This is a genomic window from Aggregatibacter segnis (genome assembly GCF_003130075.1).
GTDB classification, from domain to species: domain Bacteria; phylum Pseudomonadota; class Gammaproteobacteria; order Enterobacterales; family Pasteurellaceae; genus Aggregatibacter; species Aggregatibacter segnis_A.
The window spans coordinates 113,128-228,470 of the sequence record NZ_NRCW01000003.1; the positions used below are offsets into that span (position 1 = coordinate 113,128).

Sequence of the window (115,343 nt, forward strand, 5' to 3'; positions counted from 1 at the left end):
TGCCATCTTCATCTTTCACTAAAACGGAAACGGAACCTTGAATTAAATAGTATAAGGTTTCAGCCTTTTCACCGGCATTGATTAATGTGCTTTTAGATGGATATTTATGAATATGACAATGAGATAAAAACCAATCAAGGGTTGGATCCGTTGATGGCGTTGTAACTTGTGCGTTTTGTTCCTGCACGGTGAAAACCTCCAGCTAACAATGAAAAACTAAAAAGTTTATCTAAAAAATTCCGTTTTATTTTTTATATCGATAGATTCATGTAACTCAGACCAAACGATCACCGCACTTCCTTGGCGGATTTTGTTCAGTAGCGCTTTCTTTTTTTGTTCGAAAGTCTGTTCATGTGAACCATAATCGGTTCCTTCACGTAAAATGACGCTTTCCACAATATTGATTAAGGTGTCTTCCGCCAGTTCTTGCCAAGGAATAATCACGACATATTACCTAAATAAATAAATTATGCAAATAAGCTTTCAATGAGCTGCCATTGCTGGCTAAACCCTTGATTTGGTGTGTGTCGGAAATTGGAACGCACATAGCGCATAAACTGCCCTTCACAGAGGGTGACGAGGTGTGCGGCGATAATGCGTTCGTCCACGTTAAATCCGCGTCCTTCGCGCAATTTTCGCATTTGCAGAATATTCACGAACTGCAATTCTAGCCTGTCAAAAAAGGTAGCAACGCGGGCTTGTAGTTTGGCATCTTCAAACATCAACGCATGGCCCGTTAAAACACGGGTTAAACCGGGGTTTTTACGGGCAAAATCCAAGATCATCTGCAGGATGTCTTTTACCCGTTGCATGGTGTTGGTTTCATTTTTGATAGATTGTGAAATGCGATTCAGCAATGTGCTTTCGATATTCTCAATTAAGGCTTCAAAAATCTTGGTTTTGCTCGGGTAATAACGGTACAACGCCGCTTCTGATACGCCCACTTCTGCGGCTAAACGCGCCGTTGTCATACGCTCCATGCCGCGTTCGGAATGCAACATATGCGTGAGCACCGTCAACACTTGTTGGCGGCGTTCTTTAATACTGCGTTTATTGGTTTGTTCCATTAGTGTTTACCTGAATGGCCGAAACCGCCTTCGCCGCGTTCTGTGGCATTAAATTCGTTGACGATATTAAATTCTGCTTGCACAACGGGCACAAAGACTAATTGCGCGATGCGATCGCCTACTTCAATTTTGAACGGTTCATTGCCACGATTCCACACGGAAACCATGAGCGGACCTTGATAATCAGAATCGATTAAACCGACTAAATTGCCCAACACAATGCCGTGTTTATGGCCTAAACCGGAACGCGGTAAAATCACTGCCGCTAAATTGGGATCGGCAATATAAATAGAAAGCCCCGTTGGAATTAATTTGGTTTCACCCGGTTGGATTTCAATGCCATTGTCTAGAAGTGCACGTAAATCCAAACCGGCTGATCCTTCAGTAGCATACGTTGGCAGGGGAAATTCGTTGCCAAGACGGCTATCTAAAATTTTAACGTCAATTTTTTTCATTGTGATCTTTTCCTTTAACGAAATCTTTTGTGTTTTTGATAAAGTGCGGTTGGTTTTTGCTGTGTTTTTTTATTGACGGTAACGCGCCATGATTTCAGTGACTAATGCTTCTGCCAATGTATTTTTATCCGCCTGCGGCAAGGCTTTTTCGCCATGCTTCCAAAAGAGGTGTAGCGCATTGTGATCTTGTCCGAACACTTGCCCGCCGGAAACGTCATTGGCACAAATCATATCCAAATTTTTGCGCGTCAATTTATCTTTCGCGTAATCGGCAACATTCTGCGTTTCAGCCGCAAACCCAATAGTGAAAGGGCGCTTTTCCGTAAGATGCGCCACATCCGCGATAATGTCCGGATTTTTAACGAGCTTTAACGTCATTTCTTCAGCCGATTTTTTGATTTTTTGATCAGCGACATCCGCAATACGGTAATCCGCCACTGCGGCACAACCAATAAAAATGTGATTTTTGACCGCACTTTCTAAGGCAGTTTGCCACATTTCTTGCGCGGAAATGACATTAATACGATGAATATTGGGTGAGGCGGAGAGATTCACCGGGCCGGCAATTAGTGTCACCTGTGCCCCACGTTTGGCAAAAGCCTCTGCAATGGCAAAGCCCATTTTACCGGAGCTGTGATTGGAAATGTAACGCACTGGATCGATGGCTTCACGCGTTGGGCCTGCCGTGATAGCAACATTGAGACCGACTAAATCTTGCTGCACAGTAAAATGATGGCAAAGTGCGGTGAAAATTTCAGAAGGTTCAGACATCCGCCCGGCGCCCACATCACCACATGCCTGTTCGCCACTGTTCGGGCCGATAAGTTGTATGCCACGGCTTAAAAGTGCGGTCAGATTTTGCTGCGTTATGGCTTGACGATACATTTGTTGGTTCATCGCCGGTGCAAGTAAAATCGGTGCGTTGGTGGCAAGACAAATCGTAGAAAGTAAATCGTTCGCCATGCCGACAGTTAAGCGCGCAATAAAATCGGCACTGGCTGGCGCGATTAATACGACATCCGCCCATTTCGCCAATTCAATATGTCCCATTGCCAGTTCTGCTTGCGGATCCAATAACGATTGTGCCACGGCATTGCCGGAAATCGCTTGTAAGGTGAGTGGGGTCACAAATTCTGCGGCAGCAGGCGTGAGCACCACGTGAACCTGCGCATTGGCTTTGCGTAATAAACGAATTAATTCGATGGTTTTGTACGCGGCAATGCCGCCGGTAATACCCACAACAATGCGTTTATTTTCTAGATTAATCATGCTTGAATCCCATGAATTGACTGACTCGGAGATGAATTCGCTTATTCTACTTGAATTATGATTTAATCAAAAATCTTATTTTGCGATCCCAATCCCATCTTTTGAATGTACTTTTTGGATTTTACGACGTCCTGTGAATGAATAGCGAATCTGTTATTTTTTGCGAGGTTAAAGAAATGAATGAGGCCTTAATGCCAAGGGAAAAGCTCTTAAAATATGGAGTCGCCACACTGACAGATGCTGAACTTTTGGCCATTTTCTTGCGTACGGGGATTAAAGATTGTCCGGTGATGCAGCTATCGAAAAATGTGTTACAACATTTTGGGTCGTTGCGTGGGCTTATTAGCGCCAATCAAAAGCAGTTTTGTGCCATGAAAGGCATTGGCATTACGCAGTTTATTCAATTGCAAGCTTGCACGGAAATGACCCGTCGTTATTTATTGGCGGAACTCAAAGAAGGGTATTGTTTCAGTTCGTCAGAGACGGTGAAAATGTACTTACAAACAGAGTTGGAAAATACGGAACGAGAAATTTTCTTAGTGCTGTTCTTGGATAACCAGCATCGCTTGATTAAGCAGGAGCGCTTGTTTCTTGGCACAATTAATAAAGCGATGGTTTATCCGCGCGAAGTTATCAAAGAGGCGTTGGCTTGCAATGCGGCGGCGATTATTTTGGCACATAATCATCCTTCCGGCGTAGCGGAACCAAGCTTTTCCGACCGACAAATTACGGAGACTATCAAACAGGTGGCGGAGTTGGTGGAAATTCGAGTGCTGGATCATTTTGTGATTGGCAAAGGCGATTATTTTTCCTTTGCGGAACAAAATCTTCTCTAAAACTGACCGCACTTTTGGATAAATTTTAGTTTTAATGTCAGCAAATTCAGGATTTAGGCTTGAGAATGCAATATAAAGTGAGTATAATGCACGACCTTTAATATAGTATGCGGGTCGGGTTATACGACCTGACGAGGTCATTCAAAAAGCGATTTTTGAAATATTCCGAACCGTAAGCTCGAGCTTAAATTTCATTATTGGAGATTAATATGTCTAGAGTCTGTCAAGTAACAGGCAAGCGTCCGGCAGTGGGTAACAACCGCTCTCACGCAATGAACGCGACTCGTCGTCGTTTTCTTCCTAACCTTCACACTCACCGTTTTTGGGTTGAAAGTGAAAACCGTTTCGTAACATTACGCTTAACTGCAAAAGGTATGCGTATTATTGATAAAAAAGGCATTGATGCAGTTTTAGCTGAAATCCGTGCTCGTGGCGAGAAAATCTAAGGAGCTAACAAATGGCAGCAAAAGGTGCTCGTGAGAAAATCCGTTTAGTTTCTACCGCAGAAACCGGTCATTTCTACACAACTGACAAAAACAAACGTAATATGCCTGAAAAAATGGAAATCAAAAAATTTGATCCAGTTGTGCGTAAACACGTTATTTATAAAGAAGCAAAAATCAAATAATTTTGCACGAATTGAAAAACCCGACATTGTTCGGGTTTTTTTATATCCAGTGGCTATCGGAGAAAGAGAATGCCTGAACTACCTGAAGTTGAAACCGCACTACGTGGCGTAAGCCCTTATCTAAAAGATTACATGATTGAAAAAATCGAGGTACGTCAGCCGAAACTCCGCTGGGCAGTATCACCGGAATTAGCGACATTGCATCAAGTAAAAATTCTGGATCTTACCCGCCGCGCCAAATACCTTATCATTCATACCGAACAAGGTTATATCATCGGGCACTTAGGGATGTCAGGAACCGTAAGAATCGTACCGCATGACAGCCCGATTGATAAACACGATCACTTGGATATTGTGATGAATAATGGTCGATTATTGCGTTATAACGATCCGCGCCGTTTTGGGGCTTGGTTGTGGACGGAAAAATTAGATGAGTTTCATTTATTTTTGAAACTGGGGCTGGAACCACTATCAGAGGAATTTAACGCAGACTATCTTTTCAAAAAATCTCGCAAAAAAACGACCGCACTTAAGACCTTTTTAATGGATAATACTGTGGTGGTGGGCGTTGGCAACATTTATGCAAATGAAAGTTTGTTTTTATGCGGATTGCACCCATTAAAACTTGCCGCGAATCTCACCCGGAAACAGTGTGAACGTTTGGTTGAAACCATTAAATCCGTTCTTGCCAAAGCCATTGAACAAGGCGGAACGACACTCAAAGATTTCTTACAACCTGATGGCAGACCAGGTTATTTTGCGCAAGAATTATTGGTTTATGGCAACAAAGGCAAACCTTGTCCAACATGCGGTACAAAAATTGAAAGTTTAACCATCGGACAACGAAACAGCTTTTATTGCCCGATGTGTCAGAAGAAAGGGTAGGATTTATTGTGTGGGATGTGTTTGAAATAATTCATTTATCCAATTAGCAGCTTCTTTCATAGGAAAATCGTGGGTGTAATTATTTGAATCACTTTCTATTTTGCTCATAATCGTTTTATAAGAAATATTTGCATTACCTCTCGGTTGCCAGCGACAAAAATTAGCTATATTCCGTGCATAAAATGCTAAAAATTTTTTCTTTAGTGCAATTGCAAGATGAATTGTTCCGCTATCAACACCAATAATTAAATCCGCAGAAGAAACTAGTTGTATATATTCTTGAATTGTCGTTTTAGGAGATAATTTTATCTGAATTCCATCGTGGCATAACGTCATTAATTCTTTAAAATAAGTAGTGCTTTCTTTCGTATTTGTGAGTACAAAAAGTGTATTTCCTAATATTGCTGGAGAAAGCGAGTTTAATAATTCAGCAAACTCATTTATTGGGATTTTTCTTGTGCTACCTTCTGGTGCTAATAATATTCTTCGTTTATCTCCCCAAAGTACTTCAAATTTAATACTGTCTTGATTTTTTAGTGTATATTCGGCAGATTTTGGATCTAAATAAGAAGAAATGACAGAATGATTTAGATAATCCGCAATATGTGTAGTATTACTTTGTGGGCAGGCAAAATTATAGTTTTTGATAGTATTAAGATTATAATTTTTTTTATGTTTCTTATTGAAGACAATTATGTATTTGGGCGATAATAGTTTTTCCAAGGTAATGGATCTAGTTGTATAAGTCGGCTGAAAGTCAAGGTATAGATCCCATTTACGCCGTTGAATAATATAATTTAAAGGCTTATCCTCAAGAAAAACATTGACCAAATTGGAATGAGCAAAAATATCTCGATTTCTCTCAGTAACGATCACACCAATAATGAGTTCAGGATTGGCAAGTCTTAGCTGTTTCAAATGTGCCGTATGGGCAATAGCATCCCCAATAGCATCCCCAATTGGCTTTAATAAAACTGATTTAATGGCCATTAAATCTATTTTTTCTTCTTTTCGTTTTCCTGCTAATTTAGTAATAAGTTTTTTTAGTATTGACATAAAATTAATTTATTTTAACCATTCTATTTTAATTTCTTGTGGGCTTAGCTCGTTAATATTTTCTTTATAAAAAAGAATATGTGTTTCATTTTTACAGTTAGGATTCCAATGCTTAAATGCAATAATATCTTCTTTATAAATAGCAATGATTGGTTTATTAAGCCCTGATGCTATATGTACTGTTGAAGTATCTGTTGATATTAATTGAATTGAATTGCGAATTAATTCAATAGTATGAAAAATATTTTTTGTATCATGAACAAAGATATTGTTATATTCTTTAGATAAATTTTTTAATAAAGGTGTTACTTCTGGGTAACTTAATAGTACAAATTGCTTGCCTTTTGTGATTTCTGTCAGATACTTTAAGTAGTTTTTAATATTCTCACTATTTACTTTTTTAGCTTTATATGCCCCAAAGAAGTTTACAGAGATATAATCTCGAATATTATTTTTTTGTAAGAATCTTTGAATTTCAATTGCGCTATTTTTATCATAAGGAATATCGTAAGTAGTATCTATATCTGATATTCCTATTAATTCTAAGGATTTTTGATATACTCTAGAGAAATGCTCATCATTTTCTAAACTATGAGTGAAAATATTATAATTTGATTTTTTATAACCAATATAAATTTTTGCATTGATTAATCTCAGTAGGAGTAGGTCTCGATTTTTTATTGATAGAGTTGGATCAATGACGACATCATATTTATCTTTTGAAATAATTAAGCCAAATTTAATATAGTCTAAAATATTTCGTTTTTTTACTAGATAAAGTTGATCAATATAAGGGTTATTTTTAAACAAATATGCATCTTTTATTGTGCATACTACACCAATTTTAATGTTGGGATTAAATTTTTTTATTTCTCTAAATATAAAAGAGCTTACAATATAATCCCCAATTTTTCCATCTTGACGTAAGAAAATGATCTTTCTCGGTGTTTTAATATATAAAGTGGCATGTTTTTCTTTGTCTAAAATAAACTTCCCTATATATAAACGAATGATTCTAAATATATTCTTAAGTTTCATGTTGGGTCACTAAATATTCATGGTTGTTTAAAATAGAGTTAACTGAAAATATTACTTCTTTCAGCGTAGAATAAAAGTCTTGTACAAATAATATTAACTTTTTTTAGTATAAAATTTCAGTAAATATTTTCCTAGTAGACATGAAAAACCTCCTTTCTTACTATCCAATAATAAATAATTACCTATGTTGAAGATATTACAGTATTTAAGTTATCACCAAAGTATATCTCATATTATAATATATGAATTATTTTGCTTGGATTACTAATTATTTTATCAAATTATAGCTTATCATCTCTTATAATTAAAGATTTAGTTTTGCTATAAAAATTCCATCAAGTTGTTTATAGAATTTTTTCTTTTTATTAAGCAAACGGTTTTATTGCTCTTTTAAGTAAGACTCTTACGTAATTCTTCTAGATTTCTATTTTGGTTCTCTTTAGTAACTAAAAATAATACCTATATTAAAATCTACTATGCACTCAATTATATTTTCAACAAATTTTATGATGATGGAAAATATTTTTTAAATAAACATTACTAGCTCTATTTCTTTTACCTAGTAATACATTTAGCTATTATTTATAGGTATATCATTTAAGTATTTTATGGAATAATCTCATTAACTCTCTCGGAATAGACATGATGGCATGTCCTAATTTATAGTCTAATTTATTTATTTTATTTATTTTACAGCCGATTTCCTGTTGTTTTTTATCAATAAACTCTTTGTTTTCTTTAAATAGCTCATCAATAAAATTTGAAATAATGATTTGGTTGATTTTACTTTCTGGAATAAAATTAATTCCATAATCAAAGTCATTAATTAGTCCTTTATTATTTTGTCCTAAAATTCCTATATGTTGGATATAACTTTCATATAAGCAATATAATTTAATTCCCTCTTTTTTTAGTAAGGAAGACCACTCCCAGTCAAAATATTTAGTGTTGTCAGGTAAATTATTTATTATTTTTTCTACAATACTTCTAGATAATACTGTTCCTGCATTGCCAAGATGTAATTTTTCTCCGAATAATTCATTACTATTATTCTCGTTAATAAATGGATGCTTATTAGAATTATATAAAGATAAGACTCCATCAGTTTTTGGTAAATTCTCTAAAATAATTTCTAACCAATTAGGTCTATATATTAAATCTGAATCTGCATTAACTAGAATTTCATCACCTGTTTTCAGAAAGTCTTTATATATTTCAATAGAGTTTCTATCTGCACCTAAGTTATACTCTCTTATTATAATGCTTTTGGCAAAAGGAAATTTAATAGCCAGATATTCTTCAGATATTTCAGTGCTATGATCATCATATATTCTTACATTAATATTTTCTATATTAACAGACTCTTTTAGTGAGGCTAACATCTTGTCAATATAAGTTTGACGATTATATGTAGCAATTGCAAATGTAATTTTGGGCATATCTATTTTAGATTTTTATGAATAAAACTAACCCCCGCAATTGCGAGGGCTAAGATTCAGATTACTTCGTACCTGGAATTTTGAAACGGCTGTTAAAGCGTTCAACACGACCACCGGTATCAACAACACGTTGTTTACCTGTATAGAATGGGTGGCATTTACCGCACACATCAAGGTTGATGTCTTTGCCTAAGGTAGAACGAGTTTTGATCACGTTACCGCAAGAACAAGTTGCAGTAATTTCTTTATATTCAGGATGAATACCTTGTTTCATAGAAAACCTCAAATTTGAAGCCATGCCGCTATCAAGCCAATCGCAAAAGCAATCCCTGACACCGCATGAGATTAATATTACGCCATTATAAATGGCACGCTTGTGTGTAAGGACGCGAATTTTACAGAAAAAGAAAATGACATTCAACCCATCTGCCACTAAATAGACAATAATCCCCCAAAATGCTATATTCCGAGCCCATTTTAGTTCACTGAATTTCCATTCATGCCATTTGCCCGAATTGCACTTCCGGTGCCGCTATATCGCTATTTTGACTATGTCCTCCCTACATCGATGAAGGTAGTCGTTGGAGCGCGGGTGCTTGTGCCGTTTGGGGCGCAGAAACGGGTTGGCGTTGTAGTTGACGTTGTGGAACAGACCGACGTGCCTGAAGAACAGTTGAAGCCTGTGCTAGCCTGTCTGGATGATACTTCACTGTTTTCACCTGAAAGTTGGCAGTTCTTAAATTGGGCGGCAAATTATTATCATGCGCCTTTGGGCGAAGTGTTGTCACAAGCCTTGCCGGTGAAGTTGCGCCAAGGGGAAAGTGCGGTGGAAAAACAAAAAGTTTTTTGGAAACCGACCGCACTTGGCGAGCAAGCGTTGGCGCAAGGCTTACTAAAACGCTCGAAAAAACAACTTGAAGCATTGCAGGCGGCAAATGATGGGATGGAAAAAGGCAACAACCCATTTGGTAGCGGCATTTGGTCGGCGTTGAAAGCCAAAGAATACATTACCGAAATCGCTCAAGAACCGGAAATTCAAACCTGGCAACAACAATTAGCCGGTAAACCAATCGTCAATAAAGCTGATCGATTAACGCTTAACAAACAACAAGCGTTGGTGTTTAGCCAATTGAAATTTACTCAAGGGTTTGTCGCGTGGTTGTTGGACGGGGTGACAGGTTCAGGCAAAACAGAAATCTATCTGCAATTTATTGAAGAGATTTTAAATCAAGGTAAACAAGTGTTGGTCTTGGTGCCGGAAATCGGGCTGACGCCACAAACGGTAAGCCGTTTCCAAGCCCGTTTTAATGTGGTGATTGATGTGTTGCATTCCAATTTGAATGACACGCAACGATTGCACGTGTGGCAACGTGCGCGTAGTGGGCAAAGTGCGGTCATTATTGGCACGCGATCAGCGCTGTTTACGCAATTTGCCGATTTAGGCGCGATTATTATCGATGAAGAACATGACGCTTCTTTTAAGCAACAAGATGGTTGGCGTTATCATGCTCGGGATTTGGCGGTGGTGTATGCAAAACAACTGAATATTCCCGTTTTAATGGGGTCGGCAACGCCTTGTTTGGAAAGTCTGAATAATGTGCAGCAGGGAAAATATCAGCGTTTATGCCTATCAGAAAAAGCCAATCAGTCCACCGCACTTCAGCAACACATCATTGATTTAAAACATCAGTCAATGCGCAACGGTTTATCGGAAATCCTGATAAAACGCATGCAGGCGCATTTAGAAAAAGGCAACCAGGTGTTGCTGTTTTTGAATCGACGCGGTTTTGCGCCGGTGTTGTTGTGCCATGAATGTGGTTGGATGGCGGAATGTCGTCATTGCGATAAACCTTACACATATCACCAACAACACAATGTGTTGCGTTGTCATCATTGCAGTGCACAAAAGCCGATTCCGCGCCAATGCGGCAATTGCGGTTCTACCCAATTAATCACCACGGGCTTAGGTACGGAACAGCTAGAAGATACCTTAAAAGCAATTTTCCCAAATTACGGCATTGCTCGAATTGACCGTGACACGACGGCGCGCAAAGGCAAACTGGAAGGTTATTTAGCGGATATTCAACAGGGCAAAAGCCAAATTCTTATCGGCACCCAAATGTTGGCAAAAGGACATCATTTCCCGAATGTTACCTTAGTGGCGCTAGTCAATGTGGATAGTGCGTTGTTTTCATTGGATTTTCGTGCGGAAGAACGGCTGGCTCAACTTTATATGCAGGTGGCAGGCCGTGCGGGGCGCGGTGCGCAACAAGGCGAAGTGCTTTTACAAACCCATTATCCGGAACATCCTTTGTTACAAAGTCTGTTGCAACAAGGTTACAACCAATTTGCCCTCAATGCCCTCGCCTTGCGTAAAGCGATGGGGCTACCACCTTTCAGTTCGCAAGCCTTGTTCAAAGCGCAAAGCCGCCATAGCGAAGACGCAGAGCATTTGTTGGCGCAGTTTGCGGAATATTTACAGCAGGTGAAACGAGATATTGTCCCAGAATTACAAATATTAGGTCCAATGCCCGCGCCATTCAGTAAAAAAGCAGGGCAATATCGTTGGCAGTTATTATTGCTGCATCCTTCTCGTGCAACTTTGCATCAGGTCTTGACGGCATTTGGACGTGACCAAGGCGATCAAGCAACAAAAGTGCGGTGGATTTTAGATGTGGATCCGTTGGATTTAAGCTAGTTTCGGCTTTTTTGTAGTCAATAAAGCAATTTTTCAGTAGAATTAGCGGAATTTTTTATTGTCATATCGTTAATTATTATTCTAGTTAGATTAAACAGGTTTTATCGTGGCTCAACGTGATTACGCTGCCCGTAGCGGCGCAAAGAAAAAGAAGAAACAGCGCAAAAGTAATAAGTCGGTGTTGTTCATGCTCGCCATCATGATTGTGGCAGCATTTGCATTCGGGTTGTATTTGTTGAAGGAAAAAGCGCCGGAAAACATGATGCAACCACAAGAAACCGTCGAAAAAACACAACCGAAAAGTGTTTTACCGAATCGCCCGGAAGAAGTGTGGAGTTATATCAAGGCATTGGAAACACGCACGGTGCCGATTGATGATAATCCAAAATCCTTGGATAAAAATATGCGTTTAACAGAAGAACAACGCAAGATTTTGGCTGCGATGGAAGAAGAGCAAAAACAAGCTGAATTGGCAAAAACGAAAGCGGCAGAAGCCCAACAAACTGCACAAGCCGCTACGCAACAACCGGTTCAAGCGGCTACTACACAAGCAACGCAACAGCCTCAAGTACAATCGAAGCCGCAACCTCAAGTTGTAGAAGCGAAGAAAGCGACTGCAACAGCAACAAAAGAAGAGAAAAAAACTGAGCAAACAGTGAAGGCTGAATCTCAGAAAAAAACGGAAACTGCTCAACAAACAGCGACAAGCAGTAGTGGTGAGCGTAAATATGGCTTACAATGTGGTGCTTTTAAAAATAAAGCACAGGCAGAAGGTTTGCAGGCGCGTTTAAGCTTGCTTGGATTGCCGGCGAGAGTGAAAGAAAGCGCGGATTGGAATCGTGTTGTGGTTGGGCCGGCAGGGGATCGCAACGCCGCAGTGAAGATGCAGGAAAAAGCTAAGAGCGTAATTAACTGTGTTGTGATTGCCATGTAATGAATGAAACAACAAAAAAGTGCGGTGAAAAATCACCGCACTTTTTTATTTTTAACTTGCCAAAAAACAAAAAATCAATAAAATGAACGAACGTTCATTCAGTGGTAATGTATTGACTGTATGCAACCTACCCCATGTGCGAGGTGAAAATATTTTTCACCGCACTTCTTAACGATTTACTCAATGTTTACGAATGACTATGAATCAATCTGAAATGGATATGATTGAGCGGATTTTTTCTGCAACAGACAATTTGATGGCGGTGGAAGGCTTGCCGAATTTGTCCATGCATAAAATCGCAAAGGCTGCAAAAATTTCGCCGGGGACCATTTATATTTATTTTAAAAATAAAGAAGAATTGTTGGCCCAATTCGCTCGTCATATTTTCCTCTCGTTTCAACGTGCGATGGAAAAAGATCACGATGAAACGCAATCTTTTGCCGAGCAATACCGGAAAATGTGGTGGAATATTTGGACGTTTTTGCAAAGCGATCCAACGCTCATGAGTAATATGCACCAATACGAATCCTTGCCGGGATTTACTGATATTTGTCGGGAATGGGAGCAAGATAGCCTGTGGCATAAGTTTTGTAATAAAGCAAAAGAGGCGGGCGAAGTGGCAGATTTGCCAACCCATATTTTATTTGCCATCTCGTTGGAAAGCGCGATTAATATCGCCTTCAAATGCCAACATTTTATCAAAGAAGTTTCAACAGAAATGCTGGAGTCTGTGATTGAACGGACTTGGCGGGCTGTTAAAAATCAATAATCACTCAAGAGATATTACGGAGTTTGTATGACCGAAACCATCAAACCAAAGCGTTCGCATGCTTTTTTGCTAAAAATGACTTTGGGTATTTTTGTCCTCATTTTCATTGCAATGATTGTAATGAATTATATGAAATCAAAAGGCATTGCTGAGTATCTTGCTAATCAAGGTGAAAGGGCTGTTCCGGTAACGGCGATGACTATTTCTGCTCAACAATGGACGCCGGTGATTGAGACAACCGGTTTGGTTCGTCCAAATCAAGGGGCGATGCTGAGTGCACAAAGTGCGGGGACGATTTCAAAAGTGTTAGTCACTAACGGACAAAGCGTGAAAAAAGGCGATTTGTTGGTGGAATTAGACAGTTCGGTGGAACGTGCGAGCTTACAAGCGGCGGAAGCGCAAGTGATTTCTTTGCGTCAAACCTACCAACGCTATGCGAATTTGGCGAAGAGCGGTGGTGTTTCCCATCAAGAATTGGATAACGCAAAAGCCGCCTACGATGCGCAAGCGGCTAACGTGGAATCCTTAAAAGCGACTATTGCTCGTCGCCAAATTGTTGCCCCGTTTGATGGCAAAGCCGGTATCGTGAAAGTCAATGTAGGTCAGTATGTATCGAATGGCACAGAAATCGTGCGTGTGGAAGATCGCAGTTCCATGAAAGTGGATTTCTCCATTGCGCAGAATTTATTGGATGAATTGCGTATCGGTCAAAAAGTCACTGCTACGGCAGATGCGCGTTTAGGCGAAACCTTTGCTGCACGCGTCACGGCAATTGAGCCGGCAATTAATTCATCCACCGGTTTGATTGATGTGCAAGCGACCTTTGAGCCGGAAGATGGCGCAAAACTGTTATCCGGCATGTTCACCCGTTTAAACGTGGCATTGGCAACAGAATACGAGCAAATCGTGGTGCCGCAAGTGGCGGTGAGTTACAACATGTATGGCGAATCGCTTTATATTTTGACCGCACTTTCTGATGAGGAAAAAGAGAAATTTGCGAAACAGGGTGATGTAAACAAAATGTATCGTGCTAACCAAATCACCGTGTTTACAAAGGATCGCCAAGGTATCTATGCTCAGTTAAAAGGCGATGAAGTGAAAATCGGCGATAAAATTATTACCGGCGGTCAGCAAAATTTAAGTAACGGTGCGTTAGTGCTTGTGGCGGATAAAGAAGGCGTAGGCACCACACAACCTGCATCGAAAACCAATCTTTAATTAGGAAATACGAATGAAATTTACCGATATATTTATTCGTCGCCCGGTGCTTGCGGTTTCGATTAGTCTGTTAATCATTATTTTGGGATTACAGGCGATTTCCAAACTGGCAGTGCGTGAATATCCTAAAATGACAACCACGGTGATCACCGTGACAACGGCATATCCCGGCGCAGATGCGAACTTGATTCAGGCGTTTGTGACCTCGAAAATTGAAGAAGCGGTCGCGCAGGCGGATAACGTGGACTATATGTCTTCTTCCAGTAGACCGAGCAGTTCTTCGATCACGGTGAAAATGAAATTAAATACCGACCCGAATGCGGCGCTTGCCGATGTGTTGGCGAAGGTGAATTCCGTGCGTTCAGAGTTGCCAAGCGGGATTGAAGATCCGACGGTGACTTCTTCTACCGGTGGTTCGGGCATTATGTATATTAGTTTCCGTTCCAATAAGTTAGATGCCAGCCAAGTGACGGACTATATTCAACGTGTGGTGAAACCGCAGTTCTTTACCGTGGAAGGGGTTGCCAGCGTGGATATTTTTGGTGCATCTGAATATGCTCTGCGCATTTGGTTGGATCCACAAAAAATGGCGGCACAAAACCTTTCTGCCACGCAAGTGATGTCTGCCTTATCGGCAAACAACGTGCAAACGGCTGCGGGTAACGACAACGGTTTTTATGTGGTGTACAAAAATAAAGTGGATACCACCACAAAATCCGTTGATGAGTTAAGCAAACTGATTGTGTATTCCAATGGCGATAAACTTGTCCGTTTACGCGATATTGCAGATATTGAATTGAATAAATCCAGCGATAATGCCCGTGCGGTGGCAAATGGTTCTGATTCCGTGGTGTTGGCGGTGAACCCGACGTCTTCGGCGAACCCGTTAACGGTGGCGGAAAAAATCCTGCCGCTGTATGAAAGCATTAAAAATAATTTGCCGGATGCCATTCAAACAGACATTTTATATGACCGCACTGTTGCCATTAACAACTCCATTGAAGAAGTGGTAAAAACCATCATTGAAGCAACGCTTATCGTATTGGTGGTGATCACCATGTTTATTGGTTCCTTCCGTGCGATTTTGATTCCGGTTATTACCATTCCGATTTCCCTTATTGGGGTGATCATGATGCTACAAACCTTGGATTTCTCCATCAACTTGATGACATTGCTGGCTTTAATTTTAGCGATCGGTTTGGTGGTGGATGATGCCATTGTGGTGCTAGAAAACGTTGACCGTCATATTAAGCTGGGTGAAACGCCATTCCGTGCGGCAATTATCGGTACGCGCGAAATTGCGGTGCCGGTTATTTCCATGACGATTGCGTTGATTGCAGTATATTCCCCGATGGCGTTAATGGGTGGCATTACCGGAACATTGTTTAAAGAGTTCGCTTTAACCCTTGCCGGTGCGGTATTTATTTCCGGTATCGTGGCGTTGACGCTTTCTCCGATGATGACCAGTAAATTACTTAAAGATCATTCAGCACCAAGCAAATTGGAAGAGCGTGTTAACCGCACTTTAACCAAAGTGAACAACGCTTACGCTTATGTCTTGGATTTGGTGATGGCAAATCGTAAATGCATGGTATTTTTCGCCGCCATTATTTTTGCGACCTTGCCGATTATGTTCAAATCCCTTTCCAGTGAATTGACGCCGACGGAAGATAAAGGCGCATTCTTGGCGATTGGTTCGGCACCGTCCAATGTAAACGTAGATTATGTACAAGCGGCCATGGCACCGTATCAAAAAATCTTAACGGATACGGATGAAGTGCAATTTGCGATGACCATTTCCGGCGTGCCAAGCACCAACCAATCTTTGAACGTAGTGACGTTAAAAGACTGGAAAGATCGTTCCAGAAGTCAGGCACAGGTTTTGGCAGAATTGAACACCAAAGCCAAAGGTATTCCGGAAGTATCTGTTAGTGGTTTCGCTTTCCCTGAAATTGAGACCGGGGAGCAAGGACCTCCAATCGGCTTTGTGATCAGTACTTCTCAAGATTATTCGGATTTGGCGAATGTGGCAGGCAAATTCTTAGAAGCGATGCAGAAATCCGGCAAGTTCGTTTACTCAAGCTTAGACTTGAAATTCGACACGGCACAAATGCACATCAAAATTGACCGTGAAAAAGCGGGTACTTACGGCATTACGATGAAACAAATCAGTGCTACGCTGGGCAGCTTCTTATCTGCCGCTACCGTTGAACGTGTGGATATTGATGGTCGTGCTTATAAGATTATTTCCCAAGTAAAACGTGATAATCGCTTATCCCCGCAAAGCTGGAATAACTATTATGTGTCGGCTGCGAATGGTGAATCAGTTCCGTTAAGCAGTTTGATCAGCGTGTCATTAGAACCGCAACCAAGCTCTTTGCCGCGTTTCAGCCAGCTGAACTCAGCGGTGATCAGCGCGGTGCCGATGCCGGGTTCTTCCATTGGAGATGCGATTCAATGGCTTGAAGACAGTTCAAAAGAATTGTTACCACAAGGCTACAACTATGACTTCAAAGGCGAAGCCCGTCAGTTAGTACAAGAAGGTAATGCGTTAGCGGTCACATTCGTGTTGGCGGTCATTATTATTTTCTTGGTGTTGGCGATTCAGTTTGAGTCCATTCGTGACCCAATGGTGATCATGATTTCCGTACCGTTGGCGATCAGTGGGGCATTATTAGCTTTAAATACTCCAGGAGCTATTCAGGGGCTGTTAGGTATGTTAAGTCATGTTACAGGGATATCTTATTTTAGTGAGTTATCAGGAAAAATTTCCGGAGAAGGTTCCACTCTAAATATTTATTCCCAAGTTGGCTTAATTACATTAGTCGGATTAATCACTAAGCACGGTATTTTGATGTGCGAAGTGGCAAAAGAAGAGCAACTAAATCATGGTAAAAACCGTATTGAAGCTATCACTGAAGCAGCCAAAATACGTTTACGTCCAATTCTGATGACCACTGCGGCGATGATTGCCGGCTTGGTTCCATTGCTTTATGCGACCGGTGCCGGTGCAGTCTCCCGTTTCAGTATAGGGATTGTGATCGTTTCAGGCTTGGCGGTTGGTACGTTGTTTACCCTGTTCGTATTGCCGGTGATTTATTCTTACGTGGCAAGTGAACATAAACCGCTCCCGGAATTTGATGAAAATATCAAACCGATTGAAGGTGAGATTAATCACTAATTCACATCATCTGTAAAACAAACCGCACTGTTGAGCAATCAAAGTGCGGTTTCTTTTTGCGTTAAATCTTGCATGCGTTATATTTCAAAGAATATAGCAATGCAGTAAAATCTATCACCAAAATCCACCACACTTTAGGAAAATACAATGACTTTCTACGATATTGATTTTAACGCTCTCTACAAACAGCATCTTATTGCTTGCAACCATTACAATTTGCCATCTGAAAAATGGGACAAGAAAGCCGTCAAAATGGCGGAAAATCTGGTGGGGAAAGCCAGCCGTTATAACCAACAATTACTGGAAGCCATGCAGGTACAGCCTGACGAAAGCGTTCTCGATATCGGTTGTGGCCCGGGCACCTTTGCCATTCCTTTGGCACAGCAAGGCAGTCAGGTGTACGCCTTAGATTACAGCACAGGAATGTTGGATGTGTTGGCAGAATATAAACAAAAATTGCAACTGGAAAATTTAAATCTGATTCGTCGTTCTTGGTCGGAGAATTGGGACGATGTGCCGCAAGTGGATGTGATTTTGGCATCGCGTTCTACCTTAGTGGATGATTTAGACGACATGATCGAGAAACTTTGCGCTAAAGCGAAAAAACGGGTGTATCTCACTTCTGTAACGCAGCACCACTTCTTAGATGAAGGCGTATTTTCCGCCATCGGGCGTGATGATATTGGTTTCCCGACCTATATTTACCTGCTCAATCGGCTTTACCAAAAAGGCATTCAAGCCAACCTCAGTTTCATTGAAACGGAATCCGGCCGTTTTATGGGCGAAACCTATGAAGATTTGCTGAATTCGGTGGAATTTTCACTTGGTCCGTTGAACGACAAAGAGAAGCAAGGTTTATCCGCATTTTATCGTCAAAAACAACAGAACAACGAAGCCATCGAACACGGGCAACGCAAATGGGCGTTAATTTGGTGGAATGTGGCTTAAAAGTGCGGTGCAATTTTGAGGTGTTTTTTATACTTTAACAGGTTATTCGGCGAAGGGGATTTTTTCGCCTTCGCCTTGACGAATCAGGCTTTCAGGCGTAACATTGCGCGCGATTTAGTAACATGAGGACACACACTTTGGACAGTCACAGTCGATACCGAACGGAGTTTTCACTGTAACTATCGCCTTTCTCACTTATCGGCGATGGTTTCGTTGGTAAGTTTCTTTTACCTTTCTCTTTTTCGGCATCTTTTCGTCAAACGAAATTTGCAACATATTCTTTCATTACAGCTTTCTTTATTTGTCGTAAAAAAAACGCGTCTAAAAACGACCGCACTTTTGATCCTGATTGCCTGTAATATACCTTTCGTTTGTTACCGTTCACTGCCATGTGCATAGTCCAATACGGGAGTATGACAAAATGATAAATGCTTTTGCCCTTGAGGACGCTCGCTTGGTTCGTATTGATGAATCCGCCGAGCCGTTAAATACCGCGATTTGGCTTGATTTAATTGAACCAACCATTGAAGAACGTGAGACCTTGCAAGAAAATCTAGGGCAGAGTTTAGCCTCTTTCCTTGAGTTGGAAGACATCGAAGCATCCGCGCGTTTTTTTGAAGACGAAGACGGTTTACACTTGCACTCCTTCTTTTATTGTGAAGATGAAAATGACTATGCGGATTTAGCCAGCGTGGCGTTCACCATTCGTGATGGGCGTTTGTTTACCTTGCGTGACCGTGAATTACCGGCGTTCCGTTTATATCGTATGCGTTCTCGTAATCAGCGTTTAATCGAATGTAACTCCTATGAATTATTATTGGATTTATTTGAGACAAAAATCGAGCAACTGGCTGATGTGATTGAAAACGTGTATGCGGATTTGGAAAAATTAAGCCGCGTGGTGTTAAATGGAACCCAAGGAGAAGCTTTTGATGAAGCCTTGGCAACCTTAACAGAGCAAGAAGATACCAGTTCCAAAGTGCGTTTGTGTTTGATGGATACGCAACGCGCCCTTAGTTTCTTGGTGCGTAAAACCCGCTTGCCGGCTAATCAGTTAGAACAGGCACGTGAAATTTTACGAGACATTGAATCTTTGCAACCGCATAATGAATCCCTGTTCCAAAAAGTGAACTTCTTGCTTCAAGCTGCGATGGGTTTCATTAATATTGAGCAGAACCGTATTATCAAGATCTTCTCCGTTGTGTCGGTGATTTTCCTCCCTCCAACGTTGGTAGCGTCTAACTACGGCATGAACTTCAACGACATGCCGGAACTTGGGTTTAAATTCGGCTATCCGATGGCGTTGGGGTTAATGGCGTTGGCAGCGTTTGCACCCTATTGGTATTTCAAACGCAAAGGCTGGTTATAATTTTAAGGAAACAGCATGAATTCAATTCAATTTTTGATTGCGACTGTGATCAGCGTTTATAGCTTTATTTTAATCTTACGTGTTTGGTTCCAGCTGGCGCGCGTGGATTTTTATAATCCTTTATCACAAGCTTTAGTGAAAGCGACACAACCTGTTGTCGCGCCACTCAGTCAGTTCGCGCCAACAGTGAAAGGTGTGAATATTGCTGCATTATTGGCATGTTTGATTTTGGGATGGGTAAAATTTCCTTTATTAAACTTTTTTGGCACTATTGCAGGCGCTTCCTTATTTGAATATTCCGTGATTGGTGTATTAAGTGTGGTACACAGCATTGGTGAGGCTATTTTCTACGTGTTGTTAGTGGGGGCTATTTTAAGCTGGTTTAATCGGGCTGCAGGTCAAACACAATATTTGTTGTACCAATTAAATGAGCCTGTGCTTCGTCCCATCCGTAAAATTCTACCTAATACCGGTATGATTGATTTTTCACCAATGGTGGTAGTTTTTATCTTGTATTTACTCAATCGTGTACTCTACGACATCTTCGGTGGTCTTTGGGCTGTCGCAGCGTTTTAAGCTAATGGCATTTTAGGAATCTCAGTATGGCGGCAGTAGAACGAAGCGGCGATGATTTGCGCCTTAGAATCTTTTTACAACCCAAAGCCGCCAAAGATCAGATTGTCGGTTTGCATGATGATGAATTAAAAATCAGCATTACCGCACCTCCTGTAGATGGGCAAGCCAACGCCCATTTACTCAAATTCCTCAGTAAACTCTTTAAAGTGCCCAAAAGTAGCATTGTGTTGGAAAAAGGGGAGCTTAATCGACATAAACAGGTACTCATCCCTTGCCCTAAAACGATTCCGCCACAAATTGAAGCTTATTTAACCGTGTAAAAGTGCGGTCAAAATCCATATGTTTTTTACTGGACAAATATCAAAATAAGCGGAGAATGAGCAAGCAAATTGCAACTTATTCTTATTTCTCATTATGTTATTGTAAAGGAGACATTTATGAGCATCACTAAACAACAAGTATTAGATGCCTTCCATTTTCGCTGCGCAACGCGTTATTACGATCCTGCTCGTAAAATCAGCAAAGAAGATTTTGACTATATTTTAGAACTTGGTCGCTTATCGCCGAGTTCTGTCGGTTCTGAACCGTGGCAATTTTTAGTCATTCAGAACCCTGAGTTACGCCAAGCGTTAAAACCGGTGAGCTGGGGGATGGCAACACAGTTAGATGATGCCAGTCATGTGGTCGTCATTTTGGCAAATAAAAAAGCTCGTTACGATTCGGACGATTTTCGTCAGAATTTGTTGCGCCGTGGCCTAAATGAAGAGCAACTACAACAAGCTGTCGCAAAATACGAAACATTCCAAAAAAATGACATAAAAGTGTTGGAAAACGACCGCACTTTATTCGATTGGGCGAGCAAACAAACCTATATCGCTTTGGCTAATATGATGACGGGGGCTGCTTTAATCGGTATCGACAGTTGCCCGATTGAAGGTTTCAATTATGCGGAAGTCAACCGCATTTTGGCGCAAACCGGTGCGTATGATGCGGAAAAATATGCGGTGTCTGTGGCAGTCACTTTCGGCTATCGTGCTAAAGACATTCGTCCAAAATCCCGCAAGCCACTCAATGAGATTGTTCATTGGATCGAATAATTTTTTCTTAAATCCGCTCTTTGCTTTCATGGCTTAAAAGAGCGGATTTTTTATGTTTTGGAGACTAACATGTCACGATATTTATTTACGAAAGGCAGACCTCGTTCGTTGCTCTTTCCGATTTTTTTCTTTTCTTTGATTAATCTCATCGTATTTACGCTGTCTCGCCTCGGCTTATCTTTATGGCAACAGGAAAGGGTCAGTGCAGTCAACGGTTGGGGCGAATTGTTCTTGCAAGGCCTACGCATGGATGTGGTGTCTTTGTGTTATTTATTCGGCGTGCCGGCGTTATTGACCGTGTTGCTATATCATCAAAACGCGTTAGGGCGCATTTGGCAGCGTATTTTGCGTCTCTGGTTGACGGCCGGCAGTGTGTTTATCGTGTTTATGGAACTGGCCACACCGGCGTTTATTGAAACCTATGATTATCGTCCGAATCGTTTGTTCATCGAATATTTAATTTACCCGAAAGAAGTGTTCTCCATGTTGATGGAAGGGCATCTAAGTGCGGTCATTTTTAGCCTTGTTTTTACCCTTATTGCTGCAGTGGTGTATTGGAAACTGGCCGGTTGGGCGGTGCGCAATATCACGCCAATGCGTTGGACGTGGCGGCCTGTGGTCGCGTTGTTGGTGATTGCCTTGAGTTTTCTTGGTGCGCGTTCCAGTTTTCAACACCGCGGGATTAACCCGGCCATGGTGGCGTTTTCTTCTGATGCTATGGTGAATTCTTTGGTGCTGAACTCAGGCTATTCCGTGATTTATGCTGCACAACAATTTAAAGACGAAGGTACCTCTTCCGAAGCCTACGGCAAAATGGAGGTGGACGAAATGCTTTCCATTGTGAAAAACAGCGGAAGCCGTCCGGCAGAGGCTTATCTTTCCAAGGAAATTCCAACCTTGACTCATAACCAAGCCACTCACCAAGGCAAACCGAAAAATATCGTGATTGTATTGGAGGAAAGCCTCGGTGCGCAATTTATCGGTACGCTAGGCGGTTTGCCATTGTCGCCCGAATTTGACAAGTTGGCACAGCAAGGCTGGTTGTTTGATAATTTATATGCTACCGGTACCCGTTCCGTGCGTGGTATTGAAGCTGTTACCGCGGGTTTTACCCCGACACCGGCACGTGCAGTTGTGAAATTGAATAACAGTCAAAATGGTTTCTTTACCTTGGCACAAATCTTAAGCCAACGGGGGTATGATACGTCCTTTATTTACGGCGGGGAAAAGCATTTTGATAACATGGCGGGCTTTTTCTACGGTAATGGTTTTAAACGTATTATCGACCAAATGGATTATCAAAACCCAAGCTTCACCGGGACTTGGGGGGTGAGCGATGAAGACTTGTTCACCAAAGCCAATGAGACCTTTACCCAATTACACAAAGAAGGCAAACCGTTCTTTAGCCTCGTGTTCAGTTCCAGCAACCACGATCCGTTTGAATTCCCGGATGGCAAAATCGATCTGTACGAACAACCGAAAGCCACGCGCAACAACGCGGCAAAATATGCGGATTATGCGATTGGGCATTTCTTCAAACTTGCGAAAGCCTCCAATTATTGGCAAGACACGATTTTCTTAGTGATTGCCGACCACGACTCTCGTGTGGCCGGTGCCAGCTTGATGCCGATTAAGCATTTCCACATTCCGGCATTGATTTTGGGCGAAGGCATCGCACCGCGTCGCGATAACCGTTTGGTCAGCCAATTCGATATGCCGACCACGTTACTTTCTCTGGCTGGCATTAGTGGCGATTACCCGATGATCGGTTATGACCTCACCAAACCGAACGATCCAAACCGCGCTATTATGCAGTACGACCAAGTACAGGCTCTTATGCGCGGCAATGATGTGGTGATTCAATTCCCGAAAGTAGGTGCCAAAACTTATCGCTATGACAAAGTTAGCGAAACCTTAACGGAAGCGGAAGTGCCGCAAAGCATGGTCAAAGAAGCCTTGGCGCACGCGCTGTTGGGCAGCTATTTGTATAAGCACCGCTTATACACAACGCCGGAAATTAAACAGGCGGAAAGCAAGCGCTGATTTTAAGAGGAAAAGTGCGGTGGAAATTCACGATGGATTTTGACCGCACTTTTTTGTTTTCTGTCATCGCAGCTCACCTCCTCTTCCCATCACCTCTTTTTTCATAAAAATTTTTGTAAGAAATTGTCGACGAATTCCGTCTAATCGGCATGTAGGAAAGCGTTAGTTTTCTTACAGTTTTTCTTAATCAAAAAATTCAACATATCTCAATAGGATTAAAAGGAGTTTCTTATGAAAAAAATGACATCATTCGTAACATTAGCCGGTGTGCTTGGCATGGCAATGGCTTTTCAAGTTTCTGCTGAAATGAAAAGCATGCAACCAATGGAACAGCAAATGGAACATAAAATGGAAAGCATGGAAGATGCCAAGCCGATGATGGATAATAAAATGGATAAGATGAAAGAGGGAAAATCGATGAAACACGATATGAAGAAAAAGATGAAAGAAGGTAAAAAGATGATGGAAAATAACATGGAACAGGGTATGAAAGAAGCTGAAGCAATGAAGCCAAAAATGTAACTTTTAAATGATAAGGCTTGTGATAAACAAGCCTTTTTTACAAAGCATATCATTCATATCTATGAATTCTGCGGTATGGCTTTCTTTGTGAAAGAGGTAGGATTATGATGAATGCCTGCAAATACAGATAAAACGGATTTTCTTATGTCTTCAACGATGCCGTTGGCTTTTCAATTGATTTCATCTCAGCAAATACAAGAGATTCGGGAGCAAATGTTAAAATTTGCACTGCTGCAGTTGCGTGACAAGGATTTAGCGGAGGATGTGGTACAAGAAGCCCTGACAAAGGCGTATCAGCATGCCGCGTCATTTAAAGGTGTGGCAGCATTAAAAACGTGGTTTTTTGCCATTTTGAAAAATCAGATTATTGATTTGTTGAAGTATCGGCAGCGTGTGGTGACGGTTTCAGAGGTGAGCGATGACGATGACCCGAATGCGTTTTTTGATCAAGAAGGGCACTGGGATCGTAGTCGATTTTTACCCTCAACTTGGGAAGAACCTCAAGAACAGGCATATAAAAAAGAGTTTTGGATTATTTTTGAAGCATGCCTGGATCATCTGCCGGCACAGCAAGCGCGTGTTTTTATGATGCGAGAATATTTTGATATGCAAAGTGAACAAATTTGCCAAGAATGTGATTTATCCATCTCTAATTTGCACGTGTTGCTATACCGCGCCCGCTTACAATTACAAGCATGCTTGTCCCGCCATTGGTTTGATCATACGGATAACGCCGGAGAGAAATGATGAAATGTAATCAAGTCACCAAATTTATCTCAATGCATCAAGAAAAACCCCTGTCCTTATTAACACAAGGTCGGGTGTATCTGCATTTGGCTATTTGTCCGTACTGTCGCGCATTTGCTAAAAATTGTAAAAAAATGCATAAGTTAATGCGTGATTTCTCTGAACAATAAGCATCGATTGTTTCTTATTCTGAGGATTTTGATGTCTTTTGAGGGATAAATTAAGTGCGGCGGTATAACCCGTTTTCACTGTAAATCAGTTCTTGAAGTTCTAATTCTAAAAGCTGAATAAGAAGTTGCTCCACCGACAAATTGAGTGTGCTAGAGAGGGAATCAATGCTGATTGGCGTATACCCAATCGCTTGATAAAGTTCAGGATAAGTAGGCGATACCTTTTCCTCTTGTTGCGGAGAAACGGCCGTTGGGGAAGAAAAGTGCGGTCTATTTTTCAGGTGTTCTTTCCATGCCATTTGTGGTGCAAGGTTTTCTAAAATATCTTCTACATTTTCTACTAGCATCGCACCTTGTTTAATAAGTTTATGGCAGCCTTGGCTAAATTGACTTTGGATATTGCCGGGTAGAGCAAAAATTTCTCGGTTTTGTTCCAGTGCATAACGAGCGGTGATTAAAGATCCGCTGCGTTCAGTGGCTTCGATAATTAATGTCGCGAGAGATAATCCGCTAATAATGCGATTACGGCGAGGAAAGTTTTCTGCGATAGGCGGTTGCAACGGAAAAAACTCGGAAACTAACGCACCACCTTGCTCAATGATGTGTTGTGCTAATTTACGGTGTTTCGCCGGATAAACCTCTTCCAAACCACTCCCTAATACCGCGATAGTCGGCTGTCTCAAATCTACAGCGGCTTGATGGCAAAATCCGTCAATGCCTAACGCAAGTCCGCTGGTTATGATGAAGCCGTTGGTGGTTAGTTCTGAGGCAAAATACTTTGCCCAGTATTCCCCATAACTAGAACATTGGCGACTGCCAACGATAGCAATCTGTGGGTGAGATAAGGTGGATGTTTCACCTTTGACGAATAACACCGGTGGCGCGCTGTCAATTTGTTTTAATTGCTCAGGATAGTCCGGATGATAATAATCAAGAATATGATTTCCTTCTTTTTCTCCCCATAAAAGTGCCGGTTCAATATAGCGTTTTTCAGGATTGAACCAGGCTTGGATTTGTTGGGCATTCCAACCTATATGTTTGAATGCGGTAACATCGTAATCTTGTAAATCAGATAAATTTACTTGATCAAGTATTTTTTGAATTGAGGTTGGGCCTAGTTTCGGAATTTGTAATAGGCGAAGTAAAAGAGGTAAATGGTTATTCATGTTCTTCTGTGATTCTTTTTAAAGCAAAATTATACGAAGAACAGAAATAAGGAAGATAAAAAGGGAATAAGTTTTGCGATCAGGATCGTAATTTAAAAAGAAAGAGGATAAAAATTAGGAGAGGTGGGGGAGAAATATTATTTTTTATTACCGCACTTTTTAGTGTCAAATAAAAAACCCGGCAGGATAGCCGGGTTTTTCTTTTCGCACTGAATTATTCAGCAACGATAATCACGTTCAAGTGAGAGAAAACTTCGCCATGGAATTGGAAAGTTACTTCATGTTCACCAAGAGTACGGATTAAACCGTTTGGTAAACGAACTTCACTTTTCGCCACTGCAACGCCTTTTGCAGTGATTGCATCAGCGATGTCACGGGTACCGATAGAACCGAATAAACGACCTTCGTCACCTGCTTTAGACGCGATGGTTACAGAACCTAATGCTTCTAAGCGTGCTGCGCGGTCAACAGCAGCGGCTAATGCTTGTGCTGCTTTTTCTTCTAATTCTGCACGACGTGCTTCAAAGTGTTCAATGTTAGCCGCGGTTGCCATCACTGCTTTACCTTGTGGGATTAAGAAGTTACGTGCATAGCCGGATTTAACATTTACTTGATCGCCCACTTTACCTAAGTGTGCAATTTTATCTAAAAGAATTACTTGCATTTGACCTTCCCCTTCTTAGTGATGATGCGTGTCAGAGTAAGGTAATAACGCTAAATAACGAGCGCGTTTGATTGCGCGAGCTAATTGGCGTTGGTACTTCGCACGAGTACCGGTAATGCGGCTTGGTACAATTTTGCCGCTTTCAGAAATGTAGTTCTTTAATGTAGCGATATCTTTGTAATCGATTTCAACAACATTTTCCGCTGTGAAACGGCAGAACTTACGACGACGGAAATAACGTGCCATTTGGCTGGTCTCCTAATCTATAAATTCGATTTGCTCGGCATGTAAGACTAATTGTGTTGACCCATTATTTAACTGATGGGTGGTTAAAAAACCTTGAATTAAGACTTTGTTGCCGACCGTAATGCCTTGAGTTTTTTCTACTAATTGATTGCCGCTTACCTGAACCGGAATTTTGCACCAAGCTTGTCTGCTTAAATTAGCTTCCACTTGGTTTGAACGATGTTCCAATAAAAATTGGCAATGTTCGATTCCGTTTGGGCTTTTGCGCCGTCTAAGATTACCGGTAACGATACCAATAATGGATAAACGGTTTTCAATGTTCAAATTACTCTTCAGCATCCTCAAAATCGTTGGATTCAACTTCAGTTAAAGCTTTACGATCATCTTTTGCTTTAACCATTGGGGACGCTTCGGTTACGGCGTGCTTAGTGTGAATAACAAGGCTGCGCAATACAGCATCGTTATAACGGAAAGTCGTTTCTAGCTCGTCGATTACTTGTTGAGGCGCTTCTACATTCATAAGCACATAGTGTGCTTTATGTAATTTGTTAATTGGGTATGCTAATTGACGGCGACCCCAATCTTCTAGGCGATGAATTTGACCGCCGGCTTCTTTTACAGAACCGGTGTAACGTTCAATCATGCCCGGTACTTGCTCGCTTTGGTCCGGATGAACCATAAACACGATTTCGTAGTGACGCATTACTGCTCCTTACGGGTTAATCAGCCTCCAACGTAAGACCAGTCACCAATCTTGTGGAAGCAAGGAACTAATTCGGATGTGACTGAGGGCGCAAATTATACACGGAAAGCCAGTTTTTGCAAGAAAAGTGCGGTCGATTTTTCCGGTGTTTTTACATCCAAGCATTATTACGAATAATGCCAACAGCGATGCCCTCAATTTCGAATTGCGTCGGTTGAGTCAAATCCACGACAATCGGGGCAAATTCCTCGTTCTCGGCATGTAAAAAAACCGTCGAACCTTTACGCTCCAAACGTTTTACCGTGACTTCGTCTTCAATGCGGGCAACGACAACTTGTCCGTTGCGTACGTCCTTGGTGCTGTGGACGGCTAATAAGTCACCGTCCAAAATGCCGATGTCTTTCATGGATTGACCATAAACTTTGAGTAGAAAATCCGCTTGTGGTTTAAACATAGTCGGATCAACATGATATGTGCCTTCAATATGCTGTTCCGCTAAAATCGGTTCACCCGCGGCTACGCGCCCGATTAACGGTAATCCCGGTTCTTCTTGCCCATTATCTTCAAGCAATAAGCGAATACCACGGGATGTGCCGGAGACAATTTCAATCACGCCTTTCTTTGCCAATGCTTTTAAATGTTCTTCAGCCGCATTTGGAGAGCGAAATCCCAATTCTTTAGAGATCTCCGCCCGAGTTGGTGGCATGCCGGTTGTTTCAAGATGGTGTTTCAGAAAATCATAAACTTCCTGTTGCCGAGCTGTAAGTGGTTTCATAAAATCACCCTGTTATTTTATACATAAGTAACTGGTATTATATACAGAAAAACTTGGGGCGCAACCTTTCTTTTGTTGAAATATAAATCGAATCAGAGGCTTATCCTAGAATTGTGTTGTTCGTCACTAATTCTATGAAGTTTTTATGCTAAACTAGCGCCAATTTTGCACAAAGTATGTGAAATAACGTTAATTATACAAGGACATTTATTATGGCTGGTTTTCTGAATGCTTACCGGAAATTACTTGAATTGCCATTGTCGATTTTAGTAAAAAATAATCCGATTCCTCATCATCCTATTGAAGAACTAGAACTAAATATTTCCCAACCTATCGTTTATGTGTTGCCTTACACATCACAAACCGATTTTGTGATTTTCCGTAAAAACTGTTTGAGCGTGGGCTTGCCGGATCCTTTAGAACAAAATGAAATTAATGGCAATTTATTACCTCGCTTTGTCTTTTTAGATGAAGGCCGCCGCTTTTTTAAATCGAAAGGGGCTAAAAAAGAAACGATCACTGTTTTCAATAAATATTTGGAATTGCACCGCACTTCACCGGATTTAGACGTGCAGTTAATTCCCGTTTCGGTTTTATGGGGAAGAGCACCGGGGCGTGAAGATCAAACGAGCTTGCCAAACTTACGTTTGTTAAACGGGTTACAAAAAACAATTGCGGCATTATGGTTTGGACGTGACACCTTTGTGCGTTTCTCTCAAGCGGTGTCTTTACGTTATATGACTCGTGAACATGGATTTGATCAGAAAATTGCACAAAAATTAGCTCGTGTAGCCAAAATGCATTTTGCTAAACAGCGTATTTCGGCGACCGGTCCGCGCTTGCCAAATCGCCAAGCCATGTTCAATAAATTATTGCAACTGCCGGTGATTTTAGCGGCAATCGAAGACGAAGCGAAAAGTAAGAACATCAGTAAAGAGAAAGCGTATAAAGAAGCTGAAAAGATTCTGGATGAAATTGCGGCGAATGTGAGCTATGAAAGTTTACGTGTGGCGGATCGTTTCTTGCGTTGGTTGTGGAATAAATTGTATCAAGGCATTCAAGTAGAGAACGCGGATCGCGTGCGTAAACTGGCGTTAGAAGGCCATGAAATCGTGTATGTGCCTTGTCATCGTAGCCACATTGACTATTTATTGCTTTCTTACGTGCTATATCACCAAGGTTTGGTAACACCGCATATTGCCGCAGGGATTAACCTTAATTTCTGGCCGGTAGGGGGGATGTTCCGCCGCGGTGGGGCGTTTTTCATTCGTCGAACCTTTAAAGGTAACCGCTTATATTCTACGATTTTCCGTGAATATTTGTCGGAGTTGTTCCATCGTGGGTATGCGGTGGAATACTTTATTGAAGGTGGGCGTTCACGTACGGGGCGTTTACTTGCACCAAAAACCGGTATGATGTCCATGACATTACAGGCATTACAGCAACAACAGAGTCGACCGATTACGGTTGTGCCGGTGTATGTGGGATATGAACACGTTTTAGAAGTGGACACTTACGCCAAAGAATTACGTGGTGCGGCGAAAGAAAAAGAAAATGCCGGCTTGGTATTACGTGTGATTAAAAAATTACGTAATTTGGGCAAAGGCTATGTGAATTTCGGTGAGCCTATTACGTTAAATGCTTATTTAAATCAAAACTTCCCGGAATGGAAAGAGCCACCGGAAGATCGCCCGCAATGGTTTAACAAAGCTGTCGATGCGGTTTCTCATCAAGTAATGGTGAACATTAATAAAGCCGCAGCAGTGAATGCGATGAACTTAACCGGCACGGCATTATTGTCTTCCCGTCAACGTGCACTTTCTCGTGAGCAATTGTTAGAGCAACTTTCCAGTTATCAACAATTATTGCAAAACGTACCATATTCTGACGATATTGTTGTTCCGGCTGAAAAACCGGAAATTATGCTGGATCATGTGTTAAGTCTGGATCGAGTCGGTATTTTGGTGGAGAAAGACAACTTCGGTGAAATTGTCCGTTTGGAACATTCTTCAGCCGTGTTAATGACCTACTACCGCAATAACATTCAACACTTATTTGTGTTGCCATCCTTGGTCGCAAGTATTGTGTTGCATTACGAAGGTATTCAAAAGGATTTAGTGTTAGATGCCGTGCTTAAGATTTACCCGTTCTTGCGTAGCGAATTATTCTTGCATTTTACGGAAGAAGATCAGATCGCACAGCGTGTAGAGCAAATCATTAACGAATTGCAACGCCAAAATATTATTAAGCACAGTGAGAATATGCTGACAATCAATAAGCCGAATATTCGGATGTTGCAACTTTGGTCTGCCGGTGTACGTGAAATCTTACAACGCTATTACATTACAGTGAATTTACTGCAAAATAGTCCATTGATTTCCCGTGCAGATTTGGAAAAAGAAAGTCAGTCTGTGGCACAACGGTTGTCTGTCCTACATGGCATTAATGCACCTGAATTCTTTGATAAAGCGGTTTTCTCCGCCTTTACGAATAGTTTAAAAGATCAAGGCTATTTCAATGAAAGCGGCAGTGCAAATACCGAAAAATTGCATGTGTTGGCAGAGATTCTAACCCATCTGATTTCAACGGAAATTTGCTTAACCATTAATGGTGCCGTGACAAAAGTAGAAGAGAAAGAACATAACGAAAGTTAAGAAACAGAATAATAAAAGTGCGGTCATAAAAAACGTTATTTTTCTCGACCGCACTTTGGTTTCTTAAATTATTTGTTAATAAAAAAGCCATCTTCCTTTAGATGGCTTTTTCTTTGCGTCTGAGTTAACGTCTAAACATCCCGCCTAATCCGCCGAGCCCGCCGCCCATTAAGCCTTGCATGCCACGCATCATTTTTGCCATGCCGCCTTTACGCATTTTCTTCATCATGCGTTGCATTTCGTCAAATTGTTTGAGTAGCTTGTTTACATCTTGCACCTGCGTGCCGGAACCAAGAGCAATGCGACGACGGCGAGAACCTTTGATGATGTCCGGATTCGCGCGTTCTTTTAAGGTCATGGAATTGATGATGGCTTCGAGTTTGTTGAACATTTTGTCGTCCACCTGATTTTTCACATGATCCGGCAGGTTTTTAGCTCCCGGTAATTTTTCCAACATGGACATCATGCCGCCCATTTTTTTCATTTCGCGTAATTGTTCGCGGAAATCTTCTAAGGTGAAATCGTCGCCCTTTTTGAATTTTTGCGCCATTTTTTCCGCTTTTTCACGGTCAACGGAACGTTCTAAATCTTCAATTAAGGAAAGCACATCACCCATGCCAAGAATACGTGACGCCACACGATCCGGATGGAAGGGTTCTAATGCATCGGTTTTTTCACCCACCCCGAGGAATTTAATCGGCTTGCCGGTGATTTGACGAATCGATAGTGCGGCACCGCCACGAGCATCGCCATCCACTTTGGTGAGAATGACACCGGTAAGCGGTAAGGCTTCATTAAAGGCTTTTGCCGTATTCGCGGCATCTTGACCGGTCATAGCATCCACGGTGAAGAGTGTTTCAATTGGATTTAACACTGCGTGAATCTGCTTGATTTCATCCATCATTTCACTATCAACGTGCAAACGACCGGCGGTATCCACGATCAGCACATCGTAGAATTTTAATTTCGCGTCTGCCAACGCGGCTTTCGCAATATCTACCGGCTTTTGTTTCACATCTGACGGGAAGAAATCGACATTAACCCCTTGTGCGAGGGTTTCTAATTGTTTGATCGCCGCCGGACGATAGACGTCGGCAGAAACAACAAGCACTTTTTTCTTATGACGTTCACGCAGAAATTTGGCCAGTTTACCCACGCTGGTGGTTTTCCCTGCCCCTTGTAAACCCGCCATTAAAATCACGGCAGGTGGTTGGGTGGCAAGATTTAAACTTTCGTTGGCTTCACCCATCGCCGCTTCTAATTCGACTTGGACAATTTTGACGAATTCTTGTCCCGGTGTAAGGCTTTTATTGACTTCCACCCCAATGGCACGTTCTTTTACATTTTTAATAAAATCGCGTACGACCGGCAACGCCACATCGGCTTCTAACAATGCCATGCGCACTTCGCGCAAAGTTTCTTTAATGTTATCTTCGGTTAAACGACCTCGACCGCTAATATTGCGTAAGGTTTTGGAAAGACGATCGGATAAATTCTCAAACATAATATTTCCTGTGGTTAAATCGGAAAGGTATCATCGGTAAAATGCCGTTCATTATACTGAAATTCCGCGCATTTTCACGTCAAATAAAGTCGTGGCGATTTTAGCTTGATCTCGTTAGAATAAAACGCCAACAAAACAAAGGAAGAATAATTATGTGGTTTGCTGTTTTATCAATTCTTTTTTACCTCATCAGTGTGTTACGCATTGCTCCCATTTTATTAACCTCGCAAGTGGCGGGAGCCGATGTTAAAACTAAAAAAACACAGTTTTTTTTGACCGCACTTTTGGCGGTGGTTTTTCACCTTATTAGCACTTTCCCACTATTGGGAAACTTAGCGGAAGGGCAGAATTTCAGTATTATGGAAGTGGCTTCATTGATGAGTGTCATGATAGCCATACTTGCCACGTTAGCCATGTTGCGCGTCAACACCATGTGGTTTGTGTTACCGATTGTTTATTGTTTTTCCATTATTAATTTGATTTATGCCACTTTTCTTCCAAGCCACATTATTCAATTATTGAACCAAAATACGTCTATGCTTTTTCATATTGGCTTATCGATTTTTGCTTATGCCGTGTGCTGTATCGCGACCTTGTATGCGATTCAGTTGGTCTGGCTTGATCGCCGATTGAAAAGCAAGAAGATGACTTTTTCACCAATGGTACCGCCGCTTATGACAGTAGAGCGTCATTTTTTCCGTTTATTGGTCAGTGGCGAAGTATTGATGACATTCACCCTCATCTCCGGCACCTTTCATTTGGTTAACGCTATGACGCCGGATAATATTCATAAAGGTTTATTTTCGTTATTCGGCTGGATTGTATTCGGCATTGCGATTTTAGGCTATAAGCACTACCGCTGGCGTGGAAAAAAGATGATTATTTATGCAATTTCAGGTATGATTTTGCTCACGATTGCTTATTTCGGTAGTCGTCTGATTGTGTAATATCAGTAAATGAGAAAAAAGTGCGGTGAGTTTTTCCCGCCTTTTTTATTTTTAAGTCAATGTAAGGATTTCACTTTGGACAGTATTCCCCTTAGTACGTTATTTATCATTTTAATTGCCTGTTTAGTCCTTTCTGCCTATTTTTCCGGCTCTGAAACAGGTTTGCTTTCTTTAAATAAATATCGCCTGCGTTTTTTAGCAGAGCAGGGCAATAAAGGCGCAAAAAAAGCGGAGATGTTGCTTGCTAAACCGGACAAACTACTGAGTTTTATTCTTATCTTTAATAACCTTGTGAATATTAGTGCCTCGGCGATTGCGACCGTGATTGGGATGCGATTATATGGTGATGCCGGTGTGGCGATTGCCACCGGTGCATTAACGTTCGTGATGTTGATTTTCTCTGAAATTTTCCCCAAAACCGTGGCAGCTATGCACCCAGAAAAAGTAGGGTTAACGTCCAGCCATTTATTAACTCCATTACTGAAACTTTTTGCGCCGCTAGTTTGGGTGATGAATGTGTTCACCAAATTTTTAATGCGTTTGGTGGGCTTAAAACCGGATTTGAAAAAACAAGTCATTAGCCGCGAAGAATTGCGCAGCATCGTTTCCGAAGCAGGGGAAGCCACACCGGATGAGCAACATCCGCAAATGTTGCTGTCTATTTTGGATATGGAAACGGTCACCGTGGATGACATCATGGTGCCACGCAATGAAATCGGCGGCATTGATATTGATGATGACTGGAAATCTATCATGCGCCAGCTCAATCATGCGGCACATAACCGAGTAGTGTTGTATAAAGGCAGTATGGACGAAAACGTGCTCGGTATTTTGCGTGTTCGTGAAGCGTTCCGTTTGTTGCTGGAAAAAAATGAATTTACCAAAGAAACGTTGATTCGTGCTGCCGATGAAGTGTATTTCATACCTGAAGGTACCGCACTAAAAACCCAATTAGCCAATTTTCGTAATAAAAAAGAGCGTATCGGCTTAGTGGTGGACGAATACGGCGATATTAAAGGTTTGGTTACCTTGGAAGACATTTTGGAAGAAATCGTGGGAGATTTCACCACATCTAACGCACCGACAATTGATGAAGAAGTTGTACAACAATCTGATGGTTCGATGATTATTGAAGGTTCCGCCAATTTGCGCGATTTAAATAAAATGTTTAATTGGAATTTGGACACCGAAGATGCGCGTACATTTAACGGTTTGATCTTGGAGCATTTGGAAGAAATTCCTGAAGAAGGTACCGTCTGTGAAGTGAATGGATTGCGTGTGACTATTTTGGAAGTGAGTGACAACATGATTAAACAAGCTAAAGTAGTTAAGCTCTAAAATCTGACTTAAATCAAATTAAAGCGATGAAGTGTCTTCATCGCTTTTTTTATTACTAAATTTTAATTTACAAACGATGGAAGATTCTTATAATTAATGCGATTCATTATCAGTTGTAAAAAGAGTGTGATTTATCTCCTTCTTTTTATATTTTAAACACCTCGTCTAAGGGAAAACAAATGCCACAAATTTTTGAATTTTTACACAATTACAGTGATTACATCATCATCGGTTTATTGTTATTTATGAGCATCTTAATGCTCGCCATGGTAATCGAGCGTTTCTTCTTCTTATCTCGTGTTAAAGTCAACCAATATTCTACGATTCACGCTCTTGAAATTGATTTAAATCGCAACCTTACTGTGATTTCCACCGTTGGTGCGAATGCGCCTTACGTGGGGTTATTGGGAACGGTAATTGGGATCCTTTTAACGTTCTACCAAATTGGTCAATCCGGCGGTGATGTCAATGCCGGCGAAATCATGATGCACTTATCTTTAGCGCTAAAAGCGACCGCACTTGGGATTCTTGTGGCAATTCCTTCCATGATTTTCTATAACGCCTTAGGTCGTAAAGTAGAAGTTAACCGTTTGAAATGGAAAGTATTACATTCTCAAAAGAATAAAGAAGATACCGAAGCATAAGGAATCACCGTGAAAAAGTTTGATGAAATCAACATTATCCCGTTCATTGATATTATGTTGGTGTTGCTTGCCATCGTATTGATTACGGCGTCTTTCATTTCTCAAGGGAAAATCCAAGTGAATGTGCCGAAAGCCAGTTCTTCTGTGGCATTTAAATCCAGTGAGTTGGCGAAATTATTGACGGTGACTGCTGAGGGGGAAGTGTTCTTTAACGACAAACCGACCAGCTTAGAATCGTTAGAAACAGAAATTGCCGCATGGGATAAATCGCAAAAAGTAACCTTGAAAATTGATGCGGGTGCTACTTTCCAAGATTTCGTGTCAGTAACTGATTTATTGGCAAAAAATGAGATTAAAGATGTTGCGATTGTGGCAACTAAAGGCGGCGAAAAATCAAAATCGACAGATGCTCCGTCGGCAACACCTGCCGCTCCCCAAACGGGCAATGCAGAAACAAAATCGGCAGCGCAGTAGGAGAGTCTGAATGCAGAATGCCAAACGTTCGCTGTTAAGTTTCCTGTTGTCTGTTGTTATTCATGCCATTATTGTCTTTACGTTGTTTTGGAGCCATTTAACGAAAACAGATACAACGGCAAATAGCGCAACCGGCGAAATTTCTACCAGTATTTCTATGGAAATGCTTATGGCAATGGTAGAAGCCGATACGCCACCGGTGGTGGAAAAAGCACCGGAGCCGGAAAAACAGGAAATGGTGGAAGATCCGACAGTAAAACCGGAACCACCTAAGGTTGAGAAACCAAAAGAACCTGAAAAGCCGAAAGAGAAACCAAAAGAAAAACCGAAAGAAAAGCCAAAAGAGAAGCCAAAGGATAAACCGAAACCAAAAACAGATGCTGTGGTAGGTGATCGAACTGTTGAATCCAATGCGTCCGTTAACTCTAAGGCAACCACTACCGGTCCGGCAAATACGACCAATCCGAATTTGGTTGGTAATGGCGTGGGCGGCAGTGAGAGAGATGCTTATTTGTCAGCCGTTCGACGTGAGATTGAAAAACATAAACGTTATCCGGCACGTGCACAAATGATGCGTAAACAAGGTGTTGTCACCGTGTCCTTCTCAATTGCAGCCGATGGTAGTATCAGCGGTGCTAGTGTAGTGAAAAGCTCCGGTGTTGAGGATTTGGATAGCGCCGCATTAAAAGCTGTGGGCAGTGCTCGTTCTATCGGCCCTCGTCCTGCAGGTGTTTCTTCCAGTATTACGGTGCCGATCAGTTTCAATCTGAGATAATTTCTTTCTTACAAATAAAAGTGCGGTCAAAAAATAAATAAATTTTTGACCGCACTTTTTATTGCCTCTTAATGCAGAAAATTAGCTGTGTTTGCTTTTCTGATAGAGCGCCATTGCTTCCGGCATGAGGCGTAATAAGTTTTCTTGGCGATCTTTATCGCTTGGGTGGGTGGAACTGAGTTTATCCAACACACTTTGTGAACCTTTAGACGCTTTTTGCATTTTATCCCATAAGCCTGGTGCCGCTTGTGGGTTGTAACCGGATTTTGCCATTAATAATAAACCGACTTCATCTGCTTCTGTTTCGGCACTACGGGAGTAAGGTTTATCTAACGCCCAGTCTTTGGTTAAACCAACGACAATAGCGCTACCGTCAGAACCGATCTGAGTGGATAACGCAACGTGAGCAACGCCGGCAAGCACGTCAGTAAATTGTCCAATATTGGCTTTCTTTTTACCGTGTTCTTTCAATGCGTGCGCCATTTCATGCCCCATCACTGTCGCGATTTCATCATCAGTCAGGTTCAAGCTTTCTACTAAACCGGTATAAAACGCCATTTTACCGCCGGGCATTGCCCAAGCATTCAGTTCTTTCGATTTAATCACTTCGATTTGCCAGTTAAACGGCTGACCGGTGTGATTTTCAGCATTAGCATAAGGCACCATTTTGTTGAAAATTTTGTGCACTCGTTGAGCGGTTCTAGATTGGCTATCCAATTGTCCTTTCGCTTTTGCTTCAGTGATCATTTGACGATAGCCCATTGCCGCTTGTTGGTTGATTGAAGCAGAATCGGCACAAGCACTTAAAGTACCGATGATGGAGACGAATGCTAATGTTTTACCAAATTTGAACATAGATTTTCCCTCGTGGATTCGTGTGTAAAAAAGACCGCACTTTTTAAAGGTGCGGCCCTGTTTTGAGATTGTTTTTATTATTTTTTCGCACGTTCAAATGAATCAAGGATTTCTTTACGCGCTGCGTCAACGCCTTCCCATCCTTCTACTTTCACCCATTTACCTGCTTCTAAGGCTTTGTAGCTTTCGAAGAAGTGTTTGATTTGTGCTTTTAATAATTCCGGTAAATCGCCCACGTCTTTGATGTGGTCGTATTCTTTGCTTAATTTTGTGTGCGGTACCGCAACCACTTTCGCATCGCCACCGGCTTCATCGGTCATTTTCAACACGCCCACCGGACGGCAACGAATGACGGAGCCAGGTTGTAACGGATACGGTGTTGGCACTAATACGTCAACCGGGTCGCCGTCAGAAGATAAGGTGTTGTTCACATAACCGTAGTTTGCCGGATAGAACATCGCAGTTGCCATGAAACGGTCTACAAATAATGTGCCGGTTTCTTTGTCTACTTCGTATTTGATTGGATCGGAGTTTGCAGGGATTTCAATAACAACATAGATGTCATCTGGTAATTCTTTACCTGCTGGTACGCTTTCTAAGCCCATTTGTTATTCCTTCTTGTGAGTTAAATAAACGTCGCAATTATAGCGGTAATCGGCTTCATTTGTCGAGTTGAGGGAAAATGACATAATAAAATCCGGTTGTCTTTTATTCTTGTACTATTATAATAGTCCAAAATTTTAAAGAGAGGACTTTACAATGACAACACAAAAACGCCCTTCCTTACTCGGTGGCGCGATGATTATTGCAGGCACGGCAATCGGCGCCGGTATGCTTGCCAATCCAACTTCTACTGCCGGTGTTTGGTTTTTCGGTTCAATTGCGATTTTGATTTACACTTGGTTTTGTATGACCACGTCGGGCTTAATGATTTTGGAAGCCAATTTACATTATCCGACCGGCGCCAGTTTCGATACGATCGTAACGGATTTATTGGGTAAAGGCTGGAATGTGATTAACGGCTTGTCCGTCGCCTTTGTGCTTTACATACTTACTTATGCTTACATCACCTCAGGTGGCAGTATTACGGAAAGTTTCCTTAATCAATTAGGCGAAAATGTGGAAGTGGGACGCACTGCAGGCTCCTTGATTTTCTGTTTTGTGTTGGCGGCATTTGTATGGTTCTCTACCAAAGCGGTTGACCGTTTTAGTACGGTGTTAATTGCCGGTATGATCATTTCTTTCTTCCTTTCCACCTCTGGTTTGTTGAGTTCGGTGAAAGCCGATGTGTTGTTTAACACCGTGGCACAGGGCGAACAGCAATATTTACCTTATATTTTGACCGCACTTCCGGTGTGTTTGGTGTCTTTCGGTTTCCACGGCAACGTACCGAGTTTGGTGAAATACTATGATCGTGATGGCAACCGCGTGATGAAATCCATTTTCCTTGGCACCGGTTTGGCGTTGATTATTTATATTTTGTGGCAGCTTGCCGTTCAAGGTAACTTACCACGCGCCGAATTTGCACCGGTCATCGCCAAAGGCGGTGACGTGGCGGTCTTATTAGAAGCCTTGAACAAATACATCCAAACGGATTACATCGGGATTATTTTGAATTTCTTTGCCTACATGGCCATCGCCAGTTCTTTCCTTGGTGTCACCTTAGGCTTATTCGATTACATCGCTGACTTGTGTAAATTTGATGACAGCCGCTTAGGACGCACGAAAACGACATTAGTCACTTTCCTACCGCCCTTATTACTGAGTTTGCAATTCCCGTTTGGTTTCGTTATCGCCATTGGTTACGCGGGTTTAGCCGCCACGATTTGGGCTGCCATCGTGCCGGCATTGTTGGCAAAAGCCAGCCGTAAAAAATTCCCGAATGCCACCTATCGTGTACACGGCGGCAACTTCATGGTGTATTTCGTGATTTTATTCGGATTATTGAATATCTTCGCACAAGTGGCATTGCAGTTCGGTTGGATTGCCGACTTCAAAGGATAATATGCAAGACAAGCAAAGCGTGTATGACAAGGACGGTTTTTTCGACCTGTACCAGAAACTGCGCAGTAACCCGAACAGCTTAAATGAAATCGTCGAAAAGCCCACCATGTTGGGCTTAGTCGGCGACGTGTCAGGCAAGCGTATTTTAGATTTAGGCTGTGGTTGCGGAGAACATCTCAAGCTCTATTTAGAACGGGGTGCTGCATTTGTTGTCGGCATCGATTTATCTCAAGCCATGTTGCAGCAGGCAGCAAAAAATCTCGCAGAATTTCGCCCGCACTTTTTACTGGAGCAAGCCCCCATGGAACGTTTAGAACAGTTAAATGAGGGGAATTTTGATGTCATCACCAGTTCCTTTGCTTTTCATTATGTACAGGATTTTCCTGCATTATTAGCAAAAATTCATGCCAAACTGAAATCAAACGGGCAATTGATTTTCTCTCAAGAGCATCCCATTGTGACCTGTTATCAAGGCGGTGAGCGTTGGGAAAAAGACGCACAAAAACGCCAACTCGCCTATCGTCTGAATTTCTATCGTGATGAAGGCGAACGCCAACGCAACTGGTTTAAGCAATCTTTCACTACCTATCACCGCACCACGGCGACCATCATCAACAATTTGATTTCCGCCGGTTTTCACATTGAGCAAATGGCGGAGCCAATGCTTGCAGACCAACCACAATGGCAGGATGAATTTAAAGATTTGCAACATCGCCCGGTGTTGTTGTTTGTTAAGGCGAGAAAAAATACATAAAGTGCGGTCGGTTTTTGACGTGTTTTTGAGAAAAAGAAGGCGGACAATTTGTCCGCCTTATCTTTTATAGTTTGATATTGTTTGCAGCACTAATCGCATCTCTATTTTCTGAGAGCGTGCGCAGATAAGCTATTTGTATAACAGCAGGAATCGTCACTCTATAAGCAGGACCAGCAATATCAACCGCCGTCCATAGCCCTGTGATAACCCATCCGATTGGACCTGTTAAAATTGTCGCAGTTCTCGTAACTAAAACATTTCCTCCTAGTGTTAGCCCGCGCCCAATTAATACTTTTACTATAGCATTTACAATAATTAATGTGAGTTGATAAGATTTAAATCCTCCGGCTCTAAATACCGCTAAAAATATTGCAGTTAAACCCTGAGAAGTTAGCTTTGATGTATTTTCTAATCCTAATTCTTTACCAAGTTTTGCAATTTCTTCTGCTGACATTTTTTCTAAAGCATCTTCTAAGATTTTCATTAACAAGTTTTGTTCTATTTTCTTTGTAGATGAATCCTTATTGTAATTTACCTTCATTTTGTCGCAGACATCACATAGTACTTCTTTGTATGGAACACCGCCACCTCTGAACATGTTGGCGAATGTATTACCGCCAAAACATTGAATTTCCGCAGCAATTTCTTTCCAATATTGTTTATGATCTGGATAATGTTTTTTATAGTTGTCTTCTTGAGTTAAAGACTCAGTTAAACGACGCTCCCCATCTTTATCATGAGTTAAAAGATAAACAAGGTCGTGTAATTCCTCAGATGACAAAGAGCTTAAAAACTCTAAATCAGGGTCATGACGATATGCCATAATTTGGGTCTCCATCAGGTGTTAAAATTAGGTCGTATTTTAATTTCGAAGATACCCTGCTACAATCAACTCTCAGTTATATTTGATTACCCAATTTCACACTATTAACTACACTAAAAGAGCATTTTATGAGAGCTAGTGATAAATTAAGACAAAACATTAGAGATATTAGGGAAGATAAACATTTTACCCAAGCAGATATGGCTGAAAAATTAGGTTTATCTATAACTGGATATGCAAAAATTGAACGTGGACAATCTCAAATCAATATTGAACGCTTACAGCAAATCTCTAAAGTCTTGGAAGTTAGTATCGCTGATCTTATTCCATTTGGTGATGATGGAGTTGTTGTTTTTAATAATTCAAATGATAACTTTAGTAATTCCAGCAATTTTAGTTTAGCTTTGGGAAATCCTGCGTTAGAGGCTGAGGTTGCAAATTTGCGCCAAATTCTTGCACACAAGAACGAAATTGTAGAAAGCCGAGATAGAGAGATTAATTTATTGAGACAACAGGTTGAGACACTACAAAAATTAATTTCTTCATTGGAAAATGTAGCATAAAAGAAGGCGGACAATTTATCCGCCTTTTAGCGCAGAAAATATCTGCTTTCCGAGTAAGAAAAAGTTAACGCAAGAATGCCGGAATTTTACTTTCGTATTCTGCAATTTTGTCTTCGTGTTGAAGGGTTAAACCGATATTATCCAAACCGTTTAACAAACAATGACGGCGGAATTCGTCCAGTTCAAAGGTATAAACTTTGTCGCCTACGGTCACGGTCATGGCTTCCAAGTCCACATGGATTTGTTTGCCTTCATTTGCCCACACCCATTGAAAGATTTCTTCCACTTCTTCTTCGCTTAAACGAATCGGTAACATGTGGTTGTTCAAACTATTGTTATAGAAAATATCCGCAAAACTGGGTGCGATCATCACTTTGAAACCATAGTCTGCCAATGCCCAAGGCGCATGTTCACGAGAAGAACCACAACCGAGGTTTTTACGCGCTAATAAAATAGTCGCTCCTTGATATTGTGGATAGTTCAGCACGAAATCCGGATTTGGTTTGGTGCCATCCACATCCAAATAACGCCATTCGTGGAATAAGTGTTTGCCGAAACCTACGCGGGTAATGGCTTGTAAAAATTGTTTTGGAATAATCGCATCTGTGTCCACATTCGCGGCATCCAATGGCACTACTAAGCCTGAAAGTTGTTTGAATCCTGCCATTTTTCTTTTTCCTCTTCTTTGGGCCTTAATTTAATGTCACATCACGAATATCAACGAATTTACCGAACATACCGGCAGCTGCCGCCATCGCAGGGCTTACTAAGTGAGTGCGACCATTACGGCCTTGGCGACCTTCAAAGTTACGGTTCGAAGTGGAAGCACAACGTTCCCATTCACCTAAACGGTCGTCGTTCATCCCTAAACACATTGAGCAACCCGGATTGCGCCATTCTGCACCCGCTTCAATAAAGATTTTATCCAAGCCTTCTTTTTCCGCTTGTTCTTTGACTAAACCGGAACCCGGCACCACTAAAATCCGTTTTACGTTATCGGCTTTTTTACGGCCTTTCATCACAGCCGCAGCTGCGCGTAAATCTTCGATACGGGCATTAGTACAAGAGCCGATAAACACTTGATCCACAGGGATTTCTTTTAAATCAGTGTTAGCTTCTAAGCCAATATAAGTCAAGGCTTTTTCAGCAGAGGCGCGAGTGACCGGATCGGTCATTTCCGTTGGATTTGGCACTAATTGATCGATACCGATCACTTGTCCCGGATTGGTGCCCCAAGTGACTTGCGGTGCGATGTCTTTGGCTTCTAATGTGATGACAGAGTCAAATTGCGCATCATCATCAGATTTTAAGGTTTTCCAATAAGCGACTGCATCATCCCAATCCTTACCTTTCGGCGCGTGTGGACGGCCTTTTAAATAGTCGAAAGTGGTTTCATCCGGTGCGATTAAACCGGCTTTGGCGCCCATTTCAATTGCCATGTTGCATACTGTCATTCTGCCTTCCATAGAAAGGTCTCGAATAGCTTCACCACAGAACTCCACTACATGGCCTGTGCCGCCCGCCATGGTTGTTTTACCGATAATGGCAAGAATAATGTCTTTAGCGGTAATGCCAGGCGCCACTTTGCCGCGCACTTCAATTTTCATGCTTTTTGCACGGGCTTGTTTTAAGGTTTGTGTCGCTAAAACGTGTTCTACTTCGGAGGTGCCGATACCAAATGCCAAAGCACCAAAGGCGCCGTGGGTAGCGGTATGAGAGTCACCGCAGACGATCGTCATACCTGGCAAAGTTAAGCCTTGTTCCGGTCCCATCACATGCACGATACCTTGTTCTTTCGTGGTCATATCGAACAATTGAATACCGGTCGCTTTCGTGTTTTTTGCAAGCTCCAATACTTGAATTTTTGCTTGGCCTTCAAGTTTGTTCACATCGCGTACTTGGGTAGAAATACTGTGATCCATGGTGCCGAAAGTTTTACTTACTTGACGCACTTGGCGTCCCGCCACGCGTAAGCCGTCAAAGGCTTGCGGGCTGGTCACTTCGTGGATTAAGTGGCGGTTAATATACAGAATCGGCGTCTCGCCTTCCGCTTCATAGACGACGTGTGCGTCAAATAATTTTTGGTAGAGGGTTTTTTTCATAATAAATCCGTTAGTGTAAATTATTCGGTAATTTCAATTAAATTGCCTTCGATTCCCACAATGCAGCTTTCGTAATAACCGTCGCCGGTGGTGCGCGGACCGCTTGTCACTTCATAGCCGTCTTGCTTTAAGCGGGCGGTGAGGCTGTCCACTTTGTCTTTTCCGCCCACGCTGAACGCAATATGAATATAGCCTTCGCCGAGATCGGCTTTATCGCGCGCATATTGATTGGGTTTATTCATAATTTCCAATCTCGCACCGCTTTCGCCGAAAGACAGAAAATAGCTGCGTAACCCGGTGTTGGGATTATGGTACATCTCGTTGGATTTTGCCTCGAAATAGGTTTCAAAAAAGGTTTTGGTTTTTTCCAAATCATTGACATACATAGCAAGATGTTCGAGTTTCATTGTATGACTCCATAAAATGTATTAAAAACCGACCGCACTTTTAGATCGCATTCGCAATCAGGCTGCCCATTTCGGCGGTGGAAACCGGTTTGCCGTTATCCGCCAAATCCGCCGTGCGGTGTCCGTCCGCCAGCACTTTTTTCACCGCGTTTTCAACGGCGTCCGCCGCGTCGTTTAGGTTAAAGCTGTAGCGCAACATCATTGCCGCAGAAAGGATCTGTGCGATCGGATTGGCAATGCCTTTGCCTGCAATGTCCGGTGCGGAACCGCCCGCCGGTTCATATAAGCCGAAACCTTCTTCATTTAAGCTGACAGATGGCAACATCCCCATAGACCCTGTGATCATCGCTGCTTCATCAGAGATAATATCGCCGAAAATATTAGAGCAGAGGAGCACATCGAAAGACTCCGGCGCTTTGATTAACTGCATGGTCGCGTTGTCGATATAAATGTGATCTAAGGTGACTTCAGGGTAATCTTTCGCCACTTCAGTCACAGTTTCACGCCATAAGATTGAAGCTTGTAATACGTTAGCTTTATCCACAGAAGTCACATGTTTACGACGTTTCATTGCCGCATCAAAAGCCGCACGTGCAATGCGTTCGATTTCATACTTGTAATAAACTTCGGTATCGAATGCTTTAGTTTGTGCACCTTCGCCTTCACGGCCTTTAGGCTGACCAAAATAAATCCCGCCCGTTAATTCGCGTACGACCACCATATCAAACCCTTTCGCTGCAATATCTGCACGTAATGGGCAGAATTTTTCTAGTCCTTTATAAAGGGTTGCAGGACGAAGATTGCAGAATAATTTGAAATGTTTACGTAATGGCAACAATGCACCGCGTTCCGGTTGTTGATCCGGTGGTAAATTTGTCCATTTAGGGCCACCTACAGAACCAAACAAAATCGCATCAGCCTCATCACAACCTTTTAAGGTTTCTGCCGGTAATGGGCAACCGCAATTATCAATTGCGGCACCACCCACATAAAACTCGTTGAAGTTAAGTTTAAAACCAAATTTTTCTTGGACTTTGTTTAATACTTTAATGGCTTCAGCCATGACTTCTGGGCCGATGCCGTCTCCCGGTAGAATGGCAATGTTGTATGATTGCATATTGAATTATCCTTTATCTGTTATTTAGTTGTAGGGACAGGCTTTATGCCTGTCCGATTACTCGTTAATATTGGACAGGCATAAAGCCTGTCCCTACGAAGGGATTAATGATGTTTATGATTCTTAATATTTGCTACCTTATGCGCCCGATAAATCGCATTGATCGCGTGGACTAAAGCAAGGGCGGAAGATTCAACGATATCCGTCGCTAAACCTACACCATGGAATTTACGGCCTTCGTGTTCTACCACAATATCCACCTGACCTAAGGCTTCAGCGCCTTCGCCTTTGGCGGTTAAGTTATAGTGAGACATTTTGATCTCTAAACCGGTTAAATTTAAGATGGCGTTATAAACCGCATCGACCGGGCCGTTACCGCCGATTGACGAAGTACTTAATTTCTCACCGTCTAATTGTAACTGAACAAAGGCTGTCGCCGGGTATTCTTTGGTGGAGTGAGCGGAAAGTTTATCTAACACTAAACGATCTTCATCGCCTTGTTGCATGTCAATGAACGCCAAGGCCTCCAAGTCATAATCGAACACTTGGCCTTTTTTGTCTGCCAATTTTAAGAAGGAATCGTACAATTTATCCAAATCGTAATCTTGTTCGGTGTAGCCCATGTCGGTCATGTGGCCTTTCACCGCCGCACGGCCGGAACGCGCGGTTAAGTTCAATTTCTCTTTCTTCAAACCGATGGTTTCCGGAGACATGATTTCGTAGGTGTTTTTGTTTTTCAACATACCGTCTTGGTGAATACCGGAAGAGTGTGCAAAAGCATTGGAACCCACAATAGCTTTATTCGGTTGAATTGGCATATTGCAAAGTTGGCTCACCATTTGGCTGACACGATGAATTTCTTGTGTATTAATTCGTGTGTCTACACCGAAGAGTGCCTGGCGGGTTTTAATCGCCATGACCACTTCTTCCAATGCAGTGTTGCCAGCACGTTCGCCGATGCCGTTGATGGTACATTCAATTTGGCGCGCGCCGTTTTGTACGGCGGTTAAAGAGTTGGCGGTCGCCATGCCTAAGTCGTTGTGGCAGTGCACGGAAATAATGGCTTTGTCGATGTTTGGTACGCGATTGCGCACTTGGGCGATGATGTTGCCGTACTCCGTTGGCAAGCAGTAGCCCACAGTGTCTGGAATATTAACGGTAGTGGCGCCGGCGTTGATTGCCGCTTCCACAATGCGGCAGATATTGTCAATACCGGTGCGTCCTGCATCTTCGCAAGAAAATTCCACATCGTCAGTGTAGTTACGCGCGCGTTTCACTGCTGCCACCGCCATTTCAACCACATCGTCAAAGGTGCGTTTTAATTTGGTTTCAACGTGTAATGCAGAGCTAGCAATGAAAGTGTGAATACGGAAAGCTTCCGCTACTTTTAAGGCTTCGTAGGCTGCGTCGATGTCTTTATCTACCGCACGGGAAAGTGCCGCGACACGACTATTTTTGATATGGCGTGCGATAGTTTTTACGGATTCAAAATCCCCTTGCGAGGAAACCGGAAAGCCCACTTCCATGACATCCACGCCTAAACGCTCTAAAGCAAGAGCAATTTGTAATTTTTCTTTTACGGTAAGGCTTGCTTTTAACGCTTGTTCCCCATCACGCAAGGTCGTATCAAAAATAATAACGCGATCTGTCATAACATTTTCCTTTTTTCAATCACTCAAAGTGCGGTCGTTTTTTCAGATGTTTTGTAAGTGCAAAAACGAAAAAACCCGCAAACTAGAGTGCGGGTTTAAATCTTGAGGGTTTTACATTTAACTGTTTTTCATCCACAACCTATCCGCACAAAGAATGTGAGAGCAGCAGGTTGAGGGAAAAAGAAACAGTGATAAACATGAAAAATCCTAATGCATAAAATCTGTAAAAGTGCGACACATATTACGGATTTAAATTCTTCTGTCAAATGTTTGCTTAGTGTTTTATGTTGATTTTTGCGTTATTTTAGAAATGAATTTGGATTTATTATCTGATATTTTTGCATTTGTTAGATTGATGTTCTTTATTTATTTTTTGCTGTGAATTTTTATTCTAGGAAAAATTTATTTGATAAATAGTTCTACTTTTTTTACAGGACAGAAAAGAAAAGTACGGTAAATTTTCTTAAACATTTAAAAAAACGTTATGAAAATCCACCGCACTTTCATGCGCAATAAGCTTAATGAGTATTTAATTCCCAATGCCCATCCGTCTTCAATTCTAAACGCTTTTCATGTAACGACACTAAGGTTGAACGATGCCCGACGCTGATAATGGTGGTATTCGGCAATTCCCGACGAATTAACCGATACATGGCATCTTCAAGTCCTTCATCCAGGCTGGCGGTGGCTTCATCTAAAAAGGCCACTTGCGGTTTATGGAGCAAAAGCCGTGCGAAGGCGAGACGTTGCTGTTCGCCAAGAGACAAAATGCGGCTCCAGTCTTGTTCTTGTTCCAACCGTTCTTGTAAATGGGCAAGTTGTACTTGCTGTAATACGTCATTTACTTTCGTCAAATCAGCCTGCTCCGTAGTGTTGGGATAATACAGCGCTGTGAGTAAATCCCCTTGGGGTAAATAAGGGCGTTGTGAAAGGAAAAGGCTGTTTTGTTGCGGGCAGAAGATTTCGCCGTGCGCAAACGACCATAACCCTGCCACGGTACGTAACAACGTGGTTTTCCCCACTCCGGATTGACCTTGGATTAGCAAAGAGTCCCCTTGCGGTAGCGTCAGATTGAGATCGTTAATCAGCGTTTTGCCAAGTGGCGATTTCACATTCAGATGTTGGAAAATAACATCGGTTGGGTGAGCGGTAATCTGGGTTTTGTTTTCTTTCTGTGCGGCTTCCACGCTGTAATGGAAACCGGTTAAACGGTCCAAAGTGGCTTTGTATTCGGCAAAGCTATCGTAGGTGTTGCGGAAGAAAGAAAGATTGGAATGCAATTTGCCAAAGACTTGCAAAGTTTGCATCAGATCGCCCAGTTTAATTTGTTTTTCAAAATAGCGTCCCACTTGAATGAGTAAAGGGAACACCACGGAAATTTGGCTGACCACTAAGTTAAAACCGGAGAATTTTAAGGCTCGGAAGACGATATCCCACATATTGTCAATAACAGCGCGGAATTGTTTATAAAGCTGGCTTTTTTCAACTTTTTCACCGGCATAGAAGGCGATGCTTTCCGCATATTCTTTTACACGGATTAAAGAATAACGGTAATTTGCGTTTAATTTTTCGTTGGCAAAATTGAGGCGAATTAACGGCTTACCGAGCCAAAAGGCGATAAGTGTGGTGAAGATCACATAAGCGAACACTAAAAAGACCATCATGTGCGGGATTTCGACGCCGAATAAACTCATTGGCCCAGCTAATCCCCACAATAAAATCGTGTAAGAAATCATGGAGGTGACCGCATCAATGACGCCGGTACTCAAGGAAATCGTTGTTTTGACATAGGATTGCACGTCTTGTTGAATCCGTTGATCGGGGTTGTCCAAATGTTGGGCGGTATATTGGCTTTTATAGTAGGCGCGGTGGCTCATCCATTTTTCCAACATTTCTTGGTTTAACCATTCAATCCAATTAATGGAAAAGCGCTGGCTGATGTAATAGCTAATTAAGGCAGAAAGTACGGAAAATCCGGCGATAAAACAAAACAGGATCATTTGTTCCCAAAAGACCGGCTGATTGAACTCTTGTAGCGAGGTGTACATATTGTTATACCAAGTGGAATGTACCAGTCCTAGACGAACGCTAAACAAGGTTAAGGCCACAATCAGCACGAAAAATAACAGCGGCTTAATACTGCGTTTCGGTGAAAGGTAACCGCCTGCAAACATCCAAAATTGCTTTCCCCAGTGAGTGAAACGCACCAACAAAAAGACGCTGAGGCTAAAAACAACGGTTGTGATTGCTAAGGTTTTGGCAATCCAAAGTAGGGAGGTAATCGCTTCCTGAGAGTAGTCCATTATGTAATCCGCTAATAAAAAAGTGCGGTTCATTTTAAAAAGATTTCCCTATTAGGCAAGAAAAAATGTGATAGAGGTTTCATTTTTTGTGTTTGTTTTCCCTAAAAAAAATGAAGTTGTTATAATTTGCCACAGTTAATTTTATTTGAGGTAAATATGAGCGATATTGCTATTACGATTAGCCTACTCGCCCTGGTCGCCGTGATTGGTTTATGGATCGGTCATTGGAAGATCAAAGGTGTCGGTTTTGGTGTAGGCGGGGTGCTCTTTGGTGGGATCATTGTGGCGCATTTTACCAATCAATACGGATTGGCATTAGATACGCATACATTACATTTCGTGCAAGAGTTTGGCTTGATTCTGTTTGTGTATACGATCGGGATTCAAGTGGGGCCGGGGTTCTTCTCTTCCTTGCGCCGTTCGGGGTTAAAACTTAACGGTTTTGCCTTTTTGATTGTGTTGCTTGGCGGCATTTCGGTGATTCTCATTCACAAGCTTGCCGATGTGCCGTTAGACATTATTCTGGGGATTTATTCCGGTGCGGTAACCAATACGCCATCGTTGGGGGCGGGGCAACAAATTTTAGCTGAGCTTGGCTTAAAAAGTGCTACGTCAACAATGGGGATGGCATATGCCATGGCCTATCCGTTTGGGATCTGCGGTATTTTACTTTCCATGTGGTTGGTGCGTTTGTTCTTTAAAATTAAGGTAGATGAAGAAGAACAACATTTCCAACATGAAAGCGGACAAGATAAAGAAACGTTAACCACCATGGACGTAAAAGTCACCAATAAAAACTTGGATGGTTTACGCCTTATTGATATTCCGGGGTTTGGTGAAGGAGATATTGTGTGTTCCCGCTTGAAGAGCGGTAACAATATTTGCGTGCCGAAAGCCAATTCTGAAATTCATTTGGATGACGTCTTGCATTTGGTGGGCGATGGCAGTGCATTGAAGAAAATGTGCTTAATCATCGGAGATGAGCTGGATGTGCCGATTTCAACCAAGGGCGGAGAGATTCGTTCAGAACGGGTTGTGGTGACGAGTGAAAAAGTCTTAGGTAAAAAAATCAAATCACTTGGTATCCATCAAAAATACGGTGTAGTGATTTCCCGCTTAAACCGTGCCGGTGTGGAATTGGTTCCGACAGCAAATACAACCTTACAATTCGGTGACGTATTGCACATGGTGGGTCGCACAGATATGATGAATAACGCCATTTCTGTGATTGGTAATGCTGAGCAAAAATTGCAACAAGTGCAAATGTTGCCGGTCTTTATCGGGATTGGTTTAGGTGTGGTATTCGGCTCCATTCCTTTTTATATTCCAAGTTTTCCCGTTGCCTTAAAATTAGGTTTAGCAGGTGGTCCGTTAGTGATTGCGTTGATTTTGGCGCGTATCGGTACGATCGGTAAGCTGTATTGGTTTATGCCACCAAGTGCTAACTTGGCGTTACGCGAGTTAGGGATTGTCTTATTCTTGGCTGTCGTTGGGCTGAAATCCGGCGGTAGTTTTATGGATACCTTATTAAACGGAGGCGGTTTGGAATGGATGGGCTTCGGTATCGTTATTACGTTAGTGCCTTTACTCATTACCGCAGTTATCGCACGTTTATACAGCAAATTGAATTACCTTTCCCTTTGTGGTGTGCTTGCCGGTTCAATGACCGATCCACCGGCATTGGCATTTGCTAATTCGATTAAAGAAGGCAGCGGTGCCGCTTCGTTATCTTATGCGACAGTATATCCGTTGGCGATGTTCTTACGTATTGTTTCTCCACAATTGCTGGCGTTGTTACTCTGGAGTTTTACATAACCAGAAAACGCGTTTAAAAATGACCGCACTTCATCTAAAAGTGCGGTCATTTTTTTCCTTATTTAAGGACGCGTTGACTTCACAGGGTAGATAAGATCTATTAAAATGAGCCAATTTTTTGTGAAGACAAAAGGGAAATAAGATGAGCCAACCGATTTATAAAAGAATTTTGTTAAAACTAAGCGGAGAAGCCTTACAAGGCGATGAAGGTTTCGGCATTGATGCGTCTATTCTTGATAGAGTTGCATTAGAAATCAAGGAACTGGTTGAAATGGGTGTGGAAGTGGGTGTCGTCTTAGGTGGTGGCAACTTATTCCGCGGTGCTAAATTGGCCAAAGCAGGAATGAACCGTGTGGTCGGCGACCATATGGGAATGTTGGCCACGGTCATGAACGGTTTGGCAATGCGTGATTCGCTTTTCCGTGCGGATGTGAATGCAAAATTAATGTCAGCATTTCAATTAAACGGCATTTGCGATACTTACAACTGGTCTGAAGCGATCAAAATGTTGCGTGAAAAACGCGTTGTCATTTTCTCCGGCGGTACAGGCAGTCCGTTTTTTACCACAGATTCCGCCGCATGCTTACGTGGTATCGAAATTGAAGCGGATGTCGTATTAAAAGCAACCAAAGTAGACGGCGTGTATGATTGCGATCCGGCAAAAAATGCAAATGCCATGCTTTATCCGCACCTTACTTATGCCGAAGTGATTGATAAAGAATTACAAGTAATGGACTTAGCAGCCTTTACTCTAGCTCGCGATCACGGTATGCCGATTCGCGTATTCAATATGGGTAAACCGGGGGCGCTACGTCGCGTGATTACCGGCGAGCAAGAAGGCACACTTATTTGTGCAAAAAACTAGTTTAATGGTTTGATTTATTTAATAGAGAAGGAATTATCGTGATTAACGAAATTAAAAAAGATGCGCAAGACCGCATGGAAAAAAGTCTTGAAGCGTTAAAAGGCCATATTGCAAAAATTCGTACCGGCCGTGCGCAACCAAGTTTGTTGGATGCCATTCAAGTGGATTATTACGGCTCTGCGACACCATTACGTCAATTAGCCAACGTGGTGGCAGAAGATGCCCGTACTTTAGCGGTAACTGTGTTTGATCGTTCATTGATTCAAGCGGTAGAAAAAGCCATTTTAACCTCTGACTTAGGCTTGAATCCATCTTCTGCCGGTACAACGATTCGCGTGCCACTTCCACCATTAACAGAAGAACGTCGCCGTGATTTGATTAAAATTGTGAAATCAGAAGGTGAGCAAGGTAAAGTAGCGATTCGTAACGTTCGCCGTGATGCTAATGATAAAATCAAAGCCTTGTTAAAAGATAAAGAAATCAGTGAAAACGATCAGCACAAAGCTGAAACGGAAATTCAACAAATTACCGATAAATTCATCAAAAAAGTTGATGAAGTGTTAGCGGAAAAAGAAAAAGAATTACTCGATTTCTAATCATAAAAACAGGTTAACATCAGACGCAGTGCCTTACTGCGTCTTTTCTTATATGGGCGTGTGAGGCTTTCATACCGTCCGAAAAATTGACAAAGTGCGGTCGAAATTTTATGCAAAAAAAACAAAAGGTCGTGATTCTTGGCGCGACAGGTTCCATCGGTAATAGCACCCTTTCGGTGATTGAACACAATCCGGAAAAATATGAAGCGTTTGCTTTAGTCGGGGGCTCAAATGTGGATGCGATGTTTGAAAAATGCGTGAAATTTCGACCGCACTTTGTTGCTTTGGCAGATGAAAGCGCAGCAAAACATTTGCGTGAGAAAGTGGCTGCGTATCAACTTTCAACCCAAGTGTTAGCCGGTCAACAAGCGATTTGCGAATTAAGCACACATCCTGATGCAGATATGGTCATGGCAGCGATTGTTGGTGCAGCCGGATTGTTGCCAACGTTGTCGGCAGTGAAAGCAGGCAAGAAAGTTTTGTTGGCAAATAAGGAAGCGTTGGTCACTTGCGGCCAGATTTTTATTGATGCGGTGAAACGCTATGGCGCGCAGTTATTGCCGGTAGATAGCGAACATAATGCGATTTTCCAATCTCTGCCTCCGCAGGCCCAACAACAAATTGGATTTTGTCTGTTGGCTGATTTAGGTATCAGTAAAATTGTGTTGACTGGTTCGGGTGGGCCTTTCCGTTATACGGATTTAAGTGAATTTGACGGTATTACGCCGGAACAGGCGGTAGCACATCCGAATTGGTCGATGGGTAAGAAAATCTCTGTGGATTCCGCAACAATGATGAACAAGGGGCTGGAATATATTGAAGCCCGTTGGTTGTTTAATGCGACAGCCGATGAAATGGAAGTGATTATTCACCCGCAATCCATTATTCACTCCATGGTACGCTACATTGATGGTAGCGTTATTGCGCAAATGGGGAATCCTGATATGCGCACACCGATTGCGGAAACCATGGCGTATCCGCACCGCACTTTTTCCGGTGTAGCTCCGTTAGATTTTTACCAATTAAATGGGTTGACTTTTTTAGCACCAGATTACCAACGTTATCCTTGTTTGAAACTAGCGATAGAGGCTTTTGCGGCAGGACAGTATGCGACCACCGCCATGAATGCGGCAAATGAAGTGGCCGTACAAGCCTTTTTAGATCGCCAAATTAAATTTACGGATATTGCCAAACTGAATCAGGCTGTCGTGGAACAAATGCCGTCGCAACAAATCAAACAGATTGATGATGTGTTGGAGGTGGATCGTGCTGCGCGTGACTATGCGCGACAACAATTGACACATTGGTCACACTGATATTTTGTATTGAGAAGGGATAATGACTGAATTAGATCAGAGTAATATTCCGCAACACGTTGCGATTATCATGGACGGCAACGGGCGTTGGGCGAAGCAACAAGGGAAAATGCGCGTTTTTGGACATAAAAACGGCGTGGCGGCAGTACGTGAAGCCGTGTCTTATGCTCGTAAAATCGGGGTGAAATATTTAACCTTATATGCGTTTAGCAGCGAAAACTGGAACCGCCCCGAGCAGGAAGTGAGCGCATTGATGAGTTTATTTATGCAAGCACTTGATTTCGAAGTGAAAAAACTGCATAAAAATGATATTCGTTTGAAAATTTTAGGCGACATTTCCCGCTTTAGTGCAGGCTTGCAGGAAAAAATCAAAAAAGCGGAAAAATTAACGGAAAATAACACCGCACTTACGTTAAATATTGCCGCAAATTATGGCGGGCGCTGGGATATCGTTCAGGCTGCACAGCAGTTGGCGGAACAGGTTCAAGCGCAACAGCTCAACGTCGCAGACATTAATGAAGCTTTATTGCAGCAACATTTGGTGACGAAAGACGAGCCTGAAGTGGATTTATTGATTCGTACCAGTGGTGAACAACGCATTAGCAATTTCTTATTGTGGCAAACAGCCTATGCGGAATTATATTTTTCTGATGTACTGTGGCCGGATTTTAATGAAGCCGAGTTTCATCAGGCGATTTTATCTTATCAACAACGTCATCGCCGTTTTGGCGGGACCGAATAATTGAGGAATATATTGTGCTTAAACAACGAGTTATTTCGGCAATTGTGTTAATTGCCCTTGTCTTTACCGCGTTATTTTTATTTTCACCTTATTATTTTGCTTTCGCCTTGGGCGTTGTCGTCGTGTTGGGCGTTTGGGAATGGACACAGTTCTTTAATTTCAAACAACCCACTTTTTGGCGCTATGCAATCACTGGCTTAAGTGCTGCCTTTTTATTCCTCTGGATCTATGGGGAAGGCAATTATTTAGATGCCGGACGTGTATTTGAACTGTATGCTCAGCCGATTTTATTGGGCGCGGTTGTTTGGTGGCTGGTGGCGTTATTTTTTGTGGTGACTTACCCGAAAAGTAGTGTCATTTGGGGCAAACATTCGGTCTTACAATTCTTTTTTTGTTTCTTTACCCTTATCCCATTTTTAATCGGCGTATTATTGTTACGTTTAGATCATTATGTGACAGAACCTTACCACGGCATTATGCTGTTGTTGTATGTGTTTATTTTGGTTTGGGTAGCGGATTCCGGCGCTTATTTTGTCGGTCGTAAATTTGGTAAACACAAATTGGCACCGAAAGTTTCTCCGGGGAAATCTTGGCAGGGTGCGATTGGCGGTTTGGTCATGGCAGGTATTGTTGCAGCCATTTTTGTGAATGTGGCGCAACAAAGTTTGATCGCGAATGTCTCATCCGGAGCCTTTATTGGTTTGTCTGTGACAACGGTTGCCATCTCTATTTTAGGCGATTTAACGGAAAGTATGTTTAAACGCCAAAGCGGTATTAAAGATAGCAGTCATTTAATTCCAGGGCATGGCGGTATTTTGGATCGCATTGACAGCTTAACGGCTGCCGTTCCATTCTTTGCCTACTTCTATTTCTTTGTACTATAGGATTGGCGATATGTCATTTTTGTGGTCAACCGTTTCATTTCTGATTGCGATTGTCGTTTTAGTAACGGTACATGAGTATGGTCATTTCTGGGCGGCACGAAAGTGCGGTGTGAAAGTACATCGTTTTTCTATTGGTTTTGGTAAAGTCATTTGGTCGCGTACCGATAAACAAGGGACAGAATTTGCCGTGTCGGCCATTCCTCTTGGGGGCTATGTCAAAATGCTGGATGGAAGAAACGAAGAGATTCCTTCAGAGTTGGCATCTCAAGCCTTTGATAATAAAACGGTCGCCCAACGTGCTTTTATTATTGCCGCCGGTCCGTTAGCCAATTTCTTGTTTGCGATTTTTGCTTATTTTTTGATTTATACCATCGGTATTCCAAGTGTTAAACCTGTTATTGATGATGTGAAACCACATTCTATTGCTGCGATGGCACAGGTTCAGCCAAAAACGCAAATTACTGAAATTGATGGTGTTACGACTCCCGATTGGGAGACCATCAATATGCTGTTGGCAACTAAAATTGGTGAAAGTAGAGTAGAGTTAACCTTAGTCGAATTTGGTTCTAATATTGAACAGCATAGAATCTTAGATTTATCTCACTGGCATTTTAATCCTGAAAAAGAAACAGCTTTCGGTTCTCTCGGTATATTACCGGTTAGAACTAAAGTCGATATGACTTTGTCTAAAGTCGTCGAGAATTCTCCTGCACAAAAAGCAGGATTACTGGTCGGTGATAAATTGTATTGGGCTGATGGTCAGTCGATACGCTGGCAGGATTTTATTGAGCAAGTGGAACTAGGTAATCCATTATCTGTGAAGGTCGAGCGTAATGGCGCGTGGTTAATGAAGACTATTACGCCGGAACTCAATGACAAAAAGCGTTTAGTTGTTGGTATTTCACCGACTTTTTCGCCGGTGCCAGATGAATATCGTACTGAATTAAAGTATGATATGTTTGAATCCTTACAGAAAGGGGCTGAAAAGACGTTTCAACTCTCTTGGTTAACCATAAAAGTGATCGGGAAATTATTGGTTGGCGAGTTGTCTTTGAATAATTTAAGTGGTCCGATTTCTATTGCGCAAGGCGCAGGCGCATCATCTGAGTTAGGATTAGTTTATTACCTCAGTTTTCTCGCGCTTATTAGTGTAAATTTAGGGATCATGAATCTCTTCCCATTGCCTGTGCTTGATGGGGGACATCTAGTCTTTTTAGGATTAGAAGCGCTTAAAGGAAAGCCGGTTTCCGAACATGTTCAGAATATCAGTTATCGAATCGGTGCAATCTTATTATTAATGTTAATGGGATTTGGGCTGATTAATGATTTTTTACGTTTAAATTAGTATTTTTATACAGGATAGAAATTACGATGAAAAAACTTTTACTTGTAAGTTTGTTGTTTGGTTCTACCGCCGCTCTTGCGGGACCTTTTGTAGTTCAAGATATTCGTGTTGATGGTGTTCAGGCTGGTAGTGAAAGTCAGATTATTGCCTCGTTACCGGTAAAAATCGGTCAAAAAATTAATGATGCTAATATTTCTAATATCGTCCGTAATTTGTTCCTAACGGGGCAGTATGATGATGTGAGAGCATCACAGCAAGGAAATACGTTGGTTATTTCGGTTATGCCGAAAGCGATTATTTCTGATGTGGTGTTTGAAGGAAATAAGTCTGTTCCAAACGATGCGTTAAAACAAAACTTGGATACCAATGGTTTTCGTAAAGGCGATGTGTTGAATCGTGAAAAATTAGAAGAGTTTCGTAAAGGATTAGAAGAACACTATCATAGTGTTGGTCGTTATAATGCAAAAGTCGAAACGATTGTTAACCCATTACCCAATAACCGTGCGGAAGTTAAGATTCAAGTGACTGAAAATGATGTTGCTTTGCTGAAAGATGTCACTTTTGTCGGTAATCAAGCCTTTGATAGTGATCGATTACAAGATCAAATGGAACTTCAGCCTGATGCATGGTGGAAGTTCTTTGGTAACAAATTTGATTCTACCCAATTCACTAAAGATCTTGAAACAATTAGAAATTATTACCTTGACCGTGGTTATGCTAAAGCCGGAATCGCCAATACCGACGTGAAACTAAACGATGAAAAGACGGAAGCTCGAGTAACAATTGATATTGTTGAAGGTGAAAAATATACTGTTAATAGCGCGCGTATTGTGGGTGATGTAGGCGGCATGGCGGAACAATTGGCGCCGTTACTTAAACAAATTCATGTTGGCGAAGCGTTTCGTCGTAGTGATGTACAGTTAGTTGAAGAAAGTATTAAAGCAACACTTGGCGAACGTGGTTATGGTAGTGCACAAGTGAACGTACAGCCTGATTTTAATGATGAGAATAAAACGGTTGGCTTGAGTTTTGTTGTTGATGCCGGTAAACGTTATTCTGTCCGTCAAATTCGTTTTGAAGGTAATACCGTGAGTGCGGATAGCACCTTGCGCCAAGAAATGCGTCAGCAAGAGGGGAGTTGGTTATCTACCGATTTAGTTGAATTAGGTAAAGTGCGGTTGGATCGTACAGGCTTTTTTGAGACCGTTGAAAGCCGCACTGAAGCCGTTGAAGGAACCAATGACCAAGTTGACGTTATTTATAAGGTAAAAGAACGTAATACCGGTAGTATTAATTTTGGTATCGGTTATGGTACGGAAAGCGGTTTAAGTTACCAAGCCAGCATTAAACAAGATAACTTCTTGGGTATGGGGTCTTCTCTAAGTTTAGCCGGTTCCCGTAATGATTATGGTACAAGCGTTAATTTAGGTTATACAGAACCATACTTCACTAAAGATGGTGTCAGTTTGGGCGGAAATGTTTTCTTTGAAAGCTTTGATAACTCAAAAAATTCAACATCAGCAGCTTATGCGCGTACGACTTATGGTGGTAACCTAACCTTAGGATTCCCGGTCAACGAAAACAATGCCTACTATCTTGGTGTTGGTTACGCCTATAACAAATTAAAAAATATTACACCTGAATATAATCGTGCTTTGTATTTAGCCTCTATGAACTTTGATGACTGGGTGTTCAAATCTCACGATTATGATGTTTCATTCGGTTGGAATTATAACAGTTTGAACCGTGGTTTCTTACCAACTAAAGGGGTTAAAGCGTCTATCGGTGGTAAGGTTACAATTCCTGGCTCTGATAATAAATACTATCGATTCAATGCCGATGTTCAAGGGTTCTACCCGCTTAACCGTGATCAGACATGGGTATTGTCTGGACGTTTAGGGGCATCTTATGCAGATGGCTTTGGTGGTAAACGCTTACCGTTCTATCAAACTTATACTGCAGGTGGTATTGGCAGTTTACGCGGCTTTTCTTATGGCGCTATTGGTCCACAAGCGATTTATATTGCCCGAAATGCGCCAGCGACTTGTTCTGGCGTAACCACAAATGTAGCTTGTTATAATTATGTAACTGGCGATATTGTTGGGGGAAATGCCATGGCGACAGCCAGTTTCGAATTGATTGTGCCGACTCCGTTTGTCGCAGAGAAGAATCAAAATTCCGTACGTACTTCTTTCTTTGTTGATGCAGCAAGTGTGTGGGATCCCCACTGGAAGAGTGAAAAATCTAAATTTGCCCATTTGAATTTACCTGATTATGGTGACCCTTCTCGTATTCGTGCTTCTGCCGGTGTTGGTTTCCAATGGCAGTCTCCGATTGGTCCATTAGTGTTCTCTTATGCTAAACCAATCAAAAAATATGAAAATGATGATATTGAACAATTCCAGTTCAGTATTGGCGGATCATTCTAAACAGAATAGTCCAATTGAATTAATGTGACGAGATATCTGTGTCAAGATATTGGCACAGAAGGATTTAATGTTTAACTTACTAAAAGGAAAAATAAAAAAATGAAAAAAACTGTAAAATTAACCGCACTTTCTTTAGCTTTAGCATTCACTTCTTCTTTAGCAATGGCAGAAGAAAATATCGCTTTTGTAAGCGCAGATTACCTTTTCCAGAATCATCCGGATCGTAAAGTTGTGGCTGAAAAATTAGAGGCAGAATTCAAACCAACCGCAGATAAATTAGCAGAAAACAAAAAACAGATTGATGCAAAAATTGCAGATGTTCAAAAGAAAGTGGAAGCAAAAGTGACTGCTTTACAGAAAGAGGCGCCTAAATTACGTTCTGCAGACATCAAAAAACGCGAAGATGAAATTAATAAATTTGCTAATGATGAGCAAGACGCTATTAATAAATTAATTACTGAGCATGACCAAAATGCAAAAGCTTTCCAAGAAAGTTATGCAAAACGTGAAAATGAAGAAACAACAAAAATGATTGCGAGCATTCAAACCGCCACTAATAATGTAGCGAAACAAAAAAATTACACTTTAGTGCTTGATGATCGTTCCGTTGTTTTTGCTGTTGACGGTAAAAACATCACTGAAGATGTATTAAAAGCAATTCCTACACAGGCTAAATAATGAAAACCTATTCCCTCTTGGAATTAGCACAACAAATCGGCGCTACCATTCGTGGTAACGCCGATGTTGTTGTGAGTAATATCGCTCCCTTAGATAGAGCAGAAAAACATCAGCTAACATTTATTTCTAATGCCAAATTCCGTGAAAAACTGGCACACTCAAAGGCGGGTATTTTGGTGGTATCCGAAGCAGATGTGGAATTTTGTTCACCGGAAAGTCATTTGCTTATCGTGAAAGATCCTTATGTTGCCTATGCAAAATTAGCACAATATATGGATACCACACCAAAAGCGGCAAGTGGAATTGCAAAAAGTGCGGTCATTTCTGACGACGTTTTGTTAGGTGAAAATGTCTCTATCGGTGCAAACAGTGTCATTGAATCCGGCGTTGTGCTTGGTGACAACGTGGTGATTGGCGCAAATTGCTTTATTGGTAAAAATACTAAAATTGGCGCGCATACCCAACTTTGGGCGAATGTATCCGTATATCATGAGGTCGAAATTGGCCAGCATTGCTTAATTCAATCCAGTGCAGTCATCGGTAGCGATGGTTTTGGTTATGCCAATGAGCGCGGTAAATGGATTAAAATCCCGCAAGTAGGACAAGTGATTATAGGCAATCACGTGGAAATTGGTGCTTGTACCTGTATTGACCGTGGCGCATTAGATGCAACCGTGATTGAAGATAACGTGATTATCGACAACCTTTGTCAGATTGCCCATAACGTGCATATCGGCACGGGTACTGCGGTCGCCGGCGGGGTGATTATGGCAGGCAGTTTAACCGTGGGACGTTATTGTTTAATTGGCGGTGCTAGCGTGATTAACGGGCATATGGAAATCTGTGATCAAGTGACAGTCACCGGTATGGGGATGGTCATGCGTCCGATTACCGAACCGGGTGTGTATTCTTCCGGTATTCCGCTCCAAACTAATAAAGAATGGCGCAAAACAGCGGCATTGACGCTTGGCATTGATGGTTTAAATAAACGCATTAAGGCCCTTGAGAAAAAGCTTAAATCAGATGAGTGATGTTTCGTTCATTTTGTGTTGATGCGTTAAATAACGTATAATTTAACGCGTATTTTTTGTCTCTTATTTAAATATTGAAAGGTAATCCCGTGACTGAACAAACCTCAAGAATTATCGAATCTCACGAAATTATGCAATTATTGCCACATCGTTATCCATTTTTATTAGTGGATCGCGTGATCAATTTTGAAGAAGGCAAATGGTTGACTGCGATTAAAAATATCAGTGTGAATGAGCCTTGTTTTACCGGTCATTTCCCGGGAAATCCCATTTTACCGGGCGTGTTAATTCTTGAAGCCATGGCGCAGGCCATGGGCATTTTAGCTTTCAAAACCCATGAGTTAGCCGGTGGTGAGATTTTCTATTTCGCTGGTGTTGATGAAGCTCGCTTTAAGCGTCCGATTGTTCCTGGCGATCAAATGGTATTACACGTTGAAGTGATTAAAGAACGCCGTGGTATTACTGCCTTTACCGCTACAGCAACCGTTGACGGCGAAGTAGCCTGTGAAGCGAAACTAATGTGTGCTCGTCGCGTAGCATAATTCAGACAAGGGGATAAATATGATTCACCCAACAGCCAAAGTTCATCCGCAGGCCATTGTTGAAGAAGGTGCAAAAATTGGTGAAAACGTGGTTATCGGCCCGTTTACCATCATCGGCAAAGATGTTGAGATCGGCAAAGGCACCGTCGTCCATTCCCATGTTGTGATTAATGGTCATACACGAATCGGTGAAGATAATGAAATTTATCAATTTGCCAGCATTGGTGAGGTGAACCAAGATCTTAAATATCAGGGCGAGCCGACACGCGTTGTGATCGGTAACCGTAACCGCATTCGTGAAAGTGTGACTATTCACCGTGGTACTGTACAAGGTGGTGGTGTGACTAAAATCGGTGATGACAACTTATTCATGATTAACGTCCATATCGCACATGACTGCGTGATTAAAAACCGCTGTATTTTAGCCAATAACGCCACCCTTGCCGGACACGTGGAATTGGACGATTTTGTGATTGTCGGCGGAATGTCTGCGATTCACCAATTCGTTGTCGTAGGTGCTCATGTGATGTTGGGTGGCGGCTCCATGGTCAGCCAAGACGTGCCTCCATATGTCATGGCGCAAGGCAACCATGCTCAACCGTTCGGGGTAAACATTGAAGGGTTAAAACGTCGTGGCTTCGATAAACCGACAATGCATGCGATTCGTAACGTTTACAAAATGATTTATCGTAGCGGTAAAACGCTAGATGAAGTGATGCCGGAAATTGAACAAATTGCTGCCACAGAGTCAGCGATCAGTTTCTTCTTGGATTTCTTTAAGCGTTCCACCCGCGGCATTATCCGTTAATCCTTTTAATAGATTCATCTATTGCCGACCGCTCTTTTCTATGACTAAAAGAGCGGTCGTTTTTTTCAGAGTTTTGACTATGCCAAATTCAATATCCCTCAATCATTCTCCAACCATTGCAATTATCGCAGGCGAAGTCTCCGGTGACATTCTCGGGGCAGGTTTAATTCACGCCCTGAAAGCGCGTTACCCGAACGCCAAATTTATCGGTATTGGCGGTGAACGCATGATTGCCGAAGGATTTGAAACTCTGTTTGATATGGAAGAGTTATCCGTGATGGGCTTGGTAGAGGTATTGAAACACCTGCCGCGCTTACTCAACATCCGCCATAGCATCATCGAGCAATTATCGGCATTAAAACCGGATATTTTCATTGGCATTGATGCGCCGGATTTTAACTTAGACGTAGAACTTAAACTCAAACAGCAGGGCATTAAGACCATTCATTATGTGAGCCCATCCGTGTGGGCGTGGCGTCAGAAACGCGTGTATAAAATCGCGGCGGCCACCAATTTAGTCCTTGCCTTTTTGCCTTTTGAAAAAGCCTTTTATGATCGTTTCAATGTGCCTTGTCGTTTTATTGGGCACACTATGGCGGATGCTATTCCGTTGAAACCGAATCGTGATGACGCCTGCCAATTACTCAATTTAGATCCAACACAACGTTATGTGGCGATACTGGTGGGGAGTCGTGGTTCAGAGGTGGAATTTCTGAGTGAACCTTTCTTACAAACTGCGCAACTGCTACATCAACGCTATCCGGATGTTAAATTTCTTGTGCCGTTAATTAATCAAAAACGTCGTCAGCAATTTGAACAAATCAAACAACGCGTTGCGCCGGAATTGGACATGATTTTATTGGATGGCAATGCGCGTGCCGCAATGATCACGGCCGAGGCAACCTTGCTCGCTTCCGGCACAGCAGCGTTAGAGGCCATGTTATGTAAATCCCCGATGGTAGTGGGGTATCGCATGAAACCGTTCACCTATTTCTTAGCCAAACGCTTGGTGAAAACTAAGTATGTTTCTTTACCCAATTTACTGGCAGACGAAATGTTAGTGCCGGAATTAATTCAAGAAGACTGCAATCCAACGAATTTGGCAGAAAAATTGTCCCTGTATTTAAGTGAGGAAAAAAGTGCGGTGCAAAATCGCCACGTTTTATTACAGCGTTTTGCCGAATTGCACCAAAGGATCCAATGCAATGCCGATCAGCAAGCCGCACAAGCAGTGATTGATTTATTGGATCCATCTCATGGATAAGTTTGTGTACCCACAGGACTATGCGCTAATTGCCGGTGTAGATGAAGTCGGACGTGGGCCGTTAGTGGGTGCCGTGGTGACGGCAGCAGTGATTTTAGATCCGAACAATCCTATTGAGGGACTTGCCGATTCTAAAAAACTGTCGGAAAAAAAACGTTTATTGTTGGCGGAAGAAATTAAGCAAAAAGCCTTGGCGTGGGCGCTCGGTCGGGCTGAACCACATGAGATCGACGAGTTGAATATTTTGCATGCTTCCATGCTTGCCATGGAACGGGCGGTAAAACATTTGAAAATTCAACCGCACTTTGTGTTGGTAGACGGCAATCGGATTCCACCAAATTTGTCCATGCCGGCACAAGCTGTTGTTAAAGGGGATGCTTTAGTGGCGGAAATTAGCGCGGCGTCTATTTTGGCAAAAGTCGCACGGGATCAGGAAATGTTGGAATTGGATCAACAATATCCGCAATATGCCTTTGCACAACACAAAGGCTACCCAACGAAATTGCATTTGGAAAAAATCGCCGAATTTGGCCTTTTACCACAGTATCGCCGTAGTTTTGCGCCTGTTAAAAAATTATTAGAATCGCTATAATTTAACCTGTATTTGCACACTTGAGCATGGAGGGCGCCATGAACCAATTCACCAGCTTACTTGATTCTTTCCGTCCGGAACCTTGGGTATGGGTGCTGTTGTTGCTCATTACTTCCGTGATTCTCTTCATTCGTAACCGCATTCGCATGGACGTCGTCGCTATTTTGGTGATGTTGGCGTTCAGCCTCAGTGGCATTTTAACCGTACAAGAAGTGTTTGCCGGTTTTAGTGACCCCAATATTATTCTGATTGCTTTATTGTTCATTGTTGGGGAAGGCTTGGTTCGCACCGGCGTGGCGTATCAAGTGAGTGAATGGCTGTTAAAAGCCTCTCATAACAGTGAAGCACGTGTATTGGTTTTCATGATGTTAGCCGTAGCTGGACTGGGGGCTTTCATGAGTTCCACGGGTGTCGTGGCCATTTTCATTCCTGTGGTGCTGATGATTTGTCGCCAAATGAATATCTCTCCGAAACGTTTGATGATGCCACTGAGCGTTGCCGGGCTTATCAGCGGTATGCTGACATTGATTGCGACAGCGCCCAACCTAGTGGTGAATGCCGAGTTGGTACGCGAAACGGATATGCGTTTGAAATTCTTCGATTTTACGCCTATTGGTTTAGTGATTTTGTTTATGGGGATCGGCTATATGCTGGTTGCCCGTCGTTGGTTAAAGTCCGATAAAGAAAATGAAACCAACAGCATGGATAAACGTTCCATGAGTGATTTGATTCATGAATATGGTTTGCAACAACGCACGCAGCGTTTTGTGGTGAGAAAAGGCTCCCCGCTGATTGGTAAAAATCTGGATGAATTACATTTACGTTCTAAACTTGGTTTGAACGTGTTGGCGATTGAACGTTGGAAGCGTTTTCGCCCGATATTTATTGCTGCGCTAGGTTCCTCAGAAGTCCGAGAGAAAGACATTTTATTGATGGATAGCAGCGATCCTGAACTCAATTTGAAAGCATTTTGTCAGGAATATAATCTAGAGCGGGCGGAAATCCGTGCGCAATCTTTTTCTGAACAAGCCAGTTCTATTGGTATGGCGGAATTGATTTTAGTGCCGGATTCCGATTGTATAGGTAAATCGACTGAAGAACTTGCTTTTCGCTCCAAATACGGTTTGAACGTTGTGGGCATTAAGCGTGATGGTGAAGTGCTTGGTGGGCATTTTGTTGAAACGCCGTATAAAGCCGGGGATTTATTGTTGGTGATTGGCGACTGGAAACTCATCCAGCAAATGCGTAGCCACAGCAAAGATTTCTTTGTGTTGAATTACCCGAGCGAAATTACTCGAGCTGTGCCTGCGCAAAGCCAAGCTCCTTATGCTTTGTTGAGTATTTTAGTGATGGTGGTGCTGATGGTAACCCGTGTCGTGCCAAATGTGGTGGCCGCTCTCATTGCTTGCTTAATGCTAGGCTACTTCCGTTGCGTGGATAGCAAAAGCGCCTATAATTCGATTCACTGGTCAAGCCTTGTACTGATTGTCGGGATGATGCCATTTTCGTTGGCTTTACAGAAAACCGGCGGGGTATCGGTGATTGTCGAGTTAATGCTGAATTTAGTTGGCGCCATGGGTAAGCATTGGATTTTAATTAGCCTGTTTATTCTCACTGCCGTTGTTGGTTTATTCATTTCTAACACGGCTACCGCAATTTTGATCGCACCCATTGCCATTACGATGGCGCATCAACTCAATTTATCCCCGATGCCATTTGCGATGGTGGTGGCCATTGCTGCTTCAGCTGCGTTTATGACACCGGTGTCATCGCCGGTGAATACCATGGTTTTCGGCCCCGGCGGTTATAAATTTGCCGATTTTGTCAAAGTCGGTGTGCCGTTCACTCTTTTAGTCATGTTGGTGAGCGTATTTCTTATTCCTTTATTCTTTCCTTTTTAAGGCTTAAGGAGAATGTGATGAGCATTTATGATCTGAAACCCAAATTTCAAAATCTATTACGACCACTCGTGATAAAGCTCGAGCAACGTGGTGTGACTGCCAATCAAGTCACCTTAACCGCGTGTGCCATTTCTGTTATTTTAGGGCTAATTTTGACCACACTTTCCGGTTATCACTGGCTTTTTATTTTGATTCCTATTTGGTTGTTCGTGCGCATGGCACTTAATGCCATTGATGGTATGTTGGCACGTGAATTTAACCAAAAATCCCGTTTGGGTGGATACTTAAATGAAATCACTGATGTCGTGTCTGACGCCGCGTTGTATTTGCCTTTTGCTTTTGTCCATCCTTTTGATACGTTACAAATCGGCTTGATCATTTGGTTGTCGGCATTGACGGAATTTTGTGGTGTGCTCGGACAAGTGCAAGGAAAAACGCGTCGTTATGATGGCCCGTTAGGCAAAAGCGATCGGGCATTTTTGTTCGGTTTGTTAGGCTTGGTTTATGTATTTGTCCCGGTTTTACCGGATTTTCTCTATTGGCTGGTTTGGATTGCCATCATTCTGTTAATTGCCACTTGTGTAAAACGTGTGAAGTCTGGCTTGGCCGAAGTGGGTAATGAATAGGAACATCATTATGTTAGCCAAATTGATCGATTTTCTCTTGTGTCGCTTCACCTCCTTTATCACCGGTGTGCGCCCGCAAAAAAATGTGGAACAGCAATCCGCGGATAAACATCGTTTGTATTTTGCCAACCATAACAGCCACGGTGATTTTATTTTGTTGTGGGTCTCTTTACCGTATCAAGTGCGCAAAAACACTCGCCCGGTTGCCGGTGCGGATTACTGGACGAAAGGGCCGATTCGTCGTTTCTTGGCGTATAACGTATTCAATATGTTGCTAATTGAACGGGGCGGCGATAACCCGCAAGCCATTACCGAACAAATTAGTGATGCCTTGCAACATCATTCTCTGATTATTTTCCCTGAAGGCACCCGTAAAATGGACGACGATGTGGCGCTACAACCTTTCAAAAGCGGTTTGTATTACGTCGCAAAGCAAAACCCGCAATTAGAACTTGTGCCGGTATGGATTAGTAATATGCATAATGTTTTGCCGAAGGGCTTTGTTGTGCCGATTCCGCTGTTGTGCGATTTATATATGGGAACGCCGCTCTTCTACCGTGAAGAGGAAAATAAGGCCGATTTCTTAATCCGTGCTGAACAGGCATTATTAAGTTTAAATTTAACCGAAAAAGGGAAAGCATAATGGAAATATGGCAACTGTTTGGTGGGTTAATCATCACCTTAATTATTGCGTCATCAATCGGTTATGGATTGAAATTCAAAGTCGGCTTTTCCATCCCTCATGCGGTAATTGATAATCTTAACGCACGAATTAATGCCTGGTGGGTAATGATCTTAATTATCTTTGCCGCCGCGGCATTGGGTTTTTATGGCGTGATCGGATTATTTTTTGTCATTTCTTTCATGGCATTGCGTGAATTTTTATCATTGCTTTATATTCGTCGTGGCGATCATCTCGCACTTGCCGCTTGTTTCTACGTCATACTGCCTCTTCAATATTTTTTAGTGGCAATTGACTGGTTCAGTATGTTCACCATCTTCATTCCGGTGTATGGCTTCCTGTTTTTGCCAATTCTCTCCGCATTGTTGGGCGACACAGCACATTTCTTGGATCGTTCCACCAAAGTGCAATGGGCATTGATGATCAGCGTCTTCTGCATTTCCCATATCCCGGCAATCCTGACATTAGACATTGAAGGTTTTGAAGATAAAAAACTGCTATTGATGATTTTCTTGATTTTAGTGGTGCAATCCAGTGATGTGTTGCAATACGTATGGGGCAAGTTATTCGGCAAACACAAAATTGCGCCAAAACTCTCACCATCCAAAACCGTAGAAGGTTTTGTGGGCGGTGTCGTCAGCGCCAGTGTGCTGGGTGGATTGCTCTATTGGCTTACTCCGTTTGACCCGGTACAAGCGGTGTTAATGAGCTTATTAATCTGCCTCATGGGCTTTTTAGGCGGCTTAGTGATGTCCGCGATGAAACGAAGCATGGGCGTAAAAGACTGGGGGAATATGATTAGTGGCCATGGCGGTATGTTGGATCGCATGGATTCCCTTTGCTTTGCTGCGCCGATTTTCTTCCATGTGGTGAGATATTATTGGGCTTAGTAGGATTTTTTATGAGAACGGCTTCTAGCCGGATTTATTAATTAACAAACCTTAAAAATGAGAGAAAAAATGACCGCACTTTTAAAGATTGGGTTAGTGTCCGTTTCTGATCGGGCATCGCAAGGCGTGTATCCGGATCAAGGTATTCCGGAATTAAAAAATTGGTTGGAACAGGCGTTGGTGGAGCCTTTTGAGGTTGTCGAACGCCTGATTCCGGACGAGCAACCAGAAATTGAGCGCACGCTGTGCGAGTTGGTGGATGAGGCGCATTGCCATTTAGTGCTCACCACCGGCGGCACTGGGCCGGCAAAACGAGATGTTACACCTGATGCGACACTTGCTGTTGCTGATCGTGAAATGCCGGGGTTTGGCGAGCAAATGCGTCAAGTTAGTTTGCATTTTGTGCCGACAGCCATCCTTTCCCGTCAGGTGGGCGTGATCCGTAAAGACAGTTTGATTTTAAATTTACCGGGGCAGCCGAAGGCGATTAAAGAAACGTTAGAAGGCGTAAAAGATGAAAACGGCAATGTGTTAGTGAAGGGGATTTTTAGCGCCGTGCCGTACTGCTTGCAGCTCATCAACGGATTATATATTGATACCAAACCGGAAATTATTGCCAGTTTCCGCCCGAAATCGGCACGTCGGAGTTAAATGCGGAGGAAAGTGCGGTCATTTTTGACGGCATTTTTACAGCGCACTAAAACAAAAACGGTATTCCCTTGTTTTGATGGAATACCGTTTTTTGTTTATAGCACAATCATATCATCCCGATGAATGGCGACGGCGCCATATTCATAACCAAGCAGTTGTTCAATATCGTGAGACTGTTTGCCTTTGATTAATTCCAGTGCATCGCTGTTATAACGCGGCATGCCGAGCGCAATGTCTTTGCCTTGCGAGTTACGAATGCGCACAACTTCACCACGGGAGAAACGCCCACTGACATCAACGATACCCGCCGGCAGTAAGGATTTGTGCTGAATTAACACCGCACTTTGTGCGCCATCATCAATCGTTAGCACGCCTGCAGAAGGCGCAGCGAAGAGCCATTGCTTACGGCTTTCCAAGCGATCTGCTTGTACCGTGAATTTGGTGCCAATGGCTTGATCGTGTGCTAAATCGACGATGACGTTAGGTTGATTACCCGGCGCAATAATAGTTTCAATGCCAGAACGGGTGGCGACATCTGCTGCGGTGATTTTGGTGGACATGCCACCGGTACCTAAATTCGTGCCGCTACCGCCTGCGATAGAGCGAATATGATCAGTGATTTTCTCCACGACTGAAATCAATTTCGCCTGTGGATTTTTACGCGGATCGCTGTCAAACAATCCTTGTTGATCGGTCAATAAATAGAGCTGTTCCGCTTGGACTAAAATCGCCACTAAGGCGGATAAATTGTCGTTATCACCCACTTTAATTTCTGCTGTGGCGACAGCATCATTTTCATTGATAACGGGGATGATGTGATTATCTAATAGTGCATGTAATGTATCGCGTGCATTGAGAAAGCGTTCGCGATCTTCAATATCCGCACGGGTTAACAACATTTGTCCGATATGAATATCATAAATGGCAAAGAGTTTTTCCCAGGTTTGAATCAGCTGGCTTTGACCCACTGCCGCCAATAATTGTTTGGATGCCACAGTAGGCGGTAATTGCGGGTGATTTAAATAATGCCGACCGGCGGCAATGGCGCCTGAAGTGACAATTACCAAACGAAAGCCGGCGCGATGTAATTGTGCCAACTGACGGACGATTTCCATCATGTACGCTAAATTTAATTTTGGTGTGCCTTGGGTTAAGGTGCTAGTGCCGAATTTCACCACAATGGTTTTGTTATTCTGTTGCATACGGACTCCTTGTCAAAAATGCGTTTAAGTTAGCATTAAGCATGGCAAAAAGCATTAAATTTATCGGGAAAATTCACCGCACTTTGATGGGGCAAGATGAAATACTGTTGTTCCTTTTAGAAAGTTTTATAATGGGCGGCACAGTTAATTTAGGTAAAAGTATGATGAAAGTTCAACAGATTACTCAGGAATATCAACGGGAAGTGACCCGTGTATGCGTAGAAACGGCATTGTTGTTATTACAACATGGCGTTGAAAGTGCGGTGGTCGTGCAAATGACGCAACGACTTGGTGTTGCGCTTGGAGTTGCCAGCGTGGAATGTGCATTAACCGCCAATGCAGTGATTCTTACCACGCTCACCAACGGACATTGCATTACGACGACCCGTAAAAGTGCTGACAAAGGCATTAATATGCAAATGGTCACAGATGTTCAGCGAATTATTATTTCTGCGGAACATGGTATATACGATTTACATCTGGTGAAGAAAAAACTAGACCACCTCAAACCATTAAAATATAACCGTTATTTTGTTGTCTTGATGGTGGGGGTGTCTTGTGCCTCCTTTGCGCATTTATCCGGAGGTGATGCATTAATTAGCCTCATCACCTTCTTAGCTTCCTCCGTGGCGATGTATGTGCGGCAGGAATTATCGAAACGCCATTACAACCCCATGATTGTTTTTTGTATTACGGCCTTTGTAGCGTCATTGATTGCTGGTATGAGCCTGAAATATCAAATCGGCAATGATCCGCAAATTGCCTTGGCGTCCAGCGCTTTATTGTTGGTGCCGGGATTCCCGTTAATCAATTCACTGGCGGATATTTTAAAAGGCTACGTTAACATGGGGATTAGTCGTTGGGCGGTGGCGACCATTCTCACCTTTGGGGCATGTTTGGGCATTGTCTTTGCGCTCAGCGTGCTGAACATTACGACTTGGGGGAACTAAGATGGATTGGTTATTTGGGTTACTCGATGATATGTTCTTTGCGGCAATTCCTGCCGTGGGCTTTGCGCTGTTGTTCAATGTGCCGGCTAAAGCGTTGAAATATTGTGCGATGCTTGGCGCGTTAGGGCATGTAACCCGTACCTTGTTGCTCCATTGGGATATGCCGATTATTTTTGCCACGCTGGTTGGTGCTGCGCTGATTGGTTTTATCGGGGTTCACCTTTCCCATCGTTATTTGGCACACCCGAAAGTCTTCACCGTGGCGGCAATTATTCCAATGATTCCCGGCGTGCATGCTTACAAAGCCATGATCGCTATTGTACAGATTCACCATTACGGTTTTTCTGACGAACTGTTTGCGCAAATGATCAATTCCTTTATCAATACTACCTTTATCCTTGGTGCATTGGTTTTCGGGTTAGCATTGCCAGGTCTGTTGTTCTATCGCGGAAAACCTGTGGTATAGTAACCGCACGTTAAGCCATTAAATAACTTAGGAAAATACATGAATTTAAGCCTGATTGTCGCCATGACGAAAAATCATGTTATCGGTAAAGATAACGAAATGCCGTGGCATTTGCCTGCGGACCTGGCTTGGTTTCGTCAAAACACGACCGGCAAGCCGGTGATCATGGGGCGAAAAACCTTTGAAAGCATTGGTCGCCCGTTACCGAAACGCACGAATATTGTGCTTTCACGTCAACCCTTCATGCATGAAGGCGTTGTGTGGAAAGCGAGTCTAGAAAGTGCGGTGGATTTTGTGCGCGATTCAGATGAAATTATGCTGATTGGTGGTGGACAGCTTTTCAAACAATATTTACCGCAAGCCGATCGTCTTTATCTCACTGAAATTCAAACGGAATTGGAGGGCGATACTTTCTTTCCGCAAATCGATTGGCATGACTGGTCGATTGAATTTGAACAATACCGTCCTGCCGATGAACAAAATCCTTACGATTGCCGTTTTTTGATTTTGGTAAGAAAGTGATTTTTGCGTAAAAGTGCGGTGGGTTTTCCGTGCGTTTTGATATTCTTCCTCCTTGGTCTGATGTAGAGGGAGAAAGAATGCTTGGAATAGGGGTGGCGAGCGGGAGAAAAACGGAATGCTCGCCTACCCAAGTGAAAAGAATCCTTATTCCGCCAAGTCTTTTCTAAAGGACACCATCAACTGATCGATTTTAAAATTCTCGGTGTCAATGATTTCAAATTTATAGCGGTCATATAACACAAAATCGGTTTTCTTCGGGATTTTGCGCAACATATACATCATAAAACCGGCAATGGTTTCATAATTTTCATCGTGCGGAAAACTTTCGATATCTAAGGCGCGTTTTACGTCTTCCAACGGTGTGGCGCCATCAATTAGCCAAGAATCTTCATCGCGGCGAATAATTTGCTCTTCTTCACTGGAAACCAATTCGCCCATTACAATACTCATCACATCGTTTAAGGTCACAATCCCTACGACTAACGCGTATTCGTTGACGATGACGGCGAAGTCTTCACCGGTGGATTTAAATAGCTCTAACACTTCATATAAGGACAACGTGTCCGGCACGTACAACAACTTGCGCAATAAGCGGTTATCGGTTAATTGCACCTGTTCTTCTTTTAAAAACAAGGTCAACAAACTGTGGGACTCCACATACCCTAAAATATGATCCAAGCCCTGATCGCAAATCAATAATTTGGAATGGGAGTTTTTCGTTAACGTGTCCAGCACTTGTTGACGGGTGAAAGTGCGGTCTAAAAAAATGATATTTTCACGCGTGGTCATGGTTGAGGTGACCTTGCGTTGCTGCATATCAAAGATATTTTCGATTAAATAATGCTCCTGTGCTTTTAACACACCGGCTTCTGCGCCCGCATCTACCACAGCGACAATATCTTCTGGTGTCATGCTTTCAACGCGTACGGTGGAAATTCTGAATAGGCGGAATATCACATTCGCCAACGAATCAAAAATCCACACAATCGGTTTTAATAGGATAATGCACAGTTGCATAATGCGCACCGTGCGTAGTGCCACGGCTTCCGGATTGATTAATGCAAGACGTTTTGGCATTAAATCTGCTAATAAAATGAACGAAGCGGTGACGATGATAAAGGCAAGCCAAGACGCGGCACTGTCAACCCAAGGGGCGTCAGTATATTGTTGCAGAAAGGCTTGTAAATGTACGCTGATAGTCGCTTCGCCAATGACCCCGCCCAAGACGGCAACCATGTTTAAGCCGATTTGCACCACCGTAATAAAACGTCCCGGTTGCTCCTGTAATTTGAGCACCATGGCCGCTTTAGTATTTCCTTCGTTAGCCATGTTTTGTAATTTAATACGACGCGCGCCTGCCAATGAAATTTCGGCAGAGGACACGATGGCACTGACAATAATCAGTAAGATTAAAATTAAAATTGCGCTGAATAAACTCATAAGGTTTTCAATAACTTGATGTAAACGAGACATAAAGTGCGGTTAATTTTGACTGTGTTTTTAACCGCACAAAAGAAATGAAAAAAGAAACCTAATTTTCGCTATCAAACCAGCCGCGAATAAACTGCACGGCAAAGAAGAAGGTAAAGAATAAAAGTACGTAAAGAATATAGCTAAAAATCGGGTGGCTTGGGGTATTGGTTTCCGTTACTTCTTTTACGGATAATGCATTTGGAAACTCATCAAACATGGTCAGACGCCAGCCGTAATATTTGATTTCCACGGTTTTTTCTTCATTACCCAAGGCTTGCGCCAATGCCTGTAAATTGGCTGAACCGAATTTGAAATAGAACGGAAAACCCCAGCGGGTATCTTCATTGCGATATACCATCACTTTGCCGTTTTCATGTTGCGTATTGATAAAATACACATCGCGGGTCGGGCCGTCTGCCGGATTGGTTTTTGTAATCGGTCCGTCTTTATCCACCCGCTTCACCTCAACGCCGGTCACTTTGGTGACATCATAGCTCGGCATGGAATAATTTATCGCCGCGGCAATACATAAATGAAAAATAAAAATGACGGAAATAAAAAAATATTTTAGAAATTTTCTCATCTTTTTGTCCTATTGAAATGAGATTGGTTAATTATTGTACCTGAATTTTAAATAAACGCTCGAAGTTTTGTGTGGTGATTTGTGCCATTTCCTCGGCTGACACGCCTTTCAATGCCGCAATATATTCACACACTTCGCGGGTATATGCCGGTTGATTTTGTTTACCGCGATAAGGCACTGGCGCCAAGTAAGGCGAATCGGTTTCCACCAACAGACGATCCAGCGGCAGTTTGCGCACCACATCCCGAAGTTCTTCCGCATTTTTAAAGGTGATAATCCCTGAAATGGAAATGTAAAACCCCAAGTCTAACGCTTGTTTTGCCATGTCGTAGTTTTCTGTAAAACAATGCAAAACACCACCGCACTTTTCTGCCTGATTATCGCGCAATAGGCGAATTGTGTCTTCGCGCGCCTCGCGTGTGTGAATGATGACCGGTTTATTTAGCTGGTTGGCCACGTCAATTTGGCTGGCAAATACGGCTTGTTGGGCGGCTTTGTTTTCTGCACTGTAATAATAATCTAAGCCGATTTCGCCGATGGCGATGACTTTCGGATCTTGTGCCAAGCGTAACAAACGCGCTGCATCATAAGGTTCTTCTTCAAAATCCAGCGGGTGTACGCCACAGGCTAAAGAGACGTTATCGAATTTCGCTAATTCCGGATACACTTTTTCAAAACGGCTCAGGGTCACGCCAATCGCCAATAAATGTTTCACATCACGCGCTTTTGCCTTTGCCACAACATCAGCAATATTTTCATGTAATGTTTCGTAATCCAAGGCATCCAAATGGCAATGGGAATCCACAATAAACATATTTTATCCTTCAAATACTTCAGTAATTAAACGGGTCAGCCCGTCGAGTAAAATCAATTCTAAATTCAACGCCGAATTTGCCGATAAATCCGACCGCACTTTGCCAACAATTTGTGTCGCTTTTAATAATGCCGGGGCAGACAGTCCTTGGCTAAATTGAATGACGCCCTGTTCAATATCCTGACAAATCCAGTCTTCGTGAATATGCAGTTTATTTTTTAAACTATCATTCAAAAAGGCTGACAACCAATCCAGCTGCTGCAAGACAAGTTCTTTAGTAAAAAACGGCAGTAATTCCAAAGGCGAACAACGACGATAGAATAGCCAAAATTGGCGTAAAAATTCCCGCCGTTGCGCCAGTAAATTTTGCTCTAACATGGCAAGTGCGAGCAGTGGTCGAGCATAATTCACCCGAAGTGCGGTCAATATATCGGAGGTTTCGGCGGATGTTTGTGATTGCAACCACTGTAATGCCGTGTCTGTGTCCGGTGGTAAGAGGTTCCACACTTGGCAGCGACTATAAATGGTTGGCAACAACGCCTTTTGCATATCGCACTGCAAAATGAAATAGGTGTTCGGACGCGGCTCTTCCAGTGTTTTTAAAATGGCGTTGGCAGCGGCTTCCGTCAGACGATGCGCCTGTTCGATATAAATGACTTTATTGCCGTTTTGCTGTGCATGCTGCGTCGCTTGCTCGTTCATGGCACGAATTTGATCTACGCCGATGTCCTTGTTCTCTATAGGCGAGATAGGTTGGAAATCCGGGTGGCTGTTGGCTTGCATTAAATGGCAGGCATGGCATTCGCCACAAGCCTCGCCCCCTTTAGGCGTTAAGCACATCAGACGTTTTGCCAACACGGAGCAAAGTTGCTCTACACCGAGACCGTCATCCGCGCGAATCAACAGAGCGTGGTGCCCTAAAGCCTCATCAAAAGCCTGTGTGATTTTGTGATAAGTTGGCATCAGCCAAGGGGTTAAAAGGCTCATTTTGACAGCGAAACCCACCAATTTTTGACCGCACTTTTAATGTCTGCTTGCACTTGCTCAATGGATTGTTCCGCATTGATCATCACGGCTTTCGGATTGTCTTTTACCAGTTCTAAATAACGGGCACGGGTACGGTGGAAAAAATCCAGATGTTGTTGTTCGATACGATCCAGCTCACCACGTCCACGAGCGCGGGCTAAACCGACGGCAGGATCAATGTCCAAATACAATGTCAGATCCGGCTCAAAATCGCCCAAAACGGTTTGTTTTAAGTTAGTTAACAAAGCCTCTCCCAACTGGCGGCCACCGCCTTGGTAGGCTTGTGACGACATATCATGGCGATCCCCAACGACCCATTTACCTTGAGCTAACGCAGGCTTAATGACATTGTCCACTAATTGAATACGGGCGGCATATAACATCAACAATTCGGCTTTGTCTGTCACCGGTTCTTCTGTTTCATGTTTAATGAGGTGGCGTAATTTTTCCGCTAACGGTGTGCCACCGGGTTCACGGGTGAAGACGACATCGTTAATGCCTAATTCCTTTAAGGTATCCACGACACATTGATGGGCGGTGCTTTTGCCCGCGCCTTCCAAGCCTTCGATAACGATAAATTTGCCTGTCATATTATTTCTCGTTTTGTTGGCGGTACCAGCGTAAATATTCCTGCACCGCTTTATTGTGTTCATTTAAGTTTCGACTGAATTTGTGACCGCCCGTGCCGTCCGCCACAAAATAATAAAATTCTGTTTGCGCAGGATGCGCCACGGCTTGTAATGCATCTTCGCTTGGCATAGCAATAGGCGTTCGCGGCAAACCATCAATGATATAAGTATTGTAAGGTGTTGGCGTTTCTAAATCTTTTTTGCGAATATTGCCGTTGTAATTATCCCCCATGCCGTAGATCACCGTAGGATCGGTTTGCAATTTCATTTTGGCGTTTAAGCGATTGATAAACACCGACGCAATTTGTGGACGCTCTGCCGCCACGCCCGATTCTTTTTCCACAATTGAGGCCAAAATCAGCATTTCGTAAGGATCGGCTAACGGTATATTTTTATCCCGTCCACTCCATGCTTTATCTAAGGCCTTTTTCATACGCTCCACTGAACGTTGCAACAAATCTAAATCGGTGGAGTTCGGTGTGTAATTGTAAGTATCGGGGTAAATCCAGCCATCGATAATATGGCTTTCAGTTAAATTTTTATTGAGGTTGGTATCCATAGCAAGCAGACCAAAAACCTCGTCATTGGACTTGCCCTGCAAAGTTTGTTTTAAGTGCGGTGCATTTTCGAGACGTTTTCGTATAGTTTTGAAGGTTTCGCCTTCAACGAAGGTCAGTGAAAATTGCGCTTCTTTACCGGAATTCAGCAACTTCAGTAAATCTTCCACGGTTTTTATACCGTTAAGAGAATAGGTTCCTGCCTTCACTTTGTTGAGTTCGGGATGTAATTTCAACAACCAAGGCAATAGCGCGGCATTATCCAAAATACGTTTTTTTTCCAACAAACTAACCAATTTATTGCCTGTTGTGCCACGTTCTATGGTCAATAATTGATCGTTTTGCACATTCACCGGTTGCTGCACGAATTGTTCTAGTTGTTGATATCCCCAAAAGCCGGCGCCTGCCAATAAGACAACGAGGAACAAAAGAAGGAAGAAAAATTTTTTCATATGCGTGATCGTGGCGTCGTGAAAGACGTTGTAAAAATGATGATAAAAGTGGCGGAATTATAGCACGAAATTGTGTTTTTTATCGAAAAAGAGCCTTGTCGAAACAAGGCTCTGATACGCGGGATTATTTACTTTCATGGGCACTGTCGGAATCGCCGAGCAACAAGGCGTACTTCACGGTTGTTGGGCTGGCTTCTAAGGCAATTTTGAGAGCCATGGTGAGCGGCACAGATAGCAACATTCCTACTGTTCCTAGCAACCATCCCCAGAACAACAAAGACAGGAATACAACCAACGTGGAAAGCCCCAATTTTTTACCCATTAATCGAGGTTCAAGCACATTGCCGATAATCATGTTGATGGCAATGACACCTATAATGACTTCCAAGCCCACCACAAAACCGTTAAGTAATAACGCCTGAACGATAATCGGAACAGCAGCGATAATTGAGCCGATATTGGGAATGTAATTGAGCAGGAAACTCAGTGTTGCCCACAAAATCGCATATTGCACACCGACAATTTCCAATAAAAGCCAAATGCAAATAGCGGTTAATAAACTCATCATGGTTTTTACACCAAGGTAGCTGATAACGCCTTGTAGAATGCGATCTAAATAACGTTCTTGTTGGCTGATTTCCTTCGAATCACTGCTAAATACCACGGCAAATTTGTGTTTAGCATAAGGGGCTTCCAACAACATGAAAATCACGACTAACATCAATACGAAAATATTGGTGACTACGCCGGAAAAGCTGAGAAAAACACGACGCACAAAATTCATGATCACGCTTGGATCGAAATGCTCCATGATACTTTTTTCGGAAATATCCAACGGGATTTTCAGACTTTGTGAAAGTGCCACTAGGCTATTAACGCGTTCGCCCAATAATTGGCGATATTGCGGGATAGATTGGCTAAACTCTTGGATTGTGCTGTTAATTAAGCCGAACAGAAAGAAAAAGACGATTAAAATCAATGCTAACAACAAACCAATGGAGAGACCGTAGGGCACTTTTTTCTTGGTTAAGTAATTGAGTGACGGCGAGCAAATAATCGCGATAAACAGCGACAGTAAAAATGGCACGACAATTTCTGAAGCTGCCTTAATGCCGGCTAAAATAATCACGATAGCAGCACAGGCGACCAGTGCTTTTACTAAAGAAGCGTGTTTTTCCATTAACTAAATCGCATCCTCGTTTTCTTCGCCGGTACGGATACGAATTACCCGTTCCACTTCATATACAAAAATTTTGCCGTCTCCGATTTTGCCGGTTTGTGCCGTATCGATGATAGCGTCCAAACATTGTTCTAATAAATCATCAGGTACCACAATTTCCATTTTCACTTTCGGCAGAAAATCCACCATGTATTCGGCACCGCGATACAATTCCGTATGCCCTTTTTGGCGTCCAAAACCACGGACTTCGGTGACGGTCATGCCGGTAATGCCAATGTCGGATAAGGCTTCGCGCACATCATCCAATTTAAACGGTTTAATGATTGCTTCGATTTTTTTCATTCTTGTTGCTCCTGAAAATGGTCATTAAAAATCAGCCTGTTGTGAGCGCAGACTTTATCAGATCTTGAGAGCGAAAAACACTGGAGAGTATGAAAAAACATCACAGAAAACGACCGCACTTTTGTGCGGTTTTCTTGGTTAGACGGTAAATAGCATGAAGATTTTCACATAAAAAAACGGCGCTATGATTAACGCCGTTTTTGGTGAAATAAGTTCCAATTAAAGAATCTCTAACAATTCCACTTCAAAGACTAATGGGCTAAATGGTGGGATGGCTGCGCCTGCGCCACGTTCGCCATAGGCTAATTCGTGTGGAATTGCCAAACGCCATTTGGAACCGACCGGCATCATGGAAAGCGCTTCGATCCAACCTTTGATCACGCCGTTAACCGGGAATTCTGCCGGTTGACCGCGTGCGACGGAACTGTCGAATACGGTGCCGTCCGGTAATGTGCCGGTGTAGTGAACGCGTACTTTATCGGTTGTCGATGGCACGTTGCCGTTGCCTTCAACTAATACTTCATATTGTAAGCCGGAATCGGTGACTTTCACGCCGTCTTTTTGTTTGTTCGCCTCTAGGAAGGCTTTGCCTGCGGCTTCAATTTCTTTGAATTGCGCTTGTTGGGCTTCCGCGGCTTGTTGTTGTAATTGTTGCAACGCTTGGCTGATTTCATTGAAATCTAATGCCGGTGCATGTTGATTTAACACATCGTAAATCCCTTTTGCTACTGCTTCTGCTTTCACCGCTAATTGGCTATCCAATAATTGTTGACCGATTTGCAAACCGATACCGTAACTGCCTTTGGCTTCGGTATTGTCTAATCTCACTTGATTGAAAAATTCTGCTGTCATGTTGTTTTCCTTTCTGTTGATAAAACTATTTCATCGTGGCTAAGATTTCACCCATTCTTACCGGAACGTCCACCTCTAAATGTTCTGCTAAGGTCACGGAATTCGCCGGGAATAAGTTAATGACGGTTGAACCTAATTGGAATGCGCCCATTTCTTGACCTTTGGTTAATTTGATGGCGTTGTCCCCTTGATATGTCCAGACTTTGACTTCACCGGTGCGCGGTGGATTAATGACGCCTGCCCAAACCGTACTCATACTGGCAGTAATGGTCGCCCCCACAAGGATTTGTACCATTGGGCCGAATGCTGTATCAAAAACACAAATAACGCGTTCATTGCGAGCGAATAAATTTGGCACGTGTTGCGCTAAGAACGGATTGACCGAGAATAAATCGCCCGGCACATAAATCATTTTGCGCAAGGTTGCATCGCACGGGATGTGGACGCGGTGATAATCACGCGGAGATAAATAAATCGTGGCAAATTCGCCGTTTTTAAAGGTGTTAACTAATTCTTCATCGCCTGCCAACAAATCCGACAGGCTGAAGAAATGGCCTTTGGCTTGCAATAAACGTTCATCGTCAATATGCCCGATTTGGCTCACACGACCGTCAGCAGGTAAGCAAAGTGCGGTCGGATTTTCATTGATTTTTCGCGCGTCGTCTTTTAACTCACGAATAAAAAATTGGTTGAAGCTTTCATAATCGCTAAAGTTCTCTTTTTTTGCTTCGCTCATGTCCACGTTGTATTTCTTCGCGAAAACTTTGATCACGAAATGTGTTACCGCACCCCATTTTTGTTGGGCAAACCAACCGGCTAATTGGGTTAAATACAGTTGCGGCATAATGTATTGAAAAGCAACTTTCGCACGTTGCCAATAAGTGAATTTATTCATAATGGTTATTTTTTCTACAGTGTCAAAAAGAAGTCGGTGATTATAACAACTTATTCGGCTTGTGCAATGTATCGGGAGATTCGCCACTTTATTCCGCGGTGAAAATCATCAAAATTGTGGCAAATGCCTCAAAAAACACAAAAAATCGGGCGGGGAAGTGCAAAGCTTTAGAATTGCCTTATTTTCTAAGGTAAAATTACGACCTCTTAATTTTTGAAGCTAACCCTATGAACCAACAACAGTTATTGCAATTTGATCGTGAACATATTTGGCATCCTTATGCCGCCCTTCCACCGACCACACCGATTTATGCCGTTGAGCGTGCCGACGGTGTGATGATTACGCTTAAAGACGGTCGTCAGCTAATTGACGGCATGTCCTCTTGGTGGGCAGCGTTGCACGGCTATAATCATCCGCGCTTGAATGCGGCCGCAACAAAACAGTTAGAACACATGAGCCACATTATGTTTGGCGGCTTAACGCACGAACCTGCTGTCAAATTGGCGCAAAAATTATTGCCTTTATTGCCGCAGGGGTTGGAGCAAATTTTCTTTGCCGATAGTGGATCTATCGCCGTAGAAGTGGCGATGAAAATGGCGATTCAATATCAACACGCCAAAGGCGAAACGCAACGACATAAATTTGCCACCATTCGTTCCGGCTATCACGGTGACACTTGGCATGCCATGTCGGTATGCGACCCGGTGACCGGCATGCACGGGCTGTTTGCGAAAAGTTTGCCGGTGCAATATTTTCTCCCGCAGCCACAAACGCCTTTTGGGCAGCCTTGGAACGAAGACGATATTAAACCCTTAGCAGATTTATTAGAAAAAAAAGGCGCAGAACTGACCGCACTTATTTTGGAACCGGTGGTGCAAGGGGCAGGGGGAATGTATTTCTATTCGCCGATGTATTTGGCACGCGCCAAGCAGCTGTGCGAACAATACGGCGTATTGCTGATTTTTGATGAAATTGCCACCGGTTTTGGGCGCACGGGAAAATTGTTTGCCGCGGAATATGCCGGCATTTCGCCGGATATTATGTGTGTCGGCAAAGCACTTACAGGCGGTTATTTAACCCTGTCCGCCACTATTACCACACGCGCTATTGCACAAACCATTTGTCAGGGTGAAGCGCATTGTTTTATGCACGGCCCGACCTTTATGGCGAATCCGTTGGCTTGTGCCATTGCCGCCGAATCCATTGATGTGTTGTTGGAAAGTGATTGGCTGGGTAATGTCCAACGGATCGAAGCCCAACTGAAAGCTGAGTTACGAATCGCGGCAAGTTTTAAATCCGTCAAAGAAGTGCGCGTACTCGGTGCTATCGGCGTGTTGGAAATGCATGAGCCGGTAGATTTGGCGAGTTTGCAGGCGCGTCTGGTGGCGCACGGTGTTTGGGTGCGCCCTTTCGGCAAGCTTGTCTATATCATGCCACCGTTTATTATCAGTTCAGCCCAATTATCCGCATTAACCGCTGGTATGCTGGCGGCAATTAAAGAGGAATACCATGAGTAAGTCAGATTATTTTGCCGCGCAGTTGGAAAAACTCCGTCAAAAAGAACAATATCGTCGTTTTCCGCAAATTGTGCATAAGGGCAAGTTTGTGGAGCAAAACGGACGGTCAATGTTGAATCTGGCTTCCAATGATTATCTGGGGCTGGCTAATGACGATGCATTGCAGCAAGCGTTTCTTGAAAAACTCGCTGAAAAACGACCGCACTTTACCTCGTCCTCCTCCCGTTTATTAACAGGGAATTTTCCTGAATACGAAAGCCTTGAGCAACGTATGACGGAGGCATTTCAGCGTGAAGCCTGTTTGTTGTTTAACAGCGGCTATCATGCCAACATCGGCATTTTACCGGCGGTAGCCAATAAACAAACGTTGATCGTAGCGGATAAACTGGTGCATGCTAGTATTATTGACGGCATTCGTTTGAGCGATGCGCCGTTTGTACGTTATCGCCACAATGATTACGCCCATTTGCACGAGATTTTGCAAAAACAGTATCTCAACTACGAACGCATTATTGTGGTGACGGAAAGTCTGTTTAGCATGGACGGCGATTTTGCCGATTTGCCTCAATTAGTTGAATTTAAAAGGCAATTTGGGAATGTTATGTTGTATGTGGATGAAGCGCACGGCATTGGGGTTTACGGCGAACAGGGGTTAGGCGTTGCTGAGCAGATGAATTGCCTTCCGTACATTGATTTCTTGGTCGGTACATTCGGTAAAGCATTGGCGTCGATGGGGGCTTATGTGGTTTGCGATCAAGTGATCAAAGATTATTTAATTAACACCATGCGCCCGTTGATTTTTAGCACCGCGTTACCCCCGTTTAATGTGGCATGGACAGAATTTCTCTTTGAAAAACGACCACACTTTCAGGCGAAACGGCAACATCTTATGCAATTAAGTGCGCGCTTACGGCAAGTCGTGGCTGAACAGTTAAATATGCCCATGCCAAGCGAAAGCCATATCGTGCCGTTTATTCTTGGTGACAACCAACGCACCGTGCAAACGGCGCAACGTCTGCAACAGCAAGGATATTATTGCTTGCCGATTCGCCCGCCGACAGTGCCTGTCGGCACCTCGCGCATTCGTTTGTCTCTCACCGCCGACATCACGCATGATGAACTTGAGCAATTTATAGAACAGTTATTTTTATGCAATATCAATTAATTAGCCAAAATCCACCAAGCCGGAATTTAATCGTTTATTTTGCCGGTTGGGGCACACCGCCTTCTGCCGTGCAACATTTAGCTATTCCACCGGCGTATGATCTATTGCTGTGTTATGACTATCGGGATTTTTCGTTGGAGTTTGATTTTTCTCGTTATGAAAATGTGCGTTTGGTGGCGTGGTCGATGGGCGTTTGGGTAGCTGAACATGTAATGGGACAAATCCCCTTACTTTCTGCAACAGCGATGAATGGCACAGGCGTGCCTATGGATGATGACTACGGCATTCCATGCGCTATTTTTCAAGGCACGTTGGATACGTTAGATGAAGTTAACCAAGGCAAATTTGAGCGTCGTATGTGCGGTGACAAACAGTTGTTGCAGCAATATCAATCTTTGGAAAGACGGCGCTCAATTGAAGAAATACACGCAGAATTGACCGAACTTTATGATGCGTTATCGGCAGAACATCAACATACGGGGTTACCTTGGACGAAAGCGATTATTGGTACACAAGATCGTATTTTCCCTACAAAAAATCAGCGAAATTATTGGCATGAACGCTGTGAGGTGAGTGAAATGGTTGGAGGGCATTACCTGTTCCCATTGCTACAAACTTGGGAACAGCTATGGCAATAACGCAACAACGGGTGATGCAATGTTTCAGCGCCGCCTTACCAACCTATGAACAAAATGCCATTGCTCAAAAGCAAATTACCGAGGATTTGCTGCAGTTGCTATTAGAAAAGGGCGGCAATCAATTTCAGCGTGTGTTAGAGATTGGTTGTGGCACAGGCAATTTTACCCGCTTACTCATGCAACATATCAACGCAACACATTGGGATTGCAATGATTTATGCGATGTTGCCAACCACTTGGCACGTAATTTGCCACAGAAAAATTATCGTTTTTATCAAGGGTGTGGTGAGCGTCTCGATTTTGCCCATCAATATGATTTGATTGCTTCTGCCTCGACCATTCAATGGTTTGCTGATCCGCTGGCGTTTCTTCAACGTTGTTCAAATTATTTAACGCCTCATGGCATGATTTTATTCGGCACCTTTGCCCCGACCAATTTACACGAAGTCAGGGCTTTAACGGGTGTCGGTTTGGATTGCCCCGATCTAGAGCAATGGCTGGAAACATTAACGATAGCTTTTTCTGTGTTGCATTTGGAGCAAAAAGAAATTCAGTTGAAATTTGATTCGCCGTTATCGGTGCTTAAACATTTGAAAGAGACCGGTGTGACGGCCACCAATAATCAAATTTGGCACTACAAGAAAGTTGCCCAATTTTGTGAGCAATATCGACAACAGTATGCCGACGAGCAAGGCTATGTCTCGTTAACTTATGTGCCGATTTTAATGTTGGCGCAGAAAAAAGAGGAAAGATGATGGGAAAGGTATTATTCGTTTCGGGAATTGATACGGACATCGGTAAATCTATCGCGACAGGGTATTACGCTAAGTATTTAATGCAGCAAGGATATTCGGTGATTACACAGAAAATGGTGCAAACGGGCTGTCAGGAAATATCAGAAGATATTGTCGTGCACCGAAAAATCCAAGGCATTGCGTTAACTGAGGAAGATCGCCGGGGAGTGACGTGTCCTTATTTGTTTGATTATCCCTGCTCGCCTCACATGGCCGCGCGTTTGCAACAGACGTGTATTGATGAAAAAATCATTGAAAAATCCACCGCACTTTTGGCGCAAAACTATGATTATGTTTTGCTGGAGGGCGCGGGCGGCTTGATGGCGCCTTATTCCGAGGAGAAAACCACGTTGGATTACCTTGCGGCGCATGGGTATCCGTTAATTCTGGTGACTTCCGGCAGACTGGGGAGTATTAATCACACCTTGCTCAGCCTTGAGGCGTGCGCTCAGCGAAAAATTAGCGTAGAGGCATTGATTTATAATCTGTATCCGCCGGCTGACGAATTGATTACTCAAGATACACAACAATATCTGCGCAGTTACTTAGCCAAACGCTTTCCGGAGACAAAATTTATGTTGATGGAGAAAATCGATTTTTAGCGCTGATTTTCACGCTTGGAACGATAATTTCCTTTGACTATTTTTTTTTCAAAGGGTAATATGCGCTCCCTATGCAAAAGGTAAAACTACCCCTAACTGTTGATCCGGTAAAGGACGCACAACGAAGATTGGATTATCAGGGTTATTACTCCGCTAATCAATTAAGTCGTCTTGCCGAATCGGTCAGTAAAGTGCTCAGCGATGCACAGGTTACATTATCGTTCTTTGTTGATCCGCAAAAATTGGTTGTCATGAAAGGTCATGCCAATGTTGATGTTGAATTAAATTGTCAGCGTTGTGGCGAACCTTTCGTTCAAACCGTTGATTGTGCGTTTTGTTACAGTCCGGTGGCTAATTTGGATCAAATTGATGTATTGCCGGAAATCTATGAGCCAGTTGAATTCAATGAATTCGGTGAAATAGATTTACTTGGAACAATTGAAGATGAACTCATTTTGAGTTTGCCGATTGTGCCAATGCATTCATCTGAACACTGTGAAGTGTCCGTGGCTGAACAGGTTTTTGGCGAATTGCCGGAAGAATTGGCAAAAAAACCGAACCCGTTCGCTGTATTAGCTAATTTAAAGCAAAAATAATTTAGGAGTATAGCCAATGGCTGTTCAACAAAATAAAAAATCCCGTTCACGTCGTGATATGCGTCGTTCTCACGATGCGTTAACAACTGCTGCAGTATCCGTTGATAAAGCAAGTGGTGAAACTCATTTGCGTCACCACGTAACCGCTGACGGTTACTATCGTGGTCGTAAAGTGATTAACAAGTAATTATCTCAATTACATAAAGGTAATCACTTGAGTCGTCTAACCCTTGCGTTAGATGCGATGGGCGGGGACATTGGTCCCCGTATTACTATCCCAGCATCCATTTTAGCCTTGGAGCGAGATCCAACGCTTTCTCTCTTATTGTTTGGCGATCGCCAACAAATTCTTCCGCTTTTATCTTCTGCTCCCAACAGTATTCGTCAACGTTGTGGCATTGTTCATTGTGCTCGTGTGATTGATAGTCGTCAGGGGATTTCCTACGCCTTGCGTCATAGCAAAGAGACTTCTATGCGTTTGGCAATTGAAGCAGTACAAAAAGGGGATGCGCAGGCCTGTGTAAGTGCCGGTGATACAGCAGCTTTGATGGGCTTATCGAAAATCTTGTTGCAACCTTTAGAAGGTATCCATCGTCCGGCACTGATTTCTACGATCCCAACAGTGACAGGTGAGCGTTCGATTATGTTGGATCTTGGGGCGAATGTTGAGTGTGATGCAGAAAACTTGTATCAATTTGCCTTGATGGGTGCCATTTTTGCAGAAAATACCCTCAATTTAGTTTATCCACGTATTGCGCTATTGAATATTGGTATTGAGGCGGTGAAAGGATATAAATCCATACGGGATGCGGCAGATTTACTGAAAAAAGACACCGCACTTAATTACATTGGATTCCTTGAAGGCAATTTTTTACTCAATGGCAAGGCGGATGTGATTGTGACAGATGGCTTTGCCGGCAATGTTGCGCTGAAAACCTTGGAAGGCGCGGCAAAGAACGTGATTTCTCTACTGAAAAGTGATAAGAAAAAGAGTATATTAAGTCACGTTTTTGGGTATTTAATTAAATATCTTTTCAAAGATAAATACCAACGATTAAAGCAAATCAACCCTGATCAATATAATGGCGCATCGCTTATCGGTTTGACTTCCGTTGTGGTGAAAAGTCACGGAAGTGCAAATATAGAGGCCTTTGCTTATGCGATTGCCGATGCCGCATTACAAGCCCGACGTCAAATTCCACAAAAAATTTTGGCGGGCTTAAATAAAAATGAAATATTAATGAAGTAGTGAGTTCCCTCGCTATTATTTTTAACGAGATGACTATGTTTAGCAAAATTTTATCGACAGGTAGCTATTTACCCCAACATATTCGTACCAATGCCGATTTAGAAAAAATGGTAGATACTTCAGATGAGTGGATTGTTACCCGTTCCGGTATTCGTGAACGTCGCATTGCAGCAGCGGATGAAACCGTCTCTACCATGGGATTTGAAGCAGCCCAAAAAGCCATTGAAGTGGCAAACATCAATCCACAGGAAATTGATCTTATTTTAGTGGCAACAACCAGCAACTCTCATGCTTATCCAAGTGCAGCTTGCCAAATTCAAGGGATGTTGGAGATTGACGATGCCATTGCGTTTGATTTAGCGGCGGCTTGTACCGGTTTTGTGTATGCGTTAGGTGTCGCTGATCAATTTATTCGTACCGGTAAAGTGAAAAAAGCGCTCGTGATCGGTTCTGATTTAAATTCCCGTAAGTTAGATGAAACAGATCGTAGCACTGTTGTGTTGTTTGGTGATGGGGCAGGCGCGGTTATTTTGGAAGCATCGGAACAAGAAGGGATTATTTCTACCCATTTACACGCCTCAGCAGATAAAAATGCCGCATTGTTACTTCCTCAGCCTGAACGTGGCGTGGCAAAATCCGGCTATATCGAAATGCAAGGCAATGAAACCTTCAAATTGGCTGTGCGTGAACTTTCTAATGTGGTGGAAGAAACCCTTGCCGCCAATAATTTAGATAAAAAAGACATTGATTGGTTGGTGCCTCACCAAGCTAATTTACGTATTATTTCTGCGACCGCGAAAAAATTAGATATGGATATGTCGCAAGTGGTGGTCACGTTAGATCGTTACGCGAATAACAGTGCGGCAACTGTGCCGGTCGCATTGGATGAAGCGGTGCGTGATGGACGTATTCAGCGTGGGCAGTTGCTCCTTCTTGAAGCCTTTGGCGGTGGTTGGACTTGGGGTTCGGCTTTAGTGAGATTTTAGATAATCTGTTATCATTCAGAAAAAAGTGCGGTTATTTTTGACCGCACTTTTTGACTGTAACGCATATCAGAATAAATTGATTTATTTTTTAATATAGGTAAGACACATGAAAAAATTTGCAATGGTTTTCCCAGGACAAGGTTCACAAACGTTGGGAATGTTAGCGGAATTAGCTGGCGACTACCCAATTGTACAAGAAACTTTTAAACAAGCTTCAGAAGTATTGGGATATGATTTGTGGCAATTAGTGCAGGAAGGCCCGGCGGAAGAATTAAACAAAACATGGCAAACGCAGCCAGCGCTATTAACCGCATCTGTGGCTGTTTATCGTGTATGGCAACAAAAATACCCGGCATTAAAACCGGAGGTGATGGCAGGCCATAGTTTGGGCGAATATTCTGCGTTGGTGTGTGCCGGTGTGTTAGATTTCCAAGATGCGGTTAAATTAGTGGAATTGCGCGGTAAGCTTATGCAACAAGCCGTACCGGAAGGTACGGGGGCGATGTACGCGATTATCGGTTTAGACAATGACGCGATTATTAACGCCTGTAAACAAGCAGAACAAGGCGAAGTGGTTTCCGCCGTGAACTTCAATTCACCAGGACAAGTCGTGATTGCCGGAGCGAAAGCCGCAGTAGAGCGCGCGGCTGCGTTATGTAAAGAAGCCGGGGCTAAACGTGCATTACCGCTAGCGGTGAGCGTGCCTTCACATTGTGCTTTAATGAAACCGGCTGCTGATCAATTGTCTGTTTCCTTGGAAAGTATTACGTTGAAAGAGGCTGGTGTTTCTGTTCTAAATAACGTAGATGTAAAAAATGAAATGGAAGCCGATGCGATTCGTAATGCCTTAGTTCGCCAACTTTATAGCCCGGTACGTTGGGCAGAAACCGTAGAGAAAATGGCACAAAACGGCGTCGAAGTGTTAGTGGAAGTGGGGCCAGGTAAAGTGTTAAACGGGTTAACGAAACGCATCGTGGATTCCTTACAAGCGGTTTCTGTAAATGATGTGAAATCCCTCGATTCCATCGAAGAAGTATTAGCATAGTAGTGAAAAGGAGAGAAAGTTATGCAAGGTAAAATTGCATTAGTGACAGGTGCAACGCGTGGTATTGGCCGTGCAGTAGCCGAAGAATTAGTATCAAAAGGCGCTTTTGTCATCGGTACAGCAACGTCTGAGAAAGGCGCTGAAAGTATTTCTGCCTATTTAGGTGAGAAAGGCAAAGGATTAGTATTAAATGTTGCCGATCAAGCTTCCATTGATGCGGTATTGGAACAGATCAAACAAGAATTTGGCGACATTGATATTTTGGTGAATAATGCCGGTATTACCCGTGATAATTTGTTAATGCGCATGAAAGATGAAGAATGGTTCGATATTTTACAAACTAACTTGAGTTCTGTTTATCATCTTTCTAAAGCGATGCTTCGCACCATGATGAAAAAACGTTTCGGGCGTATCATCAACATTGGTTCTGTCGTGGGCTCCATGGGCAATGCCGGTCAGACAAATTATTGTGCGGCAAAAGCAGGTCTCATTGGTTTCAGTAAAGCCTTGGCAAAAGAAGTGGCTTCCCGTGGCATTACGGTAAACGTTGTGGCGCCAGGCTTTATTGCTACCGACATGACGGAAGTATTAAGCGAAGAATTAAAAAATAACCTATTAACCCAAATCCCGGCAGGCCGTTTAGGTGAGCCGAAAGATATCGCTAAAGCCGTGGCATTTTTGGCCTCTGAGGATGCGTCTTATATTAACGGTACAACGTTGCATGTTAATGGCGGCATGTACATGAGCTAACCGCTATTTAGCAAAAGGTTACCTGCAAGCAAGAGGATAAAAGCAATAGCCAAACGTGTGGCTTAGTGTTAAAATCCCCTCGCAATGTAACTTGGTTAGGTCATTCAAGGGTTCGTGGAAGACGTAACTATTTTTTCACTGTATGGTTTTGTGAAAATTCAATGTTTTTGAGGTTTGACCTCTCACCGGAAATATTGCAAATTTTTTACAAATACATACACTACTTAACTTATCGCAATGAGCGTAAACTTAAACATAGGAAGAAACAAATGAGCATTGAAGAACGCGTAAAAAAAATCATCGTTGAACAATTAGGCGTGAAAGAAGAAGATGTAAAATCTGAAGCGTCTTTCGTTGAAGATTTAGGTGCGGATTCTTTAGATACTGTTGAATTAGTTATGGCTTTAGAAGAAGAATTCGATATCGAAATTCCAGATGAAGAAGCTGAAAAAATCACAACAGTTCAATCAGCAATTGATTACGTTCAAAACAATCAATAATTGATTTTCTAAGTTTAGGCGGTTTTTATAACCGCCTAAATTTTATCTCGCGTTACCTTATCCCCCTCATAAAAAACTCCGTAAAAACTCACCGCACTTTATTGAAATTTTTCTTGAAATCAGTAAACTAGCGCACAATTTTTTGGCCTTGTTTTCTGCAAGCTAAAAAATCACATCTTTATAAACTTTAAATGTTACCTGTGAGTAACAGAAGGACAATTCAACATGACTACAAAAGTAAATAGCTATGGCTGGAAGGCCTTGCTAGGCTCTGCCGTCAGCTATGCGATGGACGGTTTCGATCTTCTTATTCTCGGTTTTATGTTAAGTGCCATCTCTGCCGATTTGGGGTTAACCCCGGCGCAAGGTGGTTCTTTAGTGACTTGGACATTGGTTGGTGCTGTTTTTGGTGGCATCGTTTTCGGTGCATTAAGTGATAAATATGGCCGTGTGCGCGTGTTAACCTGGACGATCATTCTTTTTGCAGTATTTACCGGTTTATGCGCATTGGCGCAAGGTTATTGGGATTTACTGATTTATCGCACCATTGCCGGTATCGGTTTAGGTGGCGAGTTCGGGATCGGCATGGCATTAGCGGCGGAAGCTTGGCCGGCACGTCACCGTGCGAAAGCTGCCTCTTATGTGGCACTTGGCTGGCAGGTCGGTGTGTTAGGCGCAGCATTGTTAACCCCATTATTATTGCCACAAATCGGTTGGCGTGGCATGTTTGTGGTGGGCATTTTCCCGGCATTTGTGGCGTGGTATTTACGCGCCCGTTTGCATGAGCCTGAAATTTTTGTGCAAAAACAAACTGAGCTTCCAAAATCGACGAACCGTTGGGCGTCTAAATTAGAGTCATTCAAATTATTAGTGAAAGATAAGGCCACCGCGAAAGTCAGTTTGGGCGTGGTCATCCTTACTTCCGTACAAAACTTCGGTTATTACGGCATTATGATTTGGATGCCGAATTTCCTTTCCAAACAACTGGGTTTTAGCTTGACGAAATCCGGGGTATGGACGGCGGTGACTGTTTGCGGCATGATGGCGGGCATTTGGATTTTCGGGCGTTTGGCCGATCATATTGGGCGTAAACCGAGTTTCTTACTGTTCCAAGCAGGGGCAGTGGTCAGCATCATTGCGTATTCACAATTAACGGATCCGAATACCATGTTAATTGCTGGGGCATTCTTAGGGATGTTTGTGAACGGCATGATGGGCGGTTACGGTGCCTTAATGGCAGAAGCTTATCCAACTCAAGCACGCGCTACTGCGCAAAACGTATTGTTTAACTTAGGTCGCGCTGTAGGCGGCTTTGGCCCGGTAGCCGTGGGTGCCGTGGTTTCCGCGTATTCTTTCCAAACTGCTATTGCCTTTTTAGCGGTGATTTATGTCATCGATATGTTAGCAACAGTGTGTTTAGTGCCGGAATTAAAAGGCAAAGAATTGCATTAATGTGATGAAAGTGCGGTTGAAAAATGACGTGTTTTTTCACCGCACTTTTTTAGATTCATAAAATGGGGATAAACAAAAAGCCGCTTTGATGATGTCAAAAGCGGCTTTTTCGTTGAAAGTGTGGTGAGAATTATGAGCGTTTCATAATCTCAAAGAACTCTTCGTTGGTTTTCGCCACGGCGAGTTTATCGATAAGGAATTCCATCGCTTCCACTTCACCCATCGGATTAAGGATTTTGCGTAGGATCCACATTTTTTGCAGCTCGTCAGGGGTGGTCAGCAAGTCTTCTTTACGGGTACCTGAACGATTAAAGTCGATAGCCGGGAACACACGTTTTTCCGCAATTTTACGGGAAAGATGTAATTCCATGTTACCTGTACCTTTAAATTCTTCGAAGATGACTTCGTCCATTTTAGAGCCGGTATCCACTAATGCCGTAGCGATAATGGTTAAGCTACCGCCCTCTTCCACGTTACGCGCTGCACCGAAGAAACGTTTTGGACGGTGTAATGCGTTGGCATCCACACCACCAGATAAAATCTTACCGGATGCTGGTGTCACGGTATTGTAAGCACGTGCTAAACGGGTGATGGAGTCGAGCAAAATCACCACATCTTTTTTGTGTTCCACAGAACGCTTGGCTTTTTCAATCACCATTTCGGCCACTTGAACGTGACGGGTTGCCGGTTCATCGAAGGTAGAGGCAATCACTTCGCCTTTTACGGAGCGTTGCATTTCAGTTACCTCTTCCGGGCGCTCATCGATCAATAACACAATAAGCTCCACATCAGGGTAGTTGTGGGTAATGCTTTGTGCAATATTTTGCAACAACATAGTTTTACCCGCTTTCGGTGGCGCCACGATCAAACCACGTTGGCCTTTTCCGATAGGAGAGGCTAAATCTAAAATTCGGGCGGTTAAATCTTCGGTAGAGCCGTTGCCGCGTTCCATTCTTAAACGGGAGTTTGCATGTAATGGGGTTAAGTTTTCGAAAAGGATTTTGCTGCGGGAAACTTCCGGTTTATCGTCATTGACTTGGTCAACTTTAAGGAGGGCAAAGTAGCGTTCGCCTTCTTTTGGCGGTCGAATTTTTCCTTCGATTTTATCCCCGGTTTGTAAATTGAAACGACGAATTTGGCTTGGCGAAACGTAGATGTCATCAGGGCCGGCTAAATAGGAACTGTCGCCTGAACGTAAGAAACCAAAACCGTCCGGCAAAATTTCCAAGACGCCGCCGCCAAAAATATCTTCTCCGCCTTTCGCGTGTTGTTTCAAAATGGCAAAAACGATGTCTTGTTTGCGTAAACGGGCTAAATTTTCCAAACCCATTTGGTCTTCGCCGAGTTTCACGAGATCGGAAACAGGCATATTTTTAAGTTCTGTAAGATGCATAATTAATTTGAAAGTTATTTAGATTAGATGAATTAGAAATAAATGAATGGGGTATTTGAAATTGGCGCGTAAATTAGCATTAAATTCAAGTACTGTCTAGTTTTTAGCTGAGTTTTTCTTGTTTTGCTTGATTGGCTTCAAATCGTATATAAAAAGTGCGGTCGTTTTTGACAGTGTTTTTAGCGCGGACTTTAATTTTTCTTGTTTTATTTACTGCAATTCGCACTGATGAATTTTTGGTGGATTTGCTTGGTTCGTGCTATTCTTAGCGGCAATTTTTTATAATGAATTTGAGACTATGCAACAGAATTATTTGAGTTCGGCACGTTTTGCCGATTTTCCGCTACATCCTTTGGTGTTACAGGCGTTGAACGATAAAGGATTTGAATTTTGTACGCCGATTCAGGCGCTTTCATTGCCGGTGACTTTACGAGGAAAAGATGTCGCAGGGCAAGCCCAAACCGGCACAGGAAAAACAATCGCATTTTTGACCGCACTTTTTCATCATTTATTAACTCACCCAACCGAGACAGATAAGAATCAACCGCGTGCGTTGATTTTAGCGCCGACTCGTGAATTGGCGGTGCAAATTGAACATGATGCGCAGATTTTCTTAAAAACAACGAAATTTAAGACCGCACTTGCTTATGGTGGGGATGGCTATGATAAGCAATTAAAAGCCATTGAAAACGGTGTGGATGTGCTTATTGGCACAACCGGACGCGTCATTGATTATGTGAAGCAGGGTATTATCCGCTTGGATCAGATTCAAACTGTGGTGTTAGATGAAGCAGATCGGATGTTTGATTTGGGTTTTATTCGCGATATTCGTTATTTACTGCGCAAATGTCCTCCAGTGCAACAACGTCTGATAATGCTATTTTCCGCCACGCTGTCTTACAAAGTGCGCGAACTTGCCTTTGAAGATATGAATGACCCGGAATACGTGGAAATTGAGCCGGAACAAAAAACCGGGCAACAAATTAAAGAAGAATTATTTTACCCGTCTAACCAAGATAAAATTCCGCTATTGCTCACCTTGTTAGAAGAAGAATGGCCGGAGCGTTGCATTATTTTTGCTAACACGAAACATCAATGTGAGGCGATTTGGGGCTATTTAGCCGCGGATGGACACCGTGTTGGTTTGTTAACCGGCGATGTGGCGCAGAAAAAACGTCTTTCTTTGTTGAAACAATTTACCGATGGCGATTTGGACATTTTAGTGGCTACTGATGTGGCGGCGCGTGGCTTGCACATTGCAGAGGTGACACATGTGTTTAACTATGATTTACCAGATGATCGAGAGGATTATGTGCACCGTATCGGACGGACCGGACGGGCGGGCGAAAGCGGGATTTCCATTAGCTTTGCTTGTGAACAATACGCCATGAATTTACCGGCGATTGAAGAATATATCGGGCACAGTATTCCGGTGAGTCAATATGATCCGAATGCGTTGTTGCAGGATATTCCGAAGCCTTATCGCTTGAAACGGGAAGGCAATTTTAGCGCGCCGAACAATCAACGTCGTAAACCGTTTCGCGCGAAACGCTAGTCAAAAGATTGGCGGGTATTTTATTCAGTGTTAAAATTCGCGCCTTTTGTCAATTGAGGAAAAATAATGTTATTAGTCGATTTCGTGGTGAATAAGTTAGATGATTTAAAAGCCACTGATATTCTGCCTTTAAACGTGAAAGGAAAATCTTCTATCACCGATACCATGATTCTTTGCACCGGTACTTCTTCTCGTCACGTGTCTTCCTTGGCGCAGAAATTAATCACCGAATGTAAGCTCGCCGGCATTGACGTGTTTGGCGATGAAGGCAAAGAAACGGCCGATTGGGTGGTTGTCGATTTGGGCGAGGCTATCGTGCATATCATGCAGGCAGAAAGCCGCGAAATGTATCAATTAGAAAAACTTTGGGCATAGGGCACATAAAGTGCGGTCGTTTTTCACGACGTTTTTTTGAGGAGCGTGGATGAAAATTCAGTTAATTGCCGTTGGAACCAAAATGCCGGCGTGGGTGACCACGGGATTCGAGGAATACCAACGTCGCTTTCCCAAAGATATGCCTTTTGAATTGATTGAAATACCTGCCGGTAAACGGGGTAAAAATGCCGATATCAAACGGATTTTAGAACAGGAAGGTAAAGCCATGTTGGCGGCGGCCGGAAAGGGCAAAATCGTGACATTGGATATTCCCGGTAAACCGTGGACGACCGAACAATTAGCGCAACAGCTGGAAGGTTGGAAAAATGACGGACGTGATGTCTGTTTACTTATCGGCGGACCGGAAGGGCTTTCACCTGAATGTAAGATGGCCGCTGAACAAAGTTGGTCGCTATCGCCTTTAACCTTGCCACATCCGTTAGTACGCGTGGTGGTAGCAGAAAGCTTGTATCGTGCCTGGTCATTAACCACCAATCATCCTTATCATCGAGAATAAATGAACTTAAAAAAATTACTGTCTCAGCCACAATACGATCCGATTCGTGATAAAAAAGCCGAGCGCAATTTATTTGCTCGTCGCGCTTTGGTGTCATTTATCGGCGTTTTGGCTTTGTCGGCAATTTTAGTGTTGAATCTCTATGGTTTACAGGTGGTCAATTACGACAGCTATCAAACCCGCTCTAACGGAAACCGCATTAAATTGTTGCCGCTGCCGCCTACACGCGGGCTGATTTACGATCGTAACGGTCACTTATTGGCAGAAAATTTGACCTTCTTTGGGTTATATATTGTGCCGGAAAAAGTGGAAAATTTAGACCGCACTTTTGAGGAATTGAAAGTATTGGTTGGTTTAACGGATACGGATATTGAGAATTTCAAAAAAGAGCGTCAACGTTCTTCGCGCTATACGCCAATTTTGTTGAAACCAAATCTAACAGAAGAACAAATCGCCCGTTTTTCGGTGAATCAATATAATTTCCCAAGTTTGGATGTGAAGCCTTATTTTAAACGACATTATCTCTATGGCGAGCCGTTGACCCATATTTTGGGCTATGTGTCGAAGATTAATGATCGTGATGTAGAGCGTTTAAAGAAAGAGGAAAAGTTGGCTAACTATGCCGGCACCCATGATTTAGGCAAGTTAGGCATTGAACGCTATTATGAGGAAGCCTTGCACGGCACGACCGGTTTTGAAGAAGTAGAAGTAAATAGCCGTGGCAAAGTGATTCGTAAATTACGCGAACAGCCGGCAGTGGCAGGAAAAAGTATTCATTTAACCATTGATTTGAATTTGCAACTTTATGTTACCGATCTATTGGCAGGCCAAAAAGGTGCCGTCGTGGTGATGGATCCGAGAGATAGCAGCATTTTAGCCATGGTATCCGTACCGAGTTATGACAATAATTTGTTTGTGGACGGTATTTCAGGGGAGGCTTATAGCCGCTTGTTAAACGATCCGAATCGTCCCTTATACAGTCGTGTGACGCAAGGGGCTTACCCGCCGGCATCGACGGTAAAACCGTTCATTGCGGTATCGGCCTTGCAGGAAAATGTGATTACACCCGAAATGACCATTTCTGATCCCGGTTATTGGGTTTTGCCGAATACCACGAAACGTTTTCGCGATTGGCGTAAAGGCGGGCATGGCATGACGGATTTAAATAAAGCCATTACCGAATCTTCCGATACCTATTTTTATCAAACCGCCTATAACATGGGGATTGATCGCTTGTACGATTGGATGAAGCGCTTTGGGTTTGGTGTGCCGACCGGTATTGATATTCAGGAAGAAACTGCTGCGAATATGCCGACCCGAGAGTGGAAACAAAAACGCTACAAAAAACCGTGGGTACAAGGCGATACGATTTCTGTGGGAATCGGGCAAGGCTACTGGACGGCAACCCCTTTACAATTAGCAAAAGCGACGAGCGTGTTAGTGAATAACGGTAAAGTTAATACACCGCATTTAATGAAAAGTATTGAGGGTGCGGTAGTCGAGCCTTATAAAGATCCGTTGCTATATGAAGATATTACCGAACCAAAACAATACTATTGGGATGTGGCCAAGCGCGGTATGTATAACGTTGTGAATTCTGCAGCAGGAACCGGGCGTAAAGCATTTGCCGGAACGCCTTATCGCGTTGCCGGTAAATCGGGAACGGCGCAAGTGTTTAGTTTAAAAGAGAATCAGAGCTACAATGCCGGAGCGTTAAAAAAAGAATTGCATGACCATGCTTGGTTTACTGCTTTTGCGCCTTATGATAAGCCACAAATCGTGGTGGCAATGATTTTGGAAAATGCGGGCGGGGGTTCTAGTAATGCGGCGCCGGTTGTTAGAAAAATTATGGACTATTATTTTAAGCAAAGTAACGGACAGACAACGGAAGACATGCTGACACCAACAATGTCGGGAGCGCCAAATGAAAATGAATGATCGTAATATTTGGTTGGAATTATGGCGTCGTTTGCATATTGATTTGTGGTTGTTTATCGGACTCGTCGTGATTACCGGCTATGGTATGTTGGTGTTGTATAGTGCGTCCGGCGCAAATGAGGCGATGTTTCATAACCGCATTGTACAGGTTGGGCTTGGTTTTGCTGTTATGTTGCTGATGGCACAATTTCCGCCTAAATTTTATCAGCGAATTGCACCCTATTTATTTATGCTCGGCATTGTTATGCTTGTTTTAGTGGATCTTATCGGGACGACCAGTAAAGGGGCGCAACGTTGGCTGGATTTGGGCGTTGTGCGCTTTCAGCCCTCTGAAATCGTCAAACTGGCCGTGCCGTTGATGGTGGCGGTGTATTTAGGGAATCGACCTCAACCGATCAAGATAAAGGAAACCATGATTGCGTTGGTGATTATTCTTGTTCCTACGCTGTTAGTGGCAATTCAGCCGGACTTAGGCACATCAATTTTGGTTAGCGGCTCAGGCCTATTTGTGGTATTTTTAGCCGGCATGAGTTGGTGGTTGATTTTAGCGGCAGTTCTCGCATTGGCAGCATTTTTGCCGATTATGTGGTTTTATTTAATGCACGATTATCAACGTACCCGAGTCTTAACTTTGTTTGATCCGGAAAAGGACTTATTGGGTGCAGGGTATCATATTTGGCAATCTAAGATTGCTATCGGTTCCGGCGGCATGTGGGGAAAAGGCTGGATGCAAGGCACGCAATCCCAATTGGAATTTTTACCTGAACCCCATACGGATTTTATCTTCGCCGTATTAAGCGAAGAATATGGCATGATCGGTTTCTTGATTTTATTAGCCATTTATTTGTTTATTATAGCCCGCGGTTTAATGATTGGCGTCAGCGCACCGACCGCATTTGGGCGTATTTTAGTTGGGGCATTAACGTTAATTTTCTTCGTTTATGTCTTTGTTAATATTGGAATGGTGAGTGGTATTTTGCCTGTGGTGGGCGTGCCTTTGCCATTGGTGAGTTATGGCGGCACATCTTATGTAGCAATTATGGCGGGCTTTGGCTTGATCATGTCGATTCATACTCACAAAGAACACTTTCTGAAGGGAACTAATTAAGTTTTCAGTTTTCTTAATTGTCATCTCTACAGAGAGGGAGAAATTTAATGAACTTAAAGCAAACTGTAAAATATGTTTTTATTTTGTTTTCATTTTTGACCGCACTTTCCGTGCAAGCAGAAACGAAAAAGCTTTATGGCGTGGAAGGGCCAAAGTTAACGTATCGTCCTCTTTCTAACGCAACACAAACCTACCAAGTGAAAGAGGAGGTTTACACAACAAGAACGCATCAGGATGCAAAGGATTATAGTAAAGAAGGTATTGCCAGTTATTACCATAATAAATTTAATGGACGCAAAACCTCTAATGGTGATACTTATAATTCCTCGTTATACACCGCAGCGCACAAAACCTTGCCGTTGAATTCTTATGCCGTTGTGACCAATATGTATAATCAGCGCAAAGTCATTGTTCGTATTAATGACCGTGGCCCGTTTGCTAAAGATCGTATTATTGACTTATCTCACGCTGCTGCAAAAGAAATCGGCATTGTGAATTACGGCATGGGCTTGGTAAAAGTAGAAGCTTTGCATGTGGATGCTAACGGTGAATTATCTGGGGCAGGCGTTTCCACGTTAGCGAAAAGTAGCAAGACGGAGGAAGGCTTACAACGCCTGAAGGATAATTCGGAGGCTGCTACTTTTACGTCGGCTTCTTTAAAAGCTAACACAAAATTTATTCACGGTTCAAACGTGGCGAATGTCGAGTGTTATGAAATTAAAATGGTGAATGTCGCCAGCCGTCAAAATGCCGAACAAATTATCAAAGAATTGGCATTGGAAAACGTGAAAGCAGAAATTGCCGCACATGGTAAAAAGTATAATATCCATTTGGGACCGTTTAATTCAAAAGCCGAAATTACAGAATTGAAAACACAATTAAGACGTTTAAATCATTCCGAACCGCTTGTTGTGTATTCTTATAATAAATAACCGTTACATGATGTTAGGATATTCAATCTTATGTTTAATAAAGTAGTAAAACACACAAAAATTGCATTCATTGCAGGTGCCTTAACTGCATCATTTGCTGCCGTGGCAGATGATGTTCAGTTTAATATTGCTGTACCGGAAATGAATGCGCAAACCTATATTTTAATGGACTATAACTCAGGCGCTGTATTGGCGGCGTTAAATCCGGATCAACGTCAATATCCAGCGTCCTTAACGAAAATGATGACTAGCTATGTGGTGGGACAGGCGCTAAAACAAGGCAAAATCCACAACACCGATATGGTTACAATCGGTGAAAGTGCTTGGGGGCAAACTTTCCCAGGTTCATCTAAAATGTTCCTAAACTTAAATCAACAGGTTTCCGTGGCGGATTTAAATCGCGGGATTATTGTTGTTTCCGGTAATGATGCCTGTGTTGCTATGGCAGAACATGTTTCCGGCACAGTAATGAATTTTGTGGATGCCATGAATAAATACGTAGAACAGTTTGGTTTAAAAAATACCCGATTTACTACCGTACATGGTTTAGATGAAGAAGGGCAATATTCTTCCGCCCGAGACATGGCAATTATTGGCGCGCATATCATTCGTGATTTGCCGGAAGAATATAAAATTTACGCAGAAAAAGAGTTTACCTTTAATAAAATTAAACAACCGAATCGCAATGGCTTGTTATGGGATAAAACCATTCATGTGGATGGCATGAAAACCGGTCACACAGACAAAGCTGGCTATAATCTTGTCGCCTCTGCCACCAATCCAAATAATATGCGTTTGATTTCTGTCGTGATGGGGGTGCCAACCTACAAAGGCCGCGAAGTGGAAAGCAAAAAATTATTACAATGGGGCTTTGCGAATTTTGAAACCTTTAAAACCTTTGAAGCGGGCAAAGCGATTTCCGAACAACGAGTTTATTACGGTGATGAAAGCAACATTCAGTTAGGCGTGTTACAGGATGCCTTTATTACCATTCCGAAAGGTAAAAGTAGTGAGTTAAAAGCCCGTTATGAATTAGAGAAAAAATACCTCGAAGCGCCTTTAGCAAAAGGTCAGGTCGTTGGCAAAGTGGTCTATCAACTTGATGGTAAAGACATTGCCAGCGTGAATTTGCAAGTTATGCAAGAAGTCAAAGAGGGCGGTATTTTCGGTAAAATCTGGGACTGGTTAGTACTCACGGTTAAAAGCCTCTTTAGTTAATCTTTAAAAAAATTTTGAAAACCGACCGCACTTTTTATGAAAGTGCGGTTAAATTTTTTAGGAAAAGACAAATGAACGATAAAAAAACGGTAAATTTAACCGATCTTGCACATGATAAAAAATTAAAAGATCTTCTTGAGTTTCCTTGTGATTTTACTTTTAAAGTGGTGGGAGCCGCTCGCCCGGATTTAGTGGATGATGTGGTTCAAACGGTTCATAAAACCATTAAAGGCGATTACACGCCAAGCACCAAAGAAAGTGGTAAAGGCACTTATCATTCGGTATCCATCAACGTACGAGCCGAAAATATTGAGCAAATCGAGAAACTCTACAAAGAGTTGGCAGAAATCAACGGCGTGAGAATGGTGTTGTAATCACCAAAGTGCGGTTATTTTTTATAGCGTTTTTAGGAAATCATCATGCAACCCGAATTAATTGTACGTCAGCTTGGCATTCGTGATTACGAGAGCGTTTGGCACGAGATGCAGTCGTTTACCGATAACCGTACGGAAGATACCACTGATGAAATTTGGTTGGTGCAACATCCGTCGGTATTTACCCAAGGTCAGGCGGGCAAACCGGAGCATTTATTGCAGCAAAGCGCTATTCCTGTGGTGCAATCGGATCGTGGTGGGCAGATTACCTATCACGGTTTAGGCCAGCAAATTATGTATGTGCTGATTGATGTGAAGCGCCATGAAAATTTAAATGTGCGCCAATTAGTCACCGCACTTGAGCAATCCGTGGTGAAAACGCTGGCGGATTATGGCATTGAAGGCTACCCGAAACCAGATGCGCCCGGTGTGTATATTGATGGCAAGAAAATTTGTTCCCTTGGCTTGCGCATTCGACACGGGCGTTCATTTCATGGTCTGGCGTTTAATATCAACATGGACTTAAGCCCTTTTCATCAAATTAACCCTTGTGGCTATGCTGGGTTAGAAATGTGCCAGCTGGCGGACTTTATTGCGGCTCAAGACGCGGATTGCAACAAGGTTTCACCACAATTAGTTAAGCATTTCGCTGAGCAGTTAGGGTATAATGTAACAACTTGTTAACATCAATAAACAGCATTTCATCTCATTATCTTCATAAAAAATTAAGGAATATCAATGGGAACACCTTTTAAAATGGAGCGCGGTGTTAAATATCGCGATGCCGCTAAAACCTCCATTATCCCAGTGAAAAATATCGATCCAGAGCAAGAGCTACTGAAAAAACCGGAATGGATGAAAATCAAAATTCCGGCAAACGGAGCCCGTATTCAAAGCATTAAATCCGGTATGCGTCGTCATGGCTTGCATTCTGTATGCGAAGAAGCCTCTTGCCCTAACTTACATGAATGTTTCAATCACGGCACGGCAACCTTTATGATTCTTGGGGCAATTTGTACCCGTCGTTGTCCGTTCTGTGATGTCGCGCACGGCAAACCATTACCACCGGATCCTGAAGAACCGCGTAAATTGGCAGAAACCATTCAGGACATGAAATTACGGTATGTAGTGATTACTTCCGTTGACCGTGATGACTTACCTGATCGTGGTGCCGGGCATTTTGCGGATTGCGTACGCGAAATTCGTGCGTTAAATCCAAACATTAAAATTGAAATTTTGGTCCCGGATTTCCGTGGACGCATTGAATTGGCGTTGGAAAAATTAAAAGCGAATCCGCCGGATGTGTTTAACCACAACCTAGAAAACGTGCCACGTTTGTACCGTGAAATCCGTCCAGGTGCTGATTACGAATGGTCTTTGCGCTTATTGAAAGAATTTAAAACGATGTTCCCGCATATTCCGACCAAATCCGGTTTAATGGTGGGATTAGGCGAAACAAACGAAGAAATTTTAGAGGTCATGCAGGATTTACGCGACCATGGTGTAACCATGTTGACTCTTGGACAATATTTGCAACCAAGTCGCCACCATTTACCGGTAGCGCGTTATGTACCGCCGGCAGAATTTGATATGTTCCGCGAAAAAGCCCAAGCCATGGGCTTTGAACATGCGGCTTGTGGTCCGTTCGTACGTTCTTCTTACCACGCTGATTTACAAGCAAGCGGTGGGGTGGTGAAATAATCTGAAAAGTGCGGTGGTTTTCACTGGTCTTTTTCAAGGTGAGAAACGTTGCTAGAAACAACCGCACTTTATAGCACTTAATAATAAAAAAGGAAAGTGAGCGATTCACTTTCCTTTTTGTTTTTAACTTATCTTATTATTGTTTACGCCAAGTGGTGCCATTCGGACCGTCTTCTAACACAATGCCCATTTGGGTTAAGGCGTTGCGTGCCGCATCAGCAGTCGGCCAGTCTTTGGCGGCGCGGGCTTCGTTGCGTTGTTTGATGAGACCTTCGATTTTGGCGACTTCGTCATCATCGGAACCGGCTTGTAGGAATTGTTCCGGATCGAGTTGGAGCAAACCGAGAATGCCGGCAAGTTCGCGTAAGCGTGCGGCAAGTCCATTGGCTTTGCCCATGTCTTCGGTTTTTAGTTTGTTCAATTCGCGCGCCATTTCAAATAGTACGGAAAGGGCGTTTGGCGTATTGAAGTCGTCGTCCATTGCCTCGCGGAACGTGTCCACAAAATTTTCACCGCCAAAAGCCACCGCACTTTTATCAGTGCCACGCAATGCGGTGTAGAGGCGTTCCAAGGCACCGTGGGCGAGATTGAGGTTCTCTTCGCTGTAATTTAATTGGCTACGGTAGTGGGCGCTGAGCAAGAAGTAGCGCACGCTTTCTGCATCGTAGTGGCTTAATACATCGCGAATCGTGAAGAAGTTGCCGAGGGATTTCGACATTTTCTCTTTATCCACCATGATCATGCCGGAATGCAGCCAGTAGTTCACATACTGGTTACCGTGGGCGCAACAAGATTGAGCGATTTCGTTTTCGTGGTGCGGGAACATCAGGTCGGAGCCGCCACCGTGAATGTCAAAATGTTCGCCAAGTTGTTTGCTGTTCATGGCGGAACATTCAATGTGCCAGCCCGGACGTCCTTTGCCCCAAGGGGAATCCCAACTAGGTTCGTTTGGTTTGGACATTTTCCACAACACGAAATCCATTGGGTTTTTCTTGATTTCATTGATTTCAATACGTGCGCCCGCTTGTAATTGTTCTAAATCTTGTCGGGACAATTTGCCATATTCTTTGAAACTTTCTACGTCAAACATCACATCGCCGTTGTCTGCCACATAAGCATGTCCGCGCTGAATCAGTTTTTCAACAAGGGCAATAATTTCAGGAATGTGATGGGTCGCACGCGGTTCAAAGTCCGGACGCAAAATGTTTAAAGCGTCAAAATCTTTATACATTTCTACGACCATGCGATCGACTAATTGATCGCAAGTTTCTTTGTTTTCCAACGCGCGTTTAATGATTTTGTCATCCACGTCAGTGATGTTGCGCACATAGGTTAAATCATAGCCTAAATAGCGTAAGTAACGCGCCACCACATCGAAACAGACAAAGGTACGACCGTGCCCGATATGGCAGAGATCGTAAACGGTCACGCCGCAAACATACATGCCGATTTTGCCGGCATGAATCGGTTTAAAAATTTCTTTTTCGCGAGTAAGAGTATTGAAAAGTTTTAACATATTGGGATCCAAATCTTTTTGAAAACGCACCGCACTTTATGGAGATTTGGGGCGGATTATGGAATAATGACGCTCTTTAATTCGTATAGGAAAAGCACAATGATTACACTACACACTAATTTCGGCGACATTAAAATTGCCTTAAATCATGAGAAAGCACCGGTAACGGCAGAAAACTTCTTAACTTATTGTAAAAACGGGTTTTATGATAACACAATTTTCCACCGCGTGATTGACGGTTTTATGATTCAAGGCGGTGGCATGGAAAGCGGTATGCGCGAGAAAGCGACTAACGCGCCGATTAAAAACGAAGCCAACAATCGTTTAAGCAACAAGCGTGGCACCATTGCCATGGCGCGTACTTCCGATCCGCATTCTGCTACAGCGCAATTCTTCATTAACGTGGCGGATAACACTTTCTTGGATTACCGTTCAAAAGAAATGTTTGGCAAAGAAGTCGTGCAAGAGTGGGGTTATGCGGTATTCGGAGAAGTGGTTGAAGGCATGGATGTGGTGGACAAAATCAAAGGTGTGAAAACTGGCAACAAAGGTTTCCACCAAGACGTCCCGAACGAAGATGTGGTGATTACCTCTGTTACCGTTGACGAATAAGACTATGGGCAACTCATTGAGTTGCCTGATTTTTTTAGATTGATATGTATTCCTTTTTCGACACCCATACTCATCTCGATTATTTGCAGCAAGCCACCGGTGAGCCGTTGGCGCAGCTTATGCAAAATGCACAGGCAGCTGGCGTGCAAAAGATCTTGATCGTCGCCGTGTTACAGCGGGATTTCAAAACGATTGAAAATATGACCGCACTTTATCCGCAACAGTTGTATTACGGCTTAGGGTTACATCCCTTGTATATCAAAGAACACCAAGCGCAGGATTTGGATTTATTGGAACAGGCGTTAGCAACGCGTTCGCCAAATTGCACAGCCGTGGCAGAAATCGGTTTGGAACGTGCCGTACCGGAATTATTAACCGATGAGCTATGGCGCAAGCAATGCGATTTTTTTGAAGCGCAACTGCATTTGGCGAAAAAGCACGATTTGCCGGTGAACATGCATTCCCGCAAGTCGCACGATCAGCTGTTCTCTTTTCTCAAACGCATTGAGGTGCCGAAACGTGGCGTTGTACATGGTTTTGCAGGCAGCTACGATCAGGCAAAACGTTTTGTGGATTTGGGCTATTCTATTGGTGTAGGCGGCACGATTACCTATGAACGCGCCAATAAAACCCGTCAGACTATTTCAAAATTGCCACTTGATGCTTTATTACTCGAAACGGATTCGCCCGATATGCCGGTATTTGGTTTTCAAGGTCAACCGAATCGACCGGAAAGAGTACAACAGGTTTTTAAGGTATTGTGTGAATTAAGACGTGAAACGCCGGAGATGATTGCCGAGACAATTTGGCAAAATAGCCTCAGAAAATTTGCTTGAAAAAAGCACCGCATTTTTATGCAGGCATTAAATCTTAAAACGATGAATGATCTGATTCGCCGAACCGCGCCAAACCAAGCTTGGGTCCGCCTGTTCTTGAATAAACTTGCCATCAATGAGCACATCAATGTAGGGCAACATTTGCCGTTGATATGCGTCCAATTCCTCTAATTTGTAACCCGTCCAGACCCAAATGTCTTTATCGGGACATTCCCGTTTTACCCGTTGAACCAAAGGAAGCAGGGCTTCTATGTTTCTCGGATGCAAAGGATCTCCCCCAGAAAGGGTTAATCCTTGTCGCTTAACACGCGTGTCTTTGAGATCCTTGAGAATTTGTTCTTCCATTTCAATACCAAAGGGCACCCCGGCGGTAAACGACCAGCTTTTTTGGTTGTAGCACCCTTTACAGCCGTGCGTACAACCGCTGACAAAAAGCGTACAACGCGTGCCTTCACCGTTGACGATATCTACAGGGTAGTATTGGAGGTAGTTCATTTTTGTTTTATTTAAATCAAATGTTATTTTGTAGAAACATCGGATTTCGCCGATGGCGACTTACTTTCTTTTGCTTGCACAAAAGAAAGTAAGCAAAGAAAAGAAAAGTGCACCCGGATAAGCCGCTGTTCTTCGCTTAATTACCATTTCCTTTACGGCACTTTTCGAACTCGCTACGCTCAAACAGACGAAAATTGCCTAAAAATGGCAAGCCGCTCAGGCGTCTTATATGGGAATCCCATTTTATTTGAGCGTTGCAAAAGTGCGGTCAGGTTTTTTCATGTTTTTGACTGAATATCTCCCCAAAAAATAACCGCACTTTATCGTGATAATGCGCCTAAAATCCCCCTCTTTAGCAAAGAGGGGTCAGGGGAGATTTGGCAACGCCTTAAGATTACATGTGCTTAACCCGACGCTTCACCTCTTCCTGTTTCCCTGCATTAAACGGACGGGCATCCGGGCTGCCGAGGTAGCCGCAGACACGGCGGGTAACGGAGACTTTGTCGCTGTCATGGTTGCCGCATTTCGGGCAGGTGAAGCCTTTGCTGGTGCATTCAAATTCACCGGTGAAACCGCATTCGTAGCATTCATCGATCGGCGTGTTGGTGCCGTAGTAAGGCACGCGGTCGTAGCTGTAATTCCATACGTCTTCCAATGCCTTCAAATTATGTTGAATGTTCGGGTATTCGCCGTAGCAAATAAAACCACCGTTAGCCAATGGTGGGTACACCATTTCAAAGTCTAGTTTGTCGTATGGATTGACTTTTTTCTCTACGTCCAAGTGATAGCTGTTGGTGTAGTAGCCTTTATCGGTCACACCGTCAATGACGCCGAATTGTTTGGTGTCAAGGCGGCAGAAACGGTCGCATAGATTTTCACTTGGGGTGGAGTATAAACTGAAGGCGTAGCCCGTTTCAGCGCGCCATTGTTTAACCGCGTTGCTTAAGTGTTCCACGATAGCACGGCCTTTTTCACGTAGCATTTCGTCATCGTAAATATGCCCTTGGTGATACAACGCATTGATGGTTTCATGAATGCCTATGTAGCCAAGCGAAATGGAGGCGCGGCCATTTTTGAAGATTTGCGCCACGTTATCATCCGCTTTCAAACGCACGCCGCAGGCGCCTTCCATGTAGAGAATTGGCGCTACGCGGGCTTTGGTGTGTTCCAAGCGGGCAATACGGGTCATTAAGGCTTTTTTCGCCAAAGCCAAGCGTTGATCCAATATGTCATAGAAACGTTTTTCATCGCCTTTGGCTTCAATGGCGATACGTGGCAAATTGAGACTCACTACGCCGAGGTTGTTACGCCCGTCATGGATTTGCTCGCCATCCTCTTCGTATGCGCCCAAGAAACTGCGGCAGCCCATGGGTGCTTTAAAGGAGCCGGTGACTTTGACGACTTGGTCGTAATTCAGAATATCCGGATACATCCGTTTGCTGGCGCATTCCAACGCAAGCTGTTTGATGTCGTAATTCGGGTCGTTTGGCTCTAAATTCACCCCTTTACGTTGAGTAAAGACCAGTTTCGGGAACACCGGTGTTTTGTGATTTTTGCCTAAACCGCGAATTCGATTTTGTAAAATGGATTTTTGAATTAAACGTGCTTGCCAAGTTGTGCCTAAGCCAAAACCAAAGGTAACAAACGGTGTTTGTCCATTGGCAGTATGCAGCGTGTTTACTTCATATTCCAAAGACTGGAAGGCATCGAAGCATTCTTTTTCAATCAAGGCTTGCGCATATCCTTGCGCATCAGGAATGTTCCATTGTTCCGCGTTTTTGAGGTGTTTTTCATAGCTTAACTGCACATAAGGCGAAAGGACTTCATCAATGCGGTTAATGGTGGTGCCGCCGTAAATATGGCTTGCCACTTGAGCAATGATTTGTGCTGTGACAGCAGTGGCGGTGCCGATAGATTTCGGCGGTTCGATTTCGGCATTTCCCATTTTAAAACCATGGGTCAACATGCCTTTTAAATCGACTAACATACAGTTAAACATCGGGAAGAAAGGCGAATAATCCAAATCGTGATAGTGAATTTCACCTTTCTCATGAGCTTCTACGACATCGCGCGGCAAAATGTAACGTTTAGCATAATGTTTCGCCACGATACCGGCCAATAAATCCCGTTGTGTTGGGATCACTTTGGCGTCTTTATTGGCATTTTCATTGAGTAACTCCACGTTACTTTGTTCAATCAGCCCCTCGATTTCTTTGGTTAATTGACTGCGTTTTTCACGCGCCATATCACGTTCGTGACGGTATTCAATATAAGCACGCGCAATTTGTGGGTATTGGCTGGCCATCAGGTGATTTTCGACAATTTTTTGAATGTGGCTAATATCAATTTCTTGTTGATGATGCGCGAAAATGTCATTGCTGACTTTTTGTGCAATGTCATGACAAAATCGTTCATCTTGAATACCCACCGCTTGAGCTGCTTTTTTAATGGCATTAATAATGCGTTGAATTTCAAACCCGATGCGTGAACCATCACGCTTAATGACGAAAAATGTACCCATGTCAGCCACCTATATTTAGAGTGTTATCAAAGTGGCGATACTATATATAGATATTTTTTTAAATTCAACACACAATATGTAGTGTTTTTGCGTATTTGGAATGTATTAAATGTCGTGAGGCAAGTTAGTCATTGGTTTTGTTGAAAATTTAGTAGAAAAGAAAAATAAAAGAATTTTATTGTTTTGTGATTTTGATCACAAATTGGACGTTTTGTGTTCAAAATAAAAAAGTGCGGTCAAAATTTATTGTCAATTTTGACCGCACTTATTATGTAAAAAACTTAACTATACATCGCTTCAATCTGCTCTTTATAGCGTTGCAGAATAACTTTTCTGCGTAGTTTTAAGGTAGGGGTAATTTCTTCCAGCTGCGTGCTGAATGCCTGAGGCAACAGGGTGAAACGTTTGATTTGCTCCCAACCGGCAAGCTCTTTTTGTAATTCATTGATTCGCTGTTCTAGCATTTGCAAAATCTCAGAATTTTTGAGTAATTCCAACCGATCTTGATATTTGATATTGACCTGTTTGGCGTACTCCTCAAGGGCAGCGTAGCAAGGTACGATAAGGGCGGAAACGTATTTTTTGGCATCAGCAATAACCGCGATTTGTTCAATGAATTTGTCTTTGCCGATTTTGCTTTCCAACACTTGCGGTGCGATGTATTTGCCATTGGAGGTTTTCATTAATTCTTTAATGCGATCGGTGATGTATAAATTCCCCTCGGCATCAAATTCGCCCGCATCACCGGTTTTTAAAAAACCGTCTGCGGTGAAAGCATCGGCGGTTTCCTGTGGTTTTTTGTAATAACCTTTCATCACCATGCCACCACGTACGAGAATCTCGTTATTTTCGCCAATTTTGACTTCCGCACCCGGCATTAAGCTACCGATGGAATTGGCGTTAAAGTGAAAATCATCCCAGCAGGAAACCGTCGCGGTGGTTTCTGTCATGCCGTAACCCAGCTTAATGTTCAAGCCGATGCTGTGGAAAAATAAGCCGATCGTCGGTTCTAATTTAGCACCGCCACAAGGCATCATCCGAATGCGTCCACCGAGTAGCGCACGTAATTTGCCAAGTACTAGCTTATTGGCGAGGGCATACTGCTGTTTTAACAAAAAGCCGATTTTTTGCCCCTTGGCAAGGGCATCGAAATGCTGATGTCCGATGTCCATTGCCCAATGAAAAATACGTTGGCGAAGTTTTGGCGCATTATGAACTTTGTCTAAAATGGCCGTATAAATCTTTTCGTAAAACCGTGGCACGGCACACATTAAGGTTGGACGAATCTCCGTCAAAGCCGACCGCACTTGATTGGTATCTTCAATGTAACAGTTGGTCGCACCACGATGGAGCACATAAGCCACCCAAGCGCGCTCAAAAATATGAGATAACGGCAAGAAGGAAAGAGATACGTCGGTATCATCGACTTTTAGCGCCTGATCGTGGGCGTTGAGTTGATGCGCTAAATTCGCGTAATCCAACATCACGCCTTTCGGCTCACCGGTCGTGCCGGAGGTGTAAATTAATGTGAACAAATCTTCCAAGCATTTGTTATCCAACCGTTGTTGTAATTCCGCCTGATATTGCTCATCTGCCATGTCGATAAATTCTTGCCAGTGGCAGGCTTTGGCGTGTTCATGCAAATGGATCGTACTTTTCATCGCCACGATTTTTTCCAGTTTCGGGCATTCATCAACGATTTCCAATACTTGATCATATTGTTCTTGATCGCCTACGAAAATGATCTTCATATCTGCATTGTTGATAATGAATTGGGCTTGTTTGGCGGTATTCGTGGCATAAATCGGCACGGTGACGGCACGCACTTGCAATGTACCGATGTCGGTGATCGTCCAACGCGGCATATTGTGTGAAAAAATACCGATTTTATCTTGAATATCAATATGATTTGCTAATAAGGCTAAGGAAATCTGGTCAATTTGTTGTTGTAATTCTGCCCAAGAAATAGACAACCAATTGTTGTCTTTGAAGTAACAAAGTGCGGTGCGATTTGCCAGTGTTTTTGCTTGGCTACGTACACGGTGAATAAAATGAAAATTGAGATCCATGGTTAAAAAATCCAAAGTCAGCTAACAGTTGTGCGCTAATATAGCGGATTGAGGCTCAAAACTCTAGCAATAAAACTGCGTTTTGTGGGGATTTATTGTGTTGATGCCGCTAGACAAATTATCCCTACAATTCTCGGCAAAATACCGCTAAAATTACCCACTATGACTTTGCCATTGTTGCTCAAGCTAACGCTCAAAATCCATTGGATTTTTTGACCGCACTTTTTGTTATTTTAAGGATGTTTATGTCACCGCCACGTTTTGTTCATTTGCAGGTTCACAGTGATTTTTCCATGATTGACGGTATCGCCAAAGTGAAACCGTTGGTGAAAGCCTGCGTGGAAAACAACATGGTGGCGATGGCGTTGACGGATTTCACCAACTTTTGCGGTTTGGTGCGGTTTTATGGTGAGGCATTATCTTCCGGCGTGAAGCCGATTATCGGAGCGGATGTGCTGGTACAAAGCGAGCTATGTGGCGAGGAAAGATTCCGTTTAACCTTATTGGCAAAAAATAACGAAGGCTACAAAAATATCACCTTGCTGCTTTCCAAAGCCTATGAGCGTGGTTATTCGGATGTGCCGTATATTGATCAGCAGTGGCTAGTAGAACATCGTGCCGGGGTGATTGTTTTATCCGGCGGCGTCAATGGCGATGTAGGTAAAAAATTACTGCGCAGCAACACTGATGAACTTAAAAGTGCGGTGGATTTTTACCACGAATTTTTCCCTGATCATTTTTATCTGACGCTTACTCGTACCGGTCGTCCCGATGAAGAACGTTATATTCAAGCCGCGTTAGAACTGGCTGAACGCGAACAATTGCCGGTGGTGGCGACCAATGATGTATGCTTTTTACAGGTAGAAGATTTTGAAGCCCATGAAATTCGTGTAGCGATTCATGACGGTTTCACATTAGACGATCCGAAACGTCCAAAACTTTATACCCATCAACAATATTTTCGCTCCGAGCAAGAAATGTGCGAGCTTTTTGCCGATGTGCCAAGTGCCTTGGAGAATACGCTACTGATTGCACAACGCTGTAATGTCACCATTCGATTGGGTGAATATTTCTTACCGAAATTTCCAACCGGTGATTTAAGCACCGAAGATTACCTTGTGAAACGCGCCAAAGAAGGCTTGGAAGAGCGTCTCAAGGTGTTATTCCCTGATGAAAAACTGCGTGCAGAGCGCCGTCTGGAATATGATGAACGCTTACAGGTAGAACTCGACGTGATCAACCAAATGGGCTTCCCGGGCTACTTTTTGATCGTGATGGAATTTATCCAATGGTCAAAAGATAACGACATTCCGGTGGGGCCGGGACGGGGCTCCGGGGCAGGATCTTTGGTGGCTTATGCGTTAAAAATTACCGATTTGGATCCGTTGGAATTCGATTTGCTTTTTGAGCGTTTCCTCAATCCGGAACGGGTTTCCATGCCTGACTTTGACGTGGATTTCTGTATGGACGGACGCGACCGCGTGATTGAACACGTTGCCGAAATGTATGGACGTGGTGCGGTGTCGCAAATTATTACGTTCGGTACCATGGCAGCAAAAGCGGTGATTCGCGATGTGGGGCGCGTACTGGGACAACCTTATGGCTTTGTGGATCGCATTTCTAAGTTGGTGCCGCCGGATCCCGGAATGACACTTGCCAAAGCGTTTGAAGCCGAGCCAAAACTGCAAGAAATTTACGATGCGGACGAAGAAGTCCGAGCCATTATTGATATGGCACGCAAGCTGGAAGGCGTCACACGAAATGCCGGTAAGCATGCCGGTGGGGTGGTGATTTCACCGACGCTAATTACGGATTTCTCGCCGTTGTATTGCGATTCGGAAGGGAAACATCCGGTCACCCACTTCGATAAAAATGACGTGGAATATGCCGGTTTGGTGAAGTTTGACTTCTTAGGTCTGCGCACCTTAACCATCATCAAATGGGCGTTGGACATGATTAATGCGCGCATGGAAAAAGAAGGCAAACCGTTGGTGGATATCAGCGCCATTCCGTTGGATGATCATCAATCTTTTGACGTGTTGCTCAATGCCGAAACTACGGCAGTGTTCCAGCTGGAATCACGCGGCATGAAAGATTTGATTAAGCGTCTTAAGCCGGACTGTTTTGAAGATATTATCGCGTTGGTAGCCTTGTTCCGACCCGGCCCATTGCAATCAGGCATGGTGGATAACTTTATCGACCGTAAACACGGACGCGAAGAAGTGTCTTACCCGGATGCCAACTATCAGCATGAATCCCTTAAGCCAATTTTAGAACCGACCTACGGCATTATTTTGTATCAAGAGCAGGTCATGCAAATTGCTCAAGTGTTGGCGGGATACACGCTAGGCGGTGCGGACTTATTGCGTCGTGCGATGGGTAAGAAAAAACCGGAAGAAATGGCGAAACAGCGTTCCGTATTTGAAGAGGGCGCCATCAAAAATGGCATAGACGGCGATCTTTCCATGAAAATCTTCGATTTGGTAGAAAAATTTGCGGGCTATGGCTTTAACAAATCACACTCTGCCGCCTATGCGTTGGTTTCTTACCAAACCCTGTGGCTGAAGGCGCACTACCCGGCGGAATTTATGGCGGCAGTCATGACTTCGGAAATGGATAATACCGACAAAATCGTTGGCTTGTATGACGAATGTATGCGCATGGGCTTGAAGGTCGTTCCGCCGGACATTAACACCGGAAAACATCATTTTAGCGTGAATGAAAATGGCGAAATTGTGTACGGTATCGGTGCCATTAAAGGCGTGGGTGAAGGGCCGATTGCGGCCTTGGTAGAAGCTCGTGAGAAAGACGGTATTTTCAAAAACTTGTTTGATTTATGTGCCCGTGTGGATTTAAAGAAAATCAATCGACGCACATTTGAAAGTCTGATTAAATCCGGTGCTTTCGATAAACTTGGACCACATCGTGCGGCGTTACAACAAAATTTGGAAGATGCACTACGTGCCTCCGATCAACATGCCAAAGACGAGGCTTTAGGGCAAACGGATATGTTCGGCGTGTTGACGGAAACCAACGAGGAAGTGGAACATTCCTATGCCAATATTGCCCCTTGGACGGAAAAAACGATTTTAGACGGTGAACGGGAAACTCTCGGACTGTATCTCAGCAGTCATCCGGTGAGTCGTTATTTGAAAGAATTGTCTCATTACAGCCCAATGCGTCTGAAAGAATTGACGCCGAATTATCGCGGACAAATGAGTACTGCCAGCGGTTTAGTGGTGAATACGCGCATTGCCGTGACCAAAAAAGGCAACCACATCGGCATTGCCACCATTGATGACCGTTCCGGTCGTTTGGATTTAACTTTGTTTGGCGAAGTGCTAGATAAATTCGGTGAGAAGCTGCAAAAAGACACGGTGATTGTGGTGTCAGGACAGGTCAGTTTTGATGATTTTTCACAAGGTTTGCGTATGTCTGTGCGGGATTTGATGACGATTGATGAAGCGCGTGCACGTTATGCGAAAAGCCTTGCGATTTGCCTGTCTCAAGAACAAATTACACCGCAATTCATTAAGCAATTTAAACGGATTTTACAGCCTTACAGCGGCAATTCCCTGCCGGTACATATTTATTACCAAAGCCCAGAAGGCAGAGCCTTAGTCAAAATGGGCGTGCAATGGTCGGTCAATCCAACCGATGAATTGCTGACCGAACTTGTGACATTGCTCGGTGAAAGTGCGGTGGAATTGGAGTTTGAATAGATAATAGAGATAAAAAAGTGCGGTCAGAAAAAAATTATTTTTTTCGACCGCACTTTTTGTATGGGCTGGGTTAGGCCACTTTAGCCGTGCCTAACGTCCCATCATCAATCACTTCTGTTCTCGGCGTGCCGATAATTTCCCACACTTTCTCC

General features: G+C 43.0%; 117 protein-coding genes (2 of these 117 only partly in view). 75 read left to right on the forward strand and 42 right to left on the reverse strand.

Annotated features, from left to right (window positions below; all coding sequences use genetic code 11):
* The 5 genes from crp to coaBC all read right to left on the reverse strand — a co-directional run.
* On the reverse strand, nt 1–187 hold the beginning of the coding sequence (gene crp, locus DK415_RS04435; RefSeq protein WP_109128369.1) for a cAMP-activated global transcriptional regulator CRP. It extends 461 nt beyond the left edge of the window; the window shows 187 of its 648 coding nt (coding positions 1–187); the start codon lies at nt 185–187; its stop codon lies beyond the left edge, outside the window.
* A gap of 38 nt (nt 188–225) precedes the next feature.
* Nucleotides 226–444: a YheU family protein gene (locus DK415_RS04440; protein ID WP_109432626.1), complete on the reverse strand. Its 219-nt coding sequence runs from the start codon at nt 442–444 to the stop codon at nt 226–228.
* Between the two features lie 23 nt (nt 445–467).
* Nucleotides 468–1,067 carry a nucleoid occlusion factor SlmA gene (gene slmA / locus DK415_RS04445; protein WP_006716723.1) on the reverse strand — a complete coding sequence of 200 codons (600 nt, stop codon included), beginning with the start codon at nt 1,065–1,067 and terminating at the stop codon, nt 468–470.
* Nucleotides 1,067–1,522, reverse strand: coding sequence for a dUTP diphosphatase (gene dut / locus DK415_RS04450; protein ID WP_109432627.1), 456 nt, complete (start codon nt 1,520–1,522; stop codon nt 1,067–1,069). The genes slmA and dut overlap by 1 nt, the downstream gene beginning before the upstream one ends.
* A 69-nt stretch (nt 1,523–1,591) precedes the next feature.
* Entirely contained in the window at nt 1,592–2,791 is a 1,200-nt protein-coding gene (coaBC, locus tag DK415_RS04455) for a bifunctional phosphopantothenoylcysteine decarboxylase/phosphopantothenate--cysteine ligase CoaBC (protein ID WP_109432628.1), read from the reverse strand.
* 176 nt (nt 2,792–2,967) lie between these two features.
* Between coaBC and radC the strand changes: the two genes are divergently transcribed.
* The 4 genes from radC (at nt 2,968) to mutM (ending at nt 5,140) form a co-directional block, all read left to right on the forward strand.
* Nucleotides 2,968–3,627, forward strand: a complete 660-nt coding sequence (gene radC, locus DK415_RS04460) for a RadC family protein (protein ID WP_109432629.1) — start codon at nt 2,968–2,970, stop codon at nt 3,625–3,627.
* 209 nt (nt 3,628–3,836) lie between these two features.
* A complete protein-coding gene (gene rpmB / locus DK415_RS04465; RefSeq protein ID WP_005542826.1) occupies nt 3,837–4,073 on the forward strand; it encodes a 50S ribosomal protein L28 in 237 nt (78 codons plus the stop codon).
* 11 nt (nt 4,074–4,084) lie between these two features.
* Nucleotides 4,085–4,255, forward strand: a complete 171-nt coding sequence (gene rpmG / locus DK415_RS04470) for a 50S ribosomal protein L33 (RefSeq protein ID WP_005613503.1) — start codon at nt 4,085–4,087, stop codon at nt 4,253–4,255.
* Between the two features lie 69 nt (nt 4,256–4,324).
* Nucleotides 4,325–5,140: a bifunctional DNA-formamidopyrimidine glycosylase/DNA-(apurinic or apyrimidinic site) lyase gene (gene mutM, locus DK415_RS04475; protein WP_109432630.1), complete on the forward strand. Its 816-nt coding sequence runs from the start codon at nt 4,325–4,327 to the stop codon at nt 5,138–5,140.
* 3 nt (nt 5,141–5,143) lie between these two features.
* On the opposite strand, the gene DK415_RS04480 is transcribed toward mutM, so the two are convergent.
* The 4 genes from DK415_RS04480 to rpmE form a co-directional block, all read right to left on the reverse strand.
* Complete coding sequence (locus DK415_RS04480; protein ID WP_109432631.1) at nt 5,144–6,196, reverse strand: glycosyltransferase family 9 protein; 1,053 nt, start codon at nt 6,194–6,196, stop codon at nt 5,144–5,146.
* A gap of 9 nt (nt 6,197–6,205) precedes the next feature.
* Nucleotides 6,206–7,234 carry a glycosyltransferase family 9 protein gene (locus DK415_RS04485; RefSeq protein WP_109432632.1) on the reverse strand — a complete coding sequence of 343 codons (1,029 nt, stop codon included), beginning with the start codon at nt 7,232–7,234 and terminating at the stop codon, nt 6,206–6,208.
* Between the two features lie 593 nt (nt 7,235–7,827).
* A complete protein-coding gene (locus DK415_RS04490; RefSeq protein ID WP_109432633.1) occupies nt 7,828–8,673 on the reverse strand; it encodes a glycosyltransferase family 2 protein in 846 nt (281 codons plus the stop codon).
* A 61-nt stretch (nt 8,674–8,734) separates the two neighbouring features.
* Nucleotides 8,735–8,947 carry a 50S ribosomal protein L31 gene (rpmE, locus tag DK415_RS04495; protein WP_006716752.1) on the reverse strand — a complete coding sequence of 71 codons (213 nt, stop codon included), beginning with the start codon at nt 8,945–8,947 and terminating at the stop codon, nt 8,735–8,737.
* 225 nt (nt 8,948–9,172) lie between these two features.
* On the opposite strand from rpmE, the gene priA reads away from it, so the two are divergent.
* The 14 genes from priA (at nt 9,173) to DK415_RS09585 (ending at nt 24,945) form a co-directional block, all read left to right on the forward strand.
* Complete coding sequence (gene priA / locus DK415_RS04500; RefSeq protein ID WP_109432634.1) at nt 9,173–11,371, forward strand: primosomal protein N'; 2,199 nt, start codon at nt 9,173–9,175, stop codon at nt 11,369–11,371.
* Nucleotides 11,372–11,477: 106 nt separating this feature from the next.
* On the forward strand, nt 11,478–12,305 hold the full coding sequence (gene ftsN, locus DK415_RS04505) for a cell division protein FtsN (protein ID WP_109432635.1): 828 nt from the start codon (nt 11,478–11,480) through the stop codon (nt 12,303–12,305).
* A gap of 199 nt (nt 12,306–12,504) precedes the next feature.
* Nucleotides 12,505–13,074, forward strand: a complete 570-nt coding sequence (locus tag DK415_RS04510) for a TetR/AcrR family transcriptional regulator (protein WP_109432636.1) — start codon at nt 12,505–12,507, stop codon at nt 13,072–13,074.
* Nucleotides 13,075–13,101: 27 nt separating this feature from the next.
* Nucleotides 13,102–14,292, forward strand: coding sequence for a multidrug efflux RND transporter periplasmic adaptor subunit AcrA (gene acrA / locus DK415_RS04515; protein ID WP_109432637.1), 1,191 nt, complete (start codon nt 13,102–13,104; stop codon nt 14,290–14,292).
* A 13-nt stretch (nt 14,293–14,305) separates the two neighbouring features.
* Complete coding sequence (gene acrB / locus DK415_RS04520; RefSeq protein WP_109432638.1) at nt 14,306–17,473, forward strand: multidrug efflux RND transporter permease subunit AcrB; 3,168 nt, start codon at nt 14,306–14,308, stop codon at nt 17,471–17,473.
* A gap of 147 nt (nt 17,474–17,620) precedes the next feature.
* A complete protein-coding gene (locus tag DK415_RS04525) occupies nt 17,621–18,421 on the forward strand; it encodes a class I SAM-dependent methyltransferase (protein ID WP_109432639.1) in 801 nt (266 codons plus the stop codon).
* 421 nt (nt 18,422–18,842) lie between these two features.
* Nucleotides 18,843–19,790 carry a magnesium/cobalt transporter CorA gene (corA, locus tag DK415_RS04530; protein WP_109432640.1) on the forward strand — a complete coding sequence of 316 codons (948 nt, stop codon included), beginning with the start codon at nt 18,843–18,845 and terminating at the stop codon, nt 19,788–19,790.
* Between the two features lie 15 nt (nt 19,791–19,805).
* Nucleotides 19,806–20,366, forward strand: coding sequence for a YggT family protein (locus DK415_RS04535; protein WP_109432641.1), 561 nt, complete (start codon nt 19,806–19,808; stop codon nt 20,364–20,366).
* A 26-nt stretch (nt 20,367–20,392) separates the two neighbouring features.
* Nucleotides 20,393–20,686, forward strand: a complete 294-nt coding sequence (gene yggU / locus DK415_RS04540; RefSeq protein ID WP_109432642.1) for a DUF167 family protein YggU — start codon at nt 20,393–20,395, stop codon at nt 20,684–20,686.
* A gap of 117 nt (nt 20,687–20,803) precedes the next feature.
* On the forward strand, nt 20,804–21,463 hold the full coding sequence (locus tag DK415_RS04545; protein ID WP_109432643.1) for an NAD(P)H-dependent oxidoreductase: 660 nt from the start codon (nt 20,804–20,806) through the stop codon (nt 21,461–21,463).
* Nucleotides 21,464–21,532: 69 nt separating this feature from the next.
* Nucleotides 21,533–23,506, forward strand: a complete 1,974-nt coding sequence (locus DK415_RS04550; RefSeq protein ID WP_109432644.1) for an LTA synthase family protein — start codon at nt 21,533–21,535, stop codon at nt 23,504–23,506.
* Nucleotides 23,507–23,737: 231 nt separating this feature from the next.
* Nucleotides 23,738–24,028, forward strand: coding sequence for a hypothetical protein (locus DK415_RS04555; protein WP_109432645.1), 291 nt, complete (start codon nt 23,738–23,740; stop codon nt 24,026–24,028).
* A gap of 156 nt (nt 24,029–24,184) precedes the next feature.
* Nucleotides 24,185–24,775: a sigma-70 family RNA polymerase sigma factor gene (locus tag DK415_RS04560; protein ID WP_109432774.1), complete on the forward strand. Its 591-nt coding sequence runs from the start codon at nt 24,185–24,187 to the stop codon at nt 24,773–24,775.
* Nucleotides 24,776–24,807: 32 nt separating this feature from the next.
* Nucleotides 24,808–24,945, forward strand: a complete 138-nt coding sequence (locus DK415_RS09585; RefSeq protein ID WP_462804184.1) for a zf-HC2 domain-containing protein — start codon at nt 24,808–24,810, stop codon at nt 24,943–24,945.
* Nucleotides 24,946–24,995: 50 nt separating this feature from the next.
* On the opposite strand, the gene dprA is transcribed toward DK415_RS09585, so the two are convergent.
* From dprA to lexA, 6 genes are all read right to left on the reverse strand, one after another.
* Nucleotides 24,996–26,111, reverse strand: coding sequence for a DNA-processing protein DprA (dprA, locus tag DK415_RS04565; protein ID WP_109432646.1), 1,116 nt, complete (start codon nt 26,109–26,111; stop codon nt 24,996–24,998).
* A gap of 214 nt (nt 26,112–26,325) precedes the next feature.
* On the reverse strand, nt 26,326–26,775 hold the full coding sequence (rplI, locus tag DK415_RS04570) for a 50S ribosomal protein L9 (protein ID WP_109432647.1): 450 nt from the start codon (nt 26,773–26,775) through the stop codon (nt 26,326–26,328).
* A gap of 15 nt (nt 26,776–26,790) precedes the next feature.
* Entirely contained in the window at nt 26,791–27,021 is a 231-nt protein-coding gene (gene rpsR / locus DK415_RS04575; RefSeq protein ID WP_005541294.1) for a 30S ribosomal protein S18, read from the reverse strand.
* 12 nt (nt 27,022–27,033) lie between these two features.
* On the reverse strand, nt 27,034–27,360 hold the full coding sequence (priB, locus tag DK415_RS04580; protein ID WP_109432648.1) for a primosomal replication protein N: 327 nt from the start codon (nt 27,358–27,360) through the stop codon (nt 27,034–27,036).
* On the reverse strand, nt 27,347–27,724 hold the full coding sequence (gene rpsF / locus DK415_RS04585) for a 30S ribosomal protein S6 (RefSeq protein ID WP_005555822.1): 378 nt from the start codon (nt 27,722–27,724) through the stop codon (nt 27,347–27,349). The genes priB and rpsF overlap by 14 nt, the downstream gene beginning before the upstream one ends.
* A 151-nt stretch (nt 27,725–27,875) precedes the next feature.
* Nucleotides 27,876–28,499, reverse strand: coding sequence for a transcriptional repressor LexA (lexA, locus tag DK415_RS04590; RefSeq protein ID WP_109432649.1), 624 nt, complete (start codon nt 28,497–28,499; stop codon nt 27,876–27,878).
* A 212-nt stretch (nt 28,500–28,711) separates the two neighbouring features.
* Here lexA and plsB point away from each other — a divergent pair, with 212 nt between their 5' ends.
* Nucleotides 28,712–31,153: a glycerol-3-phosphate 1-O-acyltransferase PlsB gene (gene plsB, locus DK415_RS04595; protein WP_109432650.1), complete on the forward strand. Its 2,442-nt coding sequence runs from the start codon at nt 28,712–28,714 to the stop codon at nt 31,151–31,153.
* A 124-nt stretch (nt 31,154–31,277) separates the two neighbouring features.
* On the opposite strand, the gene ffh is transcribed toward plsB, so the two are convergent.
* Nucleotides 31,278–32,657: a signal recognition particle protein gene (gene ffh / locus DK415_RS04600; RefSeq protein ID WP_109432651.1), complete on the reverse strand. Its 1,380-nt coding sequence runs from the start codon at nt 32,655–32,657 to the stop codon at nt 31,278–31,280.
* Between the two features lie 152 nt (nt 32,658–32,809).
* Here ffh and DK415_RS04605 point away from each other — a divergent pair, with 152 nt between their 5' ends.
* From DK415_RS04605 to DK415_RS04625, 5 genes are all read left to right on the forward strand, one after another.
* Entirely contained in the window at nt 32,810–33,604 is a 795-nt protein-coding gene (locus DK415_RS04605; RefSeq protein ID WP_048750000.1) for a cytochrome C assembly family protein, read from the forward strand.
* A 75-nt stretch (nt 33,605–33,679) separates the two neighbouring features.
* Nucleotides 33,680–34,942 carry an HlyC/CorC family transporter gene (locus DK415_RS04610; protein ID WP_109432652.1) on the forward strand — a complete coding sequence of 421 codons (1,263 nt, stop codon included), beginning with the start codon at nt 33,680–33,682 and terminating at the stop codon, nt 34,940–34,942.
* A gap of 179 nt (nt 34,943–35,121) precedes the next feature.
* Entirely contained in the window at nt 35,122–35,586 is a 465-nt protein-coding gene (gene exbB, locus DK415_RS04615; RefSeq protein ID WP_109432653.1) for a TonB-system energizer ExbB, read from the forward strand.
* 9 nt (nt 35,587–35,595) lie between these two features.
* Nucleotides 35,596–36,060 carry a TonB system transport protein ExbD gene (gene exbD, locus DK415_RS04620; RefSeq protein WP_109432654.1) on the forward strand — a complete coding sequence of 155 codons (465 nt, stop codon included), beginning with the start codon at nt 35,596–35,598 and terminating at the stop codon, nt 36,058–36,060.
* 10 nt (nt 36,061–36,070) lie between these two features.
* On the forward strand, nt 36,071–36,835 hold the full coding sequence (locus DK415_RS04625; protein ID WP_109432655.1) for an energy transducer TonB: 765 nt from the start codon (nt 36,071–36,073) through the stop codon (nt 36,833–36,835).
* A gap of 81 nt (nt 36,836–36,916) precedes the next feature.
* Here DK415_RS04625 and DK415_RS04630 read toward each other — a convergent pair whose 3' ends face one another.
* Together DK415_RS04630 and ppa are read right to left on the reverse strand one after the other, a co-directional pair.
* Nucleotides 36,917–37,690: a M48 family metallopeptidase gene (locus tag DK415_RS04630; RefSeq protein WP_109432656.1), complete on the reverse strand. Its 774-nt coding sequence runs from the start codon at nt 37,688–37,690 to the stop codon at nt 36,917–36,919.
* 77 nt (nt 37,691–37,767) lie between these two features.
* A complete protein-coding gene (gene ppa, locus DK415_RS04635; RefSeq protein WP_006716839.1) occupies nt 37,768–38,295 on the reverse strand; it encodes an inorganic diphosphatase in 528 nt (175 codons plus the stop codon).
* A gap of 154 nt (nt 38,296–38,449) precedes the next feature.
* Between ppa and mtr the strand changes: the two genes are divergently transcribed.
* Nucleotides 38,450–39,694: a tryptophan permease gene (gene mtr / locus DK415_RS04640; protein WP_109432657.1), complete on the forward strand. Its 1,245-nt coding sequence runs from the start codon at nt 38,450–38,452 to the stop codon at nt 39,692–39,694.
* 1 nt (nt 39,695) lies between these two features.
* Entirely contained in the window at nt 39,696–40,448 is a 753-nt protein-coding gene (locus DK415_RS04645; protein ID WP_109432658.1) for a class I SAM-dependent methyltransferase, read from the forward strand.
* A gap of 64 nt (nt 40,449–40,512) precedes the next feature.
* Here the strand turns inward: DK415_RS04645 and DK415_RS04650 are convergent, their stop codons facing one another.
* Entirely contained in the window at nt 40,513–41,271 is a 759-nt protein-coding gene (locus DK415_RS04650; protein ID WP_109432659.1) for a YaaW family protein, read from the reverse strand.
* A gap of 128 nt (nt 41,272–41,399) precedes the next feature.
* Here DK415_RS04650 and DK415_RS04655 point away from each other — a divergent pair, with 128 nt between their 5' ends.
* Nucleotides 41,400–41,834, forward strand: coding sequence for a helix-turn-helix domain-containing protein (locus DK415_RS04655; RefSeq protein WP_109432660.1), 435 nt, complete (start codon nt 41,400–41,402; stop codon nt 41,832–41,834).
* Between the two features lie 64 nt (nt 41,835–41,898).
* On the opposite strand, the gene leuD is transcribed toward DK415_RS04655, so the two are convergent.
* From leuD to DK415_RS04685, 6 genes are all read right to left on the reverse strand, one after another.
* A complete protein-coding gene (gene leuD / locus DK415_RS04660; protein ID WP_109432661.1) occupies nt 41,899–42,501 on the reverse strand; it encodes a 3-isopropylmalate dehydratase small subunit in 603 nt (200 codons plus the stop codon).
* A 25-nt stretch (nt 42,502–42,526) separates the two neighbouring features.
* Nucleotides 42,527–43,936 (reverse strand): 3-isopropylmalate dehydratase large subunit, encoded by a 1,410-nt coding sequence (gene leuC, locus DK415_RS04665; RefSeq protein ID WP_109432662.1) that lies wholly within the window; start codon nt 43,934–43,936, stop codon nt 42,527–42,529.
* A gap of 20 nt (nt 43,937–43,956) precedes the next feature.
* Nucleotides 43,957–44,343: a VOC family protein gene (locus DK415_RS04670; protein WP_109432663.1), complete on the reverse strand. Its 387-nt coding sequence runs from the start codon at nt 44,341–44,343 to the stop codon at nt 43,957–43,959.
* A gap of 40 nt (nt 44,344–44,383) precedes the next feature.
* Nucleotides 44,384–45,460, reverse strand: a complete 1,077-nt coding sequence (gene leuB, locus DK415_RS04675) for a 3-isopropylmalate dehydrogenase (protein ID WP_109432664.1) — start codon at nt 45,458–45,460, stop codon at nt 44,384–44,386.
* Between the two features lie 104 nt (nt 45,461–45,564).
* Nucleotides 45,565–47,112, reverse strand: a complete 1,548-nt coding sequence (gene leuA, locus DK415_RS04680) for a 2-isopropylmalate synthase (RefSeq protein WP_109432665.1) — start codon at nt 47,110–47,112, stop codon at nt 45,565–45,567.
* A gap of 518 nt (nt 47,113–47,630) precedes the next feature.
* Complete coding sequence (locus tag DK415_RS04685) at nt 47,631–49,415, reverse strand: ABC transporter ATP-binding protein/permease (protein WP_109432775.1); 1,785 nt, start codon at nt 49,413–49,415, stop codon at nt 47,631–47,633.
* A 156-nt stretch (nt 49,416–49,571) separates the two neighbouring features.
* Here DK415_RS04685 and DK415_RS04690 point away from each other — a divergent pair, with 156 nt between their 5' ends.
* The 19 genes from DK415_RS04690 to mog all read left to right on the forward strand — a co-directional run bounded on the left by DK415_RS04690 (nt 49,572) and on the right by mog (nt 69,072).
* Nucleotides 49,572–51,230, forward strand: a complete 1,659-nt coding sequence (locus tag DK415_RS04690; protein ID WP_109432666.1) for a putative transporter — start codon at nt 49,572–49,574, stop codon at nt 51,228–51,230.
* Between the two features lie 142 nt (nt 51,231–51,372).
* Entirely contained in the window at nt 51,373–52,095 is a 723-nt protein-coding gene (gene pyrH / locus DK415_RS04695) for a UMP kinase (RefSeq protein ID WP_109432667.1), read from the forward strand.
* Nucleotides 52,096–52,133: 38 nt separating this feature from the next.
* Nucleotides 52,134–52,691, forward strand: a complete 558-nt coding sequence (gene frr, locus DK415_RS04700; RefSeq protein WP_048749974.1) for a ribosome recycling factor — start codon at nt 52,134–52,136, stop codon at nt 52,689–52,691.
* Between the two features lie 110 nt (nt 52,692–52,801).
* Nucleotides 52,802–54,007: a 1-deoxy-D-xylulose-5-phosphate reductoisomerase gene (gene ispC, locus DK415_RS04705; RefSeq protein ID WP_109432668.1), complete on the forward strand. Its 1,206-nt coding sequence runs from the start codon at nt 52,802–52,804 to the stop codon at nt 54,005–54,007.
* 22 nt (nt 54,008–54,029) lie between these two features.
* Nucleotides 54,030–54,749, forward strand: a complete 720-nt coding sequence (gene uppS / locus DK415_RS04710; protein WP_109432669.1) for a polyprenyl diphosphate synthase — start codon at nt 54,030–54,032, stop codon at nt 54,747–54,749.
* A gap of 14 nt (nt 54,750–54,763) precedes the next feature.
* On the forward strand, nt 54,764–55,633 hold the full coding sequence (locus DK415_RS04715; protein WP_109432670.1) for a phosphatidate cytidylyltransferase: 870 nt from the start codon (nt 54,764–54,766) through the stop codon (nt 55,631–55,633).
* A 10-nt stretch (nt 55,634–55,643) separates the two neighbouring features.
* The gene (gene rseP / locus DK415_RS04720; protein ID WP_109432671.1) at nt 55,644–56,978 is read left to right on the forward strand and encodes a sigma E protease regulator RseP; all 1,335 of its coding nucleotides are present in this window, start codon (nt 55,644–55,646) and stop codon (nt 56,976–56,978) included.
* Between the two features lie 26 nt (nt 56,979–57,004).
* Nucleotides 57,005–59,407: an outer membrane protein assembly factor BamA gene (gene bamA, locus DK415_RS04725; RefSeq protein WP_109432672.1), complete on the forward strand. Its 2,403-nt coding sequence runs from the start codon at nt 57,005–57,007 to the stop codon at nt 59,405–59,407.
* Between the two features lie 99 nt (nt 59,408–59,506).
* Entirely contained in the window at nt 59,507–60,085 is a 579-nt protein-coding gene (locus DK415_RS04730; RefSeq protein ID WP_109432673.1) for an OmpH/Skp family outer membrane protein, read from the forward strand.
* Nucleotides 60,085–61,116: a UDP-3-O-(3-hydroxymyristoyl)glucosamine N-acyltransferase gene (gene lpxD / locus DK415_RS04735; RefSeq protein WP_162540468.1), complete on the forward strand. Its 1,032-nt coding sequence runs from the start codon at nt 60,085–60,087 to the stop codon at nt 61,114–61,116. The genes DK415_RS04730 and lpxD overlap by 1 nt, the downstream gene beginning before the upstream one ends.
* A gap of 131 nt (nt 61,117–61,247) precedes the next feature.
* Entirely contained in the window at nt 61,248–61,658 is a 411-nt protein-coding gene (gene fabZ, locus DK415_RS04740; protein ID WP_050540575.1) for a 3-hydroxyacyl-ACP dehydratase FabZ, read from the forward strand.
* A gap of 19 nt (nt 61,659–61,677) precedes the next feature.
* Nucleotides 61,678–62,466 carry an acyl-ACP--UDP-N-acetylglucosamine O-acyltransferase gene (gene lpxA, locus DK415_RS04745; RefSeq protein WP_006716881.1) on the forward strand — a complete coding sequence of 263 codons (789 nt, stop codon included), beginning with the start codon at nt 61,678–61,680 and terminating at the stop codon, nt 62,464–62,466.
* A 79-nt stretch (nt 62,467–62,545) separates the two neighbouring features.
* Nucleotides 62,546–63,730: a lipid-A-disaccharide synthase gene (gene lpxB, locus DK415_RS04750; protein ID WP_109432675.1), complete on the forward strand. Its 1,185-nt coding sequence runs from the start codon at nt 62,546–62,548 to the stop codon at nt 63,728–63,730.
* Nucleotides 63,723–64,322 carry a ribonuclease HII gene (gene rnhB / locus DK415_RS04755; RefSeq protein ID WP_109432676.1) on the forward strand — a complete coding sequence of 200 codons (600 nt, stop codon included), beginning with the start codon at nt 63,723–63,725 and terminating at the stop codon, nt 64,320–64,322. Before lpxB ends, rnhB begins: the two co-directional genes overlap by 8 nt.
* 38 nt (nt 64,323–64,360) lie before the next feature.
* Nucleotides 64,361–66,223: an SLC13 family permease gene (locus tag DK415_RS04760; RefSeq protein WP_109432677.1), complete on the forward strand. Its 1,863-nt coding sequence runs from the start codon at nt 64,361–64,363 to the stop codon at nt 66,221–66,223.
* Between the two features lie 17 nt (nt 66,224–66,240).
* Nucleotides 66,241–66,849, forward strand: coding sequence for a CDP-alcohol phosphatidyltransferase family protein (locus tag DK415_RS04765; RefSeq protein ID WP_109432678.1), 609 nt, complete (start codon nt 66,241–66,243; stop codon nt 66,847–66,849).
* Between the two features lie 10 nt (nt 66,850–66,859).
* Entirely contained in the window at nt 66,860–67,492 is a 633-nt protein-coding gene (locus tag DK415_RS04770; protein WP_109432679.1) for a lysophospholipid acyltransferase family protein, read from the forward strand.
* A complete protein-coding gene (locus DK415_RS04775) occupies nt 67,492–68,421 on the forward strand; it encodes a phosphatidate cytidylyltransferase (protein ID WP_109432680.1) in 930 nt (309 codons plus the stop codon). The genes DK415_RS04770 and DK415_RS04775 overlap by 1 nt, the downstream gene beginning before the upstream one ends.
* A gap of 69 nt (nt 68,422–68,490) precedes the next feature.
* Nucleotides 68,491–69,072 carry a molybdopterin adenylyltransferase gene (mog, locus tag DK415_RS04780; RefSeq protein ID WP_109432681.1) on the forward strand — a complete coding sequence of 194 codons (582 nt, stop codon included), beginning with the start codon at nt 68,491–68,493 and terminating at the stop codon, nt 69,070–69,072.
* Nucleotides 69,073–69,167: 95 nt separating this feature from the next.
* Here mog and proB read toward each other — a convergent pair whose 3' ends face one another.
* Entirely contained in the window at nt 69,168–70,274 is a 1,107-nt protein-coding gene (gene proB, locus DK415_RS04785; protein ID WP_109432682.1) for a glutamate 5-kinase, read from the reverse strand.
* 164 nt (nt 70,275–70,438) lie between these two features.
* Between proB and DK415_RS04790 the strand changes: the two genes are divergently transcribed.
* Genes DK415_RS04790 through folA form a run of 3 tightly spaced genes read left to right on the forward strand, consistent with a single transcriptional unit; the run spans nt 70,439 to nt 72,212 of the window.
* Nucleotides 70,439–71,224, forward strand: a complete 786-nt coding sequence (locus tag DK415_RS04790) for a threonine/serine exporter family protein (protein ID WP_109432776.1) — start codon at nt 70,439–70,441, stop codon at nt 71,222–71,224.
* Nucleotide 71,225: 1 nt separating this feature from the next.
* On the forward strand, nt 71,226–71,690 hold the full coding sequence (locus DK415_RS04795; protein ID WP_109432683.1) for a threonine/serine exporter family protein: 465 nt from the start codon (nt 71,226–71,228) through the stop codon (nt 71,688–71,690).
* Nucleotides 71,691–71,729: 39 nt separating this feature from the next.
* The gene (folA, locus tag DK415_RS04800; protein ID WP_109432684.1) at nt 71,730–72,212 is read left to right on the forward strand and encodes a type 3 dihydrofolate reductase; all 483 of its coding nucleotides are present in this window, start codon (nt 71,730–71,732) and stop codon (nt 72,210–72,212) included.
* 144 nt (nt 72,213–72,356) lie between these two features.
* Here folA and paeA read toward each other — a convergent pair whose 3' ends face one another.
* The 10 genes from paeA to asd all read right to left on the reverse strand — a co-directional run bounded on the left by paeA (nt 72,357) and on the right by asd (nt 81,015).
* Nucleotides 72,357–73,652 (reverse strand): polyamine export protein PaeA, encoded by a 1,296-nt coding sequence (gene paeA / locus DK415_RS04805; protein ID WP_109103918.1) that lies wholly within the window; start codon nt 73,650–73,652, stop codon nt 72,357–72,359.
* Nucleotides 73,653–73,743: 91 nt separating this feature from the next.
* Nucleotides 73,744–74,268, reverse strand: a complete 525-nt coding sequence (locus tag DK415_RS04810; RefSeq protein ID WP_109432685.1) for a DUF1523 family protein — start codon at nt 74,266–74,268, stop codon at nt 73,744–73,746.
* A gap of 31 nt (nt 74,269–74,299) precedes the next feature.
* Nucleotides 74,300–75,082 carry a TatD family hydrolase gene (locus DK415_RS04815; protein ID WP_109432686.1) on the reverse strand — a complete coding sequence of 261 codons (783 nt, stop codon included), beginning with the start codon at nt 75,080–75,082 and terminating at the stop codon, nt 74,300–74,302.
* A 3-nt stretch (nt 75,083–75,085) separates the two neighbouring features.
* On the reverse strand, nt 75,086–76,069 hold the full coding sequence (locus DK415_RS04820; RefSeq protein ID WP_109432687.1) for a DNA polymerase III subunit delta': 984 nt from the start codon (nt 76,067–76,069) through the stop codon (nt 75,086–75,088).
* Nucleotides 76,066–76,698, reverse strand: coding sequence for a dTMP kinase (tmk, locus tag DK415_RS04825; protein ID WP_109432688.1), 633 nt, complete (start codon nt 76,696–76,698; stop codon nt 76,066–76,068). Before tmk ends, DK415_RS04820 begins: the two co-directional genes overlap by 4 nt.
* Nucleotide 76,699: 1 nt before the next feature.
* Nucleotides 76,700–77,746 (reverse strand): endolytic transglycosylase MltG, encoded by a 1,047-nt coding sequence (mltG, locus tag DK415_RS04830; RefSeq protein ID WP_109432689.1) that lies wholly within the window; start codon nt 77,744–77,746, stop codon nt 76,700–76,702.
* Between the two features lie 124 nt (nt 77,747–77,870).
* On the reverse strand, nt 77,871–78,926 hold the full coding sequence (locus DK415_RS04835; protein ID WP_109432690.1) for an AI-2E family transporter: 1,056 nt from the start codon (nt 78,924–78,926) through the stop codon (nt 77,871–77,873).
* 3 nt (nt 78,927–78,929) lie between these two features.
* Complete coding sequence (glnB, locus tag DK415_RS04840) at nt 78,930–79,268, reverse strand: nitrogen regulatory protein P-II (protein WP_109432691.1); 339 nt, start codon at nt 79,266–79,268, stop codon at nt 78,930–78,932.
* Between the two features lie 219 nt (nt 79,269–79,487).
* Nucleotides 79,488–80,120, reverse strand: a complete 633-nt coding sequence (locus DK415_RS04845) for a BamJ family beta-barrel-assembly machinery protein (protein WP_109432692.1) — start codon at nt 80,118–80,120, stop codon at nt 79,488–79,490.
* 25 nt (nt 80,121–80,145) lie between these two features.
* Nucleotides 80,146–81,015, reverse strand: coding sequence for an archaetidylserine decarboxylase (asd, locus tag DK415_RS04850; RefSeq protein ID WP_162540469.1), 870 nt, complete (start codon nt 81,013–81,015; stop codon nt 80,146–80,148).
* A 227-nt stretch (nt 81,016–81,242) separates the two neighbouring features.
* On the opposite strand from asd, the gene bioA reads away from it, so the two are divergent.
* The 13 genes from bioA (at nt 81,243) to DK415_RS04915 (ending at nt 92,309) form a co-directional block, all read left to right on the forward strand.
* A complete protein-coding gene (bioA, locus tag DK415_RS04855; protein ID WP_109432693.1) occupies nt 81,243–82,532 on the forward strand; it encodes an adenosylmethionine--8-amino-7-oxononanoate transaminase in 1,290 nt (429 codons plus the stop codon).
* Nucleotides 82,525–83,697: an 8-amino-7-oxononanoate synthase gene (locus tag DK415_RS04860; RefSeq protein ID WP_109432694.1), complete on the forward strand. Its 1,173-nt coding sequence runs from the start codon at nt 82,525–82,527 to the stop codon at nt 83,695–83,697. The genes bioA and DK415_RS04860 overlap by 8 nt, the downstream gene beginning before the upstream one ends.
* Nucleotides 83,682–84,335, forward strand: coding sequence for a DUF452 family protein (locus tag DK415_RS04865; RefSeq protein ID WP_109432695.1), 654 nt, complete (start codon nt 83,682–83,684; stop codon nt 84,333–84,335). Before DK415_RS04860 ends, DK415_RS04865 begins: the two co-directional genes overlap by 16 nt.
* Nucleotides 84,326–85,090, forward strand: a complete 765-nt coding sequence (gene bioC, locus DK415_RS04870; RefSeq protein ID WP_109432696.1) for a malonyl-ACP O-methyltransferase BioC — start codon at nt 84,326–84,328, stop codon at nt 85,088–85,090. The genes DK415_RS04865 and bioC overlap by 10 nt, the downstream gene beginning before the upstream one ends.
* A complete protein-coding gene (bioD, locus tag DK415_RS04875; protein ID WP_109432697.1) occupies nt 85,090–85,731 on the forward strand; it encodes a dethiobiotin synthase in 642 nt (213 codons plus the stop codon). The genes bioC and bioD overlap by 1 nt, the downstream gene beginning before the upstream one ends.
* Before the next feature lie 71 nt (nt 85,732–85,802).
* Nucleotides 85,803–86,327, forward strand: coding sequence for a 23S rRNA accumulation protein YceD (yceD, locus tag DK415_RS04880; protein WP_109432698.1), 525 nt, complete (start codon nt 85,803–85,805; stop codon nt 86,325–86,327).
* Nucleotides 86,328–86,343: 16 nt separating this feature from the next.
* Nucleotides 86,344–86,514, forward strand: a complete 171-nt coding sequence (rpmF, locus tag DK415_RS04885) for a 50S ribosomal protein L32 (RefSeq protein ID WP_005544470.1) — start codon at nt 86,344–86,346, stop codon at nt 86,512–86,514.
* 27 nt (nt 86,515–86,541) lie between these two features.
* On the forward strand, nt 86,542–87,576 hold the full coding sequence (gene plsX, locus DK415_RS04890; protein ID WP_109432699.1) for a phosphate acyltransferase PlsX: 1,035 nt from the start codon (nt 86,542–86,544) through the stop codon (nt 87,574–87,576).
* Nucleotides 87,577–87,611: 35 nt separating this feature from the next.
* Nucleotides 87,612–88,562 (forward strand): beta-ketoacyl-ACP synthase III, encoded by a 951-nt coding sequence (locus DK415_RS04895; RefSeq protein WP_109432700.1) that lies wholly within the window; start codon nt 87,612–87,614, stop codon nt 88,560–88,562.
* Nucleotides 88,563–88,668: 106 nt separating this feature from the next.
* Nucleotides 88,669–89,607 carry an ACP S-malonyltransferase gene (gene fabD, locus DK415_RS04900; protein WP_109432701.1) on the forward strand — a complete coding sequence of 313 codons (939 nt, stop codon included), beginning with the start codon at nt 88,669–88,671 and terminating at the stop codon, nt 89,605–89,607.
* A gap of 21 nt (nt 89,608–89,628) precedes the next feature.
* Entirely contained in the window at nt 89,629–90,357 is a 729-nt protein-coding gene (gene fabG, locus DK415_RS04905; RefSeq protein WP_109432702.1) for a 3-oxoacyl-ACP reductase FabG, read from the forward strand.
* A gap of 269 nt (nt 90,358–90,626) precedes the next feature.
* Nucleotides 90,627–90,857 carry an acyl carrier protein gene (gene acpP / locus DK415_RS04910; RefSeq protein ID WP_005627318.1) on the forward strand — a complete coding sequence of 77 codons (231 nt, stop codon included), beginning with the start codon at nt 90,627–90,629 and terminating at the stop codon, nt 90,855–90,857.
* A 225-nt stretch (nt 90,858–91,082) separates the two neighbouring features.
* Nucleotides 91,083–92,309, forward strand: a complete 1,227-nt coding sequence (locus DK415_RS04915; RefSeq protein WP_109432703.1) for an MFS transporter — start codon at nt 91,083–91,085, stop codon at nt 92,307–92,309.
* A gap of 130 nt (nt 92,310–92,439) precedes the next feature.
* On the opposite strand, the gene rho is transcribed toward DK415_RS04915, so the two are convergent.
* The gene (gene rho / locus DK415_RS04920; protein ID WP_109432704.1) at nt 92,440–93,702 is read right to left on the reverse strand and encodes a transcription termination factor Rho; all 1,263 of its coding nucleotides are present in this window, start codon (nt 93,700–93,702) and stop codon (nt 92,440–92,442) included.
* Between the two features lie 298 nt (nt 93,703–94,000).
* Here rho and rhlB point away from each other — a divergent pair, with 298 nt between their 5' ends.
* The 10 genes from rhlB (at nt 94,001) to lipA (ending at nt 103,420) form a co-directional block, all read left to right on the forward strand.
* On the forward strand, nt 94,001–95,257 hold the full coding sequence (rhlB, locus tag DK415_RS04925; protein ID WP_109432705.1) for an ATP-dependent RNA helicase RhlB: 1,257 nt from the start codon (nt 94,001–94,003) through the stop codon (nt 95,255–95,257).
* A 66-nt stretch (nt 95,258–95,323) separates the two neighbouring features.
* A complete protein-coding gene (rsfS, locus tag DK415_RS04930) occupies nt 95,324–95,632 on the forward strand; it encodes a ribosome silencing factor (RefSeq protein WP_006717000.1) in 309 nt (102 codons plus the stop codon).
* A gap of 49 nt (nt 95,633–95,681) precedes the next feature.
* Nucleotides 95,682–96,149 (forward strand): 23S rRNA (pseudouridine(1915)-N(3))-methyltransferase RlmH, encoded by a 468-nt coding sequence (rlmH, locus tag DK415_RS04935; protein ID WP_006717001.1) that lies wholly within the window; start codon nt 95,682–95,684, stop codon nt 96,147–96,149.
* Nucleotides 96,150–98,087, forward strand: a complete 1,938-nt coding sequence (gene mrdA, locus DK415_RS04940; protein WP_109432706.1) for a penicillin-binding protein 2 — start codon at nt 96,150–96,152, stop codon at nt 98,085–98,087.
* Nucleotides 98,074–99,195: a rod shape-determining protein RodA gene (gene rodA / locus DK415_RS04945; RefSeq protein ID WP_109432707.1), complete on the forward strand. Its 1,122-nt coding sequence runs from the start codon at nt 98,074–98,076 to the stop codon at nt 99,193–99,195. Before mrdA ends, rodA begins: the two co-directional genes overlap by 14 nt.
* A gap of 47 nt (nt 99,196–99,242) precedes the next feature.
* Nucleotides 99,243–100,127 carry a septal ring lytic transglycosylase RlpA family protein gene (locus DK415_RS04950; protein WP_109432708.1) on the forward strand — a complete coding sequence of 295 codons (885 nt, stop codon included), beginning with the start codon at nt 99,243–99,245 and terminating at the stop codon, nt 100,125–100,127.
* Between the two features lie 30 nt (nt 100,128–100,157).
* Complete coding sequence (locus DK415_RS04955) at nt 100,158–101,345, forward strand: serine hydrolase (protein ID WP_109432709.1); 1,188 nt, start codon at nt 100,158–100,160, stop codon at nt 101,343–101,345.
* Nucleotides 101,346–101,416: 71 nt separating this feature from the next.
* On the forward strand, nt 101,417–101,719 hold the full coding sequence (gene ybeD / locus DK415_RS04960; protein WP_006717010.1) for a DUF493 family protein YbeD: 303 nt from the start codon (nt 101,417–101,419) through the stop codon (nt 101,717–101,719).
* Nucleotides 101,720–101,764: 45 nt separating this feature from the next.
* On the forward strand, nt 101,765–102,403 hold the full coding sequence (gene lipB / locus DK415_RS04965; protein ID WP_109432710.1) for a lipoyl(octanoyl) transferase LipB: 639 nt from the start codon (nt 101,765–101,767) through the stop codon (nt 102,401–102,403).
* A 54-nt stretch (nt 102,404–102,457) separates the two neighbouring features.
* Nucleotides 102,458–103,420, forward strand: coding sequence for a lipoyl synthase (gene lipA, locus DK415_RS04970; RefSeq protein ID WP_109432711.1), 963 nt, complete (start codon nt 102,458–102,460; stop codon nt 103,418–103,420).
* A gap of 136 nt (nt 103,421–103,556) precedes the next feature.
* Here lipA and cysS read toward each other — a convergent pair whose 3' ends face one another.
* Nucleotides 103,557–104,936 (reverse strand): cysteine--tRNA ligase, encoded by a 1,380-nt coding sequence (gene cysS, locus DK415_RS04975; protein WP_109432712.1) that lies wholly within the window; start codon nt 104,934–104,936, stop codon nt 103,557–103,559.
* Nucleotides 104,937–105,035: 99 nt separating this feature from the next.
* Between cysS and DK415_RS04980 the strand changes: the two genes are divergently transcribed.
* Nucleotides 105,036–105,548, forward strand: coding sequence for a peptidylprolyl isomerase (locus tag DK415_RS04980; protein WP_109103932.1), 513 nt, complete (start codon nt 105,036–105,038; stop codon nt 105,546–105,548).
* 44 nt (nt 105,549–105,592) lie between these two features.
* A complete protein-coding gene (locus DK415_RS04985; RefSeq protein WP_109432713.1) occupies nt 105,593–106,384 on the forward strand; it encodes a TatD family hydrolase in 792 nt (263 codons plus the stop codon).
* Nucleotides 106,385–106,411: 27 nt separating this feature from the next.
* Here DK415_RS04985 and nrdG read toward each other — a convergent pair whose 3' ends face one another.
* The 3 genes from nrdG to DK415_RS05000 all read right to left on the reverse strand — a co-directional run bounded on the left by nrdG (nt 106,412) and on the right by DK415_RS05000 (nt 111,469).
* On the reverse strand, nt 106,412–106,879 hold the full coding sequence (gene nrdG / locus DK415_RS04990) for an anaerobic ribonucleoside-triphosphate reductase-activating protein (protein WP_109432714.1): 468 nt from the start codon (nt 106,877–106,879) through the stop codon (nt 106,412–106,414).
* A 394-nt stretch (nt 106,880–107,273) separates the two neighbouring features.
* Nucleotides 107,274–109,400: an anaerobic ribonucleoside-triphosphate reductase gene (gene nrdD / locus DK415_RS04995; protein ID WP_109432715.1), complete on the reverse strand. Its 2,127-nt coding sequence runs from the start codon at nt 109,398–109,400 to the stop codon at nt 107,274–107,276.
* Between the two features lie 281 nt (nt 109,401–109,681).
* Entirely contained in the window at nt 109,682–111,469 is a 1,788-nt protein-coding gene (locus tag DK415_RS05000) for an AMP-dependent synthetase/ligase (RefSeq protein ID WP_109432716.1), read from the reverse strand.
* A 245-nt stretch (nt 111,470–111,714) separates the two neighbouring features.
* On the opposite strand from DK415_RS05000, the gene dnaE reads away from it, so the two are divergent.
* Entirely contained in the window at nt 111,715–115,191 is a 3,477-nt protein-coding gene (gene dnaE, locus DK415_RS05005) for a DNA polymerase III subunit alpha (protein WP_109432717.1), read from the forward strand.
* A 70-nt stretch (nt 115,192–115,261) separates the two neighbouring features.
* Here the strand turns inward: dnaE and DK415_RS05010 are convergent, their stop codons facing one another.
* A protein-coding gene (locus tag DK415_RS05010) for a class II glutamine amidotransferase (RefSeq protein ID WP_109432718.1) crosses the window boundary here: on the reverse strand, nt 115,262–115,343 show its end. 749 nt of this gene lie beyond the right edge of the window; the window shows 82 of its 831 coding nt (coding positions 750–831); the start codon falls outside the window, past its right edge — the gene reads right to left on this strand; it ends in the stop codon at nt 115,262–115,264.

Bases quoted from the DNA above. Each gene is read 5' to 3' on its own strand.
- DK415_RS04985 (WP_109432713.1), top strand. From the start codon at position 105,593: ATGTATTCCTTTTTCGACACCCATACTCATCTCGATTATTTGCAGCAA.
- DK415_RS04650 (WP_109432659.1), bottom strand. From the start codon at position 41,271: ATGGCATATCGTCATGACCCTGATTTAGAGTTTTTAAGCTCTTTGTCA.
- proB (WP_109432682.1), bottom strand. From the start codon at position 70,274: ATGCAACAGAATAACAAAACCATTGTGGTGAAATTCGGCACTAGCACC.
- lexA (WP_109432649.1), bottom strand. From the start codon at position 28,499: ATGAAACCACTTACAGCTCGGCAACAGGAAGTTTATGATTTTCTGAAA.
- DK415_RS04605 (WP_048750000.1), top strand. From the start codon at position 32,810: ATGTGGTTTGCTGTTTTATCAATTCTTTTTTACCTCATCAGTGTGTTA.
- rseP (WP_109432671.1), top strand. From the start codon at position 55,644: ATGTCATTTTTGTGGTCAACCGTTTCATTTCTGATTGCGATTGTCGTT.
- rplI (WP_109432647.1), bottom strand. From the start codon at position 26,775: ATGCAAGTAATTCTTTTAGATAAAATTGCACACTTAGGTAAAGTGGGC.
- DK415_RS04980 (WP_109103932.1), top strand. From the start codon at position 105,036: ATGATTACACTACACACTAATTTCGGCGACATTAAAATTGCCTTAAAT.
- dprA (WP_109432646.1), bottom strand. From the start codon at position 26,111: ATGAATAACCATTTACCTCTTTTACTTCGCCTATTACAAATTCCGAAA.
- mtr (WP_109432657.1), top strand. From the start codon at position 38,450: ATGACAACACAAAAACGCCCTTCCTTACTCGGTGGCGCGATGATTATT.
- corA (WP_109432640.1), top strand. From the start codon at position 18,843: ATGATAAATGCTTTTGCCCTTGAGGACGCTCGCTTGGTTCGTATTGAT.
- pyrH (WP_109432667.1), top strand. From the start codon at position 51,373: ATGAGCCAACCGATTTATAAAAGAATTTTGTTAAAACTAAGCGGAGAA.
- fabD (WP_109432701.1), top strand. From the start codon at position 88,669: ATGAAAAAATTTGCAATGGTTTTCCCAGGACAAGGTTCACAAACGTTG.
- DK415_RS04865 (WP_109432695.1), top strand. From the start codon at position 83,682: ATGCAATATCAATTAATTAGCCAAAATCCACCAAGCCGGAATTTAATC.
- DK415_RS04955 (WP_109432709.1), top strand. From the start codon at position 100,158: ATGTTTAATAAAGTAGTAAAACACACAAAAATTGCATTCATTGCAGGT.
- glnB (WP_109432691.1), bottom strand. From the start codon at position 79,268: ATGAAAAAAATCGAAGCAATCATTAAACCGTTTAAATTGGATGATGTG.
- fabZ (WP_050540575.1), top strand. From the start codon at position 61,248: ATGCAATTATTGCCACATCGTTATCCATTTTTATTAGTGGATCGCGTG.
- acrB (WP_109432638.1), top strand. From the start codon at position 14,306: ATGAAATTTACCGATATATTTATTCGTCGCCCGGTGCTTGCGGTTTCG.
- DK415_RS04485 (WP_109432632.1), bottom strand. From the start codon at position 7,234: ATGAAACTTAAGAATATATTTAGAATCATTCGTTTATATATAGGGAAG.
- DK415_RS04670 (WP_109432663.1), bottom strand. From the start codon at position 44,343: ATGAAACTCGAACATCTTGCTATGTATGTCAATGATTTGGAAAAAACC.
- folA (WP_109432684.1), top strand. From the start codon at position 71,730: ATGAATTTAAGCCTGATTGTCGCCATGACGAAAAATCATGTTATCGGT.
- fabG (WP_109432702.1), top strand. From the start codon at position 89,629: ATGCAAGGTAAAATTGCATTAGTGACAGGTGCAACGCGTGGTATTGGC.
- DK415_RS04765 (WP_109432678.1), top strand. From the start codon at position 66,241: ATGAGCATTTATGATCTGAAACCCAAATTTCAAAATCTATTACGACCA.
- DK415_RS04860 (WP_109432694.1), top strand. From the start codon at position 82,525: ATGAGTAAGTCAGATTATTTTGCCGCGCAGTTGGAAAAACTCCGTCAA.
- plsB (WP_109432650.1), top strand. From the start codon at position 28,712: ATGGCTGGTTTTCTGAATGCTTACCGGAAATTACTTGAATTGCCATTG.
- DK415_RS04655 (WP_109432660.1), top strand. From the start codon at position 41,400: ATGAGAGCTAGTGATAAATTAAGACAAAACATTAGAGATATTAGGGAA.
- mrdA (WP_109432706.1), top strand. From the start codon at position 96,150: ATGAACTTAAAAAAATTACTGTCTCAGCCACAATACGATCCGATTCGT.
- DK415_RS04760 (WP_109432677.1), top strand. From the start codon at position 64,361: ATGAACCAATTCACCAGCTTACTTGATTCTTTCCGTCCGGAACCTTGG.
- DK415_RS04895 (WP_109432700.1), top strand. From the start codon at position 87,612: ATGTTTAGCAAAATTTTATCGACAGGTAGCTATTTACCCCAACATATT.
- mltG (WP_109432689.1), bottom strand. From the start codon at position 77,746: ATGAAAAAATTTTTCTTCCTTCTTTTGTTCCTCGTTGTCTTATTGGCA.
- DK415_RS04560 (WP_109432774.1), top strand. From the start codon at position 24,185: ATGCCGTTGGCTTTTCAATTGATTTCATCTCAGCAAATACAAGAGATT.
- rpmF (WP_005544470.1), top strand. From the start codon at position 86,344: ATGGCTGTTCAACAAAATAAAAAATCCCGTTCACGTCGTGATATGCGT.
- DK415_RS04795 (WP_109432683.1), top strand. From the start codon at position 71,226: ATGGATTGGTTATTTGGGTTACTCGATGATATGTTCTTTGCGGCAATT.
- lpxD (WP_162540468.1), top strand. From the start codon at position 60,085: ATGAAAACCTATTCCCTCTTGGAATTAGCACAACAAATCGGCGCTACC.
- rnhB (WP_109432676.1), top strand. From the start codon at position 63,723: ATGGATAAGTTTGTGTACCCACAGGACTATGCGCTAATTGCCGGTGTA.
- priA (WP_109432634.1), top strand. From the start codon at position 9,173: ATGCCATTTGCCCGAATTGCACTTCCGGTGCCGCTATATCGCTATTTT.
- lipA (WP_109432711.1), top strand. From the start codon at position 102,458: ATGGGAACACCTTTTAAAATGGAGCGCGGTGTTAAATATCGCGATGCC.
- nrdG (WP_109432714.1), bottom strand. From the start codon at position 106,879: ATGAACTACCTCCAATACTACCCTGTAGATATCGTCAACGGTGAAGGC.
- yceD (WP_109432698.1), top strand. From the start codon at position 85,803: ATGCAAAAGGTAAAACTACCCCTAACTGTTGATCCGGTAAAGGACGCA.
- DK415_RS04690 (WP_109432666.1), top strand. From the start codon at position 49,572: ATGAGCGATATTGCTATTACGATTAGCCTACTCGCCCTGGTCGCCGTG.
- uppS (WP_109432669.1), top strand. From the start codon at position 54,030: ATGACTGAATTAGATCAGAGTAATATTCCGCAACACGTTGCGATTATC.
- ispC (WP_109432668.1), top strand. From the start codon at position 52,802: ATGCAAAAAAAACAAAAGGTCGTGATTCTTGGCGCGACAGGTTCCATC.
- DK415_RS04685 (WP_109432775.1), bottom strand. From the start codon at position 49,415: ATGGACTACTCTCAGGAAGCGATTACCTCCCTACTTTGGATTGCCAAA.
- rsfS (WP_006717000.1), top strand. From the start codon at position 95,324: ATGTTATTAGTCGATTTCGTGGTGAATAAGTTAGATGATTTAAAAGCC.
- DK415_RS04555 (WP_109432645.1), top strand. From the start codon at position 23,738: ATGAAAAAAATGACATCATTCGTAACATTAGCCGGTGTGCTTGGCATG.
- rpmG (WP_005613503.1), top strand. From the start codon at position 4,085: ATGGCAGCAAAAGGTGCTCGTGAGAAAATCCGTTTAGTTTCTACCGCA.
- dut (WP_109432627.1), bottom strand. From the start codon at position 1,522: ATGAAAAAAATTGACGTTAAAATTTTAGATAGCCGTCTTGGCAACGAA.
- bioC (WP_109432696.1), top strand. From the start codon at position 84,326: ATGGCAATAACGCAACAACGGGTGATGCAATGTTTCAGCGCCGCCTTA.
- DK415_RS04630 (WP_109432656.1), bottom strand. From the start codon at position 37,690: ATGTTCAAATTTGGTAAAACATTAGCATTCGTCTCCATCATCGGTACT.
- leuA (WP_109432665.1), bottom strand. From the start codon at position 47,112: ATGACAGATCGCGTTATTATTTTTGATACGACCTTGCGTGATGGGGAA.
- DK415_RS04770 (WP_109432679.1), top strand. From the start codon at position 66,860: ATGTTAGCCAAATTGATCGATTTTCTCTTGTGTCGCTTCACCTCCTTT.
- cysS (WP_109432712.1), bottom strand. From the start codon at position 104,936: ATGTTAAAACTTTTCAATACTCTTACTCGCGAAAAAGAAATTTTTAAA.
- ppa (WP_006716839.1), bottom strand. From the start codon at position 38,295: ATGGGCTTAGAAAGCGTACCAGCAGGTAAAGAATTACCAGATGACATC.
- DK415_RS04490 (WP_109432633.1), bottom strand. From the start codon at position 8,673: ATGCCCAAAATTACATTTGCAATTGCTACATATAATCGTCAAACTTAT.
- DK415_RS09585 (WP_462804184.1), top strand. From the start codon at position 24,808: ATGCATCAAGAAAAACCCCTGTCCTTATTAACACAAGGTCGGGTGTAT.
- rpsF (WP_005555822.1), bottom strand. From the start codon at position 27,724: ATGCGTCACTACGAAATCGTGTTTATGGTTCATCCGGACCAAAGCGAG.
- leuB (WP_109432664.1), bottom strand. From the start codon at position 45,460: ATGCAATCATACAACATTGCCATTCTACCGGGAGACGGCATCGGCCCA.
- rhlB (WP_109432705.1), top strand. From the start codon at position 94,001: ATGCAACAGAATTATTTGAGTTCGGCACGTTTTGCCGATTTTCCGCTA.
- mog (WP_109432681.1), top strand. From the start codon at position 68,491: ATGACCGCACTTTTAAAGATTGGGTTAGTGTCCGTTTCTGATCGGGCA.
- DK415_RS04790 (WP_109432776.1), top strand. From the start codon at position 70,439: ATGAAAGTTCAACAGATTACTCAGGAATATCAACGGGAAGTGACCCGT.
- lpxB (WP_109432675.1), top strand. From the start codon at position 62,546: ATGCCAAATTCAATATCCCTCAATCATTCTCCAACCATTGCAATTATC.
- leuD (WP_109432661.1), bottom strand. From the start codon at position 42,501: ATGGCAGGATTCAAACAACTTTCAGGCTTAGTAGTGCCATTGGATGCC.
- dnaE (WP_109432717.1), top strand. From the start codon at position 111,715: ATGTCACCGCCACGTTTTGTTCATTTGCAGGTTCACAGTGATTTTTCC.
- DK415_RS04480 (WP_109432631.1), bottom strand. From the start codon at position 6,196: ATGTCAATACTAAAAAAACTTATTACTAAATTAGCAGGAAAACGAAAA.
- DK415_RS04835 (WP_109432690.1), bottom strand. From the start codon at position 78,926: ATGGAAAAACACGCTTCTTTAGTAAAAGCACTGGTCGCCTGTGCTGCT.
- DK415_RS04510 (WP_109432636.1), top strand. From the start codon at position 12,505: ATGAATCAATCTGAAATGGATATGATTGAGCGGATTTTTTCTGCAACA.
- rodA (WP_109432707.1), top strand. From the start codon at position 98,074: ATGAAAATGAATGATCGTAATATTTGGTTGGAATTATGGCGTCGTTTG.
- rpmE (WP_006716752.1), bottom strand. From the start codon at position 8,947: ATGAAACAAGGTATTCATCCTGAATATAAAGAAATTACTGCAACTTGT.
- bioD (WP_109432697.1), top strand. From the start codon at position 85,090: ATGGGAAAGGTATTATTCGTTTCGGGAATTGATACGGACATCGGTAAA.
- lipB (WP_109432710.1), top strand. From the start codon at position 101,765: ATGCAACCCGAATTAATTGTACGTCAGCTTGGCATTCGTGATTACGAG.
- ybeD (WP_006717010.1), top strand. From the start codon at position 101,417: ATGAACGATAAAAAAACGGTAAATTTAACCGATCTTGCACATGATAAA.
- bioA (WP_109432693.1), top strand. From the start codon at position 81,243: ATGAACCAACAACAGTTATTGCAATTTGATCGTGAACATATTTGGCAT.
- bamA (WP_109432672.1), top strand. From the start codon at position 57,005: ATGAAAAAACTTTTACTTGTAAGTTTGTTGTTTGGTTCTACCGCCGCT.
- nrdD (WP_109432715.1), bottom strand. From the start codon at position 109,400: ATGGGTACATTTTTCGTCATTAAGCGTGATGGTTCACGCATCGGGTTT.
- DK415_RS04950 (WP_109432708.1), top strand. From the start codon at position 99,243: ATGAACTTAAAGCAAACTGTAAAATATGTTTTTATTTTGTTTTCATTT.
- ffh (WP_109432651.1), bottom strand. From the start codon at position 32,657: ATGTTTGAGAATTTATCCGATCGTCTTTCCAAAACCTTACGCAATATT.
- slmA (WP_006716723.1), bottom strand. From the start codon at position 1,067: ATGGAACAAACCAATAAACGCAGTATTAAAGAACGCCGCCAACAAGTG.
- rpsR (WP_005541294.1), bottom strand. From the start codon at position 27,021: ATGGCACGTTATTTCCGTCGTCGTAAGTTCTGCCGTTTCACAGCGGAA.
- DK415_RS04810 (WP_109432685.1), bottom strand. From the start codon at position 74,268: ATGAGAAAATTTCTAAAATATTTTTTTATTTCCGTCATTTTTATTTTT.
- DK415_RS04915 (WP_109432703.1), top strand. From the start codon at position 91,083: ATGACTACAAAAGTAAATAGCTATGGCTGGAAGGCCTTGCTAGGCTCT.
- coaBC (WP_109432628.1), bottom strand. From the start codon at position 2,791: ATGATTAATCTAGAAAATAAACGCATTGTTGTGGGTATTACCGGCGGC.
- DK415_RS05000 (WP_109432716.1), bottom strand. From the start codon at position 111,469: ATGGATCTCAATTTTCATTTTATTCACCGTGTACGTAGCCAAGCAAAA.
- mutM (WP_109432630.1), top strand. From the start codon at position 4,325: ATGCCTGAACTACCTGAAGTTGAAACCGCACTACGTGGCGTAAGCCCT.
- DK415_RS04625 (WP_109432655.1), top strand. From the start codon at position 36,071: ATGCAGAATGCCAAACGTTCGCTGTTAAGTTTCCTGTTGTCTGTTGTT.
- DK415_RS04815 (WP_109432686.1), bottom strand. From the start codon at position 75,082: ATGTTTATTGTGGATTCCCATTGCCATTTGGATGCCTTGGATTACGAA.
- asd (WP_162540469.1), bottom strand. From the start codon at position 81,015: ATGAATAAATTCACTTATTGGCAACGTGCGAAAGTTGCTTTTCAATAC.
- rlmH (WP_006717001.1), top strand. From the start codon at position 95,682: ATGAAAATTCAGTTAATTGCCGTTGGAACCAAAATGCCGGCGTGGGTG.
- DK415_RS04730 (WP_109432673.1), top strand. From the start codon at position 59,507: ATGAAAAAAACTGTAAAATTAACCGCACTTTCTTTAGCTTTAGCATTC.
- rpmB (WP_005542826.1), top strand. From the start codon at position 3,837: ATGTCTAGAGTCTGTCAAGTAACAGGCAAGCGTCCGGCAGTGGGTAAC.
- DK415_RS04845 (WP_109432692.1), bottom strand. From the start codon at position 80,120: ATGACAGCAGAATTTTTCAATCAAGTGAGATTAGACAATACCGAAGCC.
- priB (WP_109432648.1), bottom strand. From the start codon at position 27,360: ATGCTGAAGAGTAATTTGAACATTGAAAACCGTTTATCCATTATTGGT.
- lpxA (WP_006716881.1), top strand. From the start codon at position 61,678: ATGATTCACCCAACAGCCAAAGTTCATCCGCAGGCCATTGTTGAAGAA.
- exbB (WP_109432653.1), top strand. From the start codon at position 35,122: ATGCCACAAATTTTTGAATTTTTACACAATTACAGTGATTACATCATC.
- radC (WP_109432629.1), top strand. From the start codon at position 2,968: ATGAATGAGGCCTTAATGCCAAGGGAAAAGCTCTTAAAATATGGAGTC.
- yggU (WP_109432642.1), top strand. From the start codon at position 20,393: ATGGCGGCAGTAGAACGAAGCGGCGATGATTTGCGCCTTAGAATCTTT.
- DK415_RS04545 (WP_109432643.1), top strand. From the start codon at position 20,804: ATGAGCATCACTAAACAACAAGTATTAGATGCCTTCCATTTTCGCTGC.
- paeA (WP_109103918.1), bottom strand. From the start codon at position 73,652: ATGAGTTTATTCAGCGCAATTTTAATTTTAATCTTACTGATTATTGTC.
- DK415_RS04820 (WP_109432687.1), bottom strand. From the start codon at position 76,069: ATGAGCCTTTTAACCCCTTGGCTGATGCCAACTTATCACAAAATCACA.
- DK415_RS04775 (WP_109432680.1), top strand. From the start codon at position 67,492: ATGGAAATATGGCAACTGTTTGGTGGGTTAATCATCACCTTAATTATT.
- DK415_RS04525 (WP_109432639.1), top strand. From the start codon at position 17,621: ATGACTTTCTACGATATTGATTTTAACGCTCTCTACAAACAGCATCTT.
- DK415_RS04535 (WP_109432641.1), top strand. From the start codon at position 19,806: ATGAATTCAATTCAATTTTTGATTGCGACTGTGATCAGCGTTTATAGC.
- acpP (WP_005627318.1), top strand. From the start codon at position 90,627: ATGAGCATTGAAGAACGCGTAAAAAAAATCATCGTTGAACAATTAGGC.
- leuC (WP_109432662.1), bottom strand. From the start codon at position 43,936: ATGAAAAAAACCCTCTACCAAAAATTATTTGACGCACACGTCGTCTAT.
- rho (WP_109432704.1), bottom strand. From the start codon at position 93,702: ATGCATCTTACAGAACTTAAAAATATGCCTGTTTCCGATCTCGTGAAA.
- tmk (WP_109432688.1), bottom strand. From the start codon at position 76,698: ATGACAGGCAAATTTATCGTTATCGAAGGCTTGGAAGGCGCGGGCAAA.
- DK415_RS04550 (WP_109432644.1), top strand. From the start codon at position 21,533: ATGTCACGATATTTATTTACGAAAGGCAGACCTCGTTCGTTGCTCTTT.
- acrA (WP_109432637.1), top strand. From the start codon at position 13,102: ATGACCGAAACCATCAAACCAAAGCGTTCGCATGCTTTTTTGCTAAAA.
- DK415_RS04645 (WP_109432658.1), top strand. From the start codon at position 39,696: ATGCAAGACAAGCAAAGCGTGTATGACAAGGACGGTTTTTTCGACCTG.